Source organism: Kitasatospora sp. NPDC094019 (assembly GCF_044764505.1).
Lineage (GTDB): Bacteria > Actinomycetota > Actinomycetes > Streptomycetales > Streptomycetaceae > Kitasatospora.
In genome coordinates, this window is the sequence record NZ_JBIWIF010000007.1 from 1 (window position 1) to 114,493 (window position 114,493).

The window sequence follows — 114,493 nt, forward strand, 5'->3', positions numbered from 1 at the left end:
CACCGTTCGACTTGCATGTGTTAAGCACGCCGCCAGCGTTCGTCCTGAGCCAGGATCAAACTCTCCGTGAATGTCTGCCCGTAATCGGGCCGCACTCGCGTCGAGCGGCACGGCAACCACCGGAATAGGGCGGCCCCGCGCACTGCGTCCTCGCTAGTGTTTACTTCAAAAGGAATCTCCAACCCCAGGAAACCCTGAGGCCGGGGATGTCAACATATCTGGCGTTGACTTTTGGCACGCTGTTGAGTTCTCAAGGAACGGACGCTTCCTTCAGGCGGCTTTCACACCGGCCCTCCGGGCGCTTCGTTCTTTCGTGTTCCCAGCTTATCAGATGTTTTCCGCTCCGTTTTCCGGAGTTTCATTCAGTCGACTTCGCTTTCCACTTGCCCCCGCTCTCTCGCGGCGACTCCGGAACTCTAGGGGAATCGGTGCGCCACATGCAAATCGTCCCGCCCCGCGGCGGCGGGACGGGACGATCGGCGGTCGGAGCGCAGGTCAGGCGCGACCCATCTCCTCGGCGATGGCCGCCGCGAAGGCGTCGATGTCGGCCTCCGTGGTGTCGAACGAACACATCCAGCGGACCTCGCCGGTGTGCTCGTTCCAGAAGTAGAAGCGGTAGCGCTTCTGCAGCCGCTCGCTCACCTCGCGCGGAAGGATCGCGAACACCGCGTTCGCCTGGACCGGGCGGACGACCGTCACGCCGTCGATCCCGCGGACCGCGGTCTCCAGTCGGCTCGCCATGGCGTTGGCGTGGCCGGCGTTGCGGAGGTAGAGGTCGCCCGAGAGCAGCGCCTCGAACTGGACCGAGACAAAACGCATCTTCGACGCGAGCTGCATCGAGGTCTTGCGCAGGAACTTGATGTTCCGGACCTTCTCGGGGTTGAGCACGACCACGCACTCGCCGAGCAGCAGGCCGTTCTTCGTACCGCCGAAGGACAGTACGTCGACGCCCACGTCCGTGGTGAAGGCGCGCAGCGGGACGCCGAGCGAGGCGGCGGCGTTGGAGAGGCGTGCGCCGTCGACGTGGACCAGCATGCCGAGCTGGTGCGCGTGGTCGACGATCGCCCGGATCTCCTCCACCGTGTAGAGGGTGCCGAGCTCGGTGCTCTGGGTGATCGAGACCGCGAGCGGCTGCGCGCGGTGCTCGTCGCCGAAGCCCCACGCCTGCTGGTCGATGAGCTCGGGGGTGAGCTTGCCGTCCGGGGTGGGGACGGTGAGCAGCTTGATGCCGCCCATCTTCTCCGGCGCGCCGCCCTCGTCCACGTTGATGTGGGCGCTCTCGGCGGCGATCACCGCGCCCCAGCGCGGCAGCAGGGCCTGGAGGGCGACGACGTTGGCGCCGGTCCCGTTGAAGACGGGGTACGCCTCGGCCTGCTCGCCGAAGTGGCGGCGGAAGACGTCCTGGAGGTGGGTGGTGTACTCGTCCTCACCGTAGGAGACCTGGTGGCCGCCGTTGGCGAGGGCGATGGCGGCGAGCACCTCGGGGTGGACGCCGGCGTAGTTGTCGCTGGCGAAGCCGCGGACGGCGGTGTCGTGCCGCCGCTCCGCGTCCGTGCGGCCGGGGTTCTCGGAAAGGTCGGTCATCGGGCTGTCAGCCACAGGTGCTGTCCGTTCAGTTCTTCTGCGGGGCGGTCCCAGAGGCCCGCCAGGTGTTCGGCGAGGTCGGCGGTGTCGGTGAAGCCGGCGAACTTCGCCTCCGGCTTCTCGGCCCGCATCTCGGGACTGACCAGCGCCTTGATCACCAGGATCGCAGCCGCGGCGGTGGGCTTGCCGTCCTCGGCGGTGGTCTCCTTGCGGAAGGAGTCCGCCATGGCGAGCGTCCACGCTTCGGTGGCGGCCTTGGCGGCGGCGTAGGCGGCGCCGCCCGCGGTGGGCTTGTGCGCGGCGGCGGCGGAGATCATCGCGTAGCGGCCGGACTCGCTGCGGACCAGGGCGGGCTGGAACGCCAGCGAGGTGTGCTGGAGGGTGCGCACGACGGTGTCGTGCAGGAAGTCCCAGTCGTCGATCCGGCTGTCGAAGAAGGTCTTGCTGCCGCGCCAGCCGCCCACCAGGTGGAACACGCCGTCGACGTGGCCGTGCTCGGCCTCCAGGTGGTCGGCCCAGTCGTGGACCTCCTGCGGGTCGAGGAGGTCGATGACCTGGCCGCTGACGCGCGCGCCGCGCACGGCGACGCGGACGGAGTCGAGTGCGGACTCCAGGCGCTGGGCGTCGATGTCGGCGCCGATGACGGTGGCGCCGTCGGCGGCGAGGCGGCGCAGCACGGCCTGGCCGGCCGGGCCGCTGGCTCCGGCGACGGCGATGACCTTGCCGGTCAGCGGTCCGTTGGGTGCGGTGGTCACGCGGCGACTCCCTGCAGGCCGGCGCCGGTGATACCGGCGGTCGAGGCGATGACGCCGCCGAGCTTCTTCGAGAGGGCCTCGTAGAACATGCTCAGCGGGAACTCGTCGGGGAGCACAGCGTCGCACAGCGCCTTGTTGAGTGCCTTGCCCTCGGTACTGCCGAACGGCAGCGCCTCGGTGCCCTTGGCCCAGGTCGAGGCCGGGTGCGGGGTGAGGTAGCGGGAGACCAGCTCGTAGGCGGCGATCCAGTGGGCCGGCTTCGGGCGGTCGATGCCGTCGCGGTAGAGGGTCTCGATCTCGGCGCAGAGGTCGTTGGTGACCTTCGGGGCCCGCTCCCAGTCGATGCTGAGGCGGTTGTCGCGCCAGCGCAGCGCGTCGTGCTTGTGCAGGTAGGCGAAGAGCAGCTGGCCGCCCATGCCGTCGTAGTTGCGGACGCGGTCGCCGCTGACCGGGAAGCGGAAGAGGCGGTCGAAGAGGATCGCGTACTGGACGTCGCGGGCGTGCTCGTTGCCCTCGGTCTCCAGCTTCACCGCCTCCTTGAAGGTGGTGAGGTCGCAGCGCAGCTCCTCCAGGCCGTACATCCAGAACGGGCTGCGCTGCTTGATCATGAAGGGATCGAACGGCAGGTCGCCGTGGCTGTGGGTCCGGTCGTGGATGAGGTCCCAGAGCACGAAGGTCTGCTGCGAGCGCTCCTGGTCCTGGAGCAGGCTCTCGGCGTCGGCGGGGATCTCCAGGCCGAGCAGCTCGACGGCGTTGGTGGAGACGACGCGGAAGCGGGCGGCCTCGCGGTCGCAGAAGATGCCGCCCCAGGTGAATCGTTCCGGCGCCTTGCGCACGGCCACGGTCTCGGGGAAGAGGACGGCGGAGTTGGTGTCGTAGCCGGCCGTGAAGTCGGTGAAGGTGATCGGCACGAACATCGGGTTGTCGAAGCGGGTCCGCTCCAGTTCGGCGAGCCACTCGGGCCACACGACGCTCAGCAGGACGGCTTCGAGGTTGCGGTCCGGGTTGCCGTTCTGGGTGTACATCGGGAAGACGACCAGGTGCTGCAGGCCGTCCTCGCGCTGGCCCGCGGGCTGGAAGGCGAGCAGCGAGTCCAGGAAGTCGGGCTCCCGGTAGCCGGTGTCGGCCCACTTCGCCAGGTCCGTGTCGACGGCGGCCAGGTAGACGGCGTCGTGCGGGAAGAGCGGGGCCAGCTCGGCGACGGCGGTGCGCACGGTCGCGACCAGGGGGTCGACGGTGTGGCGCTGCACGGCGGCCAGGTCGATCGAGCCGTCCTTGGACTGCAGGGGGCGCAGGGCCTCGACGGCGTCCTTCAGTCGCAGCCAGGCCGGGTGCGCGGCGAGGCTCTGGGCCGGGGCGTCGGCCGCCACAGCGGCCCTTGGCGAAAGATTCTGCATCGGGGACTCACTTCAACAGGAGGGTTTTCAACGAGACCACCATATGTACGAAAGGTTCTTCTGTTCAAGGGAGGGTTCGGCGACGGATCTTTCGTGACCCGCGGTGGAGCGCGCGTGACAGCCGCGTGAACAGGCGTGGGGATCTTCCGGGCGGTACGGGACGAAGCCTCCCAAGGTGACCATGCCGCGCGTGTCCCGAGGCCGCCACCGGGGGAGGTCACCACCCGACCGGTCCGCCCTCGCGCCCAGGAGCACCGCCATGCCCCTCCCCCGCACGTCCGCCGTCGCCGCTCTGCTCGCCGGTGCCCTGCTGGCCGCGGTCACCGGCTGCGCCGCCCAGGATCCGGCCTCCGGCACCGGCACTTCGGCCTCGGGCGGCGCCGCCGACTGCTCGCCCGGCGGGCTGCCGACCCGGACCGCGGGGACGCTCGCCGTCGGTACCGACAAGCCCGCGTACGAGCCGTGGTTCTCGGAGGACCGGCCGGAGAACGGCAAGGGCTTCGAGTCGGCGGTGGCGTACGCGGTCGCGGCGAAGCTGGGGTACCCGAAGGAGAAGGTGTCCTGGGTGGTCGCACCGTTCGGGCGGGCGACGGCGCCCGGTCCCAAGGACTTCGACTTCGACGTCAACCAGGTGTCGATCAGCGACGAGCGGCGACAGGCGGTGGACTTCTCCTCCGGTTACTACGACGTGCGGCAGGCCGTGATCGCGCTGAAGGACTCGAAGGCCGCCTCGGCCCGGAGTCTGGCCGACCTGAAGGGGGTCAGGCTGGGCGCCCAGGTGGGGACCACCAGCCTGGAGGCGATCACCGGTACCGTGCGACCGTCCGCGCCACCGGCCGTCTTCGACTCCAACGACCTGGCGAAGGCCGCGCTGCGGAACGGTCAGGTCGAGGCGCTGGTGGTGGACCTGCCGACGGCCTTCTACATCACCGGGGCCGAGGTGACCGAGGCCGTGGTGGTCGGTCAGCTCGCGGGCGCCGGCGGCGGGGGCGAGCAGTTCGGGCTGGTGCTGGACAAGGGCTCCCGGCTGACCGGCTGCGTCTCGGCGGCGGTGGACGCGCTGCGGACCGACGGGACGCTCGCGCGGTTGGAGCAGGAGTGGCTGTCCGACGCCGTGTCCGCTCCCGTACTGCGGTGAGCGCGGAGGACATCAGCGCCGGAGGCATGAGCGCGGAGGACCTGAGCGCCGGAGGCACGAGCACCGGAGGCGCGGGCGTGGCACGCACGGGCGCGGACGGCCCGGCCGCCTACCGGCCCTCGGCCCGGCGCCTCGCCCGCGAGGCGTTCCGCCGCCGCCGGGCCCGCCGCTCGGCCCTCGTCGCCGCCGCCTCCACCCTGCTGACGACGGTCGCGCTGATCGCCCTGGTCGTCGGCTCACCGGGCTGGCCGGCGGTGCGGCGCTCGTTCTTCAGCGCCGAGTACGCCCGGCAGGCGCTGCCCGAGGTGCTCAAGGGGCTGCGGATCAATCTGGAGCTGATGGCCGTCTGCGGGGTGCTGATCCTCGTGCTCGGCCTGCTGCTCGCGGTGCTGCGGACGCTGCGCGGGCCGGTCTTCCTGCCGGTGCGGCTGCTGGCCACGGTGTACGTGGACTTCTTCCTCGGCCTGCCGATGATCATCTGCCTGCTGGTGATGATCACCGGCGTCCCTGCGCTGCGGCTGACCGGGGTCACCACCGACCCGCTGTGGCTGGGCGGCGCGGCGCTGGTGCTGACCTACGCGGCGTACGTGTCCGAGGTGTTCCGGGCCGGGATCGAGTCGGTGCACCCGAGCCAGCTGGCCGCCGCACGCTCGCTGGGCCTGTCGCACGCGCAGGCGATGCGGTTCGTGGTGCTGCCCCAGGCGGTGCGCCGGGTGGTGCCGCCGCTGCTGAACAACCTGGTCAGCCTGCAGAAGGACACCGGACTGGTGTCGATCGGCGGGGTGATCGACGCGGTCTACGCGGCGAAGATCATCAACGGCCGGTCGTTCAACTCCACCCCGTACCTGGTGGCGGCACTCGTCTTCGTGGCACTGACCGTCCCGCTGACCCGGTTCACCGGCTGGCTGACCGCCCGGGCCGACCGTCGGCGCTACGAAGGGGGCCTGTCATGACGGAGCGGACGGCCGGCGGCGAACCCGCCGACGGCGGGACGGCGATCGGCGGCGGGACCGCCACCGACGGCGAACCGGTGCTGCGGCTGGAGGCCGTGCGCAAGACCTTCGGTGACGGCCGGGTGGTGCTCGCGGACGTGCACCTGAGCGTGCCCGAGCACTCGGTGACCGCGCTGATCGGCGCGTCCGGCTCCGGCAAGTCGACGCTGCTGCGGTGCGTCAACCTGCTGGAGCGGATCGACGACGGCGCGGTCTTCCTGGACGGCGCCGAGATCACCGACCCGCGCGTGGACGAGGACGCCGTCCGGCGGCGGATCGGCGTGGTGTTCCAGTCCTACAACCTCTTCCCGCACCTGACCGTGCTGGAGAACGTGACCCTCGCCCCGCGCCGGGTGCACGGGGTGCCGCGCGCCGAGGCGGAGGCGCGGGCGATGGAGCTGCTGGAGCGGCTCGGCCTGGCGGACCGGGCCGCCGCGTACCCGGACCGGCTCTCGGGCGGGCAGCAGCAGCGGGTGGCGATCGTCCGGGCCCTGGCCACCGGACCGCGCCTGCTGCTGCTCGACGAGATCACCGCGGCGCTCGACCCGGAGCTGGTCGGCGAGGTGCTGTCGGTGGTGCGGGACCTCAAGGAGCGGGGCATGACGATGCTGCTCGCCACCCACGAGATGGGCTTCGCGCGTGAGGTAGCCGACCGGGTCTGCTTCCTGGACGGCGGGGCGGTGCTCGAACAGGGACCGCCGGAGCGGGTGTTCGGGGCACCGACGGAGGAGCGGACCCGGCGCTTCCTGAGCCGGGTGATCGCCTCGGGCCGACTCGCGGGCTGACCGGGGCGCCGGCACCCGGGCGTCCGGACCGGGCAGCGGGGCACCCGTGCAGCGCCCGACGGCCGGGCGCACCACGGGAAGCACAACCGTGCGCCCCCGCGCGCGCCCTGCTGTGCTCGACGGCGAGCGGTGATCGTGGACGGTACGCCCGTCCGCGCCGCCCGGGAGGCCGCCGTTGCACGGTCCAGACCTGGTCAACTGGCTGCTGGCCGTCCTCACCGCAGCCTCCGGCGGCTACTGCCTCTCCCGGCTGCGCCGCAACCCGTGCACGCCCGTACCGAGCCTGCCGAACCTGCCGGTGCCGGCCGTCCCCGGCACCGCCCCCGCCCTCGGCCTCCGCCTCCGCCTCCGCCTCCGCCTCCGCCTCCGCCCCAGCGTCGCCCCCGGCCGGTTGCACGCCCACGAGGCGGACCTCGCCGAGGGGCTGATGGGCCTCGGCATGGCCGCCATGGCGGTCGTCGGCCCGGCCGTGCCGGGCGAGGTGTGGGCCGGGGTCTACGGCCCGCCCGCCGCGGTCCTGCTGCTCGCGGCCGTCCGCCGGCCGGACCGGCGGGCGCACCGGCTGCACCACGCGGTCGGGGCCCTGGCGATGACCTACATGGCGCTGGCGATGACCGCCGCCCCCGGGCACGCCGGGCACCACCCGGCAACCGGCTCGCCCGCGTTGACCGGCGTCCTGCTCGCCTACTTCGGCGGGTACGCGCTGTGGTCCGGCAGCCGACTGCTGACCGGCTCCGGCGGCCCGGCCGCGCCGGCCGCGGCCGGACTGCCCCGGGCCTGCCGACTCTCCATGGGCATCGGGATGTTCGCCATGCTCCTGATCATGTGACGACCGCCGGACGTTCCCGCGACGGCGGGGGAGGACACCCCGGCGGCGCCGGTGCTCCCCCGGTGACCCCGCACCGTCCGCCGGGTGTCGTGGCGTTGGTCACTGGGCGACCGAAAGCCGTTCCACCCGGCCCCGGCAGCGCATAGGTTGACCGGAAGCGCACTGTCGCGCTCCGTGCGTCCCCGGGGAGCCCATGCCATGACGGCCCTGCTCGGCCTGTTGCTGCTCGGACTGCTGCTCGCCACCCTGGCCCCCCGACTGCTGGTCCGGGCGCGCTGGGTGGAGCGGGAACCGGTCCTGGCGCTGCTGGTCTGGCAGTGCCTGGTGGTGGCCGTGCTGCTGTGCTGCGCGCTGGGTCTGGTGCTCGCCGCGATGGCCGCCCTCCCCGATCTGCGCACGGTGCTCTTCGCCTGCGCGCCGACCGGCGTCGAGGCCGCGTACGGGCTGCACAACGCCGAGGGCTGGGGCCGGCTCTGCGCGGCGGTGCTGGCGGCGGGCGGACTGCAGACGGTGGTCGCGCTGACCCGGGAGATCCGTACCGCGAAGGCGCTGCGGGCCCGTCGTCATGCCCAACTTGCCGAGCTCTCACCGGCGTTGCCGGAGTCGATCGAGCCGGCCTCGGGCGCGGGCGCCCGGCCTCGACGGGAGCGGCTGGTGGTCCTGGAGAACGTCCGCCCGGAGGCGTGGTCGCTGCCCGGGCAGGACTCCCGGCTGGTGGTCACCACCGGGGCCCTCCGACGGCTGACCGCCCGCGAGCTGGCGGCGGTTCTCAGCCACGAGCGCGGACACGTGCGGGCCCGGCACCACTGGCTGGCCCAGGGCGCGCAGGCGCTCGCCTCCGGATTCCCCGGGGTCGGAGTGTTCCGCGCCTTCCGGGACCAGGTGGGCGAGTTGGTGGAGCTGGCGGCGGACGACCGGGCGGCGCGGCACCACGGGCGCCACACCACGGCGCTGGCCCTGGCGGGGATCAATCTGGAGCGCGGGGTGTTCGGCGCCTGCCCGCCCGGGCGGGCGCAGTCCCCGAAGCGGGTGGACCGGCTGCTGGCGGGACGGCCGAGGCTGTCCGTGCCGCACCGGCTGCGACTGACCCTGGCCGCCCTGGCGGTGCCCGCCGCGGTGGTCCTGCTGGCCGTCGCCCCGGGGCTGCTCGCACTGCGCTGACCCGGCCCGGGCTCCGCCGCCAACACCTCGGCGCCGCACGGCGGTCGACGGCACCTCGGGCCGTGGCGGAAGCGCCTACGACTCCTCGGCCAGGGTGAGCGACAGCACCTCGCGATGGAGCTCGCGGGCCTCGGCGTAGCGCAGGCGGCCCTCCTCGGTGAGCGCGACCTGGATGCCGCGCCGGTCGGAGGCGCACATCGCCCGGGTGACCAGCCCGGCCTTCTCCAGTCGGCCGATCAGCCGGGAGAGGGCGCTCTGACTGAGGTGCACGGTGGGGGCGAGCTCCTGCACCCGCAGGCTCCTGTCGCCGCTCTCGCAGCCCTCGACGAGGCGCTCCAGCACCTCGAACTCGCTCATGCCCAGGCCGTGTTTCTCTCCGAGCTCACGGTCGAGCAGACAGGCGGTCCGGGCATGCCGGGCGAGCAGGTCGCGCCACTGGGCGACCAGACCTGCCTCCTCCGGGGAGTCGAGTTCAGCCACCCCGCCACGGTATCACAGCGTCAACAATTTATGCGTTAACATTCTATTCACTTGCATTGAATGCATGTGCATGTAGTGTCTTGCGCCATGACCACAGCGACCGCCACGACCACCGACGATCCGTCATATGCCGGGGCCCACTGGACTCCCCGGCTCTGGGGCACCCTGATCGTGCTCTGCGCCGCGCTCTTCCTGGACGCCCTGGACATCTCGATGGTCGGCATCGCCCTGCCGTCCATCGGCTCCGAACTTCACCTGTCCACCTCCACCCTCCAGTGGGTGGTCTCCGGTTACGTACTCGGCTACGGCGGCCTGCTGCTGCTCGGCGGCCGCACCGCCGACCTGCTCGGCCGCCGCCGGGTCTTCCTCACCGCGCTCGGCGTCTTCGCCGCCGCCTCGCTGCTCGGCGGCCTGGTCGACGACGGCGGCCTGCTGATCGCCGCCCGCTTCCTCAAGGGCGTCGCGGCCGCGTTCACCGCGCCGGCCGGCCTGTCGATCATCACCACGACCTTCCCCGAGGGCCCGGCCCGCAACCGGGCCCTGTCGATCTACACCACCTGCGGCGCCAGCGGCTTCTCGCTCGGCCTGGTGCTCAGCGGCCTGCTGACCGCGGTCGGCTGGCGCTGGACCTTCCTGATGCCCGTGCCGATCGCGCTGATCGCCCTGGTCTTCGCCGTCCGGCTGCTCCCCCGTCCGGTCGAGGAGAAGGCCACCGGCCGCTACGACGTGCTCGGCGCGATCACCGGCACCACCGCCGTGCTGCTGCTGGTGTTCACCGTCACCGAGGCGCAGGGGGCGGGCTGGCTGAGCTTGCGCACCCTGGGCTCGCTGGCCGTCGTGGCACTACTGACGGCAGCGTTCCTGGTGGTCGAGAGCAGGACCGCGCACCCGCTGGTGCGGCTCGGCATCTTCCGCAACGGCTCGGTCGCCCGCGCCAATGTGATCGCCTTCGCGATGACCGGCGCGTACGGCGGCTTCCAGTTCGTGGTCACCCTCTACCTGCAGGACCTGCTCGGCTGGTCGGCCCTGACGATGGCGCTCGCACTGCTCCCGGCCGGCGCGATGATCGCGCTCTCGGCACCGTTCATGGGCCCGGTGGTCGACCGCTTCGGCACCGGCCGACTGCTGCCGATCGGCCTGCTGGCCCTGGTCGGCGCGTTCGCCCTGTTCCTGCGGCTGGACGCACACAGCTCGTACCCGGTGCTGGTACTGCCCTCGATCGTCCTGCTCGGCGTCGGCTTCGCGCTCGCCTTCCCCTCGGTGAACATCGCCGCCACCGACGGGGTGGCCGACGAGGAGCAGGGCCTCGCCTCGGGCCTGGTGAACACCGCGATCCAGGTGGGCACCGCAGTCGTCCTGGCCGGCGCCACCGCGATCATCACCGCCGGCAGCAACGGCGGCACCGGTGCCGAGGCGCAGCTGAACGGCTACCGGCCGGCCCTGCTCTTCGTCACCGGGGTCGCGCTGGTCGGCCTGGTGATCGCCGTGGCGGGCGCCGTGCTCGACCGGCGGAAGACGGCGATTCCGCTGTCGGTGCCGGACTATGATTATCCGTCAGTAGACCGGAAGGACCCGGCCGAGCGGCGTGACGAGATCCTCAGCAAGAGCTGAGCGGCGGCAGAGGTCCCTCATCACCCGGATCCACCCTCCGCCGTCGGGCTGGGCGCCGGCTCTACCAAACCCCCGTGTTGGTAGGGCCGGCGCCTCCGTACGGGCCGAACCGGACCGCCCGGCCGAAAGCCGGTCGCCGGGGTTCGGTCGCCGGCCCGGCCAGTATATTGGCCGCCAGCCAACGAACGTACGGAGCAGACACGATGGCACCTCGCGGGGATTCGGTCAATGAGGAGATGCGGCAGCGCTCCCGGCGCCGCATCATGCGGGCCACCGTCGAGCTGGTCGACCAGCGCGGATACGCCGGCACCACCCTCACGGACATAGCCGAGCGCGCCGGGCTCGCGCGCGGACTGCTGTCCTACTACTTCGACGGCAAACGGCTGCTGATGCAGTCCGCCACCCACCGGATGATGCACCAGGCGCTCTCCCGCGCCCTCGACGAGCTGGAGTCCGGTGCCGGCCCCGAGGACCGGCTGGCCCGGGCCATCGACGCGGTGCTGAGCCTGGCCATGGAGCACCCGCGGGTGATGCGCTCGCACCTCGCGCTGATCCTCGACCCGGACACCGGCGCCTTCGTCCAGGACCCGGAGCAGCAGCGGCTCGGCGCGATCCTCCAGGGCCTGCTGCGCGACTGGGGCGCGCCCGACCCGGTGGCCGAGCACGCGGTGCTGCGCAGCGCGCTGATGGGCGGCTGCATCGGCGTGCTGCTCCCCGGGGCGGAACTCCCGCTGGCCCCGATCCGGGCCGACCTGTTCCGCCGCTACGACCTGCCCTGGCAGCTGGGACGTCCGCCGCAGCCGCTCCCGCCGGAACGGGACCGGCCGCCGGCCCGCGGCTGAACCGCGGCGGCCGGCGGCCGCTGTGTGTGTCCCGGATCCGGGACGGCGCCCCCGGGCCGGGGGCCGTCCGCGGGTCCGCGCCGGGCCGGGCGGGCTGGATGCCCGCCGGGGCTCAGCGCTCCTTCAGGATCGAGGCCAGCAGGTCGATGGTGCGCTCGGGCGTGAGACTGTCCACGCAGAGCCGCTCCATGACCTGGATGTAGGCGTCGACGTCGTCGCGCTTGTCCAGGTACAACGCGCTGGTCAGCTGCTCCAGGTACACCACGTCCGCGAGGTCCTGCTCGGGGAAGCGCAGGATGGTGAACGCACCGGACTCACCGGCGTGCGCACCGAAGCGGAACGGCATGACCTGGATGACCACGTTGGCCTGCTCGGCGGCGTCGATCAGGTACTGGACCTGGCCCCGCATCACCTTGGGGCCGCCGACCGGACGGCGCAGCGCGGCCTCGTCGATGACCGCCCAGAGCCGCGGGCTGCCGCCCTCGGTCAGGAGCTTCTGACGGCGCATGCGCAGACTGACCCGGCGTTCGACCTCCTCCTCGCTGATCACCGGCCGACTCTGGCCGAAAACCGCCCGCGCGTACTCCTCGGACTGCAACAGGCCGGGGACGAACTGGACTTCGTACGTGCGGATCAGGGCGGCGGCCTCCTCCAGGCCGACATACGTCTGGAACCAACCCGGCAGGACGTCGTTGAAGCTGTGCCACCAGCCCGACTTGTTGGCCTCACGGACCAGGCCGAGCAACGCCTCGCGTTCGAGGCCGTCGTCCACGCCGTAGAGGCTGAGCAGGTCGGCGACGTCACGTTCCTTGAAGCTGACCCGGCCGAGTTCCATGCGGCTGATCTTGGACTCGGAAGCCCGGATCGCGTAGCCCGCGTCCTCGCGGGTGATGCCGCGCGTCTCTCGGAGCCGGCGCAGCTGGGAGCCGAGGAGGATCCGGCGGACCATCGAGCCGCCGCCCGGCTGAACTGTGGTCATGCGGTCCTAACCTCCACCTAGGGCAAACAGCGCACAGTCTGCCATCAGTTGAGCGCTCACGGTGCCGATACTGACGGATGTTCCTATCAGTTCTGCACTCCGCACACCAGGATGCACGTGCATCCGGCGCTTGCATATGCCATTTGAACGACTGCACGTGAATCGGCTCTTGCATCTGTAGTGAGCGCAGAGCACGATGGTGCACGTGCACCTGCACATCCCTGGCAATCCCGCGGGCTCCGCGTCGACCCCACGCGCGATTCCGTGCACCGGCCCGGCAGCGCCCCCGCGCCTCCGGGCCCTCGTGCGCGCGCGCCTGGTCGAGAGGCGGCCGCGCGGCCGAGCGAGTCGGAGGTGACCGGCATGACCCCGGCGGGTCCAGCCGTGTCCGCCCCCTTATGGGAGGAGCTCTTCATGAGCACCGGAACGGCTTTGGCAGTCGACCCCCATGTGGTCACGTGTACGCTCGCTCCCCGCTACGAAGCCGTCAGAACCGCGCGCGACTTCGCCAGGAGCGCCCTGCAGCGCTGGGGCCTGGGCGAGCTCTTCGACGACGTCGCGCTGGTGGCCTCGGAGCTGGTGACCAACGCGTTGCGGCACGCGATCGGCGCGTGCCCGACCACGGTGGACGACCACGACTTTCCCATGCAGCCGACGCCCGAGGGCAGGCTGCCGATCCGAATAAGCCTCGTGCACCGCGCGCCCCAGGTGGTCTGCGCGGTGAGCGATCCCAGCAGCCTGGGCCCGGTGGCCCGGGAGGCGGACTTCGTGGCCGAGTCCGGCCGCGGACTGCACCTGGTCGACTCCTTCAGCCGCTCCTGGGGTTGGCACCCGCTGGGCGGCGGCAAGGTCGTCTGGGCGCTGTTCGAGGCGGAGGAGAGCCTGCGACCGGCCCCCGCGGCCGAGTTCGGCGGGCGGCACCGGCGCTCGGCCTGACTCCGCGTCCGCCGACGGCCGCCCGGGAAACACCACGACCGGCGGCCTCCCCTCGGCGACCACCCACCCCGGCAACGGCGACCGGCGACCCTCGGGCAGCGGGTCCGGCAGCCTCCCGGCGGTGGCGTCCCTCCGATCCACGTCCCTCCGATCCGCGTGCGGCGGCTCGGCAGCGCGACGACGGCCGGTCGGGGAGATTCGGGCGACGGGAACCGGTCGGCACGGGTCGGGCGGCGCGAGCGGGCGCGGCGGGAGTCACCGGCGGCGAAGGCCGGACGCCGGGAGCACACAGCGGGAACGGAAGGGCAGAGCGCCGGAGACCGGACGGGCAGAGCGCCACGACGAGGGCGACGACGGGGGCCACGAAGGCCCGGATCCCGGCGGATCCGCGACCCGGCAACTCCGCGGCCCGCGGGCCCGGGGCCGGAAAAGACTAAAGGCCGTCGTGGTGTCAGCACCCACGACGGCCCCCCGATGGTGAAGCCGACGGCCGGTCAGACCGCCAGGTGGTCGAACTCCCCGTCCTTGGCCCCCAGCAGCAGTGCGGCGATCTCGGCCCGGGTGTAGATCAGCGCCGGACCGTCCGGGAAGCGCGAGTTGCGCATCGCCACCTCGCCCCCCGGAAGGGCGGCGAATTCGACGCAGTTCCCCTGAGAGTTGCTGTGCAGGCTCTTCTGCCAGACCACGCCTTCGAGGTCCGCAGCGGCCATCCCGTTGTACGGGTCGTACGTGTCGTGCGAGTCGTGCATAGAAATCTCCCGAAGAGCTCCGGAGTGGGTCGTCCAGCTCAGCGCCCCGGCCCCGGCCGAACGACCGGGCCGGCCCCGTACCAGCCCGGCACAACGCCTCACTTGACGCGATGATAGCTCCAGTGCACGTGCATCAGCACGGGACATTGCAGGTGCACGGCCTTTTCGACACCGAACCGGAACTCTTCACAAAGAGCCCCCCCGGGGGTACGTAAGCGGACATAGCCGACTGAATCGGCAAGTCGCCGCTAACCGCCCGTAGGCGACCCCCCGCTGAATGTTGATCTTCCGACGCCGGGAGTCGCCCTCCAGTGACGCTCCGTCAGGCCGGTCGTATGCTGTGAGACATCTCACGCGCCACCCCTGCAACGAAAGGCCCGTTCCGCCGCATCTACCCGGGTACCGGGGCAACTGCCGCCCGGAGGCCGGTTATGTCCGATTTTCGCAGTGGTGGTCCCGCCCGGAGCGGCAGCCGACTGCGGGACGGGCGGGCCGATGTCCTACGATCTCCGCCATGAGCACCGCAGCCATCCCGGGCGCGCCACTGCCCGTCCGCACTCCAGGCTCCCGTGCGCGGGGGCGCCACCGCCGTCCCGAGCGCCCCGAGATCCCGGCCGGTTCCCCGGCCCTGCTGCTGGCCGTGCCCGCGGCGGCCGGCCCGGAATCCCGGTCCGTGGTCGAGGAACTGCTTTCGATCGTCCGCAGCGAGCAGAACGGTGTGCTGACCGCCGCCGGTTACCTGCCGGCCGGCCGGACCGACGGCGAGCACAGCGGCGGGACCGGGGCCGAGCGCACCGTCACCGAACTCCTGGCCGAGGCGGCCGAGGCCGGCCTGCCGACACCCGTCGTGGTACCGCTGGTGCCCGGCCCGCACGGCTTCCTCCCCGACCTGCACGCCCTCGCCGCCGAGTACGGCGCCCAGGTTACCGACACCCTGGGCCCGCACCCGCTGCTCGCCGAGGCCGTCCACGTCCGCCTCTCCGAGGCCGGTCTGGCCCGCGCCGACCGTGCCCGGCTGTTCGCCATCGCCACCGCCGCCGACGGCGTGGTGCTCACCACCGTCGGCGGGCAGGCCGCCGCCGACGCGGCCGGGATCACCGGCATGCTGCTGGCCGCCCGGCTCGCCGTCCCGGTCGTCGCCGCCGCGCTGGACATCCCCGGCTCGGTGGCCGAGGCCGTCGCCCACCTCAAGGAGATGGGCGCCCAGAACCCGGCCCTGGCCCCGCTGGTGATCGGCCCCGAGGCGGACGCCGAGCTGCTCGCCGCGGCCGCCGAGGAGTCCGGCTGCCCGTCGGCCGCCCCGCTGGGCGCCTACCAGGCGGTGGGTCAGCTGGTCGCCTCCACCTACCTGGCCGCGCTGCCCGCCGTCGCGCCCGAGTTCGGGACCGACGAGGCCGAGGACGCCGACGGGAACGGCCTCCGGGGCGCCGGACGGCACGCCGCCCAGTAGCGGACACCGCGCGAGCGGGCCCGGAACGGCAGCTCCGTTCCGGACCCGTCGCGTTGCCGCCGGCACCGGGCGGCGGCACGGCACCGTCACCGTCCCACCCGGGTGGTGGGCGCGGCCGCGTCCTTCAGCCTGAGCCCCGGCACCTGCACCGGCCGGGACTGGCCGGCCAGCGTGGGCACCGACGCGGCGACCGCGTTCCACTGCGGCTGCGCGGTGCCCTCCTCCCCCGCCCGGCGGACCTGGACCACCTCGGTCGAACCGGCCCGGCGCAGCAGGATGTTCTTGGGCGCCCCGGCCTCCGGGTCGAGCCAGAGCTCGTTGCCGCCGAACTCGCAGTCCAGCACGAGCACGTCGTCCGGTTTGCCGTCGGCCCCGGCCCGGAAGGCGATCCCGGCCCTGCGGTAGCCGGTGAACCGGCTGCGGCTGAAGGTGACCGACTCCCCGGCGAGTTCGTGCCGGGCGGTGGAGACCGCGAAGTCGCTGCGCCCGGCGGCGTCGATCAGCAGCCCGTCGAAGTTGCTGCCCCGGTCCCGGCCGAGCGCGTGCAGCGCCACTCCCCCGCCCGCGTTGCCGTACAGCACGCTCGCGGTGTAGTCGAAGTCGTTGAGGTAGGCGCCGTGCTCGATGCCCCAGCCACCGTTGTGGTAGGCGGCGAACTCGGTGACCACGTGGTGCCGCTGGGCGTTGAGCCAGACGAAGATGCCGTCCTGGAGGTTGTTGTGGGCCAGGCAGCGCTGGAAGTCCCAGACGCCCTCGCTGTTCTCCGGCCACTCGAAGCCGGAGGCGCCGGTGGCACCCTGCACCCCGACGGCGACGCAGTCCAGGGCCTTGCCGCCGGTGCCCGCGCCGAGGTTGAAGCCGGTCAGCCGGTAGGCCCGGGGGTTGGGTTCGAGCAGGGTGCGGGAGGCGACGCAGGACTCGTAGACGATGTCGTCGGAGGGCTGCTGGGGAGTGCGGGTGTCCAGCGGACCGTCCCACCAGTAGGCGTCCTCCCAGGTCTCGTGACTGACGCAGCTGCGGAAGGTGATGCCGTGGCTGGCGTGCGGCACGAACGCGTGGCTGCCCGCGTCGCGGACGACCACGCCCTCGACCACGGTGCCCCGGGAGGCGTCGCCGAGCCGGTGGAAGTGCAGGCCGTACCGGCCGAGCACGGGCGCGGTGACGGGCGCCGTGCCCTCCGGGCCCCGCCAGGTCTCCTTGGTGTCGGCGCGCGGCCCGACCCAGCGCAGCGCGGCGTGCCGGACGTCGGCCCGGCGGGTGCTGGTGAGGTGGACGTGGGCGCGGCCCTTGGCGCTGCCCTCGACCCGGACGCTGCGGGTGAGGTTGAGCAGTTCGGCGCCGACGGTGACGCCCCCTCCGGCCGCGACCCTGGGATGCGGGTACCTGAGCGGGGTCTCCAGGGTGACGGTGGTTCCGCTGACGGACCGCACGGTGACGAGGTCGTAGGCGGCGGCGAAGCCGTCCTGATCGGGCGGGCCGGTCGGGGTGACGGCCAGTTCGTCGCCGGGGAGCCAGCCGGCGGGCGGGGCCGCGAGGTCGACGACGGTGTCGCCGGCCCTGAGCTCGCGCTCGGCGCGGACCCAGGCGGTCTTGGCCGCGCCGTCCAGCCGCAGGTAGCCGGCGCCGGTGACCCAGAGGCCGACGTCGGTGTCGACCACGGTCATGCCGTCACCCCGGAAGCGCTTCTCGTCGACGGCGGGGAAGCGGAGGGTGTGGACCCGGTCGCCGTCGGGGGCGAGGGCGAGGGAACCGCGGATCTCGACGTTGCCGGCGGCGGCGAGGGTGAGGGTGCGGTCGGTGGCGAAGGTGAGGCTGCCGCCCGGCTCGACCAGCAGCGAGCCGACCTCGGCGTCGGTGTCGAGCAGGACCTTGTCGGTGATCCGGACGGCGGCGCGCGGTCCGGGCGGACTGCCGCCCCAGCCGGTCCGGTCGGACCAGCGGCGGCCGCCCTGGTCGACGGTGGGCGCGGGGGCGGGCTGCTCGGGGGGTCCGGTGCCGGAGGCGGCGGAGTCCGGCGGGGCGGCGCCGTGGCCGCCGTCCCGGCCCATCGGGGCGGCCGCCCCGGACGGGGTGGGGCCGACGACGGCGGCCGGGGTGACCAGCCGGGTCTCACCGGTCAGCGAGCGGCGCAGGACCTCCTCCCCGCTGACCGCCGCGAAGGCGGTACCGACGGCCAGCCAGCGCAGTAGTACGCGACGGCTTACGGGAGTTCGGGGTGGTTCGGGCGTGATGTCCGCTCTGCGGTGCTTTGCCCTGCGGTGTGCTCCGCGTGGCCTGACGTCCGGACGGGCGGCGTCCGGCTCCTCGTCGATGCCCATCGGTGCGTAGCCCTCCCCCCGGGCGGCTGCGTCGGCGTCGGTGGGGTGCCGACGCTCTGAAGCATAGGCAGTTGCGTTGGCCATGACGGGCGTTGCCGGAAATCGGTCATTTCTGATCATGAAGGACAGCCGTTCAGCACGTCTTTCGTAAACTGTGACGGTCATCACACATGTTTGCGGTTTGAAGCCGGCTCTGCTTAACGTGCTCCCCGTTCGTGGCCACACGGACCCAGCCCGTCCGCGACGCCGAGTCCTGCCGTCGGGCGTGCTGGCAGTGCAATGCATCACGGCAGGAGCGGGGGAACCACAGGTAGTTCGCCCAGGACCGGTCCTCGGACCGGGCCCGGGCTAGGGGTGAAGCCGCGTCCACAGCGCGGCCGGGCTACTCCGGCCCGAATCCGACAGCTCACCTCGCAGGCGTGGGAGAGGACCCAGTCTTCATGCTGCCCACCAACGGCACCCGTCTGTCCGGCCGTACCCGCCGCGCGATCGCCGCCCTCGGCGTCGCGGGCATCGGCCTCACCGTCCCCTGCCTCACCGCCGGGACCGCCTCGGCCGCCTCCGTCGCCACCTGGGACAAGGTCGCCCAGTGCGAGAGCACCGGCAACTGGAGCATCAACACCGGCAACGGCTTCTACGGCGGACTCCAGTTCACCAACTCCACCTGGGCCGAGTTCGGCGGCACCTCCTTCGCCGCCCGCGCCGACCTCGCCAGCAAGGACCAGCAGATCGCGATCGCCGAGAAGGTGCTCGCCGTCCAGGGCCCCGGCGCCTGGCCGGTCTGCTCGGTCCAGGCCGGTCTGACCAAGGGCGGCGCCGCCCCCGCCGTGGACACCTCGGCCACCGCCGCGCCGACCGCCAAGACCCCCGCCCCGGCCGCCAAGCCGGCCGAGAAGCCCGCCGACCGCCAGCAGGCCGCCAAGCCCGCGAACCCGGCCCCGGCCGCCTCCGACGCCGCCCAGCGGCCCACCGGCGGCCAGGACTGGCAGAAGTGGCACCGCCAGGCGGGCCAGGACGCCTCCGCCGACTACACCGTGGTCGCCGGCGACTGGCTCTCCACCATCGCCGACAAGAACCACGTCCAGGGCGGCTGGGAGCGGCTGTACGAGCTCAACCGCGCCACCCTGGCCGAGGGCCCGCACAGCATCTACCCGGGCCAGCACCTGACCCTCGGCGACCGCGCCGAGGCGAAGGCCCCGGCCGCGGACAAGGCCGGCCAGGGCTTCGACTGGTTCAACCGCGGCAAGGGCCAGCAGAACGGCTCCGGCACCGCCGCCGAGCCCGCCGCCCAGCCCGCGGCGAAGGCCGAGACCCCGGCCCCCGCCCCGGCCGCCACCGGCAGCATGGCCGCCGCCGTCTCCTTCGCCCAGTCGAAGGTCGGTCAGGCGTACGTCTACGGCGGCACCGGCAACGGCGGCTGGGACTGCTCCGGCCTGACCCAGGCCGCGCTGCGCGCCGCGGGCGTCTCCGTCCCGCGCGTCGCCGCCGACCAGGCCGCCGCGTCCACCCACGTGTCGCTGGACTCGCTCAAGGCGGGCGACCTGCTGTTCTGGTCCAACAACGGCCAGGACTCCGGCGTCTACCACGTCGCGCTCTACGTCGGTGACGGCAAGTACGTCGAGGCCGCCAACCCGAGCTCGGGCGTGCGGGTCCAGACCGTCGCCAACTGGGCGCCGGACTTCGCCGGCCGGGTCTGATCCGATCGCACCGAGGCCCCCGGGGAGAGCCGTCGCTCCTCTCCCCGGGGGCCGAGGCATGCCCGCACGGCCGCTCTCCGGAGCCGGCCCACTCACGGGTCCGGACCCGGATCCGGACCGCCATGGTCAGAACGCGCCTCCGGCGGGCATGCTGCTGCCCTGCACCCGAGGAGGAGTCACCATGGCCCAGGTCACCGTCTCGCTCGACGCCAATCTCGCGATCGACGTGATGATGCTGTCCGGCACCAAGAACCCGCAGGACGCCGTCGAACTGATCCTCCGCGACTTCCTGGAGCGGGGCCGACGCACCGGGGCCCGTACCGGTGACGCCGCCGACGGTCACCGGACCGCCCAGGACCGGCCCACCGTCCAGGAAGGCTGAGCGGCAGGCACCGACCCGGCATCCGGGGGCGGGCCAGGACCGGCCCGCCGTCCGGGAGGGCCGGGCGCGAACACCGAGGGGCCCGGGAGCGGATCGTCGCTCCCGGGCCCCTCGTCCTGTCCTCAGCGCGCGCGTGCCCCGGTGGAACCGCGCATCACCAGCTCCGGCTGGAACGTGAACTCCCCGCGCTGGACGGCGTTCCCGCCGACCTCCTCCAGCAGGGCGTCCACGGCCGCGGTGGCCATCGCCTCCACCGGCTGGCGCACGGTGGTCAGCGGCGGCTCGGTGAAAGCTATCAGCGGCGAGTCGTCGAAACCGACCACCGAGACGTCCTGCGGCACCGCCAGGCCCCGCTGACGGACCGCCCGGATCGCGCCGAGCGCCATCATGTCGCTGCCGCAGACGATCGCCGTGCAGCCCTTGTCCAGCAGCGCCCCGGCCGCCGCGTGCCCGCCCTCCACGCTGAACAGCGTGTGCCGGACCGACTCCTCGGCCTCCTCCCGGGTGTACCCGAGCACCTCCCGCAGGGCCGCCGTGAAGCCCTCGATCTTGCGCAGCACCGGCACGTACCGCCGCTGCCCGACCGCCAGGCCGATCCGCTCGTGGCCGAGTTCGGCCAGGTGCTGGACGGCCATCCACATCGCGGCCCGGTCGTCCGGCGAGATGAACGGCGCGTCGATCTTCTCGCTGTAACCGTTGATCAGCACGAACGGCACCCCGCGCCCGGCCAGCCGGGCGTAGCGGTCGTGGTCGGCGGTGCTGTCCGCGTGCAGGCCCGAGACGAAGACGATGCCCGCCACGCCCCGGTCGACCAGCATCTCGACCAGCTCGTCCTCGGTGGAGCCGCCCGGGGTCTGGGTGCAGAGCACCGGCGTGTAGCCGTGCCGGCTGAGCACCTGCTCGATCACCTGGGCCAGCGCCGGGAAGATCGGGTTGCTCAGTTCCGGGGTGATCAGTCCGATCAGCCCGGCACTGCGCTGGCGCAGCCGGGTCGGCCGCTCGTAGCCGAGCACGTCGAGCGCCGCCAGCACGGTCTGCCGGGTGGCGGCCGAGACGTTCGCCTTGCCGTTGAGCACGCGGGAGACGGTGGCCTCGCTGACCCCCGCCTGCGCCGCGATGTCTGAGAGTCGCGCCGTAGTCACGGTCCCAGAGCCTATTGCAACCACGTCAGACCGCCCACCAGTCGGTACTGTCCGCGGCCAGCACCGCCTCGCCGTCGACGACCCGGGGGTCGGCGCCGGCGGAGGTCAGCAGCAGCCGGCCGGGCGCCGGTATCGCGACCGGTGCGCCGGTGGTGTTGACGGTGCAGACGAACGAGCCGCGGCGGAACGCCAGGGTGCCCTCGGGGCCCTCCAGCCACTCGACCTCCCCGCCGGCGCCGAGATCGGCGGTGGCGCGGCGCAGGGCCAATGCGGAGCGGTACAGCTCCAGGGTGGAGGTCGGGTCGCCGGTCTGCGCCTCGACGCTGAGCGCGGCCCACTCGGCGGGCTGCGGCAGCCAGGACGGGCCGCCGGTGGTGGGGCCGAAGCCGTACGGGGCCTCGGTGCCGGACCACGGGATCGGGACCCGGCAACCGTCGCGGTAGCCGTCCTGACCGGCCTGACGGAAGAACGACGGGTCCTGACGGACCTCGTCGGGCAGGTCGGTGACGTCGGGCAGGCCGAGCTCCTCGCCCTGGTAGACGTAGGCGGAGCCGGGCAGGGCGAGCATCAGCAGGGTCGCGGCGCGGGCGCGGCGCAGACCGAGCGCGCGGTCGCCGGGGGTGCGGATCTGGGTGCCGAGGCCGGGCGGGTTGGCGAACCGGGTGGCGTGCCGGGTGACGTCGTGGTTGGAGAGCACCCAGGTGGTGGGGGCGTCGACCGGGCGCATCGAGTCGAGCGAGAGGTCGATCACCGCGCGCAGTTCGGCGGCGTCCCAGGAGGTGCCCAGGTACTGGAAGTTGAACGCCTGGTGCAGCTCGTCGGGGCGGACGTAGTTGGCGGTGCGCTCGACGGTCGGGGTCCACGCCTCGGCGACGCCGATCCGCTGCCCCGGGTACTCGTCGAGGATCTTGCGCCAGCTGCGGTAGATCTCGTGCACGCCGTCCTGGTCGAAGAACGGCATGACGTCGTTGCCGAGCAGCTTGAGCTGGTCGCCGCCGCCGAGGTCGGGCAGGCCGGGGGCCTTGACCAGGCCGTGGGCGACATCGATCCGGAAGCCGTCGACGCCCATGTCCAGCCAGAACCGCAGGATGGAGCGGAACTCGTCGGCGACGGCGGGGCTGTCCCAGTTGAAGTCGGGCTGCTCGGGGGCGAACAGGTGCAGGTACCAGTCGCCGGGGGTGCCGTCCGGGTCCTCGGAGCGGGTCCAGGCCGGGCCGCCGAAGATGGACTCCCAGTCGTTGGGCGGCAGTTCACCGTTCTCGCCCTGGCCGGGGCGGAAGTGGTAGCGCTCGCGCAGCGGGGAGGCGGGACCCTCGCGCAGGGCCCGCTGGAACCACTCGTGCTGGTCGGAGGAGTGGTTGGGGACGAGGTCCACGATGATCCGCAGGCCCAGCGCGTGGGCGTCGCGGATCAGCGCGTCCGCGTCCAGCAGGGTGCCGAACATCGGGTCCACCGCCCGGTAGTCGGCGACGTCGTAGCCGGCGTCGGCCTGCGGGGAGGCGTAGAACGGCGACAGCCAGACGGCGTCCACCCCGAGGTCGCGCAGATAGGGCAGGCGGCCGCGGATGCCGGGCAGGTCGCCCATGCCGTCGCCGTTGGCGTCGGCGAAACTGCGCGGGTACACCTGGTAGATGACCGCGTCCCGCCACCAGCCTCTGTCCGCGCCGGCCCCGGCCTCGTGAGCGGTGGCGTCGGCGGCGGGCCGGGAGGTGTCGGCCAGGTTCTGGGTCATGGACGGTATCCCTTGGGACTAGGAGGCGGAGCGGTCGGTACGTGGGGGCGTCGGCCCGTCAGGACTTCGAGGCCCCGGCGGTCAGCCCGGTCACCAGGTGGCGCTGCACCAGGTAGAAGAGGACCGAGGAGGGAATCGCGATCAGCACCGCGGTAGCGGCCATCAGGTTCCACTGGGCGTCGTGCTCGCTGACGAAGGTCTGCAGGCCGACGGCCAGCGTGTACTTGTCGGAACTGAGCATGAAGGTGGAGGCGAAGGCGACCTCGGCCCAGGCGGTGAGGAAGGAGTAGAAGGCGGCGACCGCCAGGCCCGGGCGGGCGAGCGGCAGCACCAGCCGCCAGAAGGTGCCGAACGGGGAGAGCCCGTCGACCCGGCCGGCCTCGTCGATCTCCACCGGGATGGTGTCGAAGTAGCCCTTCAGCAGCCAGCCGCAGTAGGGCACGGTGGTGGTCGAGTAGACCAGGATCAGGCCGAGGTAGCTGTCCAGCAGGCCCAGCCGGGAGAGGATCGTGTACATCGGCACGATCAGCACCGCGATCGGGAACATCTGGGTGACCAGCAGCGACCACATCAGCGGCCGGTGGCCGGGGAAGCGCATCCGGGAGACGGCGTAGCCGGTGGAGGCGGCGATCATCACGCCGAACACGGTGGTGACGCCGGAGACCAGGAAGGCGTTGCCGAACCAGGTCATGAAGTCGGTGTCGAACAGCACCGTGCGGTAGTTCGAGAAGGTGATCTTGTCGAGGATCGCGCCGGGGTGCAGGTAGTCGGTCTTGTCCGGGCCCAGCGAGACGTAGAGGATCCACGCCACCGGGAACAGGGCGACCAGGCTGGCCAGGATCAGCGCGCCGTGCATCAGGGACTTGGCGAGCGGGCCGCTCTCGCCCCGGCCGCGGACCTTGGCGGGCCGGCCGGCGGGGGCCGCGGTGCGGGCCGCGGCGAGGGGGGTGGGTCGGTCGGTGGTGGTGCTCATCGAGGTGCCTCCTTCGTGGTCGTGCGGTTCGCCGGGTCAGCCGTTCGCGCGCTCGTTGCGGGCGAGCCAGCGACGGTAGAAGCCGGTGAAGACGATCAGGATGGAGAGCAGGATCACGCCGTAGGCGGCGGACTGCGCGTAGTCCCGGGGCTGTTGGCCGAAGCCGAGCCGGTAGGCCCAGGTGACCAGCAGTTGGGCGTCCGGCGCGCCGTTGGCGCCGAACAGCAGGAAGATGACGGCGAACTGGTTGAAGGTCCAGATCACGCCGAGCAGCACCACGGTCGAGGAGACGGTGCGCAGACCGGGCAGGGTGACGTGGCGGAACCGCTGCCAGGCGGAGGCGCCGTCCATCTCGGCGGCCTCGTACAGCTCCGCCGGGATCGACTGGAGGCCGCCGAGCAGCGAGATCATCATGAACGGCACGCCGACCCAGGTGTTGACCAGGACGGCGGCGGCCTTCTGGGCGAGCGGGTCGTCCAGCCAGCCGGGCTCGGGCAGGTGCAGTGCGGAGAGCAGGCCGTTGACGGCGCCGCCGTCGGCGAGCATCAGCCGCCAGGAGAAGACGGTGACGAAGGTCGGCACGGCCCAGGGCAGGATCAGCAGCATCCGGTAGACGGCGCGGCCGCGGAGCTTCTGGTTGAGCAGCAGGGCGAGGCCGAGGCCGATGGTGTAGTGCAGGCCGACGCAGAGCGCGGTCCAGGCGATGGTCCAGACGAAGTGCGACCAGAAGCGGTCGTAGGACCCGGGGCCCCAGAGGATGTCGGCGTAGTTGTCGAGGCCGACGAACCGGTAGCTCGCCGGGATCTCGTTGACGCCGATCTTCCGTGCCGCGTTGAGGCTGTTGGCGTCGGTGAGGGTGAGCCAGAGCCCCTCGACGAGGGGGTACAGCACCAGGACGCCGAGGACGAGCACCACCGGTGCGATCATCGCATAGGCGTACCAGTGCTTGGCGTACGAGCGCTTGAGGCGCTCCATCAGGCCCGGACGCGGATCGCGCTGCCGGCTGCCCTGGCCGGTCGCGCCCTGCACGGCGACTGACATGTTCGACACCTTCTCGGGGAGGTCCGCCGCCTCGCTTCGGCGACTGCTGCTACGGGTCCGGCCGCCCGGCCCGCCGGGGGTCGGCGGGCCGAACGGCCAGGGCTCGCCCGTCGGGACAAGCCTTGAGGGAGGGACTACTTGGCGAAGCCCGGGAGCAGCTTGGCGTAGTCGGTGGCGACGGTGTTCAGACCGTCCTGGGTCGAGGTGCCCTGGACGACCTTGCCGAGGTTGGTGCCCAGCGAGGCGAACAGCGAGCTGTACTCGGGCAGTTCGGGGCGCGGCTTGGCGCTCGACAGCACCGACTGGAAGCCGGCGATACCGGGGTCGGCCTTGACCTCGGGAGTGAAGGCGTCGTCGCGGGTCGGCAGGGTGGAGTTCTTCTGCGCGATGAACGCCTGGCTCTCGGCCGAGGTCATGAAGGCGGCGAACTTCTCGGCGGCGGCCTTGTGGGCCTGGTCGGCACCGGCGTAGACGGAGATGTTGTGGCCGCCGGTCGGCGCGCCGCCCTTGCCGGCGGAGCCGCCGGGGACGGGGGCGATGCCGAGGTTGGCCTTGTCCGCGAAGGCCGTGCCCTTGTAGATGTTGGTGATCTCCCAGGGGCCCTGGACGATCGCCGCGACCTTGCCGCTGTTGAAGGCGTCCATCATGTGCGCGTAGGCGTCGGTGGTGACGTCGGCCTTGGCGGTGCCGGGCGCGGTGAACAGCGACTTGTAGGTCTCGATCGCCTTGACGGCCTCGGGGCCGGCGACGGTGATCTTCTTGCCCTTGGCGTCGACGGTGTCGGTGCCCTCGCCGAACAGGAACGGCATCGCGTAGTAGCCGTCGGCGGCCTTCAGCCAGAAGCCGTCCACGCCGGCCTTGTCCTTGACCGTGGCGGCGACGGTCTTCAGCTCGTCCCAGGTGGTGGGGGCGGCGGTGATGCCGGCCTTGGCGAAGATCTCCTTGTTGTACAGGAGGCCGAGGGTGTCGGTGACCAGCGGGACGCCGTAGAGCTTGCCCTGGTAGCTCGCCTGCTGGATCAGGCTGGGCTGGAACTTGGCGGAGTCGGCGGCGGCCGGGGTGCCGTCCAGCGGCTCCAGGTAGCCGCCCTTGGCGAAGGCGGCGGTCCAGCCGACCTCGGAACGGAACACGTCCGGCGCGCCCTTGGCCCCCATGGCGGTCTGGAGCTTGTTCTGCGCCTGGTCGAACGGCACGTTGACGAAGTCGACCTTGACGTTCGGGTTGGCCGCCTCGAACTTCTTGACGAGCTCCTGGTAGTTCGGCGCCTCGTTGGTGGCGTTCGAGGTGTCCCAGTAGGTGAGGGTGACCGGCCCGTCGGCCTTGCCGTCCGAGCTGGAGCCGCTGCTGCCACAGGCAGCCATCGAGACCGCGAGGGCCACAACGAGGGCAGAGGCCGCGATGCCACGCCGCATGAGAACTCCTTGGAGGGTGGGGGTGCCCGAAATAGTGGGAGACAGGCGCATAATGGCTGCCTTGCCTCGCGCCGACCGCACCGTTGCTGCCGCCGGGCTCGGAAGGAAGTTAACAGCGGGGCAACAGTCGCGGAAACCCCTTGCAGAAAGTTTCTGCAAGAAGCGGCGATCGTTACACCCACGTGTCCTTCACGTTGCCGCACGGTAGTTGACAGGCGGGAAAGTTGTGGCGCTTTGTCCGGTTCGCCCCGGCGACAGCTGCCGCCGGGGCCACCCTCCGTGGTGAAAAGTCCTTGCAGAGCCCCCGTCAGCCGGTGCGGCCGAGCCGGAACACCGTGGTCGAACGGAACTCCTCCCCCGGCCGCAGGACGGTGCTGGGGAAGTCCGGGTGGTGCGGGGAGTCCGGGAAGTGCTGGGTCTCCAGCGCCACCCCGGAGAACGGCCCGTACGGCACCCCGCTCGCACCGCTGACCGCGCCGCGGAAGCCGTTCGCCGTGTAGACCTGGATCCCCGGCTCGGTGGTCAGCACCTCCAGGGTCCGCCCGCTGACCGGGTCCTCCAGCCGCGCGGCCCGGGCCGGGGCGCCGTCCGCCGGGCGGGGGCGCAGCACCCAGTTGTGGTCGTAGCCGCCGGGGCCGGTCAGCTGCGGGTGCTCGTCGTGCACGGACTTGCCGATCGGCCGGGCGGAGGTGAAGTCGAACGGCGTGCCGGCCACCGGCTCGATCCGCCCGTCCGGGATCTGCCGCTCGTCGGTGGGGGTCCAGCTGTCGGCGTCCAGGGTGAGCAGATGGCCGAGGACGTCGCCGGAGCCCTCGCCGGCCAGGTTGAAGTAGGCGTGGTTGGTGAGGTTGACCACGGTCGGCGCGCCAGTGACCGCGCGGTAGTGGATCGCCAGCTCGCCGGAGGCGTCGAGGGTGTAGTCGACGGTGACGTCCAGCGCGCCCGGGAAGCCCTGGTCGCCGTCGGGGCTGTGCAGCCGCAGCCGGACGCCGTCGGGCAGTTCCTCGGCCGCCCACATCCGGTCGGCGAAGCCGTCCGGGCCGCCGTGCAGGGTCACCCCGCCGCCGGTCGGGGCGAGTCGGTGCTCCTCGCCGTCGAGGGTGATCCGGCTGTCCGCGATCCGGTTGGCGTACCGGCCGACCACGGTGCCGTAGTGCCGGGCCGGGCCGAGGACGTCGGCGAGCCGGTCGCTGGAGAGCAGCACCTGGGCCGGGCGGCCGTCCCGGTCGGGGCCGACCAGGGTGTGCAGAGTGGCGCCGAGGGTGAGCACACTCGCCTCGTACGGGCCTGCCCGCAGCGTCCACCGCTCGATCGCGGAGCCCGCGCCCGAGGGGTCCAGGGGCTCGCGCCGCACGCTGGTGGTCCGCGACCCGTTCGCCGGGGGCGTCGCCATGACCTGCTCCTCACCGGCGGGCCGCGGGGTGCGTGCCCGCCCTTGACCGGGGTACCGCCCGGGGCCCGTCCGGGCCCGGGTCGGCGCAAGCCTAGCCAGGTACGGGGACGGCGGGGCGCTCATCGGGTCCGCGCGCGCCGCCCGGGCCGCGCCGGACGCCCCGGAGCCGCCTGATCCGGTCCCCGCCGCGGTCGGGCCCGGGCCCGGACGGCCCCGACCGGCCTCGACCGGGAACCGTCAGAAGCGCTCGGGCCGCTCCGGCAGCTCCGGATGCGCGCGCAGTTCCGGACGCACCGCCGGCTCCGAGCCGTCGCGCTGCTCCGGGGCCCACAACTCGACCGGCCGCTGGTCCGGCGCCAGCCCGAGGGCGGCGGCCAGACCGTCGGGCCCGCTGCCCGCCTTCCGGTAGACCGCCGCCAGCCGCCGGTTCACCAGGCTCAGCGGCAGCGCCAGCCGGTCGGCGATCCGCTGCGGCGGCACGCCCCGGACGGCCAGCTCGGCGACGTCCCACTCGGGCTGGCTGAGCGTCTCCCGCACGTCGCCCAGCCGGTTCGGCCGCAGACCGTAGTTGGCCAGCTCCCGCCGGGCCCGCTCGACCAGCCCGTCCGCGGCGCAGTGCTGGGCCAGCTCGATGCCCTGGTACAGGTACTCCTGGGCGTCCTCCAGCCGGCCGACCCGGCGCAGCGCGGCCCCGAGGTCGACCAGCGCCACGGCGTGCTCGTAGCCGGCCGGCGACTGGCCGAGGTGGGCCACCGCCCGCTCCAGCAGCTCGACCGCCTGCTGGCCGTCCTCGATCTGGGCGTACAGCCGCAGCGCCGTCCCGATCGCCGAGGCGGTGCCGAACCGCTCCGCGTCGGCGACCGAACGGCGGGCGTAGTCGCGGGCGCGCTCCGGCTCGTCCTCGGCGAGCGCGATGGCCAGGTGCGCGGCCCAGGGCGCCCAGACGGTGTTGTGCCAGCCCCGGATGTCCAGCTGCGCGCCCGCCTCGGTGAGCGCGGCGGCCGCGCCGGCGGGACGGCCGACGGCGAGCAGCAGCTTGCCGTACAGCGACGCGGCGTCCGGCAGCACCATCGCGGTGGCGTGGTACGGCGGGTGGAAGCCGAAGTCGAGCGCGAGGTCCCAGGCTTCCGCACTGCGGCCGCGGGCGATCAGGGTGTCGATCAGGACGCCGACCGCGTCCCAGGCCAGCGGCAGCTTGGAGCCGATCCGCTCGGAGAGCCGCAGCGCGCGGCGCAGGAAGTCCTCCGCCTCGGCGAGCAGACCGCGCCGGAACCTCGCCAGGCCCATCAGGAAGTAGGCGAAGCCCCGGTGGGCGCCGGACCAGCCCGCCACCTCGAACTGGACGATCGCGTCCGAGAACAGCCGCTCGGCCTGGGCGATCCGGTCGTTGTAGGTGTAGGAGAGGCCGAGGGTGGCGGGCAGCTCGAAGCCCCAGATGTTGTCGGTCCAGCCGAGGCCCTTGGGCAGCCGCCCGTTGTCCAGCACGTCGTCCGCGTGCCGCAGCACCTCGGCCGAGGGCGCCCCGCGCAGGGTGAGGTCCCACGCCCGCAGCGCCAGCACCGCCCGGTCGGCGGCCTCGCGCCCGGTGAGGCTCTCGCAGAGCGCGCCCAGCCGGGCGGAACGGGCCGGGCCGTCCTCCTCGGACTTGCGGAAGGCGTGCCACATGAACGAGGCCGCCTCCAGCCGGAGCCGGCCCGCCTGGTCCCCGAAGGTGTGCTCGGCCTCCTGCTGGCAGACCAGGGCGGCCTGGCGCAGTTCGCCGCTGTGCGCCAGCACCTCGGAGAGCCGGAAGGTGGCGTCCACCCGCAGCGAGGGGCGCAGCGGTCCCTCCTCCGGGTCGAGCGCGAGCTTCAGTTGGTTGACGGTGGCGACCGGGTCGGTGAGCAGCGCCGAGCAGCCCAGCTCGTAGAGCACCTCGGCGCGGTCCTGGTCGTCCGGCGGTTCGGCGAGCGCGCGGTGCAGACAGCGCTGGGCGGCCTCGGGCGCGCCGATCAGCAGGTGTTCGGAGGCGGCGCGGCGGAGTTTGCGCACGGTTCGGTCGTCGCCCTCGCCCGCGAAGGTCTCCACCAGGTGGCGGGAGGCGGCGAGCAGGCCGAGCCCGGCGTTCTCGATCTCGGCAGCGGCCACGCCGTGCATGCCGGTCCGGGTGGCCTCGGGCATGGTGTTGTAGATCGAGCTGGCGATCAGCGGGTGGACGAATTCGAGGTTGCCGTTCGGCGTGGCGGTCAGGACGCGCTGCTTGCGCAGTTCCTTGACGGACTCGCGGGCGCCCTCGGTGGACTGGGCGGAGATCCGGGTGGCGAGGTCGGGCCGGATGTCGGTGCCGAGCATGGCGGCGGCCCAGGCGAACCGCAGGGTGGCGGCGCCGAGCCGGTCCAGCCAGGACTTGAGGGTCATCCCGGTGGCGTCGACGGCGAGTTCGCGGAGCTGGAGCGAGTTCTCCTCGACCGGGGCCAGCTCCTGGTCGCGGACCTGGTCGAGCAGGGCGACGGCCTCGAACGGGTTGCCGTTGACGACGTTCCAGAACTCGTAGCAGAAGGCGTCCTCGGCGCGGTCGCCCAGCTCGGCGCGGATGATGTCGGTGACGGCGACCAGCGAGAGCCGGCTCAGCGCGTGCCGCCGGGTCGCCAGCGAGGCGACGGCACGGTGGTGGTCCTGGGACTCCTGCTGCCAGTCGGCGGTGTCGTCGCGGTAGGCGAACACCAGCAGTACCGGCAGTTCGCGCGCCCGGACGGCGAACTGCGCCAGCCAGCCGAGGGATTCGAGGTCGGCCCAGTGCAGGTCGTCGACGAGCATCACCAGCGGGGCGCGGCGCGGGGCGAGCTGGGTGAGGACGAAGTCCAGGCCGTCCCGGACGCCCTGCGGGTCGAGGCGGCGGGCGCCCTTCCGGGGCTGCTTGAGGCCCATGGCCGGTCCGACGACCTCCTCCCAGGTGCCCATCACCTGGCGGAACTCGCCGGGGCCGAGGCTGCCGAGCACCGGCTGGAGCAGTTGGCGCAGCACGTGGTACGGCTCGTTGAACTGCCGCTCGCCGCCGCGGGCGAACAGGACGGTGGTGTTGGGGCGCATCTTGGCGATCCGGCGGACCTCGTGCAGCAGGCTGGTCTTGCCGATTCCGGGCCGGCCGGAGAAGGTGAGGAGTTCGCCGATCTCGGTGCCGCCGGCCGCGAAATCACGGCAGAGCTTGTCCACCGCCGCCTCGGCGGAGCGGAGTTCGGCGTCACGGTCGCGCAACCTGACCCGGCCGGGGGCGCCTTCCGCCTCGCGCGCGCCGGTTGTCGCCTCCGCTCGGAATTCGTTCTCCCGCTCGGTCACCGTAGTGCCTCCGCCTCGCCGTTCCCTGCTCGTGGAGCCGAGGGTAGCGCCGCCGGGGGTGCGGTGGAGCGCATTCACGCAGGCGGGGGCCGAGATCGAGGGTTCGGCGGCCTTGCCGAGGGCAATTGCCCTATATCCCTAACGTCGGATCATTGCATCGGATACTCTACGCCCCGCGCGGCGAGGTGATCATGCCGTGCCTCTCTGTCACCGACCGGCCGCGCAGTCCCAACTCCCCCACCTACAGCAGCATTACCTTAAGCGCCCCCACCCTCCGCAGCTCCGGGAGTCCGATGTCTGACGACACCTCACTTCAGATTCCGTTCCCGTACCGTCGCAGTGCCCACGGGCCGTACGCCACCGAACTGCACCGCGCCTGGCTCACCCGCCACCCGCTGCTGGCCGACCCGACCCACCCGTCCTACGCCCACTGGGAGGTCGTCGACCTCGCCGCGCTCGGCTACCCCGACGCCGGGCCGGACGAACTCGCCCTGGCCGCCGACCTGATGGGCTTCTACTTCCTGTTCGACGACCAGTTCGACGGACCGCTCGGCCGCCGCCCCGCCGAGGTCGCCCCCATCTGCGACCGACTGGTGGCCGTCCTGCACGGCGCCCGGCCGGACCGGAACTCCCCGGTGGAGACCGCGTTCGCCGACCTCTGGGAGCGCAGCGTCCAGGGCATGCCGGCCCGCTGGCAGGCGCGCGCCGCGTACAACTGGGAGTACTACCTGGCCAGTCACCCCGCCGAGGCGGCCGGCCGGATAAGCCCACGACCGCCCGACCGGGCCGGCTACCAGGTGCTGCGGCGCGGCACCGCCGCGATGGAGACCATCTTCGACATGGTCGAGCGGCTCGGCCACTTCGAGGTCCCGCCGGCCGTCCTGCACCATCCGGTGCTGCGTCAGATCCGCCAGCTCGCCGCCGACATCCCCTCGCTGACCAACGACGTCCGGTCGTTCCCGCTGGAGGCGCCGCGCGGCGACGTCAACAACCTGGTGATGATCGTCCAGCGGGAGCGGGACTGCTCGGCCGAGTCGGCCTGCGCGGTGGTGATGGCCGAGGCCCAGCTGATGGCCGAGCGCTGCCGGGAGCTGTACGAGCGGCTCCCCGACGTGTACCGGGAGCTGGGGCTGGCGCGGGTCGAGCGGATCGTCGCCCAGCGCTACGCCGACGGCCTGGTCACCTGGCTGGCCGGCTACCTGAGTTGGGAACGCCGCACGGGCCGCTACCAGGAGGCGTGACGGCGACCCGCCCGCTCGCCTCCGGGCCGAGGGGGACGGAGCGGGGTCCGCCCGCCGCCCGCCGCCGGCCGTCGAGGAGCGAGGGCCGGCGGTGGAAGCACGACGGCCGGAATGCGCCACCCTCCGTGGACGGGCGCCGTACGGACCGTAGCCGAACCGGCCGCCCGCCGGTTAGGGTGCTGCTCGGCGGGCGCCCCCGGGAGCGGGGCACGCCCGACCCGCGTGTGTGTCCGTACCCTCCGCCGGGCCGCCCTGCACGGCCCGGCGCACCGCCCGGCCCACGCGCCGGTGCGGCGCCCCGACAGCGCGAGGAGGCACCAGAGCATGCCGGTCTACCAGCCCCCCGGACAACCCGGATCCATCGTCGAGTACCGCCCCCGCTACGAGCACTGGATCGGCGGCCGGTGGACACCGCCGGTCCTCGGCCAGTACTTCGAGAACCCCAGCCCGGTCACCGGCGAGGTCTTCACCGAGGTCGCCCGCGGCACCGCCGAGGACATCGAGGCCGCCCTCGACGCCGCCCACGCCGCCGCCCCGGCCTGGGGCCGCACCCCGCCCGCCGAACGCGCCCAGGTCCTGCTGCGGATCGCCGACCGGATCGAGCGGAACCTCGAACGGCTCGCCGTCGCCGAGAGCTGGGAGAACGGCAAGCCGGTCCGCGAGACCCTGGGCGCCGACCTGCCGCTCGCGGTCGACCACCTGCGCTACTTCGCCGGCGCGCTGCGCGCCCAGGAGGGCGGCCTCTCCCAGCTGGACGAGGACACGGTGGCGTACCACTTCCACGAGCCGCTGGGCGTGGTCGGCCAGATCATCCCCTGGAACTTCCCGATCCTGATGGCGGTCTGGAAGCTCGCCCCGGCCCTCGCGGCGGGCAACGCGGTCGTGCTGAAGCCCGCCGAGCAGACCCCCGCCTCCGTCCTGCTGCTGGTCGAACTCACCGCCGACCTGCTGCCGCCGGGCGTGCTCAACGTGGTCAACGGCTACGGCCTGGAGGCCGGACGGCCGCTGGCCTCCAGCGACCGGATCCGGAAGGTCGCCTTCACCGGCGAGACCACCACCGGCCGGCTGATCGCGCAGTACGCGAGCGGCAACCTGATCCCGGTCTCGCTGGAGCTCGGCGGCAAGAGCCCCAATCTGTTCTTCGCCGACGTCGCCGACGAGCGCGACGACTTCTACGACAAGACGGTCGAGGGCTTCGCGATGTTCGCCCTCAACCAGGGCGAGGTCTGCACCTGCCCGAGCCGGGCGCTGATCGAGTCCTCGATCTACGACCGGCTGCTGGCGGACGGCCTGGAGCGGGTCCGCTCGATGCGGCAGGGCAATCCGCTGGACACCGCGACCCAGGTCGGGGCGCAGGCCAGCGACGAGCAGCTGCGCAAGATCCTCTCCTACATCGAGATCGGCCAGGCCGAGGGCGCCAAGGTGCTGGCCGGCGGCGAGCGGGCCGACCTCGGGGGCGCGCTGGCCGGTGGCTACTACGTGACGCCGACCGTCTTCGAGGGCGTCAACGGGATGCGGATCTTCCAGGAGGAGATCTTCGGCCCCGTCGTCGCGGTCACCCGCTTCGAGGACTTCGACGACGCGATAGCGCTCGCCAACGACACCCTGTACGGCCTCGGTGCCGGCGTCTGGACCCGCAACGGCACCACCGCCTACCGGGCGGGCCGCGCCATCCAGGCGGGTCGGGTCTGGACCAACTGCTTCCACGCCTATCCGGCCCACGCGGCTTTCGGCGGCTACAAGAACTCGGGCATCGGCCGGGAGGGCCACAAGGCCGTCCTGGAGCACTACCAGCAGACCAAGAACCTCCTGGTCAGCTACTCCCCGAAGGCCCTGGGCCTGTTCTGACCGACCGGTCCCCGCGCCGTCGACGGGACCGGAACGCGGAGTGGGAAGCCGGTCCGGCCGACTTCCCACTCCGTACGCCACTCCCCGTGGCCCGGTCTCGGGGACCCCTGAGGGCAAATCACCCGTATCGGGATGTAAGCACATGAATCACCGGAAATGTCCGACGCGCCGTCGACATGCGCGGCGTGTCCCGTCCGACGCCCTAAACAGGAGTCCCCACCGCTTCGACTCCTGGGAGACCGGATGGCCATCGCCCCCGCCAAACTGACCGACCCGACCGTGCGCGCCGCCGTCACCGCGATCAACGCGGGTGACCGGCAGGCGTTCCTCGACCTGCTGGCCCCCGGCGCCACGATGTCCGACGACGGCTCCGACCGTGACCTCCAGGACTGGATCGACCGCGAGATCTTCACCGTGCGCGGCCACATGGAGGTCCGCTCCGAGTCCGACGGCGGCCGGGCGCTGGTCGCCGACTTCCGCAACGAGACCTGGGGCGAGATGCGCACCAGCTGGCGGTTCACCGTCGAGAACGGCCGGATCGACCGCTTCGAGACCGGTCAGGCGTGACACCGGGCCCGGCGTGACATCCGCTCGGGCGTGACACCGGGCCCGGCGGTCAGGACACCCCGAGCGACTCCCGCACCGCCCGGATCAGCGCGCGGGAGCGGACGTCCCCGGTGACGCCGGGCTGCATGCCGTTGGTGACGTAGCCGAAGCCGATCCCGAGCCCGGGGTCGGCGAAACCCAGCGAACCGCCCCGGCCGGGGTGGCCGAAGCTGGCCGGCGAGGCCATCAGCGCGGTCGGACTGTGCCGGAAGAAGCCCAGCCCGAACGTCGAGTTGACGATCAGCACCCGGTCCGGGCCGCTCACCACCGGCCCGACCGCGCGCGCCAGCACCTCCGGGCCGAGCAGCGGCGGCAGCGTCCCGCCGCCGCTGCCGTACCGGTCCGCCTCCCCGATCAGCGCCGCGTAGAACCGCGCCACCGAGCGCGCGGTGCCGATCCCGCCCGCGCCGGGGATCTCGGCGGCCTGCACCGCCGGGTCGTTGAGGTCCACCCCGGGGCGCACCGAGGCGAAGGCCCGCGCGGTCAGCGAGGACGGGTCCTGGTAGGCGTCCCGGACCGACTGCTTGGGCCGCAGCCGCAGGCCGCTCGGCCCGGTCCTGGCCGAGGGCGGCGCGGGCAGGTCGACCAGCCGGCCGACCCGGGGCGCGGCACCGGACGGCAGCCCGATCCACAGGTCCAGGCCCAGCGGCCGGGCGATCTCCTCGGCGAAGTACTGGCCGACGGTCCGGCCGGCGACCCGGCGCACCACCTCGCCGACCAGCCAGCCGAAGGTGTACGGGTGGTAGCCGTGCGCCGTCCCCGGCTCCCAGGCGGGCCGCTGGGCGGCCACCGCGGCCGCCGCCCGCTCCCAGGTGAGCACGTCCTCCAGCCGCAGCGGCACGTCCAGCGCGGGCACGCCCGCCTGGTGCGACAGCAGCCAGCGCACCGGCACCCCGCCCTTGCCGGCCGCCGCGAACTCCGGCCAGTAGGAAGCGACCGGGGCGTCCAGGTCGAGTTGCCCGCGCTCGGCGAGCAGCAGCGCGGTGGTCGCCGTCAGGCCCTTGGTGACCGAGCGCAGCACCTGCGCGGTGTCGGCCGTCCACGGCACCGCCGGCGCGGGCCGGCCGCCGACCTCCGGCCGGGCGTCGCCGCCCCACAGGTCGACCACCTTCCGGCCCCGCACGTACAGCGCGAACGCGGCGCCGAGCTCGCCGTGGTCCCGGAAGTTGCGGGCGAACGCCTCCCGCACCGGCTCGAAGCCCCCGGCCGTCTCGCCCCAGATCTCCACCACCGCGTGCCCCTCCGGTCCCTCGTGCCTCGTTCGTGTGTCCGTGAATCGCCCGGAAACCCTAACCTGTCGGTCATGACCAACCCTGCCGATGAGCTGCTGGACGTCGTCGACGAGCACGACCGGGTGATCGGGACCGCCCCGCGCGGGGAGGTGTACCGGCGGGGGCTGCTGCACCGGTGCGTCTTCGTCCTGGTCCGCGACCCGGCCGGGCGGATCTTCGTGCACCGGCGGACCGACACCAAGCTGTTCGCCCCGGGCGCCCACGACATGTTCGTCGGCGGCGTGGTCGGCGCCGGCGAGACCTACGGGGAGGCGGCCGTCCGGGAGGCCGAGGAGGAGCTGGGCGTGACCGGGATCGTCCCGCGCCCGCTGTTCCGCTTCGTCTTCCGGGGCGACGGCCTCTCCTGGTGGTCCGACGTGCACGAGGCCGAGTGGGACGGCCCGGTGGCCCCGCAGGAGTCGGAGGTGGCCTGGCACACCTGGCTGACCCCGGCCGAACTGGCCGAACGCCTGGACCGGGACGAGTTCGTCCCCGACGGCCGCGAGGCGTACCGCCGCTACCTGGAGCACCACCGCTCCTGACCGGGCCCGACCGGGGCCGATAGGGTGGCGCGCATGGCATCCCGCACTCCGTCGGCCCCCTCCTCCGCGCCCGCGCGCGGCGACCGTCCGGAGCGCACCGGGCGGGCCGCGCGGACCGGGTCGCCGGAACCGGCCGAGGAGGCGGGCAGGGCGGGGGCGGGAGCGGGCGACGGGGCCGGAACCCAGGGTGGGGCGGCAGCGGCGCGAGCCACCGGACGGCCCGCGCCCACCGCGCGGCCGCGTCGACGGCTGAGCGTCGACGAGCGGCGCGAGCAGCTGATCGCCGTCGCACTGGAGCTGTTCAGCCACCGCCCGCCGGAGGAGGTGTCGATCGACGACATCGCCGCGGCCGCGGGCGCCTCGCGGCCGCTGGTCTACCACTACTTCCCGGGCAAGCAGGCGATCTACGAGGAGTCGCTGCGGCGGGCCGGCCAGGAGCTGTCCGCCCGGTTCGAGGAGCCGGCCGACGGCCCCCTCTCCGAGCGGCTGTACCGGGTGATGGGCCGCTACCTGGACTTCGTGCAGAGCCACGGCCCCGGCTTCGCCGCGCTGTTGCGCGGCGGCTCGGTGACCGCCAGCACCAACACCTCGGCGGTGATCGACGAGGTCCGGCGGGCCGCGCACGAGCAGATCATCGGCCATCTGGCGCTCCCCTCGCCCAGCCCGGGACTGCGGCTGACCGTCCGGGCCTGGATCGCCAACGCCGAGATCACCTCGCTGGAGTGGCTGGCCGACCGCTCGGTGCCACTGGAGGAACTGCGACTCCACCTGGTCCAGGAGTTCGTCGCCTCGCTCACCCTGACCGCCGCCCGGGAGCCCGCGCTGGCCGCCGAACTGGCCGGCTTCTTCGCCGGGGAGCGGCCGGACGGCCCGACCGGGAAGCTGGTCCGCGACCTCGCGGGCCTGCTGGCCGTCCCCGGCCTGGCCGACACCCTCGCCGTCCTGGCCGTCCCGCCCGCCCCGGACGAACCGCGGGAACCGCGGGAACCGCAGGACCCGCAGGACCCGCAGGACCCGCCGGAGCGGCTCTGAGCGCGGTCGGCGCCGCGGACGGCCGGTTCTTCCGCGTCGGCGGCCTCTGATAGGAATGTGCACGGATCCGACGGCCCGCCGGGCACCCTCGGACCGGGATCCGGACCAGCGAACGCACAGCGAGCAGAGCGGGGGGCTCAACAGTTGACCCAGGACGGCCAGTTCAGCACGGAGGCCACTCCCTTCGCGGCCGCGGAGCGGGTCTCCGCGACGCTCGGCAGCCTCACCGACGCCCTCTTCGACGCCCGCGCCTCGCGCCACCCCGCGGCCGTGCTGACGGCGCTGCGGTCCACCGCGCACCCGGCCGCCGAAGCCCTGTTCCAGCTGCCGCTGGCGCCGAACGGGCCGGTCCACACCGCCGTCGGCCGGCTCGGCACCGTGGTCACCGCCGGCACCGCCCGCCCCGGCAGCGGCGCCCCGCTCGCCCCGCTGGCGATCGGCGGGCTGCTGGCCCGCTACGGCGCGGCCGGCCCGGTCCGGGGCGCGGCCGGCGGCTCCCCGGAGGCCCTCAGCGCCGGGCAGTTCGACCTCCCGGTGACCGGCGAGCCCGCCGACCCCAAGCTCCGCCCCGCGTTCGCCGCGCCGCTGGCCGCGCTCGCGGCCGGACAGCAGACCCGGCATCCGGTCGAGCTGCCGACCGGCGCGGGCGCCGAGGTCCGGCTGGTCGTCCCGCCCGGGTTCCACGCCCTCACCGCCCCCGGCGGCCCGCCCGGGGTCTCCGCCCGCACGGTGTCCAACGGCCCCGTGGACGGCATCCCGGCCGGCCGCGGGATCGCCCCGGCCACCGGCGCGGCCGCCGCCGAACTGACGCTCCACCTGGCCGAGACCGCCGAGGAGCTGTTCGCCGGCACCGGCCCGGCCGACCGCCGCGAGTTCGCGCTGATCGCCGCCGCCCTGGCCGACGCGATCACCGGATCCGGCGCCGTCTACGCGGGCGTCGCGGCGGTCCAGGTGGACGGCAGGGCGGCCGACGCGACGCTGGTCGTCTCGCTGGCCCGGCATCCGCTGCCGATCACCGGTCTGGCCACCGAGCTCGCCACCGTACGGCGGCACGCCGAGGTGTGGACGGTGCTGCTGCCCGCCGGGCCGGCCGCCGTCCTGGTCGAGGCCCGCAGTGTGCCCGTCCCCGGCCCGCTGGCCGCCGACGGAGTGCGCCGCTGGGCGGTCACCTCGGTGGTCGAGGCGTTCGTCCCGCTGCCGGACGGCGCCTCGGTGCTCTGCGTCCAGCTGACCACCAGCCAGCCGCAGGACTGGGAGCTCTACACGGACGTGTTCGCCGAGCTGCTGAAGTCCGTTCAGTTCGGCTGGGACGGCGTCCCCGCCGCTCCCGCCGCCCCGCTGTCCGCCACCACCGTCCTCCTCGTCCCGGCCACCGAACCGGCGCCCGTCGCGTACCCGGCGCCCCTCCCGGTGTCCGTCACGGCGCCGTCGCCGCCGCCCTCGACCCCGGCCGCGCCCGCCGTCACCGATCCGCCCCGGGCCGCCGACAGCCCCGGGTCCGCCACCGAGGACGAGGCCGCCGAGCTCCCGGTGCACCTGCGCGGCACCCCGGTCCGCGTCCCCCCGGCCGACTTCAACCCGTTCGCCCCGGTCGCCGACCCGACCCCGGCACAGCCGATCCTGATCCCCGAGGACGTGCCCGCCGCGCCGTCCGCGCCCAACGGCACGCCCGTGACGGTGCCGCCGCCGGACTTCGACCCCTTCGGCATCCTCGGCACCCCCGGCACCGGGACGCCCACCGAGGCACCGGAGCCCCTCAAGGGCACACCGGTGACGGTGCCGCCGCCGGACTTCGACCCCTTCGGCATCCTCGGCACCCCCGCCGCCGCACCCGCGGACGACCCGGAGCCCCTCAAGGGCACACCGGTGACGGTGCCGCCGCCGGACTTCGACCCCTTCGGCATCCTCGGCACCCCCGCCGCCGCACCCGCCGTCACCGCGCCGCCCGCCACCGCGCCCCGACCGGACGCCGCCCCCGACCCCTTCGGTACGGTGACCGCCGCCGAGCGGGCCGCCGACCCGTTCGGCACCACCGTCCCCGGCCCGCCGTCCGTCCCGCCGCCGCCGTCCGCCCCGCCGAGCGTCCCCGCGCCGGAGCGCGACCCCTTCGGCTGAGCCGCACCGCACACACACCGCGCCAGCACCCGCGCCCGCACAGCACCGCACCCGCGCGGAAAACACAGCACCCCGCACGCGCCGCACCGCGGCCGTCGTCACCCCGGCCCGACCCGCGGCCCGCCGGCCCGCCCCGCACCGGCGGGCCGGGCCGGCCCCCGCGCCGTCCGTCATGCCCACGACCACCAACTGGTACAGACCTATTGCCAGTTGCCGGCCGGCTCCCTACCCTCGGCAAAGGATCCTCCGCGGCACCCCGACGGCCCGAGGACCGGTTCCGCGCCACCCCCATGGCCCGGACCACGCTGCTCCACGCACCTGACACCTCCCCACGGGTAACGGGGCGTCCGGGCCTGCCCCGGGACCCCAGGACAGGAGCCACATCCATGCGCAGACGTCGGATCAGCCTGCCGCTACTGGCAGCCGGGACCCTGCTCGTCCCGGTCCTCGCCGCCGCCCTCCCCGCCACCATGGCCAGCGCCGCGGCCGAGCGTGCCGCGGCCTCGGCCTCGGCCGCCGAGGCTTCCGCCGGGTCCGTCACCGCGGTGTTCGCCAAGGGCAGCGACTGGAGCACCGGCTACGAGGGCAGTTACACCGTCACCAACGGCTCCACCGCCCCGGTCAACGGCTGGACCCTGGAGTTCGACCTCCCCACCGGCAACACCGTGGCCGGCCTCTGGAACGCGACCTACACCACCTCGGCCTCCCACGTCACGGTGAAGAACCCCGGCTGGGCCGCGACCCTGCCGGCCGGCGGCACTTACAACGTCGGCTTCAACATCGCCTACTCCGGCAGCTACCAGGCGCTGAAGAACTGCAAGATCAACGGCCAGCCCTGCGACGGCAGCGGCGGTGACCAGACCGCGCCGACCGTCCCCGGCAACCTCCGGACCGGGACCGTCACCCAGACCTCGGTGGACCTCGCCTGGACCGCCAGCACCGACAACGTGGCCGTCACCGGCTACGACGTGTTCCAGGGCGGGACCAAGGTGGCCACCGCCGACGGCGCCACCACGGCCGTCACCGTGCAGGGCCTGACCGCCGGCACCGCCTACCAGTTCACCGTCCAGGCGTTCGACGCGGCGGGCAACCGATCCGCGGCGGCCGGCCCGGTGAGCGCCACCACCAGCCCCGCGGTCGACGACCGCGAGGCGCCCAGCACTCCGGGCACGCCCGCCGTGACCGGCTCGGACTCCAACTCCGTCTCGCTGAGCTGGGCCCCGAGCACCGACAACGTGGGCGTCACCGCGTACGACGTGTACAGCGGGACGGCGCTGGCCGCGACCGTGACCACCCCCGCCGCGACCGTCGGCGGACTGGCCCCGGACACCTCCTACACCTTCACCGTCAAGGCCCGCGACGCGGCCGGCAACGTCTCGCCCGCCTCCGGCCCGGTGACCGGCAAGACAAAGCCGGGCGGCAGCAACCCGGCGGCGATGAAGATCGGCTACTTCACCCAGTGGAGCATCTACGCCCGCGGCTACAGCGTGAAGCAGCTCGACACCTCGGGCTCGGCCGGCCGGCTCACCACGCTGAACTACGCCTTCGCCAACATCCACCCGAGCACCAAGCAGTGCTTCATCACCAACAAGGCGGCCGGCCCGGACAACGACCCGAACGCGGGCGACGGCGCCGGTGACGCCTGGGCCGACTTCGGCAAGGGCTGGGACGCGGGCAACTCGGTGGCCGGGACCACCGACACCTGGGACCAGAAGCTGGCCGGCAACTTCAACCAGCTGAAGCAGCTCAAGGCCAAGTACCCCAACCTCAAGATGCAGATCTCGCTCGGTGGTTGGTCCTACAGCAAGTGGTTCTCCGACGCGGCCGCCACCGACGCCTCCCGCAAGGCGCTGGTCAGCTCCTGCATCGACATGTACATCAAGGGCAACCTGCCGACGATCGACGGCCGGGGCGGCGCGGGCAGCGCGGCCGGCATCTTCGACGGCATCGACCTCGACTGGGAGTGGCCGAACTCCGACGGACACACCGGGAACATCTTCCGGCCCGCCGACAAGGCCAACTACACCCTGCTGGCGCAGGAGTTCCGCCGCCAGCTGGACGCCCTCGGCGCCACCACCGGCAAGCACTACACGCTGAGCGCGTTCCTCCCGGCCGACCCGGCGAAGGTCGCCGCCGGCATCGACATCCCCGGTCTGTTCGGTGCCTTCGACTTCGCCACCATCCAGGGCTACGACTACCACGGCGGCTGGGAGATGGTCACCAACCAGCAGTCCGCGATCAAGGTCGCCGCGGGCGACCCGAACCCGCCGGCCCGCCAGTTCAGCTCCGAGATCGCGATCGGCGCGTACGTCACCGGCGGCGCCCCGAAGAGCAAGCTCACGCTGGGCATCCCGTTCTACGGCCGAGGCTGGACGGGTGTCCCCCGCGGCACCACCAACGGTCTCTTCCAGACCGCGACGGGCCCCGGCCCGGGCACCTACGAGGCCGGCTTCGAGGACTACAAGAAGCTCAAGCAGATGGCCACCGGCGGTGGTTACACCATCTACCGGGACCCGGTCGCCGGGTACGCCTACATCTACAACGGCTCGGTGTTCTACTCCTACGACGACCCGACCGAGATCGCCCGCAAGACCGCCTGGATCAAGTCCCAGGGGCTGGCCGGCGCGATGATCTGGGCCTTCGACGGTGACACGCCGAACGGCGAGCTGATGGCCGCGGTGGACAACGGCCTCAAGTAGCCCCGTCCGCCGCACCTTCCGCGACACTCCTGCGTGACACCCTGGCCCGCCCCGCGCTCACCGCGCGCGGCGGGCCAGGTGCACGGCGTCGGGCACGCCCCGGGCGACCTCGATCTCGTGGGTGACCACGTCGGCGAAGCCGGCCGCCCGCAGCTCCTGCTCGAAGGCCGCCGACGGCCGGGCGCTCCAGACCGCCAGCACCCCGCCCGGCTCCAGCCGGTGGCGCAGCACCGCCAGCCCGTCCGCGCCGTACAGTCCGGCGTTGCCGTCGGTGACGGTCCAGTCCGGTCCGTTGTCGATGTCCAGGCACAGCGCGTCGTAGCGGGCCCCGTCGGCCCCGGCCAGGTACTCCAGCAGGTCGGTGTGCAGCACCTCGACCCGCTCGTCCGCCAGCCCCCCGGCCGAGAACGCGGCCAGCGGTCCGCCGCGGTGCCAGTCGATGATCGCGCTCTCGCGCTCGACCACCGCGATCCGGCCCCAGCGCGGCTCGGCCGCCGCGTGCGCCAGCGAGAACCCCGCCCCGAGCCCGCCGATCAGCAACGACGGCCGCGCCACCGACCCGGTCCGGTCCAGCTCCGTCAGCGCCACCTCGATCAGCAGCCGCTCGGAGCGCCCGTCGGCGGTGTCCATCAGGAAGCAGCCGTTGGCGATGATCTCGTAGTCCCGCCCCCGCCGGCGCAGCGCCACTTCCCCGAACGGACCCTCGCGCCGGTCCAGTGTGACGACGGCTGCGGAGCCGTCCCGTTCGGGAAGGGCGCTGTACATACGGCGGGTTCCTCCGCGGAGTCGGGGTCACGGACACGCGGGACGACCGTCGGGGCCGGACCACGCGCCCGACGATAACCCAGTCGGCCCCGGTCGGTGCCCGATTTATGTGGTGATCAGCACTCCGGCGTACGACACCCCGGCCACCACCAGCCAGGACCCGAGCCCGAGCAGGGCGATCCGGCCGCCGGTGCGCACCATGGTCGGCAGGTGGACGGCGCTGCCGAGCCCGAACAGGGCGGCGGCGAGCAGCAGTTCCTGGGTGTCCCCGGCGAGCGCCAGGGCCCGCTCGGGCAGTACCCCGGTGGTGCGCAGCACGATCATGGCGAGGAACCCGGCGACGAACAGCGGCAGCAGCGGCGGTCGCTTGCCGGTGGCCGGCTCGGTCCCGGCCCGCCGGTGCGAGCGCCGGGCGGCCACCGCGACCCCGGCGACCAGCGGTGCCAGTAGGACCACCCGCATCAGTTTGACCAGCACCGCCTCGCGCAGCGCGCCCGCGCCGCCGGTCTGCGCGGTGGCGACCACCTGCCCGACGTCGTGGACGCTGGCGCCGACCCAGCGCCCGAAGCCGCCGGGGTCGAGGCCGAGCGGGTGCTGGAGCAGCGGCAGGACGGCGATGGCCAGCGTTCCGCAGAGGGTGACCAGGGCGACGGAGGCGGCGACGTCCTCCTCCTCGCTGCCGGCGGCCTGGCTGACGGCGCCGATCGCCGAGGCGCCGCAGATCGAGTAGCCGGTGGCGACCAGCAGCGGCTGGTCGCCGGGCAGGCCGAGCCGCCGTCCGAGCCAGAGCGTACCGGCGAAGGTGGCCCCGACCACGGTGAGCACCATGGCGACGGTGGCCCAGCCGAGGCCGAGCACGTCGTCGAGGCTGAGCTTGAGGCCGAGCAGCACGATGCCGATCCGCATCAGCCGCTTGCCGGCCGTGGAGAGGCCGGGCCTGGCGACGCCGCGGACGACGGGTCGCAGGCCGGGCAGGTGGGCGGCGGCGATGCCGAGCGCGACGGCGGCGGTGAGCTTGGGAACGGCGGGGACGGCCTGGTGGACGGCGATCGCGGCGGCCACGCCGAGCACCGCGAGCAGCAGGCCGGGGGCGTCGCCGCCGAGCGGCGGCAGGACGCGGGTGCGGACCGGCCGGACCCGGCGGTCGCGGAGGATCAGGGCCATACGGGGTTCACCGCTGTTCCCCGGCGGGCAGCCGGTAGACGCGCCGGATGCTGGTGCCGAGCTTGGCCACGTCGGCGCCGTACACGTGGACCGAGATGGCGGTGGAGCCGCAGGCGTTGCGGACCAGGTGGATGTCGCCGGGCGGGGCGAACGCGGCGACGGTGCCGGCCGGGCCGACGACGTGCTCGGTCTCCACCAGGTGGGCGGTGCGGCCGTCGGAGACCAGCCGGTAGCGGGTCTCGCTCTCCTGGCCCTGGTGGACACCGGCCACGCACCAGGAGACGTGGTCGTGGATCGGAGTCCGCTGGCCGGGCAGCCAGACCAGCGCGACGACCGAGAAGGCGCCGTCCTCCTCGGCGTGGAGGACGTGCTGGCGGTAGCGGTCCGGGTCGCCCTCGCGCTGTTCGGCGGTGAGCAGCTCGCCGTCGCCGAGGTGCGGGGCGAGGCGTTCGCCGACCAGGTAGGCGGTGAGTTCGGGCGGCAGTCCGCGGTCCACCACGGCACGGATCTCGCCGACGAGGGCGGTCATGCGCTCGGTGAGGCGGCCGCTGCCGACCGTGGCTGACGTTGTCATGACGGTAGCGTCGCCCCGGGCGACCCATCACGTCCAAGGAGGGTTTTTTCGCTCTCCCCCAAACACTGCTTATCGATCGGGCCGGTTCCGGCGTCCGGTCGGCCGGATCAGCACCCGACCCGGGCGGCCGCGGCCTGCCGCAGCTGGTCGAGCACCAGGGCGGTGGCGGGGATCCGCCGGTGCTCGCGGAGCACGTACGCGCTGACCTGGCGCCGCAGGTGCGGCTCCACGGCGCGGCCGGTGACCTTGCGGTGGCACATGAAGGAGAGCACCAGCGCGGGCATCAGGGCGATCCCGACCCCGGCGGCGACCAGGCTCTGCACCGCGAGGTTGTCGTCGGTGGAGAACACGATGTCGGGCGCGAAGCCCTCCTCCGCGCAGACGTGCAGCAGGTTGGCCCGGCAGCGGGGACAGCCGGCGATCCACCGCTCGCCGTCGAGGTCGGCGAGTCGGACGGCGTGGCGGCGGCCGAGCGGGTGGCCGACCGGCAGCAGCACCGTGAGCAGGTCCTCCATCAGCGGGATCTCGTCCAGCTCCGGCGGCACCTCGGCGGGCGCGCCGGGATAGCGGAAGGCCAGCGCGATGTCGCACTCGCCGCGCAGCAGCCGCTGCACGGAGTCGGGCGGCTCGGCCTCCAGCAGCTCGACCCGGACGCCCGGGTGCTCGGCGAGCAGCCGGGCCATGGTCTCGGGTATCAGGGTGGCGTTGGCGCTCGGGAAGGCGCAGACCCGGACGCGTCCGGCGCGCAGCCGGGCCAGTGCGGCGAGCTGCTGCTGGGCGGCGGAGAGGCTGCCGAGGATCTGCTCGGCGTGCCGGGAGAGCGCCTCGCCGGCCTCGGTGAGCCGCAGCCCGCGCCCGGCCCGGGTGAACAGCGGCAGGCCGACGCTGCGTTCCAGGGCCTTCATCTGCTGGGTGATGGCGGGCTGGGTGTAGCCGAGCTCGCGGGCCGCCGCCGAGTAGGAGCCGGCCCGGACGACCTCGTGGAAGGTCCGGATGTGCCGCGAGTCGAATACCGGCTCCACTGTGCCTCCGCCCGGCCGCCTGCCACTGCCGGGCAATCATAAGCAGAGTTTGGAGGTATCGAGTCGACCCTCGTTGGTACCTATGGTTCACCCGGGGAACGGGTGCCCCTGGCGTCCCCGCCGGGCGGGCCGCCGGATCACGGCGGACCGGTCGGCGGCAGCCCCATCGACACCTCGGCACTGGCCACCGGGGCCCCGCCCTTCATGCTCGGCCGGCGCCGGCCGCGCCGCTCGACCCAGTGCGCGAACCAGGAGAGCAGCAGGCACATGCCGATGTAGATCGGCGCGATCACCATCACCACCGGGATGAACGGCAGGTCGTAGTCCAGGTTGGTGGCGATCAGCTTGCCCGCGTGCAGGAACTCCTCGTAGGTGATCAGGAAGCCCAGCGAGGTGTCCTTGAGCGCCACCACCAGCTGGCTGATGATGGCCGGCAGCATCGCCCGGTTCGCCTGCGGCACCAGCACGTACGCCATGACCTGGGTCTTGCGCATGCCGAGCGCGAAGGCCGCCTCCTTCTGTCCCCTGGGCACCGCGAGCACTCCGGCCCGGAACACCTCGGCCAGCACCGAGCCGTTGTAGAGCACCAGGCCCGCCACCAGCGCCCAGAGCGGGGCGACCTTGAGCGCGACGAAGATGAAGAAGATCATCACCAGCAGCGGCATGGCCCGGAAGAACTCCACCACCAGCGTGGACAGCATCCGCACCGGCCGGTGGTCGGACAGCCGGCCGGCGGCGAACAGCGCGCCGAACGGCAGCGCGAACAGCACCGTCCAGCCGAACGCCTTGAGGGTGTTGCCGAGCCCGCGCAGCAGCAGTTCCTGGACGCCCTTGTACTCGAAGGCCATCCACTTGGACTCGGTGAACTGCTGGGTGTGGAAGAGCATGTAGACGATCCAGCCGAGCAGGGCGGCGATCGCCAGCAGCGCGAGTCCGCCGTACAGCCGGTGCCGGGCGAGCGCCTTCGGGCCGGGGATGTCGTAGAGCGCCGAGGATTCCACCGTCATCGCGACACCGCCAGTCGTCGTTCCAGCAGGTTGAACACGGCGCTGACGGCCAGGGTGATGATCAGGTAGCCGACGGCGATCCAGACGAAGGTCCAGACGATGCTGTAGCCCAGCTCGTTGATGGTCCGGTAGGTGCCGAGCAGCTCGGTGACGCTGAACGAGCCCGCGATCGCGGTGTTCTTCGCCAGCGCGATCATCACACTGCCGATCGGGGCCACCACCGACCGGTACGCCTGCGGCAGCACCACCAGCCCCATCGTCTGCCCGAAGGTCATGCCCAGGCTGCGCGCCGCCTCGCCCTGGCCGACCGGCACGGTGTTCACGCCCGCCCGCATCGCCTCGCAGACGAAGGCCGAGGTGTAGCAGCCGAGCGCGAGCACCGCGAAGGTGAAGAACGGCAGGGTGATGTCGAAGCGCGGCAGGCCCAGCACCACGATGAAGAACAGCAGCGTGAGCGGGGTGTTGCGCAGCAGCGTCACCCAGGCGGTGCCGAACACCCGCAGCGGCTTCACCGGCGAGACCCGGAAGCTCGCCATCAGCACCCCGAGCACCAGGGCCAGCACCGCGCTCACCACGAACAGCGAGAGGGTGCCGAGGAAGCCGTCCCAGTAGGTCGACCAGTTGTCGGTCAGTGTTTTCACAGCGCGGCCCTCCCTCAGTACCGGTCGATCGGCGGCGGGGCGGGCGCGGGGATCCCGGACAGGCCGAGGGTCGCGTCGTACGCCTTCTTCCAGTCGCCGTTCTCCTCGTGGCGCGCCAGCGCGTCGTTCAGCGCGCCGCGCAGCACGGTGTCGTTCCTGGGCGTGCCGATCCCGTACGGCTCCTCGGAGAACAGCGGGCCGACCACCTTGAGCTCGTCCGGCACCTTGGCCGCGTAACCCATGAGGATGGTGTTGTCCGTGGTGACGGCGTCCACCTGGGAGGTGATCAGGTTGTCCACGCAGGCCGAGTAGGTGTCGTAGCCGATCAGGTGCGCCTTCGGGTACTGCTTCTGGATCCGCTGGTACGGGGTGGAGCCGGCCGCCGAGCAGACCTTCTTTCCGTCCAGGTCCTGCGGTCCGTTGATGTCCTTGTTGTTCTTGCGGACCAGCAGCGACTGCCCGGCCAGGTAGTACGGCCCGGCGAAGCCGACCAGCTTCTTGCGGTTGTCGTTGATGGTGTAGGTGCCGACGTAGTAGTCGACCTGGCCGTTCTGCAGCGCGGTCTCGCGGTTGGCCGAGGCGATGGTGCGGAAGTCGATCCGGTCCGGGCCGAAGCCCAGGTCGGCGGCGACCATCTTGGCGATCTCGATGTCGAAGCCGGAGTACTCGCCGGTGGCCGGGTTCTTCTGGCCGAGGTAGGGCTGGTCCTCCTTGGCGCCGACCACCAGGTGCCCCCGGGAGCGGGCCGCGTCCAGGGTCGGGGAGCCGGTCACCGGGCTCCCGGTCATCACCTGGTAGCTGGGCAGCGCGCTGGGCTGCGGCCCCTTGGGCGGCGGGGTGCCCGGTTTGCCGCAGCCGGCCAGCAACAGGGCCGCGGCCAGCAGGATGACGGTCTTCTTCACGGCCGGGCCTCAGTGCTTCAGGATCTTGGAGAGGAAGTCCCGGGCCCGCTCGCTCTCCGGGGAGTCGAAGAACTCCTCCGGCGCGCGGTCCTCGACGATCCGGCCGTCCGCCATGAAGACCACCCGGTTCGCGGCGGAGCGGGCGAAGCCCATCTCGTGGGTCACCACGACCATGGTCATGCCCTCGTGCGCGAGCCGGCGCATCACGTCCAGCACCTCGTTGATCATCTCGGGGTCCAGCGCCGAGGTCGGCTCGTCGAAGAGCAGCGCCTTCGGGTCCATCGCCAGCGCCCGGGCGATCGCCACCCGCTGCTGCTGGCCCCCGGACAGCTGGGCGGGGTACTTGTCCGCCTGCTCCGCCAGCCCGACCCGCTCCAGCAGCGCCCGGGACTTGGCGTCCGCCTCGGCCCTGCCCCGCCCGCGCACCTTGATCTGCGCCAGCGAGACGTTCTGCAGCACGGTCCGGTGCGCGAACAGGTTGAAGGACTGGAACACCATCCCGACCTCGGCCCGCAGCCGGGCCAGACCCTTGCCCTCCTCGGGCAGCGGCCGGCCGTCGATCAGGATGGTGCCGGACTCGATCGGCTCCAGCCGGTTGACGGCCCGGCAGAGCGTGGACTTGCCGGAACCGGACGGCCCGATCACCACCACGACCTCGCCGCGGCCGATCGTCAGCTCGATGTCCTGGAGCACGTGCAGCGCCCCGAAGTGCTTGTTGACCCCCCGCAGTTCGATCAGCGGGGTGAAGCCGCCGGGCCCGGGGCCCGGATCCGGTCCGGGCGGCGGCTCGGCGGTGCTCACCGTCCGCGCCGCCCCTTCAGCAGCCAGCCGAGGGCCGCGCCGGCGATCAGGGTGCCCAGCAGGGCGATCCAGAGCGGGGCGCTCACGGTGAACACCCAGAACTGGATCTGCACCTTGTCGAGGTTGGCGAACAGGAACCACACCGCGAGGACGACGATGACGCCGATCCCGATGTACCGGGTGGGGATCCCGCCGATCTCGCTGCGCTTGGTACCGGAGGAGCCGTCCGAAATCTTGGTCACCCGTGCAGTCTGCGGTCGATCGGGAGGGTTTGCCCGGATACGCGCCCGGGAGTAACCCGCACGGGGCAACCCTCCCCGCGCGGGCTCACCCCCCGTCACCCTCCGTCATGCCCGGTCAGCGGCCCGGGGGCTCACCCCTCGTCCCGCCAGGAGCGCCACAGCGCCGCGTACGGACCACCGGCCGCCACCAGCTCCGGGTGGCTGCCGTACTCGCTGATCCGCCCGTCCTCGACCACCGCGATCACGTCCGCGTCGTGCGCGGTGTGCAGCCGGTGCGCGATGGCGATCACCGTACGGCCCTCCAGCACCCGGGAGAGCGAACGCTCCAGGTGCCGGGCGGCCCGCGGGTCCAGCAGCGAGGTCGCCTCGTCCAGCACCAGGGTGTGCGGGTCCGCCAGCACCAGCCGGGCCAGCGCCAGCTGCTGGGCCTGCGGCGGCGTCAGCGCGGCGCCGCCGGAGCCGACCTCGGTGTCCAGACCGGCCGACAGCGCGTCCACCCACTCCCCGGCGTCCACCGCGTCCAGCGCTCCGCGCAGCTCGGCGTCGTCCGCCCCGGGCGCGGCCAGCCGCAGGTTGTCCCGCAGCGTCCCGACGAACACGTGGTGCTCCTGGTTGACCAGCGCCACCTCGGAGCGCACCCGCTCGGCCGGCATCCGGGACAGCGCCGCCCCGCCGAGGGTCACGCTGCCCCGGCCCGGGGCGTAGATCCCGGCCAGCAGCCGGCCCAGGGTGGACTTTCCGGCCCCGGAGGGCCCGACCAGGGCCACCCGGCTGCCCGGGGCGACGTCCAGGCTGATGCCGTGCAGCACGTCGGCGCCCTCGCGGTAGCCGAAGCGCACGTCCCGCGCCTCGACCCGCCGCCCGCTCGGCCGGGCCTCGTCGTCGTTCTCCGCCGCGGGCACCTCGTGCACACCGACCAGCCGGGCCAGCGAAGCCTGTCCGATCTGCAGCTCGTCGTACCACCGCAGGATCAGGTCGACCGGGGCCACCAGCGCCTGCGCGTACAGCACCCCGGTGGTCAACTGGCCCACCGAGATCCAGCCCCGCAGCGCGAACAGCCCGCCGAGCACCAGCGGACCGAGCACGGCCAGGGTGTACACCGCGTCGATGGTCGGGAACCACGCCGAGCGCAACCAGAGGGTGTACCGCTCCCAGGCGATCCACTCCGCCAGCTTGCGGTCGGTCAGCCGGACCCGCTGCTCGCCGAGCCGCAGCGCCTCCACCGTCCGGCCCGCGTCCACCGTCTCGGCCAGTACGGAGTTCACCGCCGCGTACCCGGCGGACTCGTTCCGGTAGGACTGCGGGGCGCGCCGGAAGTACCAGCGGGAGGAGGCCAGCAGCAGCGGCAGCCCGAGCAACGAGGTGAGCGCGAGCAGCGGCGAGGTGACCACCAGGGCGCCGAGGACCAGCAGCAGCGAGACGATCGCCACCGCCAGCTCCGGCACCGCCTCGCGCACCGACTTGTCCAGCCGGTCGATGTCGGTGGTGCCGCGGGAGACCAGGTCGCCCGTCCCGGCCCGCTCCAGCACACCGGTCGGCAGCGCCACCGAGCGGACCAGGAAGTCCTCCCGGAGGTCGGCCAGCACCCGCTCGCCCAGCACGGCGCCGCGCAGCCGCGACCACCAGGTGAACGCGGACTGCACCGCCAGGGCGAGCAGGTACCAGGCCACGGCCACCGTGATGGTGGACCCGGCGGTGCCGGTGGCCAGCGACTCGACCAGGGTGCCGAGCACCCACGGTCCGACCAGCCCGGCCACGGTGGCCACCGTGTGCAGCCCGACCACCGCCGAGAACGGCCCGCGGTGGCGCCGGGCCAGCACCCGGAGGTAGCCGCGCACGGCGGCCGGGGAGCCGACCGGCAGCGTGGTGGCCGGCCCCTGCTCCTGCTGGACGGGGGGCTTCATGTCCCACTCCTCGACTCGGTCCGGATCGGACGGTTGCGCCACCGCGCGGCGACGGCCCCGGCCGCGCCCGGGCCGGACCTACGGAGGCCGGACGGGCACGGGCCGGACGTGCGGGGGCGCCTCATGACCGCTCCCCCACCGACGCCGGCGCGTCCACCGCCGTCGGCCCCTGCGCGGTCGGCCCCTGCGCGGTCGGCCCGAACACCGCCGGCCCGACCGGCGCCGGCGCCTCCTCACGGGTCACCACCGCCCGGTAGGCCGGCTCGCCGCGCATCAGCTCGCGGTGCGAGCCGCTCGCGGCCGCCCGGCCGTCCCGGACCAGCACCACCCGGTCCGCCCGGTCGAGCAGCAACGGGCTGGTCGCGAGGACCACCGTGGTGCGCCCCTCCCGGTTCGCCCGCAGCCCGGCCGCGATCCGGGACTCGGTGTGCGCGTCGACCGCGCTGGTCGGCTCGTCCAGCACCAGGACCGGCGGGTCGGCCAGCAGCGCACGGGCCAGCGCCAGCCGCTGGCGCTGCCCGCCCGACAGCGAGCGCCCCCGCTCGGTGATCTCCGCCCGCATCGCCTCCGCGCGGCCCGCCAGGCCGGGCGAACCGTCCACCAGGGCGTCGAGCACGTCCTCGGCCCGGGCGGCGGCGAGCGCCTCCTCGGGGCCGACCCGGCCGGAGGCGGGGATGTCGAACAGCGCCGCCAGGGTGCCGGAGAGCAGGACCGGCTCCTTGTCGTGCACCAGCACGGCGGCCCGGGCCTCGGCCAGCGGGACGGTGTCCAGTTCGACGCCGCCGAGCCGGACCGAGGGTTCCGGCCGCCCGCCCTCGGCCACCGGGACGTGCCCGCCGAGCCGCTCGGCCAGCGCGCCGGCGAAGTCCGGGTCGCCGCAGACCACCGCGGTCAGCTCGCCGGCCCGGGCGGTCAGCCCGGTGACCGGGTCGTACAGGTCGGAGCGCGCCGGATCGGCGATCCCGCCGGTCCCCTCGTCGTCGGTCCGGGTCAGCGAGAGCACCCGGACGGCCCGACCGGCCGAGACCCTGGCGACACTCCAGGCGTGCGCCGCCTCGCCGAGGATCCGCAGCGGCGCGGCCAGGAACGCCGTCGCGCCGTAGACCGCGACCAGGGTGCCGATCGAGATCCGCCCCTCGGCCGCCTGCCGGGCGCCGTACCAGGTGATCCCGACCACGAACAGCCCGGGCAGCAGCACCTGCTGGGCCTGCATCAGGGACCAGATCCGGGCCGAGCGGACGGCGGCCGCGCGGACCTTCTGGGAGGCTGCCCGGTAGCGGTCGAGGAACAGCTCCTCGCCGCCGATGCCGCGCAGCACCCGGAGCCCGGCCACCGTGTCGGCGGCCAGCTCGGTCGCCTTGCCGCCGAGGGCGCGCTGCTCGGTGTAGCGGCGCTCGAACGGCCCCAGCAGCGGCCAGACCGACGCGGCGAGCACCGGCACGCCGAGCAGCACGGCCAGCCCCAGCACCGGTTCGGTCGCCAGCACCGCCGCGCTCACCCCCAGCCAGACGACGACCGCCCCGCGCAGCCGGGCGACGAGCTCGACGTACCAGCCGATCTTCTCGACGTCCCCGCTGCCGACCGCGACGATCTCGCCGGTGGCGATCCGCCGGGACAGCCCGGAGCCGAGGCGGGACGCCTGGCGGGCCACCAGCTGCCGTACCTGACAGGCGGCGTGGATCCAGTTCCAGACCGCCTGCCGGTGCAGCAGGACGGTGCCGACCGCGGAGACCGCCGCCAGCGCCAGGGCGAGCGCGCCGGCCCGCCACAGGGCGCCGGAGTCCCCGTCCACCACGGCCTGGACGCCGAGGCCGACCGGCAGCGGCAGGGCCGCCTGGCAGCCCATCTCCAGCAGCGACCAGCAGGTGGCGAGCACCTGCCCGCGCCGCTGGCCGCGCTGGAGCCAGCGCAGGAACCCGAGCGGGGAGGAGAGTTCCGGACGGCCGGGATCGGCCAGCGGGAGGGTTTTGAGCAGCATGACGCTCCGTTGGAGGCGGCGCGGGCGGAGGACACGGGGGAGGCCGGTAGGGTCACGGCCGTGAGTCGGTCAGGAGGTCATGGCAGCGAGACTGCCAACCCGGATGTGACCTGCGCAACAGGTTTTCCGCTCACCGGGCCCACCCCGTAGGCTGCTGCAGGCGCCGATAACGCGCGTCGGAAAATTTCTCCCGGACCCGGGAACAAAGCCGGCCGCCCCGCCGGTTCCCCCTGTGGACCGTGGACGACCAGGAGAGGGCACTCCTTCCGTGAGCAACATCCCGAGCATCGAGCTCAACGACGGCAACCTCATCCCCCAGCTCGGCTTCGGGGTCTGGCAGGTGCCGGACGCGGAGGCCACCGACGCCGTGCGCGCCGCGATCGGGGCGGGCTACCGCTCCATCGACACCGCCGCGATCTACGAGAACGAGACCGGCACCGGCAAGGCCGTCGCCGAGGCGCTGGCCGGCGGCATCGCCCGCGAGGACCTCTACATCACCACCAAGCTGTGGAACTCCGGCACCCGCGACTGGTCCGGCCAGCAGGGCCGGGACGCGGTGCTGCGCGAGTTCGACGCCGCCCTGGAGCGGCTCGGCCTGGAGTACCTCGACCTCTACCTGATCCACTGGCCGCGCCCGATGCACGGCACCTACGCCAATGTGTGGAAGGCCCTGGAGCAGCTGCGCGCCGACGGCCGGGTCAGGTCGGTCGGCGTCTCCAACTTCGGCACCGAGCAGCTCACCCGGCTGGCCGAGGAGTCCTCGCTCGTGCCGGCGCTGAACCAGGTCGAGCTGCACCCGTACTTCCCGCAGGAGGAGCTGCGCGCCTTCCACGCCGAGCACGGCATCGCCACCGAGGCGTGGAGCCCGCTCGGCCAGGGCAAGGACCTGCTCGGCGAGCCGGCCCTGGTCCGGATCGCCGAGAAGCACGGCCGCACCGTCGCCCAGGTGGTGCTCCGCTGGCACCTCCAGAGCGGCATCATCGCGATCCCGAAGTCGGTCACCCCCTCGCGGATCAAGGAGAACCTCGACGTCGCCGGCTTCGAGCTGGACGCCGAGGACCTCGCCGCGATCGCCGGTGTCGCCACCGGCACCCGGATCGGCCCGGACCCGCAGGGCTTCGACTGGAACTGACCGGACCGGCGGCACCGCCCGCCCGGCACCGCGTCAACGGCGAAGGCCGCCCTCCCCGATCCGGGAGGGCGGCCTTCGCCGTATTGACCTGCATTGCCCTGCGTCGCCCCGCACCGACTGCTCTGACTGCCTCGACCGCAGTGGCTGCCCCGACCCGCGAACCGTCACCGGTCCGGGGCCGACAGCCCGCGGTCGAGTACGGCCGGCCGCCGGGTGAGCGACGGACGACCGCGGAGCGACCGACTGGCGAATCGTTTTGCCGGACGGCCGAGGCATTCGCCTACAGCCGTGCCGCCTTCGCGATCAGCGCGAGCGCCGCCTCGTGCTCGTGCTCCTCCAGCGGAGCCAGCAGCAACCGCTGGACCTGCGCCACGCCCGCGGACGAGCGGTGCAGCAGATCCTGACCCGCCGGCGAGAGCGACAGCAGGTTGCGCCGCCCGTCCGAGGGGTCGCGGCGACGCTGGACCAGGCCGCGCCGGACCAGCCGGCTGACCATCTCCGCCATCGTGGCCTTGTCCAGCGAGGCGAGCTCGCCCACCGTGCGCTGGTCGGCGCCCGGCTCCAGTTCGAGCGCGTCGAGCACCGCGTACTGCGGCGCCGTCAGCTCCGAACCGACGTGCTCCGACCAGAGCTTGGTGTGCACCTGCTGGCTCACCCGGATCAGGTAGCCGATCGCCCTCTGGGCGTCCAGCATCGGTCGCGCGTCCGTCAGGACGGCGACCTGGGCCGGCTCCAGTCTGGCTATCTTGGCCATCACACGGACGATCTCCAGCTGCTCCTCCGAACTGAGCGGCTCGAAGAGCGTGCGCTGCACGCGGACCACTCCGCCGGTGGCCTCGCGAACAGCCTGGGCGCCGCTCTGCGAGAGAGCGAGCAGCTTGCGCCGGCCGTCGGCCGGGTCTCGGCGCCGCAGCACCAGGCCGCGCCGGACCAGCCGGGCGACCATCTCGGCCATTGTGGCCTTGTCGAGCGAGGCACGCTCGCCTACGGTCCGCTGGTCGGCGCCCGGTTCGAGGGCGAGAACCAACAGGACCGCGAACTGCGGGGCCGTGAGATCGGCCCCGACATGTTCGGACCACAGTCGAGTGTGGACCTGCTGTGCAACGCGGATGAGGTGTCCGGGCGACTGCTGCAGTCGCGCGGACACGCGGGTCGTCGGGATCTCCCCCAGCACCATGTATCCGTCCCGATGTCACACCCGGTGTGTGTGGGACACCCGGGTGGGGCAGTAACGGCGAGTGGGCGTCCCGCTGTGAGGGAGGGCGCTCCAGCCGTGCAGCCGGTGGCTGCTGGCGGACACTATACAAACGGCAGGCCCTCGCTGGCAGGCAGGGGCGGATAGTAGACGCAGGTTCGGCAACATTGGCATATTTACTCGCCGCGCCGACCCGCCGGTAACCCGTTCGCAGGAGAAAGCCGACCGGTCGGTCCTTACCCTCGGTCACCTGCGCCTTCGCCCTGGCCGCCCTCCCTACCCGCCGGTAGGGTATGGCCACCCGGGCGGATCCGCGCTCCGGAACGGCCCGGTGGAACCCGAGAGCCCGCCGTGCGGTTCCTGGGAGTTCCCTGGGTACCGCGTTCCGGAACGGAACCGCGTCCGGCCGGTCACCGGGGTGACCCCCGAGCGACACCCGAGCGACATCCGCGGACCCGCTCCGACGTCCGCGGACCTCCGAGAGAGACGAGACCGAGCATGACCGAGCAGACCACCTCCCCGCGGGTCGCCGTCGTCACCGGCGCCGCCCGCGGCCTGGGCGCCGCCACCGCCGTCCGCCTGGCCGCCGACGGTTACGCCGTCGCCGTGCTCGACCTGGAGGAGTCGGCCGGCCGGGAGACCGTCGAGCGGATCACCGCCGCGGGCGGCCGGGCCCTCGCGGTCGGCGCCGACGTCTCCGACGCCGCCCAGGTGGAGGCCGCCGTGGACCGGATCGTCGCCGAGCTCGGCGCGCCGGTCGTCCTCGTGAACAACGCGGGCGTGCTCCGCGACAACCTGATCTTCAAGATGACCGAAACCGACTGGGACACGGTCATGAACGTGCATCTCCGCGGCGCCTTCCTGATGACCCGGGCGGTCCAGAAGTACATGGTCGACGCCGGTTTCGGACGGATCGTCAACCTCTCCTCCTCCTCCGCCCAGGGCAACCGGGGCCAGGCCAACTACTCGGCCGCCAAGGCCGGCCTGCAGGGCTTCACCAAGACCCTGGCCATCGAGCTCGGCAAGTTCGGCATCACCGCCAACGCGGTCGCCCCCGGCTTCATCGCCACCGACATGACGGCCGCCACCGCGGCCCGGGTGGGCATGGACTTCGAGGACTTCAAGGCCGCCGCCGCGACCCAGATCCCGGTGCGGCGCGTGGGCGAGCCGGAGGACGTGGCGAACACCATCTCCTTCTTCGCCGGCGAGGGCGCGGGCTTCGTCTCCGGTCAGGTGGTCTACGTGGCCGGCGGCCCCCTCGACTGACCCCGCGAACCTACGCAGGGTTACCACGGGGTGGGAACCGGACCCGCCGGTCTCCCACCCCGTATTTTTTTGCCTGAATTTGGCAAAAGGCACACGAACACCATACGGACATTCGATCCGAAAACGTCTTCGGAGCGTCCTGAAACGGCCTCGTCGCGATCAGGTAACACCTTTGCCGGGAATTCCGATTCGGCATCGGAAATACCCCTGGAACACCCGGCCGTCACCCCCGACCGACAGGGCCTAACCCTCCCAGCTACGGACCACCAGCCCGTCGCGCACCGCGAGGTTCAGTCGCCCCTCGCGGTGGTCCATCGTCATCGCCGCCCCCGGCGGCAGCACCCGCACCGAGGCCCATCCGTGCCGACGGGCCAACTCCTCGGCCCGCTCGACCCGCAGCCCCGCGTACCCCTCGGCATCCGTGTCCGTCATCGCCCCTCCCCGGCTCGCCCAACAGACGTACGCTGGAATCGTAGACCGGCCGTGCGGACCGGCCGCGGGCGGCGCACGGCCCGGCGGCGGGCCCGGGCCCGACCGGGACGGGACCGGAGAGGTTCCGGGCCGGACAGGGCCGGACAGGGCTGGAGACCGGGGCGGCAAGGACCGGGAGGTGACAGCCGATGCCCCCGACGACCCCGCGACGGTGGCACAGCGGCACCGAACCCGCCACCGCCCGCAGCGACCTCAAACTGCGCTACCTGCTCTCGCTGACCTTCACCCCGCTGTTCGCGCTGGCCACCGCGGGTTTCGCGGTCTGGGCCGCGCACGCCCCCGAATTCGGCGCGCCGGGCCGGGGCACCCTCACCGGCTTCGCCGTGGCCTGCGGCATCCTCACCCTCTTCGCCGCGGTCGATCTTGTCGTCGTGGTCCGGCGCCGCCGGACCGAACTCTGAGCCGCCGCCTCCCACCGGGCGGAAACCACGGGCGGAAAGCACCGGTGGAAAGCCGCGGGGCGGGAACCGGTGCCCCGGCCCCCACCCCGTCACCCGGACTCAGCGGTTGCCGACCGCCTGCTTCACCAGCGTCCGCCCGAAGTCCCACATCAGGCCGCTCCCCCGGTGCGCGTCCTCCATCACCTCGGTGAACGCCTCGATGAACCGGTCCACGTCCCGCTCGGTGATGATCAGCGGCGGAATCAGCTTGATCACCTCCAGATGGTCACCGGACACCTGGGTGAGGATCCGGTGCCGCTGCAGCAGTGGCACCACCACCATCTGGGCGAACAGCCCCTTCCGGGCCGCCTGCAGGGCCGTCCAGCCGGTCCGCAGCTTCAGCGACCTCGGCCGCCCGAACTCGATCCCGATCATCAGCCCGCGCCCCCGCACCTCGGCGAGCAGCTCGTACCGGTCGACCAGCGCGGTCAGCCGCTCCCGGAAGTGGTCGCCGACCTTGCGGGCGTTCTCCACCACCTGCTCGTCCCGGATCACCTCCAGGGTCGCCAGACCGGCCGCCATCGCCTGCGCGTTGGAGCCGAAGCTGGCCGAGTGCACCAGCACCCGGTCCATCGAGGAGTACACCTTCTCGAAGATCCAGCCCTTGCCGAGGGTCGCCCCCACCGGCACATAGCCGCCCGAGAGCGCCTTGGCCGCGCACACCAGGTCCGGCAGCACCCCGTCCTCGTGCTGGTAGGCGAAGAACTCGCCGGTGCGCCCGATCCCGGTCTGCACCTCGTCGCAGATCAGCAGCGCCTTGTGCTCGTGCAGCAGGTCCTGGGCGGCCCGCAGCCAGCCCGGCGGCGGCGCCTGCACGCCCTTGCCCTGGATCGGCTCGACGATCAGCGCCGCGACGTCGCCGCGCCTCAGCTCCTTGGCCAGCGCCCCGAGGTCGCCGAGCGGGATCGCGGTGTCCGGCAGCAGCGGGTCGAAGCCCTTGCGGAACCCGTTCTCGCCGTTCACCGACAGGGAGCCGGTGGTCAACCCGTGGAAGGCGTGGTCCGCGTACAGGATCCGGCGGCGGCCGGTGGCGTACCGGGCGAACTTCAGCGCCGTCTCGACCGCCTCGGTGCCGCTGTTGCCGAAGAACACCCGGTCCAGCCCAGGCGTGTACGACAACAGCCGCTCGGCGAGCAGGCCCGGCAACGGCGAGCAGTCGAAGCGGACCAGGTCCGGCAGATCGAGGTCCATCACCTGCTGGACGGCCGAGCGGACCACCGGGTGGTGCCGGCCCAGCGCGAAGATGCCGAAGCCGGCCAGCATGTCGAGGTACTCGTTGCCCTCGGCGTCGTAGAAGTACTGGCCCCGGGCCCGCTCGTAGTACTTGTCGAAGCCGATGGTGTGCAGCATCCGGGCCAGCTGCGGATTCAGGTACCGGCTCTGCAGCTCGTACCGCTCCCTGCCCCGCTCGGCGAGCAGGGCGGCCAGGTCGAAGCCCGGTGCGGGGCGGTCGGGGCGGTCGGGGCGGTCGGGGCGCGGTCCGGTGCGGTCGTCGGGGTCAGCCGGCATGGCGCTGGTTCGCTCCTCGGTTCGGAAGGTCCGGGTCCGTCAGCCCTCGGTCCGGCAGTCGCAGGTCCGGGAGCAGGTGCTTGGCGAAGGCGGCGGTCTGGGCGGCGACCCCGGTGCCGGTCAGCCCGGTCTCCTCCAGGATCTCGCCGCGCGCGGCGTGCCCGAGGAATTCCTGCGGCAGGCCCAGCACCCGCACCGGGACGTCCACGTCGGCGTCCCGCAGCGCCTGGGCGACGGCCGAGCCGACACCTCCGGCCCGGCCGTTGTCCTCGACCGTGACCACCATCCGGTGCCGGGCGGCGAGCTCCGGCAGGGCCGGGTCGACCGGCTTGACCCAGCGCGGGTCGACCACGGTCGCGGTGAACCCCTCGGCGAGCAGCAGCCGGGCCGCGTCCAGCCCGGCGGCGGCCGTGGTGCCGACGGTGACCAGCAGGATCTCCGGCAGCTCCCCCGTCCGCAGCAGCACGTCCACGCCGCCGACCCGCTCGATCGCGGGGACGGCCGGGCCGATGGTCGCCTTGGGGAAGCGCACCACGGTCGGGGCGTCGGCGACGTCCACCGCCTCGCGCAGCTGGGCCCGCAGTTCGTCGGCGTCGCGCGGGGCCGCGAGCCGCAGCCCGGGGACGACCTGGAGGATCGACATGTCCCACATGCCGTTGTGCGAGGCGCCGTCCGGGCCGGTCACGCCGGAGCGGTCCAGTACGAAGGTGACGCCGAGCCGGTGCAGGGCGACGTCCATCAGCACCTGGTCGAAGGCCCGGTTGAGGAAGGTCGCGTAGACCGCCACCACCGGGTGCAGCCCACCGGTGGCCAGGCCGGCCGCGCTGGTGACGGCGTGCTGCTCGGCGATTCCGACGTCGAAGGTGCGTTCGGGGTACGCCTTGGCGAACTTGGCCAGGCCCACCGGCTGGAGCATGGCGGCGGTGATCGCCACCACGTCCGGCCGCTCGGCGCCGACGGCCAGCAGCTCGTCACCGAACACCGAGGTCCAGGACACACCGTTGCTGGGCGAGATCGGCAGACAGGTGTAGGGGTCGATCGGGTTGACGGCGTGGAAGCGGTCCGCCTCGTCCTGCTCGGCCGGCCGGTAGCCGCGGCCCTTGACGGTGAGGCAGTGCACGATCACCGGGCCGCCGAAGCCGCGCGCCTTGCCGAGCGCGGACTCCAGCGCGGCGAGGTCGTGGCCGTCGATCGGGCCGAGGTACTTGAGCCCGAGATCCTCGAACATGCCCTGCGGCGCGAAGGCGTCCTTGAAGCCCTTCTTGGCACCGTGCAGCGCCTCGAAGATCGGCTGGCCGACCACCGGGGTGCGCTGCAGGGTGCCCTTGCCCCAGGAGAGGAAGCGCTCGTAGCCCTGGGTGGTGCGCAGGGTGGCGAGATGGTTGGCGAGGCCGCCGATGGTGCGGGCGTAGGAGCGCTCGTTGTCGTTGACGACGATGACCAGGGGCCGGTCCTTGGCGGCCGCGATGTTGTTGAGCGCCTCCCAGGCGAGGCCGCCGGTGAGCGCGCCGTCGCCGATCACCGCGACGGTGTGCCGGTCGTGCTGGCCGAGCAGCTGGGCCGCCTTGGCCAGGCCGTCGGCGTAGGAGAGCGCGGTCGAGGCGTGCGAGTTCTCGACCAGGTCGTGCTCGGACTCGGCACGCGAGGGGTAGCCGGACAGGCCGCCCCTGGTCCGCAGCCCCGAGAAGTCCTGGCGGCCGGTGAGCAGCTTGTGGACGTAGCTCTGGTGGCCGGTGTCCCAGACGATCCGGTCGCGCGGGGAGTCGAACACCCGGTGCAGGGCGATGGTCAGCTCGACCACGCCGAGGTTGGGGCCGAGATGGCCGCCGGTCCGGGTGACGGCGTCGATCAGGAACTCCCGGATCTCGTCGGCGAGCCGGGGCAGCTCGGCGGCCGGGAGGGCTCTCAGGTCCGCCGGGGATGTGACGCTGGAGAGCAGTGACATGGCTTTCACCTCACGACTCGGAGCGGTGCGGTGGTGCCCCCGCGGTCGGGCCGCGGCCTCGCGGGGTGGGGGGTCCGGCCCGGGCGCGGACCCGGGCCGGACGGGGCGGACGGCCGGTGGGCCGTCCGCCGACGGGTGCGGTCAGCGGCCCCGGTTGGAGCCGACGGTCTCGGTGAGCGCCCGCAGGGACTCCTTGAGGGAGCCCATGGTGGCCAGGACGGCGGTCGGCTCGTAGCCGCAGTGCGCCATGCAGTTGGAGCAGCGGGCGTCCTTGCCGCGCCCGTACTTGTCCCAGTCGGTCTTCTCGATCAGCTCGCGGTAGGTCGGCACGTAGCCGTCGGCCATCAGGTAGCAGGGCCGCTGCCAGCCGAAGAGCGAGTAGTTGGGGATGCCCCAGGCGGTGCACTCGAAGTCGACCTTGCCCTCCAGGAAGTCCAGGAAGAGCGGGCTGTGGTTGAGGCGCCAGCGCCGCCGGTTGCCGCCGGCGAAGGTCTTGCGGAACAGCTCGCGGGTCTGCTCGACGCCGAGGAAGTGCTCCTGGTCGGGCGCCTTCTCGTAGGCGAAGGCCGGGGAGATCATCATCTCGTCGACCTGGAGGTCGTCGTTGAGGTAGTCGAGCACGTCGATGATGGTCTGCGGGGTGTCGGTGTTGAAGAAGGTGGAGTTGGTGGTCACCCGGAAGCCGCGCCGCTTGGCCTCCTTGATCGCCTCCACCGCCTCGTCGAAGGTGCCCTCCTTGGCCACCGAGGCGTCGTGCCGCTCGCGCAGCCCGTCGATGTGCACGGTGAAGGTGAAGTACGGCGAGGGCTTGAACTTGTCCAGCTTCTTGCGCATCAGCAGCGCGTTCGTGCAGAGGAACACGTACTTGCGGCGCTCGACCAGCTGCCGGACGATCTCGTCGATCTGCGGGTGCATCAGCGGCTCGCCGCCCGCGATCGACACCATCGGGGCGCCCGACTCCAGGACCGCGCCGACCGCCTGGGCGACCGGCATCCGCTGCTTCAGCACCCCGGCCGGGTGCTGGATCTTGCCGCACCCCTCGCAGGCCAGGTTGCAGGCGAAGAGCGGTTCCAGTTCGACGATCAGCGGGAACTTGTCGCGTCGCTTGAGCTTCTGCTGCATGAGGTAGGTGCCGACCCGCACGGTCTGGCGCAACGGCATGGCCATGGCTAGCTCGCCTCCTGGGGGAGCGTCGAGGATGTGGGGTGCTCGAGATGGGCGGGCGAGGGCCGGTCCCGGCCCGCCCGGTCGTTCCGCAGGTGCCAGTCGACCAGGGCGGGCACCGTGGCGCGCAGCGTCCGCCAGGCGCGGACGCCGGCCGGCAGGGTCCCCGGGCGCAGCAGTTCGCGCTCGGGGGTGTCGACGACGACCCGCAGTACGGCCGCGGGCAGGCCGGGCCGCAGTTCGCTGAGGGCCGCCAGCACGGCGGCGGCCTCCATGTCGACGGCGAGCGCGCCCTGCAGGTGCAGGGCGCGCCGTTCCAGGCCGCGCACCACGTGGTCGGCGGTGTGGTGCACGCCCGTGTGCGCGGTCAGACCGCGCACGGTCAGGGCCCGGGTGAGGTCCGCTCCCGAGCCGACGGTGAAGTGGTTGCCCTCGGCGTCGCGGACGCCGTCCGCGACGATCACGTCGCCGGGGGTGATGCCGGGCGCGACGGAGGCGCCGAATCCGGCCACCACCAGCGCACCGTAGCCACCGGGGGCGCTGGTCAGCAGCCGTCGGACGGTGAGCGAGGCCCGCCGCCGACCGACGCCGGTCCGTACCAGGACGGGCGGGCCGCCGGCCGCGCCGCGCCAGTCCCCGCCGCGCAGGGCCCACAGCTCGGGGCCGAGCGCGCACAGGACCAGCAGGGGGGCGGCGGTCATCGGACCGCCCCCGTCCGGGCCGGGCCGGTGGCCGGGCGGCCGGCCGCGGGGCCACCGTGCAGATAGCGGCCGAGCGCGGTGACCGGGAAGACCAGCCGGTAGAGGTGGTAGTTGATGGAGAAGTCCCACGGGAAGCCGGTGCCGGTGAACTGGGGCTCGTCCCAGGTGCCCTCGGGCAGCTGGGTGCGCACCAGCCAGTCGACGCCGCGCTCGACCGCGGGGTTGGCCCGGCCGTCCGGCCCCTCCCCGGCCGCGAGCAGCGCCATCAGCGCCCAGGCGGTCTGCGAGGCGGTGGAGTCGCCGCGCCCGGCCCAGCGCGCCGGGTCCTCGTAGGAGCGCATGTCCTCGCCCCAGCCGCCGTCGGTGTTCTGGCGGTCCTCCAGCCAGCGGACGGCGCGGCGGATCGCCGGGTGCTCGGCGGGCACGCCGACGGCGACCAGGGCGGGGAGCACCGAACCGGTGCCGTAGATGTAGTTGGTGCCCCAGCGGCCGAACCACGAACCGTCGGCCTCCTGGTTGCGCAGCAGCCACTCGACGCCGCGCCGGGTGCGTGGATCGCGGGCCATGCCGACCTCGGCCAGCATCTCCACGACGTGGGCGGTGACGTCCGCCGACGGCGGGTCGACGACCTCGCCGAAGTCGCAGAACGGCAGCTTGTTCGGCAGGGTGCTGGTGTTGTCGACGTCGAAGGCGCCCCAGGCGCCGTTCTTGGACTGCATGCCGAGGTTCCAGCGCACGGCCCGGTCGACCGAACCGGCCACCTTGGCCGGGTCCGGGTGGGCGACCCGGGCCAGCGCGAGCACCACCTCGGCGGTGTCGTCGATGTCGGGATAGGTGTCGTTCTCGAACTCGAACGCCCAGCCGCCGGGGGCGAGCGAGGGCCGCTGGACGGACCAGTCGCCGCGCTTGGTGATCTCCTCGGCGAGCATCCAGTCGACGGCGGAGACCAGCGCGGGGTGATCGGCCGGGAGTCCGGCGTCGACCAGGGCTACGGTGGCCAGGCAGGTGTCCCAGACCGGTGACTGGCAGGCTTCCAGCCAGCGACGGCCGTCCGGGGTGTGCACGGTGAAGCGGTCGAAGGAGGCGATCCCGGCCCGCATCACCGGGTGGTCGAGTTCGTAGCCCTCCAGGTGCAGGGCGATCAGCGAGTAGACGGCGGGCGGCTGGATGCCGCCCCAGCAGCCGTCGGCCTCCTGGCGCTCGACGATCCAGCGGCACGCCTGGGAGACGGCGAGCCGGCGCAGCGGGCGCAGGGCGCGGTGGTGGTAGGCGTGCAGGGCCTTGTCCAGGCGTTCGAACAGGCCGTCCCAGCTGGTGGCCGGGGCGAGCGGCCGGACCGGGAAGGGGTCGTCCGGGTCGGTGTGCAGCTCGGTGAGCGCGAAGGGGGCGGGGCGTACCGGCCGGTGCGAGGAGACCACGGTCAGCGGAACGATGGTCTGCCGGGCCCAGCAGCCGAAGGCGTAGATGTTGAGGGGGAGCCACCTCGGCAGGAACATGATCTCGGGCGGCATCTCCGGCAGCCGTTCCCAGGGCCACCAGCCGAACAGCGCGAGCCAGATCCGGGTGAAGACCCGGGCGGCGGCGATCCCGCCGGCCGACCGGATCCAGCGCGCGGCGGCCATCATGTGCGGGTCGCCCGGATCGTCGCCGGCGAGTTTGAGGGCGACGTACGCCTCGACGGTGGTGGAGAGCTCGGCCGGCCCGCCGTGGAAGGTGGACCAGGTGCCGTCCTCGCGCTGATGGGAGCGGATCCACTCGGCGGTGGCCTTGGTCTGCTCCTCGGTCCGGATCCCGAGGAACTGCCGGAGCAGTAAGTCCTCGGCGTCCATGGTGACGTTGGTCTCCAGATCGCCCTTCCACCACCCTTCCGAACTCTGCAGGGAGAGCAGGTGGGTGGTGGCACGGGCCAGTGCCTCCTCGGCCGAGGAGGCACCGTCCTGCGGTTGCTCGGTCCGGTCGGCCGACGCGGCGGCGGCCCCCTCGGGCTGCCACTCCCCGGCGCTCAGCAGCGCCGGGGGGAGGCCGCCCACCGCGACCGGCTCGGGATCGTACTCAGGGTCGAGCCGGCCGTCCGCGGTTGCTGTCAACGTAACGTCACCTCTCTCGTACCACCACGAATTCGGCGAGTGCGACGAAGTGCTCGCGCACCACATCGGGCATGGGCACCTCGTCCAGAGCGGCGAGGGCAGTCGTGTGCTGGCGGCGGGCCTCCTCCCGGGTCCAGGCGCGACCGCCGGCCCGCTCGATCAGCAGGGCCCGGGCGGCCAGCTCGGTCTCGCTCTCCTCGCCGCGCCCCTTGGGGTCGGCGAGCTGTTCGGCCAGTTCACGGGAGGCGGCGCCGCCCTCGGCGAGCGCGGCGGCGACCGGCAGGGACTTCTTGCGCTGGCGCAGGTCGCCCCAGTGCGGCTTGCCGGTGACCTCGGTGGCGCCCCAGATGCCGAGCAGGTCGTCGACGGCCTGGAAGGCCAGGCCCAGGTGGTCGCCGAAGCGCTGGAGCGAGTCCGAGACCCGGTCGTCCGCCCCGGCCAGGACGGCGCCGAGCGCGGCTCCGGCGGAGAGCAGGGCGGCGGTCTTGCCGCCCTCCATCTCCAGGCACTCGGCGACGGTGACGGTGTCCCGCTGCTCGAAGGCGACGTCCATCGCCTGCCCGTCGATCAGTCGGCGGCTGGCGGTGTTGAGCAGCCGGACGGCACGCGCGGCGTCGGTGGGGCTCGCGCCGCCCGCGGTCGCGGCGTCGAGGAGCACCTCCGTACCGAGCGTGGCCAGGGCGTCACCGACCAGGATCGCCTGGGCCGGGCCGAAGACCGTCCAGGCGGTGGCCCGGTGGCGCCGGGTCTCGTCACCGTCCATCAGATCATCATGGAGCAGCGAGAAGTTGTGCACCAGTTCAACAGCCACCCCACCGGGCACCCCGGCCTCCGCCGGGGCACCGGCGGCCTGGGCCGAAAGCAGGGCCAGGGTGGGGCGCACGGCCTTTCCGCCGTCCCCCGCGACCGGCGTGCCGTCCCGGTCGATCCAGCCGAAGTGGTAGGCCGCGACGGTGTCCATCGGTGCCGCCAGCCGGGCGACGGCGGCCCTCAGCGGCGGGGTGCAGAGCGCGCGGGTGCGATTGAGCAGGTCCGGCACCGAGACCGGTCCGGCAGGTGCCGTGCCTCCGCCGACGGTGCCGGTGCGTGACTCCACGTACGTTCCCTCTCCCTGGTGGTGCCTGGCCGCGTGGGACGGCCCGAGGCTGGCGGTGATGGTGCGGCCGGGCCCGGCGCGGCCGGTGACGGCGGTGGCGCCCCCGGGGCCGAACGGGTCGACACCCGCTCTGGCGGGTTCGCCGAGGTCCCCGGCGAACGAGGCGCCGGTCACCTCGGCCACCTCCCGTCGCCGCGGTCGGCCGGGCCGGGCCGTCCGTCGGCGGCCGGCGCCGCGTCGGCGGCGGCGTGACCGCTGCGAACGGCCCCCTCCATGGTCGCGGGCCAGCCGGTGGCCGTCCACGCGCCGGCCAGCAGCAGGCCGGGGACGGCCGTGCGAGGGCCGGGGCGCAGCGCGGCGGTGCCCGGGGCCGGGTCGAAGGTGGCGGTGCGCTCGCGGGTGACGAAGAAGTCCAGGACCTCGGCCCCGCCGGCGGCGGGCAGCAGCCGGGCCAGCTCCGGCAGGTAGCGGCGGCGCAGCTCGGCGACCGGCAGGTCGATCTCGTCCTGCACGGCGGACTGCGAGAGCGCCAGGTACTGGGCGCCGGGGTGGGCCGCGCCGAGCGGGGTGCCGGCCAGCCCGGAGTGCGCGGTGCGGTCGAAGACCCACTGCACGGGCGAGCCGAGCGCGGCGAAGAACGGCCGGCGCAGCACCTTGCGGTCGTAGATCACGTGGACGTTGAGGATCGGCGAGGTGCCGAACCGGGCGAGCCGGTCCTGGCGGTCCACCGCGTCCGGCGGCAGCAGTTCCGCCGCGGCGTCCTGGGCGCCGGCCAGGACCACCGTCTCGGCGGTGAGCGGTTCGGCGCCGCCCTCCAGTCGGACGGTGTGCTGCGGGACGGCCGGCTTGAGCTCGGTGACCCGGGTGCGCAGCAGCACCTTGACCCCGGCGCGCTCCAGCTCGGCGAGCGCCCGGTCGTGGTGGATGGTGCCGAGCGGCACGGCGGCCATGCCGATGTCGGAGGCCCCGGGGTCGGAGAGCAGGCCGGTCTTGAACACCATCGCGGCCAGTGCCAGCGACACCTGGTCGGCCCTGGCGTTCAGGGTGGCCACGCCGACGAGGTCCCACAGCGCGGCGACGGTCCGCTCGTTCTGGCCCTGCCGGCGCAGCCAGTCGCCGAAGGAGACGGCGTCCAGGGCCGGGTCGGCGAGGTCGAGGCGGCGCAGCGCGAGCGCGCCGCGGACCACCCGGGCCCGGTCTGCCGGGCCGAGGTGCGGGTAGCGGGCCAGGCTGCCGGCCAGGTGCAGCGGTACCGGCAGCGCGGCGCGGCCGAGCCGGCCCAGGGTGCGGACCGGCGCGTCGGCGGGCCCGGAGACGCCCAGGACGGGCACGTCCAGCCGTTCCTGGAGGTGGACCAGCCGGTTGGCCCCGAGACGCTCCAGCAGGCCCCGGTAGGCGGTGCAGCAGCGCAGGTAGACGTGCTGGCCGTTGTCGACGGTCAGCTCCCCGCGCCGGAAGGAGAAGGCCAGGCCGCCGAGGCGGGGCCGGCTCTCGGCGAGGGTGACCCGGTGGCCCGCCTCCGCCAGCCGCAGCGCGGCGGTGATGCCCGCCAGACCGCCGCCGACCACGACCGCGGCCGGGCGCGCGGCGTCGGCTCGCCCGGTCATCGGACCTCCCCCTCGCGTCCGGCGCCCGGTCCGGTCGTGACCGGGGCGCCCGTGATCAGTGCCGTCGGGTCCGCGGTCGGTGCGGCCGGGCCCGACCCGACGGTCAACAGGGCTCTACCCATAAGTGATTCCCCGCTGACACAGCGTGACAGAACTGTGGCAAGAATCAAGAACGCCCCCCGGCGAGCCCGGAAAGCGCGACGTACGCCTTCTCCCAGCCCGGCAGCGACACCCGGCCGCGCAGCACCGACTCCGGGTCGGCGGCGATCCGGCCGAGCAGCCGGTGGTAGATGCCCGCCATGGCGGCGGTGCAGGCCCGGCTGCGGCGGTCGAGCATCGGCAGCAGCCGCAGGCCCTCCTCGAACGCCGCCTGGGCGCGGGCCGCCTCGAAGGAGACCAGCCCGACGAAGTCGGCCCCGACCGGGGGCCTGGGCCGGGCGAAGCCCTCCTGGCAGCCGAACCGGACGAGGTCCTCCATCGGCAGGTAGGTGCGGCCGTTGAGGGCGTCCTCGCGCAGGTCGCGCAGGATGTTGGTGAGCTGGAGCGCCAGGCCGAGGGTGTCGGCGTAGCGGGCTCCGCGCTCGGGGTCCTCGCAGCCGTAGACGCCGAGCGACAGCCGGCCGATGGCCCCCGCGACGCACCGGCAGTAGACCTTGAGTTCCTCGTAGGTCTGGTACTCGGCGCCCTTGAGGTCCATCTCGACGCCGTCGATCAGCTCGTCGAAGCCGCCGAGGTCGATCGGGAAGCGCCGGGCGGTGTCCGCGAGCGCGACCTTGATCGGGTCGGTGTCGTCCTCCGCGACGGAGCCGGCCCGGATCTCGTCGAGTATTTCGCGGGTGCGCAGCAGCGCCTCCGCCTTGCGGTCGGCCGGGAGCTCGCCGTCGCCGATGTCGTCCACCCGGCGCGCCAGCGCGTACAGGGCCGACATGGCCAGCCGCTTCGGCTCGGGCAGCAGCCTGATGCCGTAGCTGAAGTTGCGGGCCTGCAGTCCGGTCACTGCCTCGCAGTACCGGTAGGCCGCCATGACCGGAGCCGACGCCAGTGGTGATGCCGCCACGCGGGCGTTCACCTTCCCTTCGCGAAGATGGCCGCCGCCTTCGCTGCGAGGCGGCGCTTGTCCGGCTTCGCCTGCTGGGCGAGCACGTCGTACCCGGCGCCCTCGACGGCCGCCAGGGCCGCGTACCCGCCCGCGGTGAATCCCGCGAGGAGCAGTCGAAGCCTCCCCCGAACCGTACCTACCAACGGCGCACCTCGGTCGAGCAGGGTGCGGGCACGGTCCGCCTCGAACCGGATCAGCTCGCGGACGGGGGCCCCGGCGCTCGGCGCGGCGAGGTCGGCCTCGGTGACGCCGAAGCGTTCGAGGTCCTCGGCGGGCAGGTAGATCCGGCCCCGGGCGAGGTCCTCGGCCACGTCCTGGAGGTGCTCGACGATCTGCAGGGCCCGGCAGATGTCGTCGGACATCGCGATCCGCTCGGGGGTGGAGACGCCGGCGAGGGCCAGGACCAGGCGGCCGACCGGGTCGGCGGAGAGCGTGCAGTAGGCGATCAGCTCGTCGTAGTCCCGGTAGCGGGTGGTGGTCTGGTCGACCCGGTTGGCCTCGATCAGGCGGCGGAACGGCTCCGGGGTGAGTCCGTGCCGGTCGACCAGCGGGACCAGCGGGCGCATCAGCGGGTGCCGGGGGGCGTCACCGCGGGCGGGGTCGAGGGCGGTCTCGAAGACCCGGTCGAGGTCCCGTTCCAGGCCGTCCAGCAGGGCGAGGCGGAACGCGGTGTCGGCCGCGGAGGGCAGGTCCGGGGCGGGTGGGCCGGACTGGGCCGAAGGGGTGAGTCCGGGGTCCGCGGACGGGCTCCCGGACGAGGTTCCGGTCGAGGTTCGGGTCGGGGTCCCGGTCGGTCCCGCGGACGGCTCCGGCGGCGCGGGCACGCCGAGCAGCTCGGCGGTGCCGGCCGGGTCGGGGAGGTCGCCGTCGCCCGCGTCGTCCACCAGCCGGGCGAAGCCGTAGACCGTCATGAGGTCGTCGCGCCACGCGGCGGGCAGGAAGAACGGGGCGACCGGGAAGTTCTCCGCGCTCGCCTTCGCCAGGGTCGCCGCGCCCGCGGCGCCGGTTTCCGGGCGTCCGCCTCCGGGCGGGGACTCACTACTGGGCTGGGCCGAAGCCGACACTGCTGTCACTCCCCCGTTCTACACCGCTCAAGTGATCGGCCCGAGTCGGACACGCGTCCGATCACGGGAGTCCCGTCCGGCACACCACCCCCGCGCCCACAGCCTGACACCGACGCCCGCGCCGGAGAAGAGCGCCTCACCCGGCGCACGGGGCGCTCACCCGGGCGGCGGCGGGCCACCCGGGGCACGACGGGGCCGGGACGGGGGCGCGCGAACGACGGGGCCGGTCCCGGGTCTCGCCCCGGGACCGGCCCCGTCGTCCGGACCGGTGCCGTACTACGGACGCTCGCCGCGCTCGTAGGCGAGCACGACCTCCTCGGTCGGACCGTCCATGATCAGCTCGCCGGCCTCGATCCAGATCGTCCGCTCGCAGGTCTCGCGGATCGACGCGTTGTCGTGGCTGACCAGGAAGACCGTACCGGCCTCCGCCCGCAGCTCCTCGATCCGCTTCTTGCTGCGGGCCTGGAACGCCTGGTCGCCGGTGGCCAGCGCCTCGTCGATGAGCAGCACGTCGTGGGTCTTGGCGGCCGCGATCGCGAAGCGCAGCCGGGCACCCATGCCGGAGGAGTAGGTGCGCATCGGCAACGAGATGAAGTCGCCCTTCTCGTTGATGCCCGAGAACTCGACGATGTCCTGATAGCGGGCGCGCACGTCGGCCGGGGACATGCCCATGGCGAGGCAGCCGAGGACGACGTTGCGCTCACCGGTCAGCTCGTTCATCAGCGCGGCGTTGACGCCGAGCAGCGAGGGCTGGCCGTTGGTGTAGATGCCGCCCTTCTCGGTCGGCAGCAGACCGGCGATGGCCGCCAGCATGGTGGACTTGCCGGAACCGTTGGAGCCGATCAGGCCGATCGCCTCGCCCTTGTACGCGGTGAAGCTGACGCCCTTCACCGCGTGCACCTCGCGGACGCCGGACGACCGCTTGCGGCTGATGATCCGGCTCAGCGCGGAGGTGGCGCTGCCCTTGCCGGAGCCCGCCCCGTGCACCCGGTAGACGATGTGCACGTCGTCGACCACCACGGTGGGGTCGCGAGCCACGTCGGCGTCGAACACCTTGCGGCGGGGGACTGCGTCGTCCAGGTCCTTGCGCAGGTGGGCCCCTCGAACATCGGTGTCAGCCACGGCCGTACTCCTCCTCAGCCTTCCAGAAGAAGACGTATCCGACGACCAGCATGCCCACGCCCCAGGCGATGGCGTACTTCCACTGGTGCGGCGGGAACTCCAGGAACACCTTCTCGTGCTTGTTGTAGATGATCGGCGCCAACGCGTGCCGTACCAGGTCGATGTAGACCGAGGCCGGGTTGAGCTCCATCACCTTCTGCCAGAACGGCGGCCAGTCCTTGATCTTGTCCGAGATGCTGTACATGACGCCGGAGAGGAACAGCCAGGCGCGCATCGCGAACGGGATCAGCTGGGAGATGTCGCTGGTCTTGGCACCGATCCGGGAGAAGATCAGGGCGACACCGGTGTTGAACATCGACTGCAGCAGCAGCGCGGGGATCACCAGGATCCAGGTCCGGCCCGGTTCGATGCCGTTCAGGAGGACGACGGCGAACAGCACGACCATCGAGATCAGCAGCTGCTGGAGCTGGATCACGGTGAACGCGATCGGCAGCGAGGCACGCGGGAAGTGCAGCGCCCGGATCAGCCCGAGGTTGTCCGAGATCGCCCGGGTGCCGGACTGCACCGCGTTCTGGGTGAACTGGAAGATGAAGACGCCGATGCAGAGCCAGGCGACGTAGTACGGGTTGTCGTCCTTGTTCTTCAGGATCTCGCCGAAGACCAGGTAGAACACCGCGCAGTTCAGCAGCGGCGTCACGACCTGCCAGACCTGCCCGAGCTTGGCGTCGGTGTACTGGGCCACCAGGCGCGCGGTGGCGAAGGCCCAGATGAAGTGGCGCCGGGCCCAGAGCTGCTTCGAGTAGGCGAACAGGCCGGGCCTTCTGCCGCTCACCGACAGGCCGTACTTTTCCGCGAGCTGCTTGGGGGTCAGGCCCGCGTCCGCCCCCCTCGGGGCTGAGAGGCTGACGGGTTCACTCACTGTCGACACATTCGTCCTTCGCGCGGGATCGTCGGGGCGGGCCGGTCGACGGGGGTCCGCCGGCCTTGCGCCGATGGGGATCCACTCGGATCTCGGGGGGTGCGGCCGGTGTGTGGTCACCGGCCCGGCGACCGGCCTACCGTCCGGTCACCAGAGGTCACCGGGGGGTGACCGGACAGATCAGATGACCGGCGGTCGGCCCAGCCTGGTCAGTCGCCAAACGGTACGCCATCGCATGGGCCGTCGCGTACCGCAGGGTTCGCGCCAGCCCGCCCGGAACCCGCCCAGCCAGGCCCTGAACGCCTCCGGGGAGGGTCGGCGGGCCAGCGTCAGCAGGAACCAGGTTCCCAGGTACAGAGGCACCAACGGGGCCGGAAGGTTCCGTCTCGCGAGCCAAACCCTGTTCCGGGCCACGTTGTGGAAGTACGAGGCGTGCCGGGCGGGCGAGGTGGTGGGGTGGTGCAGCACCACGTCGGCCCGGTAGTCGATGGCCCAGCCCGCGTCCAGCGCGCGCCAGGCGAGGTCGGTCTCCTCGTGGGCGTAGAAGAACTCCGCGGGCAGCTGACCGGCGTTCTCGAACACCGCGCAGCGCACCGCGCTCGCCCCGCCGAGGAAGGTGGTGACCCGGGAGGAGCGGAGCGGGTCGCTCGCGCGCAGCCGGGGCACGTGCCGGCGCTGGGTGACGCCGGTCTCCGGGTCGGCGATCCGGAAGCTCACGATGCCGAGCTCCGGGTCGGCCGTGAACGCCTCGCGCAGCAGCCGGGCCGCGTCGGTGCCGGGCAGCCGGCCGTCGTCGTCCAGGAACAGCACCGCGTCGACGTCCCGGCCGTCGCGGCCGAACAGCTCGATGCCGACGTTGCGGCCGCCCGGGATGCCGAGGTTCTCCGGCAGCTCGACCGCGCGCACGCCGGACGGGAGCGGCGGCAGCGGGGCGCCGTTGGCGACCACGGCCAGCTCGACGGCCGGGCCCCGCTGGACGCGGACCGACTCGATCAGCGCGGTCAGCTCGTCCGGGCGGTTGCCCATGGTGATGATCACCGCGCCGAGCCGGAAGGTGTCGGCGGCGGTGCTGTCGGCCGCGTCCGCGGTCCGGTGCGCCGCTGTCACGTCGCTCACCGGAGCCTGCTCGACAGGACGATGCTCAGCAGGTGCAGCACGGTCTGCAGCATCGCGATGGCGGCCAGCACGACCACAGCGATCCGGGTGAAGAAAAGACCGCCGTGCACCAGGTCGGCGACGCCGGCCGCGAGCACGAACAACGACGCCTCGACCGCGCCGACCAGCCGGTGGAACTTGAGCAGCGAGGCCGCCCGGCGGGCCCTGGCGACACCGGCCGAGCGCGGCACCGAGGCGCTGTCCTCGACCGCGGTCAGGCCGCTGCGGGCACGGGCCACGTCGACCAGGTCGGTCTCCGACTTGATCAGGATCGCGCCGAGCGCGGCGAGGGTACCGAGGAAGGCCCACTCCCACTGCGCGGCGCTGCCCTCGCGGTGCAGCAGGTCGGTGGCGCGCAGGCCGAGGCCGGTCAGCAGCGCCGCCTCGGACATGTAGTGGCCGACCCGGTCCAGGTAGACACCGGTGAGCGAGGTCTGCCGGCGCCAGCGGGCCACCTCGCCGTCCACGCAGTCCAGCAGCAGGTAGAGCTGGATCAGCAGGGCCGCCAGCACCGCGCCGGCGATCCCGGGGACGATCAGCGCGGCACCGGCCAGGATGCCCGTGAGCATCATCAGGTAGGTCAGACCGTTGGGCGTGATCGCGGTGACCGTGGAGAGCACGCGGGTGATCCGCAGCGAGATCCGCCGCATGTAGAGCCGGCCGGCCCAGTGCTCCGCACTGCGGCGCTGGAGCATGCCCTCCGGATGGATGACCGCGCGCAGTTCCTCGATCGAGGGGCGGCGGGTCAGGTCGACCGGCGGCGTGGACCCGGCGGCGGAACGGTCAGCTGTTGACGGCTTGGACATAGTCGGCGTACGCGTCCCTGATTGCGGAAGGGGAGAGGTCGAGGTGTTCGAGGATGGTGAAACGGCCCGGCCGGGTATTCGGAGCGTAGTGCACCGCCTCGGTGAACTCCGCCTCGGTGAAGCCGATCTGAGCCGCGGTCACCGGCAGCCCGTGGTGCGCCAGGCGCTCCACGATCAGACCGGTCAGCTCGCGCTCGCCCCGCAGGAAGCTGGCGAAGGCGGCGCCGAGGCCGACCTGCTCGCCGTGCTGGGCGGACCGCTTGGGATACAGCACGTCCAGGGCATGCGAGATCTCGTGGCAGGCGCCCGACGAGGGCCGGGTGCTGCCAGCGATGTTCATCGCGATGCCGGACAGTACCAGTGCCTCGGCGAGGGCGGTGAGGAAGCCCTGATCCTGAAGGTTTCCTGGATGCCGGAGCAGGTTCTCGCCCGCCGAGCGGGCCATCGCGACGGCCAGTCCGTCCACCGGTTCGCCGGTCTCGGCGTGCGACAACTCCCAGTCGGCGCAGGCCGAGATGTTGGAGACGATGTCGCCGATGCCGGCCGCGACGAAGCGTGACGGGGCGCCCTGGATCACGTCCAGGTCGATCACGATGCCGATCGGGCTCGGCACCCCGTAGGAGCCGCGCCCGGCGTCGTTGTCGAGGGTGGAGACCGGCGAGCAGATGCCGTCGTGGGCCAGGTTGGTCGGGACCGAGACCAGCGGCAGGCCGAGCCGCGCGGCCGCGTACTTGGCCACGTCGATGATCTTGCCGCCGCCCAGGGCCACGATGGTGTCGTAGTGGCCGCCGCGCACGCCGCCGCGGATCCCGTCGGCCAGCCGCACCGCGCTGTCGAGGCTGCCGTCCGCCACGCTGTACCAGTCGGCGCCGGGCAGGGCCGGCTCCAACCGGGCCCGCAGCACCGAACCCGAGCCGTTGCTGATCGCCACCGCGATCCGGCCCGAGGCGGACAGCCGCTGGTCGGCGAGGATGCCGCCGAGCGCGTCCAGCGCCCCCGGGCGGATCTCCACGAAGAGCGGCGACGGCACCAGTCGGGTCAGTACTGGCACGCGATCTCCCGCGCCTTCGCCAGGTCGTCGTGGTTGTCGACCTCCACCCAGGAGACCTCGCCGATCGGCTGGACGTCGATCCGCAGGCCGCGGTCCACCATCTCCTGGTAGCCGTCCTCGTAGTACAGCTGCGGGTCGCGCTCGTAGGTGGCGCGCAGCGCGTCGGTGAGGTCGGCGGCGGCGGCCGGGTTGATCACGGTGAGACCGATGTACTCGCCGGTGGCATCCGCCGGGTCCATCAGCTTGGTGATGCGGCGCATCCCGGCGGCCGGGTCGACGATCACCTTCATCTCCTCGTCGGCGAGCTTCTTCACCGTGTCGAGGGCGAGCAGGATGCCGGGCGCGCGGCCCTCGGCGGTCAGCCGGGCGTTGCCCTCCAGCATGGTGCGCTGGACCGACGCGGGGTGGACGGTGTCGCCGTTGGCGAGCAGCAGGCCCTCGGTGAAGAGCTCGCGGGCGCACCAGAGCGAGTAGGCGTTGTTCCACTCCTCGGCCTTGTCGTTCTCGACCAGGGTGAGCCTGACACCGTACTTCCGCTCCAGCGCCTCCTTGCGCTCCTCGACGGCCTCCTTGCGGTAGCCGACGACGATCGCCGCCTCGCGCAGGCCGACCTCGGCGAAGTTGCCGAGGGTGAGGTCCAGGACGGTCCGCTCCCCGTCGACCGGCACCAGCGCCTTGGGCAGGGTGTCGGTGTACGGGCGCAGCCGGCGGCCGGCGCCGGCTGCCAGAACGAGGCCGATCATGCGGGTCTCCTGATCCTTCGTGCTGGGCGCGGCGGCGCCCGGCTCCGGGGGGTCTTCGGGTCACCGGCGCGGGCGCGCCGGGGCCGCCGAGATGCGGCCGCGGTGTCCTATGTGATGGTAGGCGACCACGACTACCTGCCAGAACGCGGCCGGGCACTCGAACACACATCGAACACATTCCGAACGGTTCTGCTAATCCGACACCCGTCCCGAGCCCCCGGGCGCCCCCTTCCCGCCGGGTTGTGCGTCGGGCCCCTCCCCCGTGCCACCCGTACGGCAGACTGGGGCGCGACGCCACCGGTGCGTGCCGTGGTTGCCCCCCGTGCTCCCGAAGCTGCCGAAAGAGGCCACATGCCCCAGAGCCTGCCGACCGATCCGACCGCCCCCGCCGGGCTGGACACCGGCCTCGACACCGGCCTGGACACCGGCCTCGACGTCGAGACGGACGTCGCCCCCACCGGGGCCGCCGGCACTCCGGAGGAGATCCTGCTGGAGCTGGTCGACGACGAGGGCGTGACCATCGGCACCGGGGAGAAGCACTGGGCGCACCAGCAGCCCGGACGGCTGCACCGGGCGTTCTCGGTCTTCCTCTTCGACCGGCAGGGCCGGATGCTGCTCCAGCGCCGGGCCCTCGGCAAGTACCACTCCCCCGGGGTCTGGTCGAACACCTGCTGCGGCCACCCGTACCCCGACGAGCCGCCCTTCGTGGCCGCCGCCCGGCGCACCGCGGAGGAGCTGGGCGTCGCCCCGGCACTGCTCTGCGAGGCGGGCACGGTCCGCTACGACCTGCCGGACGAGGCCACGGGTCTGATCGAGCGGGAGTGGAACCACCTGTTCGTGGGTCTGGTCACCGCGCCGGTGCGGCCCAACCCGGACGAGGTGGACGACTACGCCTTCGTGACCGCCGAGGAACTGCGCGAGCTGGAGGCCGAGCGGCCGTTCTCGGTCTGGTTCCGGACCGTCCTCGAAGCCGCCCTGCCGGGGATCCGCGAGATCGCCGGGAAGGACTGGTAGCCGGAGGGCTCCGGCCGACCGCCCCGGGCGGGGCCGCCCCGCGGCGGCCCCGGCCCCCGGCAAGGGCCCAGGCCCTAGCCCGGCCGCCGGCCGGGCTCCTCGCGCGGGAGGGGCAGCGAGGCCCAGATGACCTTGCCGCCCTGCCCCGCCTGTTCCACGTCGCACACACCGCCGGCCTGCAGCGTGACGCTCTTGACCAGCAGCAGCCCGCGGCCGCCGGTACGCCCGGTGTCGGCCGCCAGGGCCTTCGGCCGGTACGGGTCGCCGTCCTCGACCGAGACCCGCACCCAGCCGCCCCGCACCGCCAGCTCGGTGGTCACCTCCGGCGACAGCTCCGCGGCGTGGGTGACCGCGTTGCCGACCAGCTCCGAGACGATCAGCAGCAGGTCGTCCACCAGCTCCTGGTAGCGGATCTCCGCCATGCCCTGGGCCAGCAGCCGGTCCCGCACGGCGTGCCGGGTCCGTGGGACCGAAGCCTGCTCCGCGGGCACGGTGAAGCGCCACACCCCCTCGACCGGACCGCCGCGCGCCACCTCCGACGCGGCGGTCACCCGTTTCTCCGGCGCCGTCGGCGCCGTCTCTTCCTCGCTGATCCGCTCCACGTCCAGCCGCCCTTCGTCCGCGACCCCGGGAATCAGGCGTTCCGCTCATGGCGCCCTCGGTGCACAGAGGCTAGGAGAGCCACCCCCGGGGCCGTGGCACCGTCGACAACTTGCCCGTGTCGGATCAGAGCTGAGCGATACCGATCGTTCATCGAGCACAAGTCGACCGTTAACCGTCCTTGAACCACCGGTTCGCGCACAGCAGCGATCCGTACCGCCGCCCCCCACCATCCCGACCGGGGAAACGCAGGTGAGAAGCACTCCGAAACCCTGGTAATGTTCTCTCTGTCGCCGAGGGGGCGAGCAGAAAGCCCCCGAAGCACACACCCCGTCCGGGTGGCGGAATGGCAGACGCGCTAGCTTGAGGTGCTAGTGCCCTTTATCGGGCGTGGGGGTTCAAGTCCCCCCTCGGACACCATGGATTCCCCGTGGGAACTCGCAAGAGTTTCCCACGGGGAATTTCTTTTTTCCCGGAGCCCTTCGAGGGCGCCTCCCTCGCACGCCCCGCACACTCCCGCCGGTCGTCCCCGCGCGCCCCCGCCGAAGGTCAGAGGTTCGGACACGAGATGGCAACGATCGGGTGTTTTGCGGCGAATCTGAGGTCCCGCTGAGGTTTCGCCCGATTTCGCCGCTTAGGCTCTTCCCGTTTGTCCGGAAAGCCAAGTGACACGATGAGACAGAGGACCGATACGGTGAGTGAACCCGAGTCGACAACGGCATCCCACCAGCACTACCGCCGCTCGCTCGGCACCATCAGCCTCACCGCGGTCGGACTCGGATCGATCATCGGCTCCGGCTGGCTCTTCGGGGCCGAGCGGGCCGCCCGGCTGGCCGGACCGGCCTCGATCGTCGCCTGGGTGATCGGCGCGGCCGTCGCCCTGACCATCGCCCTCACCTACAGCGAACTCGGCTCGATGTTCCCCAAGGCCGGCGGCATGGTCCGGTACGGCCAGTACTCGCACGGCTCGCTGGCCGGGTACCTGGCCGCCTGGGCCAACTGGATCGCGATCGTCTCGGTCATCCCCGGCGAGGCCACCGCCTCGGTGCAGTACATGAGCTCCTGGGACTTCGGCTGGGCCAAGGGCCTCTTCGACGGGCAGGAGCTGTCCGTCAGCGGCGTGGCCGTGGCCAGTGTGCTGCTGCTCGTCTACTTCGGGCTGAACTGGTTCGCGATCACGCTGTTCGCCAAGACCAACACGGCGATCACGGTGTTCAAGGTCGTCGTCCCCACCCTCACCGCGGGCGCCCTGCTGCTGGCGCACTTCGACACCGATCACTTCACCGACCACGGCGGCTTCGCGCCGAACGGCTGGAGCGCGGTGTTCACGGCGGTGGCCGTCTCCGGCATCGTCTGGGCCTTCAACGGCTTCCAGTCGCCGCTGAACCTGGCCGGTGAGGCCCGTGACCCCGGCAAGTCGCTGCCCAAGGCCGTGATCGGCTCGATCCTGATCGCCCTGGTGATCTACGTCGCGCTGCAGATCGCCTTCCTCGGCGCCGTCCCGACCGCCGACCTGGCCAACGGCTGGGGCGGCCTCGGCTACACCTCGCCGCTGGCGGACCTCGCCATCGCCTGGGGCCTGAACTGGCTCGCGCTGCTGCTGTACGCGGACGCCTTCGTCTCCCCCAGCGGCACCGGCATGATCTACGCCGCCACCACCTCCCGGATGATCCACGGCGTCCAGGAGAACGGCCACCTGCCGAAGCTCTTCGGCCGGGTCGACCCGAAGACCGGCATCCCGCGCCCGGCGCTGGTGCTCAACCTGGTCGTCGCCTTCTGCTTCCTCGCGGTCTTCCGCGGCTGGGGCTCGCTCGCCGAGATCGTCTCGGTGGCCACCGTGATCTCCTACGTCACCGGACCGGTCGCCGTGATGGCGCTGCGCCGCCTGGCGCCCGAGCTCCCCCGGCCGGTCCGGCTGCGCGCGATGCCGGTGATCGCCCCGGTCGCCATGATCTTCGGCTCGCTCGTCCTCTACTGGGCCCGCTGGCCGCTCACCGGAAAGGTCATCCTGCTGATGGCCGCCGGCCTGCCGATCTGGGCCTGGTACGAGCTGCGCAAGCCGTTCGCCGAGCTGAAGCCGCACCTCAGGGCCGGCGCCTGGATGGTCGCCTACCTGTTCGTGATGGCCGGGGTCTCCTGGGCCGGCTCCACCGACTTCGGCGGCCGGGGCTACCTCCCCGAAGGCTGGGACCTGCTGGTCGTCGCGCTGATCGCGCTCGCCTTCTACGCCTGGGGCGTCCGCAGCGCCTGGGAGAACCCCAGTCTCGCCGCCGTCAGGCTGGAACTCGCCGGGACCGCCGCGGCGGAGGGCGCCGAGGACGGGGCCGCCGTGACCGCCGCGCAGGAGCCGGCCGGGGCCCCGCGCGGCTGAGGCCGCGACCGCCCGCCGTCCGCCGTCCGTCAGGAGGGGCGCCCCCGGTGAGTCCCGGGCGGCGCCCCTCCGTCGCTGTCGGCGGGGCGCGGAATACTGGGTCCCATGCCGCCCACCGCCTCCTCCCCCTCCGTCGCGGCCCGCATGAGCCGCCAGGCGTCCCGCGACACCGCGCAGGAGCTGGCCGTCCGGCGGCTGCTGTTCCGCTGGGGCCTGCGCTACCGGGTGAACGCCAAGGTCCCGGGGCTGCCCCGACGGACCGTGGACATCCTGTTCCCCGGGCCGAAGGTCGCGGTCTTCCTCGACGGCTGCTTCTGGCACGGCTGTCCCGACCACGCGACCAGCCCGAAGTCCAACGCCGAGTGGTGGCGCGCCAAGCTGGACCGCAACGTCAGCCGCGACCGGGACACCACGCGCCACCTCACCGAGGACGGCTGGACGGTCCTGCGGTTCTGGGAGCACGAACCTCCGGCCACCGTCGCCGGACGCGTCTGGACCCGACTCCGCCCGGACGGACCCGCACCGGAGGCGGCGACACCCGGCGACGCTCCCTGAGCCGCTCCCCGAGCCCTTTCCCGCGGCCCCCGCGGGTCAGCCGCGGCGGGCGCGGCGGATGGCGGAGGTGACGACCGGGGGGAGGAGGTCGCCGACGGCGCGCTTGGCGACGTTGGCGGGGCGGCGGCGTTCGGCGGCGCGGGCGCGACGGTCGGCGAGGTCGCGGTCGGCGTCCTCGCGGTCGCGCTCGGCGGTGCGGAACGCCTCCTCGGCGTCCCGGTGCTCGGCCTCGGCGGCCAGCCTGGCGTGGTGGCGGGACACCCGGAACGGTTCGGCGCCCGCGTCGCTGCCGCTGATCCGGACCAGCCGGTGGCTGTCGAGCGCCTCGCTGACGATGTCGCAGTGCGGCAGCGTGCCCCGGCGGGCCAGCAGGTCGAGCTGGGCCGGATCCGGGTCGCCCCAGGTGCCGTAGAACTTGCTGTCGGTCACCACGATCGGCCGCAGTCCGTGGTTGAACACCGCTTCCCAGGTGGCGGCGGCGACACCCGGGGTGTGGGCGGAGCGGTAGTCGTCCAGGACCACGACGCCTTCGGGGGCGAGCGCCGTGCGGGCCACCTGGATGTCCTCGGCGACGTGCTCGTAGAGGTGCGAGGCGTCGATGTGGATGAAGCGGAAGGCGCCGGGCGCGACCCGGCCGCCGCCCAGGGTCGAGGTCGGGGCCTGGACGATCTCCGGCAGCCGCTCGTTGAAGGCGAGGTAGTTGATCTCGAAGGCGGTGCGGGTCAGCGTCCTGCGGTAGGACATGTCCATCTCGGCCGCGTTCTCGTCGTCCGGGGCGTCGGAGTCGAACAGGTCGCAGACCGTGAAGGACTCCCCCGGCTGGAGGTGCGAGCCGATGACGATCGCGCTGCGACCCAGGTAGGCGCCCATCTCCATGAGGTCACCGGAGCGGCCGGCCTTCTCCTGCCGGCCGAGGAACCAGTCGAAGAGGTGACGGTCCTGGTCCCAGAACCACCCGGGGACGTCGTCGAGCACCGCCGGTTCGGCAGGTCGCTGCTGGTCTGCACTGAGTGCGGCGTCTGTCACGAGGCGGCTCCTAACACGGTACGAACGACCAGTGGGCACGATCTCCGGCCCGGGGCCCGCCTCCGCGGTCCTGCGACGATCCGGGCGGTCCGCGTCCGGGGCCGGAACGCGGTCCGGGCGGACGGGGGCGGCCCGGCCTGGCTCCAACCGTAGTCCGGGGCTCCCGAGTGCGCTGCAATCTACTCGCCGCGGAGCGGAGTTGCGCGGACTCGGAGCAAAGAATTTCGGCCCCGGCCGTTTGTGCGCGGACTTGACCGAGGCCCGTGCGCGCCGTGGGAGCGGGTTCGTCCATAGTGCAGTCCGGCCATCCGATTGTCATCAGCACGGCGCCCGGCGGGGCGGGGCCGCCGCCCCGCCGGGTGGGTGCCGCGGATCAGGCCAGGTCGACGCCCGGGTAGAGCGGGAAGCCGGAGAGCAGGTCGGCGGCGCGCTTCGCGACACCCTCGGCGACCGCCGGGTCCAGCGCGTACTGGGCCCGGGACGGCGCACCGGCGGCGGTGGTGGCCGGGGCGGCGGCGCGCAGCACGGTGTCGATCAGGGCGGCGATCCCGTCCATCTCGGCGGTACCGAGGCCCCGGGTGGTGAGCGCGGGGGTGCCGATCCGCACGCCCGAGGTGTACCAGGCGCCGTTCGGGTCGTTGGGCACGGAGTTGCGGTTGGTGACGATGCCGGAGTCCAGCAGCGCGGCCTCGGCCTGGCGGCCGGTCAGGCCGTGGCCGGAGACGTCGACGAGCACGAGGTGGTTGTCGGTGCCGCCGGTGACCAGGGTGCCGCCGCGGCGCAGCAGCCCCTCGGCGAGCGCCCGCGCGTTGTCGACGACCCGCTGGGCGTAGTCCCGGAACTCGGGGCGCCGGGCCTCGGCGAGGGCGACCGCCTTGGCGGCCATGACGTGCGGGAGCGGGCCGCCGAGCACCAGCGGGCAGCCCCGGTCGACGTGCTCGGCGAGTTCCTCGGCGCAGAGCACCATGCCGCCGCGCGGGCCGCGCAGCGACTTGTGGGTGGTGGTGGTGACGATGTGGGCGTGGGCCACCGGGTCCTCGTCGCCGGTGAACACCTTGCCCGCGACCAGGCCCGCGAAGTGGGCCATGTCGACCATCAGGGTGGCGCCGACCTCGTCGGCGATCTCGCGCATCCGGCGGAAGTCGACCCGGCGCGGGTAGGCGGAGTAGCCGGCCACCAGGATCAGCGGGCGGAACTCCCGGGCGGTGGCGCGCAGCGCGTCGTAGTCGATGAGGCCGGTGGCCGGGTCGGTGCCGTAGCTGCGCTGCTCGAACATCTTGCCGGAGATGTTGGGGCGGAAGCCGTGGGTCAGGTGGCCGCCGGTGTCCAGGGACATGCCGAGCATCCGCTGGTTGCCGAGTTCCCGGCGCAGCTCGGCCCAGTCCGCCTCGGTGAGGTCGTTGACGTTGCGGACCTTGGCGCGCTCCAGGGCGGGGCTCTCGACCCGCTGGGAGAGGACGGCCCAGAAGGCGGTCAGGTTGGCGTCGATGCCGGAGTGCGGCTGGACGTAGGCGTGGTCGGCGCCGAAGAGGGCGCGGGCGTGCTCGGCGGCGACGGTCTCGACGGTGTCGACGTTGCGGCAGCCGGCGTAGAAGCGGCGGCCCGCGGTGCCCTCGGCGTACTTGTCGCTGAGCCAGTTGCCCATGGTGAGCAGGACGGCCGGGGAGGCGTAGTTCTCGCTGGCGATGAGCTTGAGCGAGGCGCGCTGGTCGGCGATCTCCTGGCCGATGGCGGCGGCGATCCGCGGTTCGACCTCGCGGACCACGTCCAGGGCGGAGCGGAAGGCGGTGTTGGCGGCGGGGGTGGCGGCCGTGTGCGGCTGCTGGGCCATGGCGGTCTCCTGGAGGGGAGGTCGGGGGGCCCAGGCGCTCGGCAACTGCGTCGTGATTCGGCACGGGGCCGCTTCCCGATGGTCGATTCCATCCGTGCGCGCCAGTCGCGGCCCGCCGGAATCGTACCAACGCCGGGCGGCCTGTGGCGGAGATCTCAGAATGCGGGACAGCGGCGGACATGACATCCCTTTTGTCCGCTTGAGCCCGTTCTTGTGCTACGGCTGTATTGCGGCGGAATGAAGCCGTCACCATTCCCGAAACAAAGCCCGGAAACACTTCTCCGAAGCCTCCGGAATGATTTGCGGAAAGTCCTCGGTGTCCGATCTGATGGCGCTCGGCGGCGCCCCCGGGAAACCCCCGGGAGGCCGCCCGGAAATGTACGTCGGTGCACCCGTACCCATGGGGCGGCACGGAATTCGGGGAGTACTCCTGTCATGGCAGTGGTCGAACACGTCGCCGCATCGGACGCGCCGCCCCTGCGGCCCGCCCCGCCGGGGCTGCTGCGCCGGATCTGCCGGGACCGCACCGGGGCCGTCGCGCTCGGCGTGGTGGCGCTCTTCCTGCTGCTCGCCCTGGCCGCCCCGCTGATCGCCGCCCTGTACGGGAAGAACCCGGCCGAGCACTACGGCCAGAACACTCCCGGCCTGCTCAGCGACGGCGGCCTGCCGATCGCGCCGAACGGCGGTGTCTCCGCGGAGTTCTGGTTCGGTCTGGAGCCCGGCCTGGGCCGCGACGTGTTCACCCAGCTGCTCTACGGCATCCGCACCTCGCTGCTGATCGCCTTCGCCTCCGCCGCCGTCACCACGGCCCTCGGGGTGCTGGCCGGGGTCGCGGTGGGCTACCTCGGCGGTGTCACCGACCGGGTCTTCGGCTTCTTCTCCAATGTCCTGCTGGCGTTCCCGACCCTGCTCCTGCTGCTCGCGCTCAGCCCGGTGATCCAGTCCCGGCTGGTGGACCCGGGCACCGCGGAACCGGAGTGGATGCAGTTCCTGGTCCTGGTGCTGGTGTTCTCCGCGTTCGGCTGGATTCCGCTCGCGCTTTCCCTGCGCGCCACCGTCCGCTCACTCCGGGAAAGGGATTTCGTGCAGTCCGCCCGGGCGATGGGCGCGGGCGGGTTCCACATCGTGGTCCGGGAACTCCTGCCGAATGTCCGGGCGCAGCTGCTGGTGCACGCCACCATGGCGGTGCCGGCCTTCGTCGCCTCGGAAGCGGTGCTGTCCTTCCTCGGGGTGGGCATCAACGAGCCGGTCCCGGACTGGGGCCGGATGATCTCCCGCGGCTCCGAGGTGTTCCGGGCCGACCCGACGTACATGTTCTTCCCCGGCGTCGCGCTGCTGCTCTTCGTGCTCGCCTTCAACCTGCTCGGCGACGCCGTCCGGGACGCCCTGGACCCGCGGGCCGCCCGCTGAGGCCGTCCCCGGCCCTCCCCTCCCGCGACCCCGGCCCTCCCCGGCCCGGCCGCGCGGTCCGACCGACCGCCCTTCCTTCCGCTGTCCACCCGACAGTTCACCCGACCGCCCCGGAGATCCCGGGGCAAGGAGAGATTCGCCATGCGCTGGATCAGACCGTCCCTCGCCGTCCTCGCGACCGCCCTGCTGGCGACCTCCTGCTCGGCCGGCGCGGGTTCCACCTCCCCGGCCGGCGGCACCGCGGCAGGGGACGCCCCGCCGCTGACCGCCGCGCTCGGCACCGAGCAGGAGAGCGCCGGCCCGGCCCCCGCCGTCCCCGGCGCCCGCCCCGGCGGCACGGTGAACGTCTACAACGCCACCGATTTCCGGCACCTCGACCCGCAGAAGGTGTACGCGGGCGCCGCCTACAACACCTCGCTGCTCTGGGGCCGCCAGCTGACCCAGTACCAGGTGGTCGACGGCAAGGCCAAGCTGGTCGGTGACCTCGCCACCGACACCGGCACCGCCAGCGACGACGGCCGCACCTGGACGTACCGGCTGAAGGAGGGCGTGACCTGGGAGGACGGTCAGCCGATCACCTCCCAGCAGGTCAAGTACGGCATCGAGCGCTCCTTCGGCAAGGGCTACGAGGTCGGCCCGCCGTACTGGCCGCAGTGGCTGACCGGCGAGAGCAGCTACGACGAGGCGCGCAAGAAGTACGCCGGCCCGCAGGACGGCGACCTGGCCGCGATCGGGACCCCGGACGACCGCACCCTGGTGTTCCACTTCCCGCAGCCGCAGGCCGACGTGCCGTACATGGCCGCGCAGTCCTCCTCCTCGCCGGTGCGCAAGGACAAGGACACCGGCACCGACTACGACCGGCAGCCCTTCGCCACCGGGCCGTACCGGATCGTCGAGCACGTCCAGAACACCCGGCTGGTACTGGAGCGCAACCCGCACTGGAAGGCGGAGACCGACCCGGTCCGCAGCCAGTACCCGGAGAAGTTCGTCTTCACCTTCGGGAAGGAGGCGCTCAACATCAACCAGGAGATCCTCTCCGGGCGCGACGGCGGCGCGGACGCCACCACGGTCGCCACCCAGCTCTCCCCCGAGCTCTACCAGACCGTGGACACCGACCCGAAGGCCAAGGACCTGGTCGTCTCCGGCCGGCAGGGCGCCTTCGTCACCTACCTCATGGTGAACAACGAGCGGGTGACCGACCCCGAGGTCCGCAGGGCCCTCAACCTCGCCTACCCGCGCCAGCAGGCCCGGCAGGTCCTCGGTGGCAGCCGGGCGGGCGAGCTCGCCAGCACCCTCAGCTCGCCCGCCCTGGTCGGCTGGGAGAAGTACGACCTGAACCCGGCGCGGCCGGAGGGCGACCCGGACGCCGCGAAGGCCGTGCTCGCCAAGGCCGCGCAGCCGCCCGCCGCGCTGACCTACGCGTACGCCAACACCCCGAACGGCCAGCGGGTCGCGCAGGTGCTCGTCGACGGCTTCGCCAAGGCGGGCATCACCGTCGTGCCCAAGCCGATCGACCCGAAGGCCCTGCTGGACGAGGCGCACCGCGCCGACTCCCCCTACGACCTGTGGGAGGAGACCAGCTCGGTCGACTGGCCGACGCCCTCCACCCTGATCCCGTTCTCCTTCGACGGGCGCGCCAACAGCGACCTCAACTCCGCCCGCTACCGCAACGGCGAGGTGGACAGGGAGATCGACCGGATCAACGGGATCGGCGAGCCGAGGGCCAAGGCCAAGGAGCTGTACGCGCTGGAGCGGACGGTGATGAAGGACCTGCCGGTGCTGCCGTTCGCCTACCCGACCGTCAACCAGCTGCGCGGGGCCAACGTCGGCGGCGCGTTCATCCACCCGATCTACGGGTCCGTCGGCCTCACCTGGCTCTACCTGAAGTCCTGACACCCACACACCCCCGGTGGTCCCGCCGCCCGCCCCGCGCGGCGGGCGGCGGGACCACCGACACCCCCATCGACCGCGACGCCCACCGACCCCGGACCGGCCACCATGCTCTCCTTCGCCCTGCGGCGGATCCTCCAGGCGCTCGCCGTCCTGGCCGCCGTCTCCGCCGCCGCCTTCGCCCTCTTCTACGCCGCCCCCGCCGACCCGGCCCGCGCCGCCTGCGGCCCGCGCTGCGACACCGGTCAGGTCGCGGCGGTCCGCGCGAGCATGGGCCTGGACCAGCCGCTGCTCACCCAGTACACCGACTATCTGACCGGGATCGTGGTCGGCCGCGACGTCCAGGACGTCGACGGCTCCACCCTGCACTGCGACGCGCCGTGCCTCGGCTACTCCTACCGACTGCACCAGCCGGTCACCGAGGCCCTGGTCGACCACCTGCCGGTGACCGTCTCGCTGGCGGCGGGCGCGCTCGCCGTCCTGGTGGTGTTCGGGCTCGGCACCGGCTTCGTCGCCGCGCTGCGGCACGGCACCCGGACCGACCGGCTGCTCTCCGGCTTCACCCTGGTCGGCGCCAGCGTGCAGATCTACTTCCTCGGCTACGTCGCCCAGTGGGGCCTGGTCTACACCACCGGGCTGCTGCCGCTGCCCTCCTACACCCCGCCGGCCACCGACCTCGCGGCCTGGGCGGGCGGCATGCTGCTCCCCTGGATCGTGCTCGGCTTCGTCAACTCGGCCGTTTTCGCCCGGCTCTCGCGCTCCCAGCTGCTGGAGACGATGAACGAGGAGTACGTCCGCACCGCGCGCGGCAAGGGCCTCGGCCGGCTCCGGGCGCACCTCAAGTACACCGCGCGCGGCGCCGCCGGACCGCTGGTGCAGCTGCTCGGCCTGGAGGCGGGGGCGCTGCTCGGCGGCGCGGTGATCACCGAGACGGTGTTCGGGCTGAACGGCGTGGGCCGGTTCGCCACCGAGGCCGTCGAGGGGCAGGACCTGCCGGCCGTGGTCGGGGCCGTGCTGCTCGCCGCCTGCTTCGTCGTGCTGTTCGTCGCGCTGGCCGATCTGGTGATCGCCTGGCTCGATCCGCGCATCCGCCTCGGCTGAACCGCCCGCCGGACCACCGTCCGGACCACCGACCGGCAGAGCCACCGCCCCTCCCCGCCTGGAGCCCTCCCCATGACCACCTCGCCAGCGCCCTCGCCCTCGCCAGCGCCCTCGCCCACGCCCGTGCCCTCGCCCACCGAGCCACCGGTGCTCAGCGTCCGCGACCTCTCCGTCAGCTTCGCCGACCCGCGCGGCGGCGCACCCGTCCACGCCGTGCGGGGCCTGTCCTTCGACCTCGCCCGGGGCGAGGTCCTCGGCCTGGTCGGCGAGTCCGGCTCCGGCAAGTCCGCCACCGGGCTCGCCGTGCTCGGCCTGCACGACCCGCGCACCACCACGGTCACCGGTTCGGTCCGGCTGGACGGGCAGGAGCTGGTCGGGGCCGGGGAGCGGGTGCTGCGACGGGTGCGCGGCGGCCGGGTGGCCCTGGTCTTCCAGGACGCGCTGACCTCGCTCAGCCCCTTCCACAGCGTCGGCGCGCAGCTCGCCGAGATGTACCGGCTGCACCACCCCGGCGCGGGCCGGGCCGAGGCCCGCCGCGGGGCCGCCGAGATGCTCGACCGGGTGGGCATCCCGGCCGCCCGGACCCGGGACCACCCGCACCGGTTCTCCGGCGGCATGCGGCAGCGGGTGATGATCGCGATGGCGCTGCTGAACGACCCCGAGGTGCTGATCGCCGACGAGCCCACCACCGCGCTCGACGCCCGGGTGCAGACCCAGGTGCTCGACCTGCTGGACGAGTTGCGGCGCGAGCACGGCACGGCCGTGCTGCTGGTCAGCCACGACCTCGGGGTGGTCGCGGGCAGCACCGACCGCACCCTCGTCCTGCGTGGCGGCCGGGAGGTGGAGACCGCGCCCACCCCGGCCCTGCTGGCCGCGCCCAGGGAGCCCTACACCAGAGCGCTGGTGGGCGCCGCGCTCACCCTGGACTCGGTACCGGGCACCCCGCTGCCGACGGTCGACGACCCCTCGCCCGCGCCCCGGCCGGCCGCGCGGCCCGGTCCAGCGGTGACGCCCCGCACCGAGCGGGCGGCCGCCGGCTCCACGTCCGCGCCGGCCGCCGGGCGGTGGCTGGTCGAGGTCGAGGATCTCTCCGTGCGCTTCCCCGGCCGGCGCCGCTTCCCCTGGACGCGGTCCGAGCCGGTGCGGGCCGTCGAGGGACTCGGCCTGCGCATCGCCCCCGGCGAGACCCTCGGCCTGGTCGGCGAGTCCGGCTCCGGCAAGTCCACCACCTCGCGGGTGCTGGCCGGCCTCCAGCCCGCCACCGGCGGCACCGTCCGGTACGACGGCCTGGACGCCACCCGGCCCGACCGGGAGCTGCGGCGGCGGCTGGGCAAGGAGGTCCAGCTGGTGTTCCAGGACCCTTACGCCTCGCTGAACCCGCGCCGCACCGTCGCGCAGACCCTGGAGACCCCGCTGCGGCTGCACACCGCGCTCGGCGCGGGCGAGCGGCGGCGGCGGTCCGCCGAACTGCTGGAGCAGGTCGGCCTGCCGGCCGACCGGCTGGACCGTTATCCGCACGAGTTCTCCGGCGGCCAGCGCCAGCGGATCGGGATCGCCCGCGCGCTCGCCGCCGAGCCCCGGCTGATCATCGCCGACGAGCCGGTGTCGGCCCTGGACGTGTCGGTCCAGGCACAGGTCCTCAATCTGCTGATGGAGCTGCGCGAACGGCTCGGCGTCGCCTTCCTGTTCGTCTCGCACGACCTCGCCGTGGTCCGCCACTTCTGCGACCGGGTGGCCGTCATGCACGGCGGCCGGCTGGTCGAATCCACCGACCGGGAACGGCTGTTCGCCGCCCCGCACACCGAGTACACCCGGGAGCTGCTCGCCGCCGCGCGCTGAGCCCGGGACCGTCCCGGGGCCGCCCTCGACGGGGTCGCGCGCGGCCCGACGACAGTTCGAGTCTTCTCCTGCGCGGCCGGTACCCGGCGGGTTAGCGTGCAGCGAATGACCGTTGTGACGGGATATCTGCTCGATCCGGGAGAAACGTGTCCGAGGAAAAGCTGCTCGCGAGGATCAACCACGGCTTCGACCACCTCGACGCCGACGGGGACGGCCGGCTGACCGAGCACGACCATGTGCTGATGGGCCGGGCGGTCGCCCGTTCGCTGGGGCACGCGGAGGGCTCCGGCACCGAGGAGCGCATCGTCGACGCCTACCTCGCCATCTGGCGCGACCTGCACGTCTCCCACCTGCCGGTCGGCACCACCTCGATCGGCCGCGCCCAGTTCGTCGCCTCGACCCGCTCGCTCGCCGACGACCCGGTGGCCGCGCGGACCGTGTTCGGCGCGCTGGCCGAGGCGTTCCTCGCGATCGCCGACGTCGACGGCAGCGGCACGGTGGACGCGGGCGAGTTCTTCGTCTTCCAGCGCGGCCACTTCTCCGCCCTCTCCCGCGACGACGCCGACGAGGCGTTCCGCCGGCTGGACGTGGACGGTGACGGCCTGCTCTCGGTCGAGGAGTTCGTCGGCGGCATCATCGAGTTCTGGACCAGCCGCGAGGCCGACGCCCCCGGCCACTGGTGGGCCGGGCGTCCTCCGTACGCGCTCTGACGCGGCCCGGTCCGGCCCGGCCGGAAGGGCGCCGCCGACGCGCCCGGAAGGACTCCGCCGACGCGCGTGACCGAACCATCCCCGCAGGTGACCGGCGGTGTCCCGGGCGGCGGCCGGGGCCGGGGGCGGGGACGGCGGCGTCCCCGCCCGGCGGGTAGCGTGGCGGTGCCGGCGCCCGGACGGGTCGGACGCTGTCACGACGGGTCGGTGCGTCCCGGCCGACCCCAGGCCGGCCGGACGCCGCGCCGTCGGGCAGGCCACGACCGCCCGGACCGGCCGTCGCGTCCGGCCGGACGCGGCGCGCGCAGCCGCAAGGAACCATCCGCATGCCCAGCACGACCCCCACCCCCGCTGTTCCCACCCCCTCCCCCACCTCCGCCCCCGCCTTCGTCGCCCGCCCGGCCCTGGCCCTCGGTCCCCACACCGTGACGGCCGAGCGGATCCGGGAGGACATCCTCGACCGCAACCCCGACTACCCGGCCCGCCAGGCCCAGACCGTCCGGGTGGCCCTCGGCAACCTGCCCGGCACCCGCCGCTACTTCCGGCCGTACGAGCTGGTCTCCTCCCCCGGGCGCACCGCCGCCGAACGCAAGACCACCACCTTCGGCGACCTGCTGGCCGCCGCCGAACGCGCCGCCACCGAGGCGATGCTGACGGCGGGCGTCCGGCCCGAGCAGGTGGACTGCGTGATCGTGTCCAGCGCGACCGGCGACGCCGTACCCGGGCTGGACGTGCACCTCCAGCAGAATCTGGGCCTGCGCCCCGACATCAGCCGGCTGCCGATGAGTCAGCTGGCCTGCGCGGGCGGCGCCCATGTGCTGCTCACGGCCCGCCGGTTCCTGGCCTGGAACCCGTCCGCCGTGGTGCTGGTGGTCGCCGCCGAGTCGCTCTCCTCGCTCTACCAGAACACCCGCACCTCGGTGGAGGACCAGATCTACAAGGGCCTCTGGGGCGACGCGGCGGCGGCCGCCGTGGTCACGGCCGAGCAGCGCACACCCGGGCTGCGGCTGGAGCACTGCTTCGAGTACACCATCCCGCACACCACCGACCGCTACCGCAAGCTGACGGACCACCGGGGCGACCACTTCGCGTCCACCCGGGCCTCGCTCCGCTCGGTCACCGACCTGGGCCCGGCGCTGCTCGACTGGCTGGACCGGCACGGCGGTCGGGAGCTGGACTTCGGTGTGCTGCACCCTGGCGGCCCGGCCATCCTGGACCGGCTCGGGACCCTGCTCGACGTGGACGCCGTGTTCCTGCGGCACTCGCGGGACGTCCTGGCCGAGGAGGGCAACCTGGGCGGGGCCACCGTGTTCTCCGTCCTCGCCCGCACCCACCGCACGCCCCCGCCGGCCGGTGCCCGCGGCCTGCTGCTGGGGCTCGGCCCGGGCGTGACCCTGAGCTCGCTGCTCGGCAGCTGGGCCGGGTGAGGCGGGGCCGGGGCCGCTCCCGGGCCGGTCCGGGCCCGCGGGCTCGCTCCTGGACCCGGACCGGCCCACGGGTTCACTGCCGGGCGGACCGCCGGGCCGACGCCCGACCGGGCCCGCGGCCGGCGCTCACCACCAGGCACACGCCGGCGACCACGACGGCCCCGCCCAGCAGGGTGGGGCCGGTCAGCGGTTCGGCCAGCACCAACCGGCCGAGCAGCACGGCCACCACGGGGTTCACGTAGGCGTAGGTGCCGACCAGCGTCAGCGGGGCGGAGCGCAGCAGCCAGGCGTACGCGGTGAAGGCGACCAGCGAACCGAACACCACCAGATAGGCCAGCGCCAGCCAGGACCGGGTGGATATGTCCCCGGGGCGCAGCCCGTGCTCCTCCCCCCGGGCCAGTCCGATCAGCAGATTGCCGAGCCCCCCGGCCAGCATCTGGTAGGCGCTGGACGCGAAGACGTTGCCGGGCATCCGGATCCGCTTGCCGGCGAAGGACCCGAAGGCCCAGGTGAGGGTGGCACAGATGATCGCGACCACCCCGGCGGGGGCGACGGAGCCCCTGATCGCGGGCGCGGAGAGCACCGCCAGGCCCACCAGTCCGAGCAGCACACCGGCCAGTTCGGTGCCCTTCGGCCGCTCGCCCCCGGCCGCCGTCAGCAGCACCATCCAGAGCGGCACGGCGGCGACCAGCAGCGCGGCCAGGCCGGAGGGGACGGAGGTCTCGCCGAGCACCACGAGTCCGTTGCCACCGGTCAGCAGCAGCAGGCCGACCAGGGCGGCGGAGCCCAGCTGCCGCAGGTCCACCCGGAGTCCGGCCCGACCGTGGCGGACGGCGACGAAGCCGACGAGCAGCAGACCGGCGGTCAGGAAGCGGGCGGCGGCGGAGAGGAACGACGGCATGGTCTCCACCGCGATCCGGATCGCCAGATAGGTCGAGCCCCACACCACGTAGACCACCGCCAGCGCCGTCCACCCCCCGGCTCCGAGCCGGCCGGCGACGGCCCCGCCGACGTCTCCGGGGCCCTGGCCCGGGCTCTCGCCAGGGCTCGCGGCGGTGCTCGCGGCGGGGGCGGGGCGGGCGGTCCCGGACACGGTCGCGGGCCCGGCCGGCCGGCGTTCGGCGGGAGCTGTCATGGGTGTCCCCCTGGGACGGTGCTGGCAGAAGTATCCGACATGACACCGCATCGGCCACCCCGCGCGCCAGTGGGTATCACCAGGCGGTCAGCATCGAACACCTGCCCGTTCCCGGGCACGCCCCGATCCGGTCCCGACCCGGCCCTGCCCCCGGCCCCGACCGGGCTCCGTCCCGCCCCCGTCCCGTGCCCGGCCCCGACCCCGAGGAGTCCCCGTGCCGCCCGCTCTCCCCTTCTTCGTCTACGGCACCCTGCTCACCGGGGAACGCAACCACGCGGTGTTCCTGGCCGGCCGCTGCGCCTCGGTCCGGCCGGCGGTCCTGGACGGCGCCGCGCTGCACGCGGGCCCCGGATTCCCCTACGCCGTGCGGGACACCGCCCCGGGCCGGTCGATCGTCGGCGAGCTGGTGACGATCCGCCCGGCCGCCTACCCGGAGGCGCTCGCGGCGCTGGACCGGCTGGAGGACTGCCGGCCGGACGGCTGCGGCGAGTACGTCCGCGAACGGCTGACCGTCCGCACCGGGGACGGCGAAGCCGCCCCGGCCTGGGTGTACCTCGCCGGACCGGCCGTCGGCGCCCGGCTGCGCGCGCACCCGGCGCCGATCGCCTCCGGCGACTGGCGACGGCGCGACTGAGTGACCGAGCGCCTGAGCGCCGACGGCCGGGGACGGCACCGGCCCGCGCCGTCAGTCCCCGGCGAGCCCCCGGGCGACCCGGTCGCCGAGCGCCCGGTCGACGTTGCGCCAGTACTCCAGCGCCCGCCGGAGCACCGGGTCGCTCACCCCGGCCCCGAGGTGCCCGACGATGTTGGCGACCAGCCGGTCCCGCTGCCCGTCGTCCAGCACCTGCCGCACCAGGGTGCCCGCCTGGCCCCAGTCGTCGTCCTCGGCGTGCGGTGAGTACGCCTCGCGGACCATCGCGCCGGAGCTCTGCCAGCCCGCCGCCGGGTCGTCGTAGGCCCTCGGGTCCGCCGCCGGCCCGCCGTAGGAGTTGGGCGCGTAGGGCGCCGCCGCCCGCGACGGGTCGAAGCGCATCGGCCCGTCCTTGGCGTAGGAGTGGACCGGGACGTGCGGCCGGTTCGGCGGCAGCTGGGCGTAGTTGGGCCCGATCCGGTACCGGTGGGTGTCGGGGTAGGAGAAGATCCGGCCGAGCAGCATCTTGTCCGGCGACACGCTGATGCCCGGCACCAGGTTGGAGGGCTCGAAGGCGGCCTGCTCGATGTGGACGAAGTAGTCCTCGGGATTGCGGTCCAGCGTCAGCTTCCCGACCGGGAGCAGCGGGAAGTCTCCGTGCGGCCAGACCTTGGTCAGGTCGAAGGGGTTGAACCGGTAGCCCGGCGCCTCGTCGAAGGGCATGACCTGCACGTACAGCGTCCAGGACGGCGGGGTGCCGCCGTCGACCGCCTGCCAGAGGTCCTGGCGGTGCAGGTCCGGATCGCTGCCGGCCAGCCGGTCGGCCTCGTCCTGGGTGAGGAAGTCGACGCCCTGGTCCGTCCGGAAGTGGTACTTCACCCAGAACCGCTCACCGTCCGCGTTGATCCACAGGTAGGTGTGCGAGCCGTAGCCGTTCATGTGCCGGTAGGACTTCGGGATGCCCCGGTCCCCCATCAGCCAGGTCACCATGTGGGCGGACTCCGGCGACAGCGTCCAGAAGTCCCACTGCATGTCGTGGTCGCGCAGCCCGTTGTCGGGGCGGCGCTTCTGCGAGCGGATGAAGTCCTGGAACTTGATCGTGTCCCGGACGAAGAAGACCGGCGTGTTGTTGCCGACCAGGTCGTAGTTGCCGTCCTCGGTGTAGAACTTCAGCGCGAACCCGCGCGGGTCGCGCCAGGTGTCCGGACTGCCCTGCTCGCCCGCGACCGTCGAGAACCGCGCCAGCACCTCGGTCCGCTTCCCCGGCTGGAACAGCAGCGCCTTGGTCCAGCGGCTCACGTCCTCCGTCGTCTCGAAGGAGCCGTAGGCCCCGGCCCCCTTCGCGTGCACCACCCGCTCCGGCACCCGCTCCCGGTTGAACTGCGCCATCTTCTCGATCAGGTAGTGGTCGTGGAGCAGGATCGGGCCGTCCCGGCCCACGGTGAGCGAGTGCTCGTCGCTCGGGACCGGGATCCCCGTGTTGGAGGTCGTGTGCGGGACCGCTGCGTCGGACATGGTGTCCTCCTTTGCGTACTGGAGCCCCGTGTACTGAATGCCTGTGCACCGGAGCTGCCTGCTGGAGTGCTCCCGGCGTACTCGACTGCCCCCGGGCGGGCGGCGCATGCCCCGGCCCCCGGACGACGCTATGCCCGGGCGTCCGGGGCCGCACCCTGACCGCCCCCGGGGCGAATACCGCCAGGTAGGCTGCCCCCACCCGTCCCCAGCACGCGTCCGAGGAGCCCCCCGGTGTCCCAGCAGCCACCCCCGATCACCGTCGTCGGGATCGGGGCCGACGGTTGGCCGGGACTCGCCGCCACCGCGCGCGCCGCCCTGCGGGCCGCCGGGGCCGTGATCGGCGGCCCCCGGCAACTGGACCTGCTGCCCGCCGGGGAGGTAGGGGCCGAACGGGTGCCCTGGCCGTCCCCGCTGCGCCCGGCCGTCCCCGACCTGCTCGCCCGGTACGCGGACCGCCGGCCGGTCGTGCTGGCCAGCGGCGACCCGATGTTCTTCGGCATCGGCCGCACCCTCGCCGAGACCGTCGGCCCCGAACGGCTGCGGATCCTGCCGCACCCCTCCTCGGTCGCGTACGCGTGCGCCCGGCTCGGCTGGCCGCTGGAGGCCACCGAGGTGGTCAGCCTGGTCGGCCGGCCGCTGGACACCCTGCGCCCGGCCCTCAATCCCGGCCGTCGGCTGCTGGTGCTCAGCGCCGGCGCCGCCACCCCGGCCGCCGTCGCCGAGCTGCTCACCGCGCAGGGGTACGGCTCCGCCCGGCTGCGGGTGCTCGAACAGCTCGGCGGACCCGGCGAACGGCAGCTGGACGGCCCCGCCGACGGCTGGCCGCACCCGCCCGGCGACCCGCTCAACCTGATCGCCGTCGAACTCGGCGCCGACGGCCCCCGCACCCCGGTCGTCCCCGGCCTGCCCGACGACGCCTACGAGAGCGACGGCCAGCTGACCAAGCGGCACGTGCGCGCCGCCACCCTCGCCACCCTGGCCCCCGTCCCCGGCGAACTGCTCTGGGACATCGGCGGCGGCTCCGGGTCGATCGCGATCGAGTGGCTGCGCGCCCACCGCGACAACCGGGCCGTCACGGTCGAACGCGACCCGGTCCGGGCCGGACGGATCGCCCGCAACGCCGCCGCCCTCGGGGTGCCCCGGCTGCACGTGGTCACCGGACCCGCCCCGGCCGCGCTCGCCGGACTGCCCGTCCCGGACGCGGTGTTCGTCGGCGGCGGCCTCACCGCGCCCGGCCTGCTCGACACCTGCTGGGACGCCCTGCCGGCCGGCGGCCGACTGGTCGCCAACACGGTGACCCTGGAGTCCGAGGCCCTGCTCACCACCTGGTACCGGCGGCACGGCGGTGAACTGCTGCGACTCGCGGTGGCGCACGCCGTCCCGGTCGGCGGCTTCACCGGCTGGCGCCAGGCGATGCCGGTCACCCAGTGGTCCGCCGTCAAACCCGCCGCCGAGCCCCTCACCCCCCGGGAGAACGCCTCGTGACCGTCCACTTCGTCGGGGCCGGCCCCGGTGCCGCCGACCTGATCACCCTGCGCGGCCAGCGGATCCTGGCCCGCGCCGAGGTCTGCCTCTACGCCGGCAGCCTGGTGCCGCGCGAGCTGCTCGCCGAGTGCCCGCCCGGCGCCCGGCTGGTCGACACCGCCAACCTCACCCTGGACGTGATCGTCGAGGAGATGGTCCGCGCGCACGCAGCCGGGCAGGACGTCGCCCGGCTGCACTCCGGCGACCCATCGGTGTTCAGCGCCGTCGCCGAGCAGATGCGCCGCCTCGACGCCGCCGGGGTGCCCTACGAGGTGGTGCCGGGCGTGCCGGCCTTCGCCGCCGCCGCGGCCGCCCTCAAGCGCGAGCTGACCGTGCCGACCGTCGGCCAGACCGTGATCCTCACCCGGATCGCCAAGCGCGCCACCCCGATGCCGCCCGGCGAGGACCTCGCCACCCTCGGCCGCAGCGGCGCCCTGCTGGTCCTGCACCTGGCCGCCGGGTACGTGGACGACGTGGTCGAGCAGCTGCTCCCGCACTACGGGGCGGACTGCCCGGCCGCCGTGGTCGCGATGGCCAGCCGGCCGGACGAGCTGGTGCTGCGCGGCACCGTCGGGGACATCGCCGGGCAGCTGAAGGCCGCCGGGGTGGTCCGCACCGCCGTGATCATCGTCGGCCGCACCCTGGCCGCCGAGCAGTTCCGCGACAGCCACCTCTACTCCGCGGACCGGGAGCGGCCGCACGAGTCCTGCGGTACCTGATGACGCCCCCCGACCGCCGCCACCTGCTGATCCTCGGCGGCACCACCGAGGCGCGCGCCCTCGCCGCGGCGCTCGCCGCCACCCCTGGGGCCGCCCGCGGCGCCACGCCCGACCTTCCGCTCGACGGCCGGGCCGGACTCCGGGTCACCAGCTCGCTCGCCGGGCGGGTGGCCCGGCCCCGGCTGCCCGCCGGCGAGGTGCGGATCGGCGGCTTCGGCGGCGCCGACGGCCTCGCCGACTGGCTGCGCGCCGAGCGGGTGGACGCGGTGGTGGACGCCACCCACCCGTTCGCCGCCGTCATGTCCGGCAACGCCGCCGCGGCCGCCGCCGCGACCGGCGTCCCGCTGCTGGCGCTGCGCCGCCCCGGCTGGTCGGCGGGGCCCGGCGACGACTGGCACCGCGTCCCGTCCCTGGACGCCGCCGCCGCACTGCTGCCCGCCCTCGGCCGACGGGTGCTGCTCACCAGCGGCCGGCAGGGCATCGCCGCCTTCGCCCACCTCGACGGCCTGCACTTCGTGGCCCGCTCGGTCGATCCGCCCGAGCCGCCGCTGCCCGCCGCGCTCGACGTCCTGCTCGACCGCGGCCCCTTCACCCTGGACGGCGAGCGGGCGGTGCTGCGCGAGCACCGGATCGACGTCGTCGTCACCAAGGACAGCGGCGGCGCCGCGACCGCGCCCAAGCTCACCGCGGCCCGCGAACTCGGCCTGCCCGTGGTGGTGGTGGACCGCCCGCCGCCACCGGCCGGGGTCCCCGTCGCGGCGGACGTCCCGGAGGTACTGGCATGGCTGGCCGGACAGGGCCCGACCGGCCGGTAAATCCCGCGCGAGCCCGGCCCGCCGCTGCCAGGATGGCCGGATGACCGACGCCTACGAACTCGCCGACGCCGCCCGCACCGAGCCGCCCCTCGCCGCCGGCGAACTCGCCACCCTGACCGGTTTCCTGGACTACCAGCGCGCCACCTTCGCCTGGAAGTGCGCCGGGCTGACCACCGAACAGCTCCGCGCCCGTCCGCTGCTCCCCTCCCCGCTCTCCCTGCTCGGGCTGACCCGCCACCTGGCCGAGGTGGAGCGCGGCTGGTTCCGCAACGTCCTCAACAGCGAGGGCCACCCCGGCTTCTGGGGCGGCCGGACCGCCGAGTTCGAGGCCGACGGGGCCGACCCGGACGAAGCCTTCGCCCGCTGGCGCGCCGAGTGCGACCACGCCCGCGAACTCGTCGCCGCCGCCTCTTCCCTGGACGTGCTCGGCCACTACCGCGCGCCCGACGGCGAGGAGACCGCGTACTCCCTGCGCTGGATCCTCACCCACATGATCGAGGAGTACGCCCGCCACAACGGCCACGCCGACCTCGTCCGCGAACACCTCGACGGCCGCACCGGCGAGTAGCCCGGGTCCGGGAACGCCGCTGCCCGGCTCCGGAGCTGCCGGGGCCGGGCGGCGCGACGAGGGCGCGGATCGGGTGTCACCGATCGGATGTCACGGATCAGATGTCGCGGATCAGATGTCGCGGAAGGTCTCGATCTGGGCGCCGATGGAGTTCAGGCGCTCGGCGAGGTCCTCGTAACCGCGGTTGATGACGTAGACGTTGCGCAGCACCGAGGTGCCCTTCGCCGCCAGCATCGCCAGCAGGATGACCACGGCGGGGCGCAGCGCGGGCGGGCAGACCATCTCGGCGGCGCGCCAGCGGGTCGGGCCCTGGACCAGCACCCGGTGCGGGTCGAGGAGCTTGATGTCCGCGCCGAGGCGGGTGAGTTCGGTGAGGTAGATGGCGCGGTTGTCGTACACCCAGTCGTGGATCATCGTGGTGCCGTGGGCGGCCGCGGCGATGGCGGCGAAGAACGGCACGTTGTCGATGTTGATGCCGGGGAAGGGCATCGGGTGGATGGTGTCGATCGGCGCGGTGAGCTTGGAGGGGCGCACGGTGAGGTCGACCAGCCGGGTGCGGCCGTTGTGGGCGGGGTACTCCGGGGTGCGGTCGTAGTCGAGGCCCATGCCCTCCAGCACGGCGAGCTCGATCTCCAGGAACTCGATCGGCACCCGGCGGACGGTCAGCTCGGAGGAGGTGACCACGGCGGCGGCGAGCAGGCTCATCGCCTCCACCGGGTCCTCGGCCGGGGTGTAGTCGACGTCGCAGGTGATCTCGGGCACGCCGTGCACGGTGAGGGTGGTGGTGCCGACGCCGTCGATCCGAACGCCCAGCTTCTCCAGGAAGAAGCAGAGGTCCTGGACCATGTAGTTGGGCGAGGCGTTGCGGATGACGCTGACGCCGTCGTGGCGGGCGGCGGCGAGCAGGGCGTTCTCGGTGACGGTGTCCCCGCGCTCGGTCAGCACGATCGGCCGGTCCATCGGCGTGCCGGGCTGGACCGAGGCGTGGTAGGCGCCGCCGGTGGTGGCGACCTCCAGGCCGAACCGGCGCAGCGCGGTCAGGTGCGGCTGGACGGTACGGGTGCCCAGGTCGCAGCCGCCGGCGTAGGGGATGGCGAAGTTGTCGGCGCGGTGCATCAGCGGGCCGAGGAACATCAGCACGCTGCGGGTGCGGCGGGCGGCCTCGACGTCCATGCCGGCCAGGTCGAGCTCGGCGGGCGGGGTGAGTTCGAGGTCGCGGCCGTCGTTGGTCCAGCGGCTCCTGACGCCGATGCTGGTGAGCACTTCGAGGATGCGGTAGACCTCCTCGATCCGGGCGACGCTGCGCAGGGTGGTGCGGCCGGTGGTCAGCAGCGAGGCGCAGAGGATGGCGACGCAGGCGTTCTTGCTGCTGCGGACGTCGATCGCGCCGGAGAGGGTGGTGCCGCCGGCGACCCGCAGGTGCATCGGGCCGGAGTAGCCGAGGGAGACGATCTCGCTGTCGAGTGCTTCGCCGATGCGGGCGATCATCTCAAGGCTGACGTTCTGCTTGCCCTGCTCGATGCGGTTGACCGCGCTCTGGCTGGTGCCGAGGGCCTCGCCGAGCTGGGCCTGGGACCAGCCGCGGTGCTGACGCGCGGTGCGGATGAGGGTACCGATACGGGTGAGGTAGTCGCCTGTCACTCGCCAGACGATATCTCATGGCTGAGATAGCAATAGAGTCAGTCCCCGATATGACGCGACATTTGTCCGTTTCTCACCCTGTATGAACGTCAGATCTTCACATCATGGCGAAGATTCCGGGACACGGCCGGGACGGAACTCTCCCGCAGAGGACGGCTCTCACGGCCCCAGCGGTTCCGCGCGGCCGACGATCGCCACCGCCCGGTCGACGGAGATGGCGTCCAGCCGTGCCGCAACCCACTGCTCCGCGGCTGCCCGACCCGCCCGCCGACCTCGCCCAGGTCCCGCAGCGCCTCCCTGCCGCTCTTCCGTCGATCGGGACATCATGCTCCACCGCCCACACACCGGCCCCTCGGCGGGCGCCTTGTGTACACATGGGACACTCCGTACACTCGGAGTATGAGCGAGCAGCCTGTGCAGACCGTTTCGATTCGCGAGGCCCGCGAGCGCCTCGCCGACGTCGTCGACCGCGCGGAACGGGACGAGCCGACCGTCATCACCCGGCGGGGACGGGAGGTCGCCGCCGTCGTCCCGATAGAGCTGTTGCGCGAGTACCGACAGTGGGAGGAGCGCGAACTGATGCGCCTCATCGAGGAACGCCGCGACGAGCCCACCTACTCGCTGGACGAGGTCATGGCCGAGACCCTGGCCAGGCCGGAGTGAGGTACAGCACGCGCTTCACCGAGTCGGCCCGCGGCGAGCTGCGCAAGCTGCCCCGGGCGACGGCGATCCTGGTCCTGCGCAAGCTCGCCGAGCTCGAACAGGACCCCTACGGCTTCCACACCACCGCACTGGTGGGATCGCCCGAGCACCGCCGTCTGCGGGTGGGCGATCACCGGGTGGTCTGCACCGTCGACGGCGGGCTGCTGGTCGTCCTGGTGGTCCGGGTCGGCCATCGTTCCGAGGTCCACCGCGGCTGACGCACGCACCGACGGCCGGGACTTCCCCTCCGGCGGGCGCCCGGGCGGCCCGGGCCGCCCCGGGCCCGTCGGCGGTCCGGGGCGGCGGGACGGCGCTCAGACCTCCGGGTAGCGGCGGGGGGTCCAGGTGACGTCCGGGTGCGGGGCGCGGGGGAGGTGCCGGGTCTGGGAGGAGCCGATCAGCAGGATGGTCCGCATGTCGACCTCGGCCGGGTCGAGCTCGCCGAGGGGGACGGTGCGGACCCGCTCGGTGGGACCGCCGACGTCGCGGGCCATGACCACCGGGGTCTCCGGGGCGCGGTACTCCAGCAGCAGGTCCCTGGCCCGGCCGACCTGGGTGGTGCGGGACTGCGAGCCGGGGTTGTAGAGGGCGAGCACGAGGTCCGCGGCGGCGGCGGCGCGCAGCCTGGCGGCGACCACGTCCCACGGCTTGAGGCGGTCGGAGAGCGACACCACCGCGTAGTCGTGGCCGAGCGGGGCACCGGCCCGGGAGGCGGCCGCGTGGGCGGCGGTCATCCCGGGGACGATCCGCACCGGCACCTCGCGGTAGGTCTCCTCGCAGGCGACCTCCAGCACGGCGGTGGCCATCGCGAAGACGCCCGGATCGCCGGAGGAGACGACCACCACCCGGTGGCCCCGGCGGGCCAGGTCGAGGGCGAACTCGGCGCGCTCGGACTCCACCTTGTTGTCGGATCCGTGCCGGGTCTGGCCGGGCCGCTCCGGCACCCGGTCGAGGTAGGTGGTGTAGCCGACCAGGTCGGTCGCGGCGGCGAGGGCGCCGCGGGCCTCGGGGGTCAGCCAGAGCGGGCCGGCCGGGCCGGTGCCGACGACGGTGACGCTGCCCGGGCCGCTCAGGTCGGGGGCCGGGGCCTCCAGCGGGGCGACCTTGCTGGGCAGGACGGCCACCGAGAAGTAGGGGACGGTGTCCGGGTCGACGGAGGCCAGCGGGGCCGTCCGCTCGCCGTCCATGAACGCCCGCTCGACGTACTGGGCGTCGGCCAGCCGGCCGGCCCGCTCCAGGGCGCGGCGCACGGTCGGGAAGGTGCGGCCGAGCTTCATCACCACGGCGGAGTCGGCGGCGGCCAGGCGCGCGGTCAGCTCCTCCTCCGGCAGCGTGCCGGGGATGATCGTGAGCGTCTCCTCGGCCTCGGTGAGCGGCTGGCCCAGCCGGGCCGCGGCGGCGCTGACCGAGGTCACACCGGGCACCACCTCGGTCGGGTAGCGGTGCGCCAGGCGCTTGTGCATGTGCTGGTAGGAGCCGTAGAAGAACGGGTCCCCCTCGGCGAGCACCACCACGTCGCGGCCGGCGTCCAGGTGGGCGGCCAGCCGCTCGGCGGCCTCCTGGTAGAAGTCGTCCAGCGCGCCCCGGTAGCCGCCGGGGTGGTCGGTGGTCTCGACCGTGACCGGATAGACCAGCTTCTCCTCGATCTGACCATCCGTCAGGTAACGCTCGGCGATGGAGCGGGCGATCGATCGGCCGTGCCGCGCGCTGTGGTAGGCCACCACGTCGGCCTTGCCGATGAGTTCGGCGGCGCGGACGGTGATCAGCGACGGGTCGCCGGGGCCGAGGCCCACCCCGTACAGTCGGCCGGTCATCTGATGGTCACTCACTCTTCTTCGCTCGCAATCGCGTTGATCGCCGCCGCGGCCATGGCGCTGCCGCCGCGCCGTCCGCGCACCACCAGGTGCTCCAGGCCGGCCGGGTGCGCCGCCAGGGCCTCCTTGGACTCGGCCGCGCCGATGAAGCCGACCGGTACGCCGATCACGGCGGCCGGGCGCGGGGCGCCGGCCTCGATCAGCTCCAGCAGGCGGAACAGCGAGGTCGGCGCGTTGCCGACGGCGACCACCGCGCCCTCCAGCCGGGGCAGCCACAGCTCCATCGCGGCGGCACTGCGGGTGTTGCCCATCGCCCGGGCCAGCTCGGGCACGGACGGGTCGGTGAGGGTGCAGATCACCTCGTTGCCGGCGGGCAGCCGCTTGCGCGTGACTCCGCTGGCGACCATGTTGACGTCGCACAGGATCGGCGCCCCGGCCCGCAGGGCGGCGCGCGCGGAGGCGACCGCGCCGGGCGAGTACACCAGGTCCTCGACCAGGTCGACCATGCCGCAGGCGTGGATCATCCGCACCGCGACCTGGGCGACGTCCGCGGGCAGCCCGGCCAGGTCGGCCTCGGCCCGGATGGTGGCAAAGGACTGGCGGTAGATGGACGCGCCGTCCTTCTCGTACTCGATCACGTGGTCCTCCGGGCCGCGGCGACCGCCGCGGCCATCTGTTCGTTCGTCACTTCCACTGCGGTGTCCCGCCCCTGGACGGTGTCCCGCTCCTGCGGTCCGCCGATCACCGCCACCCGGTACCCCGACCCGGTCGCCAGCACGTCCACCCGGCGTCCGGCGGGGTGGCCGCAACGGCGTTCGCAGCCCGACCAGTGCACCGGCAGCGGGCCGGCGCCGAGGGACGGGCCCGGCGGCGGCGCCCCGTCCGGCACTCCGTCGAGCACTCCGTCCAGCAGTCCGTCCAGTGCCCGGGCCGCGTCGGCCCGGACGTCGGACCGCGACTTCGCGCAGCCCGGCAGCCCGGTGCAGGCGCTCGCGCCGTCCCAGGCCGTCCCGGCCGCCGTCCGGAACCCGGCCGCCGCGAGCGCGGGGAGCCGGTCGGCGGGCGCGCCGGGCAGCACCGCGCCGCGCCACGGGGTCAGCCGCAGCTCCCCCTCGGCGGCGTCGACCAGCGCCCGCCACTGTCCGGCCGTGGCCACGCCGAAGCGCGGGGCCACGTGCAGGCCAAGGTGCGGGCCCACGTGCGGACCATGGTGCGCCCCGCCCCCCGGCAGGGCGCCGAGCGGCGGGCGGGGCCCGGCCGACAGCGGCGACGGCGGCAGCGGCACCGGGCCGGGCGGCAGCAGATCGGGCAGTTCGCGCAGGTGCCAGGCCCGCAGTCCGGCGGCGCGCTGCGCGTCCAGGAACTCGCGGGCCGCGTCCAGCGCCGCCGCGACCGCCCGCCCGGCCGGCACCGGCCGCGCGGTGGCGGCCCGGCCGAGGCGCAGCAGCGCGGTGCCGTCCGGACCTGCGATCAATGTCACATCGGCGTCCAGCGCGGCGACGTCCCCGCGCCCGTCGTCCAGGACGAACAGGAACTTGCCGGACAGGCCGGTCGCCCACGGGCTCGCGCACAGGGCCGCGTCGAGGGCGCGCGCCCAGGCCCGGACGTCGGCCGCGCCGTCGGCGGGCCCGGGACCGGGACCGGGCGAGGCGACGATGTTGCGGACCCGTTCATGGGTGTCGGAGGGCAGCAGACCGGCGGCCCGCAGCCGCCCGGCGAGTTCGCCGCCGCAGTCCGAAGCCAGGCCGCGCAGTTGGACGTTGCCGCGCGAGGTGATCTCCGCCCGGCCGTCGCCGAGCGCCTCCGCCGCGTCGGCCAGCGCGAGCGCCTGACGCTCCGTCAGCATTCCGCCGGGCAGCCGGACCCGGGCCAGGGCGCCGTCGTCGGCGGTATGCAGACGAAGGGCCCCTGGGCAGGCGTCCGAACGCGCCCGGTCGGGCACGGCGGCGCCCGGCGCGGTGGCGTCGGGTACGGGAGGCATGGCGGCGAGCATACCGAGGATCCGACGGGTTGCCGCCGTACCGTCGATCACACCTCCGACCCCGTCCGCGGCGGCCGGAACCTGCACTCCCCCAGGTCAGCCTCACCCCGTACGATGCTCGCGGACGGTCCCCGCGGACCGTCCGCACGCCAGCGACGGCGCAGGGGAGGAAACCGGTGCGAACCCGGTGCGGTCCCGCCACTGTGACCGCGGTTCACCGGACCTCCGGGGAAGCGCGGGAGCCAGGAACTCCTGCCGTCCTCCACCGGCCCGGGGCGCGGACCCCGAGGAAGGCTTGAAGCCATGCGCCGCCGCATGCCCGCGCCCTCGTGGTGCACCGTGCCGTCGTCCGTGCCGTTGTCCTTGCCCGCCGTCGAGGCCGGGAGGGCCTTCGCATGATTCTGCTGCTGTCGACGTCAGACACCGACCTGCTCAGTGCCCGCGCGTCCGAGGGACCGGTCCGCTACCGGCTCGGCAACCCGGCCCGGCTCACCGCCGAGGAGCTGCCCGCCCTGCTGGAGGACACCGAGCTGGTCGTGGTCCGCCTGCTCGGCGGCCGCCGCGCCTGGCAGGAGGGCCTGGACGCGCTGCTGGCCGGCCCCCGCCCGGTGATCGTGCTGACCGGCGAACAGGCCCCCGACGCCCAGCTGATGGAGCTGTCCACCGTCCCGGCCGGAATCGCCGCCGAGGCGCACGCCTACCTGGCCCACGGTGGCGCGGCCAACCTGGCCGAGCTCGGCGCCTTCCTCTCCGACACCGTGCTGCTCACCGGCCACGGCTTCGCCCCGCCCGCCTCCGCCCCGGCCTGGGGCCCGCTGGAGCGCACCGCCCGCACCACCGAGGGCCCGACCGTCGCGGTGCTCTACTACCGCGCCCACCACATGAGCGGCAACACCGCCTTCGTGGAGACCCTCTGCCGGGCGGTCGAGGACCAGGGCGCCCAGGCCCGCGCCTACTACTGCGCCTCGCTGCGCGGCGCCGAGCCGGAGCTGCTGGCCGCCCTCGGCGAGGCGGACGCCATCGTCACCACCGTGCTCGCCGCCGGCGGCACCCGCCCGGCCGACGCGCAGGCCGGCGGCGACGAGGAGGCGTGGGACGCGGGCGCGCTCGCCGCCCTGGACCGGCCGATCCTCCAGGCGCTCTGCCTGACCTGGTCGCGCGCCCGCTGGGAGGAGAGCGACGACGGCCTGTCACCGCTGGACACGGCCACCCAGATCGCCGTGCCGGAGTTCGACGGCAGGCTGATCACCGTCCCGTTCTCGTTCAAGGAGCTGGACGAGGACGGCCTCACCGTCTACGCCGCCGACGAGGAGCGCTCGGCCCGGGTCGCCGGCATCGCCGTCGCCCACGCCCGGCTGCGGCACCTCCCGGCCTCCGAGCGCCGGCTCGCGCTGGTGCTGTCCGCCTACCCGACCAAGCACGCCCGGGTCGGCAACGCCGTCGGCCTGGACACCCCGGCCAGCGCGATGCGCCTGCTGGAGCGACTGCGCGCGGAGGGCATGGACATCGGCACCGACGTGCCCGGTCTGGACACCGACACCGAGGACGGCCAGCACGAGGGCGACGCCCTCATCCACGCGCTGATCGCGGCGGGCGGCTACGACCAGGACTGGCTCACCGAGGACCAGCTCGCCCGCAACCCGGTGCGCATCCCGGCCGCCGACTACCGCCGCTGGTACGCGACCCTGCCCGAGGGCCTGCGCACCCGGGTCGAGGAACACTGGGGCCCGGCCCCCGGCGAGCTGTACGTCGACCGCTCGCAGAACCCGGACGGCGACATCGTGCTCGCCGGGATCCGCTCCGGGAACCTGCTGGTGCTCATCCAGCCGCCGCGCGGCTTCGGCGAGAACCCGGTCGCGATCTACCACGACCCGGACCTCCCGCCGTCCCACCACTACCTGGCCGCCTACCGCTGGATCGCCGCCGCACAGTCCGACGGCGGCTTCGGCGCCCACGCCGTCGTCCACCTCGGCAAGCACGGCAACCTGGAGTGGCTGCCCGGCAAGACCGCCGCGCTGTCCTCCGAGTGCGGCCCGGACGCCGTCCTCGGCGACCTGCCGCTGGTCTACCCCTTCCTGGTCAACGACCCGGGCGAGGGCACCCAGGCCAAGCGCCGCGCCCACGCCACCCTGGTCGACCACCTCGTCCCGCCGATGGCCCGCGCCGACTCCTACGGCGACATCGCCCGGCTGGAGCAGCTGCTCGACGAGCACTCCAACATCGCCGCGATGGACCCGGCCAAGCTGCCCGCGATCCGCGCCCAGATCTGGACCCTGATCCAGGCCGCCAGGCTCGACCACGACCTCGGCCTGGAGGAGCGCCCCGAGGACGACGGCTTCGACGACTTCCTGCTGCACGTCGACGGCTGGCTGTGCGAGATCAAGGACGCGCAGATCCGCGACGGCCTGCACGTGCTCGGCCAGGCGCCGGCCGGCACCGACCGGGTCAACATCGTGCTCGCCATCCTGCGCGCCCGGCAGATCTGGGGCGGCGTCAGCGCCCTGCCCGGTCTGCGCGAGGCGCTCGGCCTGGACGAGGCCGCGCTCACCCTCGGCGCCACCGACGCGGCCGAGGCGCAGGCCCGCGCCCTGGTCGAGGCCATGGAGGCGGCCGACTGGGCGCCCGAGGCGGTGGAGAAGGTCGCCGCCGGGCTGCCGGAGGCCGTGCACGAGGTGCTGGCCTTCGCCGCCGCCCAGGTGGTGCCGCGGCTCGCCGCGACCACCGACGAGCTGGACGCCGTGCTGCACGCGCTCCAGGGCGGCTTCGTCCCGGCCGGCCCGTCCGGCTCGCCGCTGCGCGGGCTGGTCAACGTGCTGCCGACCGGCCGCAACTTCTACTCCGTCGACCCCAAGGCCGTCCCCAGCAAGCTCGCCTGGGAGACCGGCCAGGCGCTCGCCGCCTCGCTGATCGAGCGCTACCGGGCCGACAACGACGGCACCCACCCGTCCTCGGTGGGCCTGTCGCTGTGGGGCACCAGCGCGATGCGCACCGCCGGCGACGACATCGCCGAGGCCCTCGCGCTGCTCGGCGTCCGCCCGGTCTGGGACGACGCCTCGCGCCGGGTCACCGGCCTGGAGCCGATCACCCTCGCGGAGCTGGGCCGTCCGCGGATCGACGTCACGCTGCGCATCTCCGGCTTCTTCCGGGACGCCTTCCCGCACGTGGTCGCGCTGCTGGACGACGCCGTCCGGCTGGCCGCCGCCCAGGAGGAGCCGGACGCGGACAACTTCGTCCGCGCCCACGTCCAGGCGGACCTGGCCGTGCACGGCGACGAGCGCAAGGCCACCACCCGGGTGTTCGGCTCCCGCCCCGGCACCTACGGCGCCGGGCTGCTCCAGCTGATCGACAGCCGGGACTGGCGCACCGACGCCGACCTCGCCGAGGTGTACACGGTCTGGGGCGGCTACGCGTACGGGCGCGGGCTGGACGGGCGTCCGGCGCGCGAGGAGATGGAGACCGCGTACAAGCGGATCACCGTCGCGGCGAAGAACACCGACACCCGCGAGCACGACATCGCCGACTCGGACGACTACTTCCAGTACCACGGCGGCATGGTGGCCACGGTGCGCGCGCTCACCGGCAAGGCGCCGACCGCGTACATCGGCGACTCGACCCGCCCGGAGACGGTCCGCACCCGCACCCTGACCGAGGAGGCGGCCCGGGTCTTCCGCGCCCGGGTGGTGAACCCGCGCTGGATCGAGGCGATGCGGCGGCACGGCTACAAGGGCGCCTTCGAGATGGCCGCGACCGTCGACTACCTCTTCGGCTACGACGCCACCACCGGCGTGGTCGCGGACTGGATGTACGAGAAGCTCACCCAGGAGTACGTGCTGGACCCGGTCAACCGGGAGTTCCTGGCCGGCGCCAACCCGTGGGCGCTGCACGGGATCAGCGAGCGGCTGCTGGAGGCGGCGAGCCGCGGGCTGTGGGAGCAGCCGGACCCGGAGCTGATCGAGCAGTTGCGGACCGCGTTCCTGGAGACCGAGGGCGACCTGGAGGGCGAGGACGGCTGACCCGCCCGCTCCGGGCGGGCCGGTCGGCCCGCCCGGAAACCGGCCCGGCTCCGACCGTTACGCCGTTCGAGTGATCACGGGGCTGGTGACGGGGCCGCGCCAAGCGGACAATACGGGGCATGCCGCGCCCTCCCCTGCTCACCGGCCCCGCCGGTCCCCCCGGCCCCGCCGCCCCGGCGGCCGCCGTCGCCCGCCCCGGCCGGGCGTTCGCCCGGTACCGGCCCCGGCTGGCGGCGCTGGCCGCCGGGGCACTGCCCGTGCTCGCCTTCCCGGCCCCCGGGGTGGCGGCGCTGGCCTGGGTCGCGCTCGTCCCCGGCCTGCTGCTGATGCGGGCGGCCCCCGGGGCCCGCGAGGCGGCGGTGCGCGGCTGGTGGTTCGGCGCCGGGTTCATCCTGACCGGGATGTCCTGGCTGACCCGCTCCATCGGCCCCGGACTGCCGCTGCTCGCGGTGGTGTTCGGGGCGCTCCAGGCCGGGGTGGGCGTCGCGGTGTGGCGGCTGCTGCGGCCACCGGTGACCGTCCGGCGGGCGCTGCTCGCGCCGGTGGTGGTCGCGGCGGTCTGGCTGACCACCGAGTACGCGCGCTCCTGGCACGCCCTGGGCGGTCCTTGGGCGCTGCTCGGCGCCACCCAGTGGCAGCACCCCGCCGTCCTGGCGCTGGCCTCGGCCGGCGGGATCTGGCTGGTCAGCGCCGCGGTGGTGGCGGTCAACACCGCCGTCGCGGTGGCGCTCACCGTCGTCGAGCCGCGCCCGCGGGCGGTGGCGGCGCTGTTCGCGGCGGCGGTCCTGGCCGCCGGCCCACTGCTGTTCGCGCTCCGCCCGGCGCCGCCGGCCGCTTCCGCGGCGGGCGGGACCGGACCGGCCGAGGTGCGGATCGCCCTGGTCCAGCCGGGGATCGTGGACGAGCCGAACGCCCGCTTCGACGCGAGCGCCCGGGCCACCACCGCGCTGGCCGGGCGGCCCCCGGTGGACCTGGTGGTCTGGGGCGAGTCCAGCACCACCGCCGACCTCGACCGCGATCCGGCGACGCTCGGCCGGCTGCGCGCCCTGGCGGCCGCCACCGGCGCCGAGCTGCTGGCCGGGGAGGACGCGCGGAAGGCGGACGGCCGGATCTCCAAGGACGCCGTCCTGGTGTCCCCGGACGGCGTGGTCGACCGGTACCGCAAGATCCGGCTGGTGCCGTTCGGCGAGTACATCCCGCTGCGGCCGCTGCTCGGCTGGGTGGCCGGGGTCAGCCGGGCGGCGGGCGAGAACCGGGCGCCCGGCGCCGACCAGCACCTGCTGCCGGCCGTGGACCGGTCCGGCCGGCCGCTGCCGATCGGCACCCTGATCTGCTTCGAGTCGGCGTTCCCCGACATGGCGCGGACGGCCGCCCGGGCGGGGGCCCGGGTGCTCGTCTACCAGTCGTCGACCTCGACCTTCCAGCGGAGCTGGGCGCCGGAGCAGCACGTCTCGCTGGCCGCGATCCGGGCCGCCGAGACCGGCCGGCCGGTCGTCCAGGCCGCGCTCACCGGGGTGTCGGCCGCCTTCGACGCGCAGGGCCGCGAGCTGGCGCGGCTGGGCACCGACGGCACGGGCGCACTGGTGGTGCGGCTGCCGCTGACGGCTCCGGACGCGGCCACCTGGTACGACCGGGTGGGGGACGTCGTCCCGCTGACGGCCGTGCTGGTCACGGCGGTCGCGGCGGCGGTCGCGGGGGCCGGGTGGCGGCGGTCACGGCGCGGGAGCGGTCCGGCCGGGGAGTGACCACCGGCGGGACCCCCGCCGCCCGGCCCCGTGTCAGCCCACTTCGAGGACGATCTTGCCGCGCGCGTGCCCCGACTCGACCAGGGCCAGCGCCTCGGCGGCGTGGGCCAGCGGGTAGCGGGCGGAGATGTTCGGGTCCAGTTCCCCCGCGGCCACCAGCCCGGCCAGGGCGGCGAGGGTGTCCGGGGTGGTGGAACGGGTGATGTAGCGGCCGCCGAGCTCGTCGGCGGTGGCCGGGTCGGTGGTGGAGACCAGCCGGGACCGGTCGGCCAGCGTCACCGCGGCGGCCCGGACGTCCTCGCCGCCGACCAGGTCGAGGATGCCGTCGACGCCGTCCGGCGCGACCGCCCGGATCCGGTCCGCGACCCCCTCGCCGTACCGGACCTGGACCGCGCCCAGCGACTCGACGTAGGCGCGGTTGGAGTCGCCGGCCGTGCCCACGACGCGGATCCCCCGGCTGCGGGCGATCTGCGCGGCCGCGCTGCCGACGCCGCCGGAGACCCCGAGGATCAGCAGGGTCTGTCCGGAGCCGACACCGATGTCGCGGACGGCGTCGTCGGCGGTCGCGGCCGCGACCGGCAGGGTGGCGGCCTGGTCGAAGCCGATCCTCGCGGGCTTCAGCGCGCTCGATCCGGCCAGCAGCAGGGTCTGTTCGGCGTACGCGCCCGCCGCCACCAGGCCGAACACCTCGTCGCCGGGCGTGAACCCGGTGACACCGGGGCCGACCCGTTCGACCACACCGGACGCCTCCGAGCCCATGACGAAGGGCAGTCGGCGCTCCCGGCCGAGCAGACCGCGGCGGACCTTCCAGTCCACCGGGTTCACCCCGGCCGCCCGAACGGCGATCGCGAGCTGCCCCGGGCCGGGCTCCAGGGCGGGCCGGTCCAGGAACTCCTGGTTCTCCGGGCCGCCGTAGTCGACGAATCCGAACGCCTTGGCCATGCCGGCTCCACTCTCCCGCTCGACGACCCCCGCCCCAGCATGCGGGCGGGGGTGGCGGGCGGGCCGGTCCTGGTGGGCCGAACGGGCGGGCGGGCCCGGCCCGCCGTCCCGGCCTCCGTGAGCCCGGTCAGCCGGCCGCCGCGAGCCCGGTCAGTCGGCCGCCCGCGCCACCGGGATCCAGAGCTCGGCCTCCGTCTCCGCCACCTCCGCGAGGACGCCGACCCGCAGGATCTCCGGCCCCGGCCGGAACTCGTACGGATTGGACGGGAACCACTGCGTGAAGACGTCCCGCCACAGCTCCTGCAGCGCGCGCGGGAACGGCCCGGTGACGCGGAACACCCCCCAGGTCCCGGCCGGGACCTCCCGCACGTCCAGATCCTCCGGCACCTCGGCCCCGGTCCCGGTCGCCACCGCGTGGTAGTAGTCGAGCGGCACGCCCTCCGCCCGGCTGTCCGAGAAGAACTCGGTGACCGAGAGGATCCCGCGCGGCTCCTGCTCCGACAACGCGGCGATCCGCTCCGCGCCCTCCTGCCCGATCCCCTTCACGAACTCCGCGATGGCCGGGTTGACCCCCTCGTGCACCAACGGGACCCTGGCCCTGCGCCCGACGATCCTGAACGCCGGCTTCTCGACGATCCGGTACTCCATGCTGCTGCTCCCTTCGACGACGAGCCGGAAGGACATCCGGGGCTGGGAGACGAGCACCGCGCCGTGCCGCCGGGCCTCGCCCGGTCCGACGCCGTGCATCGCCCGGAACGCCCGGGCGAACGCCTCCCCCGAGCCGTAGCCGTGGCGGACCGCGACGTCCAGCAGCGTCCGCTCACCGGCCAGCACCTCGGCCCCCGCGAGGGTCAGCCGCCGGCGCCGGAGGTAGTCCGACAGCGGCATGCCGGCCAGCGCCGAGAACAGCCGCCGGAAGTGGTACTCCGAGGTGGTCGCGATCCGCGCGAGCTCGGCCGCGTCGACCGTCCCGTCGAGGTGCTCCTCGATGTACTCCATGGCCTGGTTCAGCCGTTCCAGCATCGGTGCCCGTCCCGTCCTTCCGTTCCTGTGCTCCTCACCGTAGGAGGCGGCCACCCGGCCGGACCCGACATCCCGTGCCCGCTCCGGTCGGGTGGCCGGGGCCGCCCGGGACGGGTGGGTCAGACCAGGCCCTGCGCCAGCATCGCGTCCGCCACCGGCTCGAAGCCGGCGATGTTGGCGCCCAGGACGTAGTCCCCGGGGCGGCCGTACTTCTCCGCCGTGGCGTAGCAGGAGGCGTGGATGTCGCGCATGATCGCGGCCAGCCGCTCCTCGGTCCGCTCGAAGGACCAGGCGTCGCGGGCGGCGTTCTGCTGCATCTCCAGCGCGCTGGTCGCGACCCCCCCGGCGTTGGCGGCCTTGCCCGGGCCGAAGGCCACCCCGGCCTCCTGGAACACCCGCACGGCCTCGGGCGTGGCCGGCATGTTGGCGCCCTCGGCGACGGCCCGCACCCCGCCCCGGACCAGGGCCAGCGCGTCCGGCCCGGTCAGCTCGTTCTGGGTCGCGCAGGGCAGCGCCACGTCCACCGGCACCCCCCAGACCCCGGTGCCCTCCTGGTACTTGACGTGGCTGCCGCGCCGCTCGGCGTACTCGGTGAGCCGGCCGCGCCGGACCTCCTTGACCTCCTTCAGCAGGTCGAGGTCGATGCCCTTCTCGTCCACCACGAAGCCGGCCGAGTCGGAGGCGGTGACCACGGTCGCCCCGAGCTGCTGGGCCTTCTCGATCGCGTACAGCGCGACGTTCCCGGAGCCGGAGACGGCGACCCGCAGGCCGTCCAGCTCCTCGCCGCGGGCGCGCAGCATCTCGGCGGTGAACAGCACGCAGCCGTAGCCGGTGGCCTCGGTCCTGACCAGGGAACCGCCCCAGCCGATGCCCTTGCCGGTCAGCACTCCCGCCTCGTAGCGGTTGGTGATCCGCTTGTACTGGCCGAACAGGTAGCCGATCTCCCGGCCGCCGACGCCGATGTCCCCGGCCGGGACGTCGGTGTGCTCGCCGAGGTGGCGGTACAGCTCGGTCATGAAGGACTGGCAGAAGCGCATGATCTCGGCGTCCGAGCGGCCCTTGGGGTCGAAGTCCGAGCCGCCCTTGCCGCCGCCGATACCGAGGCCGGTCAGCGCGTTCTTGAAGATCTGCTCGAAGCCGAGGAACTTCACGATCCCGAGGTTCACCGAGGGGTGGAACCGCAGCCCGCCCTTGTAGGGACCGAGCGCGCTGCTGAACTCGACCCGGAAGCCCCGGTTGACGTGCACCCGGCCCCGGTCGTCGGTCCACGGGACCCGGAACATCAGCTGCCGCTCGGGCTCCGCGATCCGCTCGACGATCCGCGCCTCGACCAGTTCCGGCCGTGCCGCCAGCACCGGTCCGAGCGTCTCCACCACCTCCCGCACGGCCTGGTGGAACTCGGGCTCGCCGGGGTTGCGGCGCAGCACGTCCGCGAGCAGCGACTCGATGGCGGGGTTCTCGGCGTCGTGGGACCCGACGGGCACAGGGGTGGCCGGCATCTTGTGAGCACCTTCCATGGGGGTGGTCGAAAGACAGGCGCTCCCCACCGGGGGAGACGCCGGCGGTCCCCTCGCCATTGAGGGCGTCGCGGCGCGCCGTCGAACCGGCGCGGCGACCCAGGACCGCTCGCACGCGTCAGTGTCGCACCGCTCGCCCGCGTTTGTCCGCCCCTCTCGCATGGTGGCCGACCTCGGCTTTCGGTTCGTGAGCACCGCCAACCCTCCGTACACCCCCGGCGGACTGTTGTTCAAATTGGAACTACCTAGTACCGTCGGGAGCCGAGTCCCAGGAGAACCGTCCGTCACGGAGGTCCAGCCCATGCCGCAGGTGCAGCTGCCCGAGCAGCAGAACCATTCCCCGCAGGCCGCGCGGGCCGCCGACGGCGCCCGGGTGCGCTCGCGGGTGCGGATT

95 protein-coding genes, 1 tRNA gene, 1 rRNA gene and 3 riboswitches (1 of these 100 cut by a window edge) are annotated in these 114,493 nt (G+C 73.5%); of the genes, 41 read left to right on the forward strand and 56 right to left on the reverse strand.

Features of this window, described 5'->3' with window-relative positions:
- From ACIQ9P_RS17225 to ACIQ9P_RS17240, 4 genes are all read right to left on the reverse strand, one after another.
- Positions 1-71 (reverse strand): 16S ribosomal RNA (locus tag ACIQ9P_RS17225); the annotation flags it as partial.
- Between the two features lie 424 nt (positions 72-495).
- On the reverse strand, positions 496-1,584 hold the full coding sequence (locus tag ACIQ9P_RS17230; protein WP_402355883.1) for a threonine aldolase family protein: 1,089 nt from the start codon (positions 1,582-1,584) through the stop codon (positions 496-498).
- Complete coding sequence (locus ACIQ9P_RS17235; RefSeq protein WP_402355886.1) at positions 1,581-2,339, reverse strand: SDR family oxidoreductase; 759 nt, start codon at positions 2,337-2,339, stop codon at positions 1,581-1,583. The genes ACIQ9P_RS17230 and ACIQ9P_RS17235 overlap by 4 nt, the downstream gene beginning before the upstream one ends.
- Entirely contained in the window at positions 2,336-3,736 is a 1,401-nt protein-coding gene (locus ACIQ9P_RS17240) for a DUF6421 family protein (protein WP_402355889.1), read from the reverse strand. Before ACIQ9P_RS17240 ends, ACIQ9P_RS17235 begins: the two co-directional genes overlap by 4 nt.
- A 259-nt stretch (positions 3,737-3,995) precedes the next feature.
- Here ACIQ9P_RS17240 and ACIQ9P_RS17245 point away from each other — a divergent pair, with 259 nt between their 5' ends.
- From ACIQ9P_RS17245 to ACIQ9P_RS17265, 5 genes are all read left to right on the forward strand, one after another.
- On the forward strand, positions 3,996-4,874 hold the full coding sequence (locus tag ACIQ9P_RS17245; protein WP_402355892.1) for a transporter substrate-binding domain-containing protein: 879 nt from the start codon (positions 3,996-3,998) through the stop codon (positions 4,872-4,874).
- Between the two features lie 26 nt (positions 4,875-4,900).
- On the forward strand, positions 4,901-5,827 hold the full coding sequence (locus tag ACIQ9P_RS17250; RefSeq protein ID WP_402356983.1) for an amino acid ABC transporter permease: 927 nt from the start codon (positions 4,901-4,903) through the stop codon (positions 5,825-5,827).
- A complete protein-coding gene (locus ACIQ9P_RS17255) occupies positions 5,824-6,651 on the forward strand; it encodes an amino acid ABC transporter ATP-binding protein (protein WP_402355895.1) in 828 nt (275 codons plus the stop codon). Before ACIQ9P_RS17250 ends, ACIQ9P_RS17255 begins: the two co-directional genes overlap by 4 nt.
- 175 nt (positions 6,652-6,826) lie before the next feature.
- Positions 6,827-7,480, forward strand: coding sequence for a DUF5134 domain-containing protein (locus tag ACIQ9P_RS17260; protein WP_402355897.1), 654 nt, complete (start codon positions 6,827-6,829; stop codon positions 7,478-7,480).
- Between the two features lie 198 nt (positions 7,481-7,678).
- Positions 7,679-8,641 carry a M56 family metallopeptidase gene (locus tag ACIQ9P_RS17265; protein ID WP_402355900.1) on the forward strand — a complete coding sequence of 321 codons (963 nt, stop codon included), beginning with the start codon at positions 7,679-7,681 and terminating at the stop codon, positions 8,639-8,641.
- 75 nt (positions 8,642-8,716) lie between these two features.
- Here ACIQ9P_RS17265 and ACIQ9P_RS17270 read toward each other — a convergent pair whose 3' ends face one another.
- On the reverse strand, positions 8,717-9,121 hold the full coding sequence (locus ACIQ9P_RS17270) for a MarR family winged helix-turn-helix transcriptional regulator (protein ID WP_402355902.1): 405 nt from the start codon (positions 9,119-9,121) through the stop codon (positions 8,717-8,719).
- 87 nt (positions 9,122-9,208) lie between these two features.
- Between ACIQ9P_RS17270 and ACIQ9P_RS17275 the strand changes: the two genes are divergently transcribed.
- Together ACIQ9P_RS17275 and ACIQ9P_RS17280 are read left to right on the forward strand one after the other, a co-directional pair.
- Positions 9,209-10,732, forward strand: coding sequence for an MFS transporter (locus ACIQ9P_RS17275; protein ID WP_402355905.1), 1,524 nt, complete (start codon positions 9,209-9,211; stop codon positions 10,730-10,732).
- Positions 10,733-10,968: 236 nt separating this feature from the next.
- Positions 10,969-11,574, forward strand: a complete 606-nt coding sequence (locus ACIQ9P_RS17280) for a TetR/AcrR family transcriptional regulator (protein ID WP_402355908.1) — start codon at positions 10,969-10,971, stop codon at positions 11,572-11,574.
- 112 nt (positions 11,575-11,686) lie between these two features.
- Here ACIQ9P_RS17280 and ACIQ9P_RS17285 read toward each other — a convergent pair whose 3' ends face one another.
- On the reverse strand, positions 11,687-12,553 hold the full coding sequence (locus ACIQ9P_RS17285) for a helix-turn-helix transcriptional regulator (RefSeq protein ID WP_030392216.1): 867 nt from the start codon (positions 12,551-12,553) through the stop codon (positions 11,687-11,689).
- A 414-nt stretch (positions 12,554-12,967) separates the two neighbouring features.
- On the opposite strand from ACIQ9P_RS17285, the gene ACIQ9P_RS17290 reads away from it, so the two are divergent.
- A complete protein-coding gene (locus ACIQ9P_RS17290; RefSeq protein ID WP_402355911.1) occupies positions 12,968-13,489 on the forward strand; it encodes an ATP-binding protein in 522 nt (173 codons plus the stop codon).
- Positions 13,490-13,983: 494 nt separating this feature from the next.
- Here ACIQ9P_RS17290 and ACIQ9P_RS17295 read toward each other — a convergent pair whose 3' ends face one another.
- The gene (locus tag ACIQ9P_RS17295) at positions 13,984-14,238 is read right to left on the reverse strand and encodes a DUF397 domain-containing protein (protein ID WP_402355914.1); all 255 of its coding nucleotides are present in this window, start codon (positions 14,236-14,238) and stop codon (positions 13,984-13,986) included.
- 514 nt (positions 14,239-14,752) lie between these two features.
- Between ACIQ9P_RS17295 and ACIQ9P_RS17300 the strand changes: the two genes are divergently transcribed.
- Positions 14,753-15,688, forward strand: coding sequence for a hypothetical protein (locus tag ACIQ9P_RS17300; RefSeq protein WP_402355917.1), 936 nt, complete (start codon positions 14,753-14,755; stop codon positions 15,686-15,688).
- 86 nt (positions 15,689-15,774) lie between these two features.
- On the opposite strand, the gene ACIQ9P_RS17305 is transcribed toward ACIQ9P_RS17300, so the two are convergent.
- On the reverse strand, positions 15,775-18,006 hold the full coding sequence (locus tag ACIQ9P_RS17305) for a hypothetical protein (RefSeq protein ID WP_402355920.1): 2,232 nt from the start codon (positions 18,004-18,006) through the stop codon (positions 15,775-15,777).
- Between the two features lie 267 nt (positions 18,007-18,273).
- Positions 18,274-18,439, forward strand: a riboswitch (cyclic di-AMP (ydaO/yuaA leader).
- Between ACIQ9P_RS17305 and ACIQ9P_RS17310 the strand changes: the two genes are divergently transcribed.
- Together ACIQ9P_RS17310 and ACIQ9P_RS17315 are read left to right on the forward strand one after the other, a co-directional pair.
- Positions 18,426-19,703, forward strand: a complete 1,278-nt coding sequence (locus ACIQ9P_RS17310; protein ID WP_402355922.1) for a transglycosylase family protein — start codon at positions 18,426-18,428, stop codon at positions 19,701-19,703. It overlaps the preceding riboswitch by 14 nt.
- Positions 19,704-19,884: 181 nt before the next feature.
- Entirely contained in the window at positions 19,885-20,085 is a 201-nt protein-coding gene (locus ACIQ9P_RS17315; RefSeq protein WP_402355925.1) for a hypothetical protein, read from the forward strand.
- A gap of 122 nt (positions 20,086-20,207) precedes the next feature.
- On the opposite strand, the gene ACIQ9P_RS17320 is transcribed toward ACIQ9P_RS17315, so the two are convergent.
- The 7 genes from ACIQ9P_RS17320 to ACIQ9P_RS17350 all read right to left on the reverse strand — a co-directional run bounded on the left by ACIQ9P_RS17320 (position 20,208) and on the right by ACIQ9P_RS17350 (position 31,093).
- Positions 20,208-21,227 carry a LacI family DNA-binding transcriptional regulator gene (locus ACIQ9P_RS17320; RefSeq protein ID WP_402355928.1) on the reverse strand — a complete coding sequence of 340 codons (1,020 nt, stop codon included), beginning with the start codon at positions 21,225-21,227 and terminating at the stop codon, positions 20,208-20,210.
- 25 nt (positions 21,228-21,252) lie between these two features.
- Positions 21,253-22,959: an alpha-amylase family glycosyl hydrolase gene (locus ACIQ9P_RS17325; protein ID WP_402355931.1), complete on the reverse strand. Its 1,707-nt coding sequence runs from the start codon at positions 22,957-22,959 to the stop codon at positions 21,253-21,255.
- Between the two features lie 58 nt (positions 22,960-23,017).
- Complete coding sequence (locus ACIQ9P_RS17330) at positions 23,018-23,932, reverse strand: sugar ABC transporter permease (protein ID WP_402355934.1); 915 nt, start codon at positions 23,930-23,932, stop codon at positions 23,018-23,020.
- Positions 23,933-23,968: 36 nt separating this feature from the next.
- Complete coding sequence (locus tag ACIQ9P_RS17335) at positions 23,969-24,973, reverse strand: carbohydrate ABC transporter permease (RefSeq protein WP_402355937.1); 1,005 nt, start codon at positions 24,971-24,973, stop codon at positions 23,969-23,971.
- Positions 24,974-25,107: 134 nt separating this feature from the next.
- The gene (locus tag ACIQ9P_RS17340; RefSeq protein WP_402355940.1) at positions 25,108-26,385 is read right to left on the reverse strand and encodes an extracellular solute-binding protein; all 1,278 of its coding nucleotides are present in this window, start codon (positions 26,383-26,385) and stop codon (positions 25,108-25,110) included.
- A gap of 307 nt (positions 26,386-26,692) precedes the next feature.
- On the reverse strand, positions 26,693-27,778 hold the full coding sequence (locus tag ACIQ9P_RS17345) for an aldose epimerase family protein (protein ID WP_402355943.1): 1,086 nt from the start codon (positions 27,776-27,778) through the stop codon (positions 26,693-26,695).
- Positions 27,779-28,015: 237 nt separating this feature from the next.
- A complete protein-coding gene (locus ACIQ9P_RS17350) occupies positions 28,016-31,093 on the reverse strand; it encodes an ATP-binding protein (protein ID WP_402355946.1) in 3,078 nt (1,025 codons plus the stop codon).
- A gap of 293 nt (positions 31,094-31,386) precedes the next feature.
- Here ACIQ9P_RS17350 and ACIQ9P_RS17355 point away from each other — a divergent pair, with 293 nt between their 5' ends.
- The 3 genes from ACIQ9P_RS17355 (at position 31,387) to ACIQ9P_RS17365 (ending at position 34,749) form a co-directional block, all read left to right on the forward strand.
- Entirely contained in the window at positions 31,387-32,334 is a 948-nt protein-coding gene (locus ACIQ9P_RS17355) for a hypothetical protein (protein WP_052709474.1), read from the forward strand.
- 324 nt (positions 32,335-32,658) lie between these two features.
- A complete protein-coding gene (locus ACIQ9P_RS17360) occupies positions 32,659-34,182 on the forward strand; it encodes an aldehyde dehydrogenase family protein (protein ID WP_402355949.1) in 1,524 nt (507 codons plus the stop codon).
- A gap of 243 nt (positions 34,183-34,425) precedes the next feature.
- On the forward strand, positions 34,426-34,749 hold the full coding sequence (locus tag ACIQ9P_RS17365) for a nuclear transport factor 2 family protein (protein ID WP_402355952.1): 324 nt from the start codon (positions 34,426-34,428) through the stop codon (positions 34,747-34,749).
- 49 nt (positions 34,750-34,798) lie between these two features.
- On the opposite strand, the gene ACIQ9P_RS17370 is transcribed toward ACIQ9P_RS17365, so the two are convergent.
- Complete coding sequence (locus tag ACIQ9P_RS17370; RefSeq protein WP_402355955.1) at positions 34,799-36,019, reverse strand: serine hydrolase domain-containing protein; 1,221 nt, start codon at positions 36,017-36,019, stop codon at positions 34,799-34,801.
- A gap of 72 nt (positions 36,020-36,091) precedes the next feature.
- On the opposite strand from ACIQ9P_RS17370, the gene ACIQ9P_RS17375 reads away from it, so the two are divergent.
- The 4 genes from ACIQ9P_RS17375 (at position 36,092) to ACIQ9P_RS17390 (ending at position 42,447) form a co-directional block, all read left to right on the forward strand.
- Entirely contained in the window at positions 36,092-36,601 is a 510-nt protein-coding gene (locus ACIQ9P_RS17375; protein ID WP_402355958.1) for an NUDIX hydrolase, read from the forward strand.
- Between the two features lie 249 nt (positions 36,602-36,850).
- Positions 36,851-37,633 carry a TetR/AcrR family transcriptional regulator gene (locus tag ACIQ9P_RS17380; RefSeq protein WP_402356985.1) on the forward strand — a complete coding sequence of 261 codons (783 nt, stop codon included), beginning with the start codon at positions 36,851-36,853 and terminating at the stop codon, positions 37,631-37,633.
- Between the two features lie 144 nt (positions 37,634-37,777).
- Entirely contained in the window at positions 37,778-39,748 is a 1,971-nt protein-coding gene (locus ACIQ9P_RS17385) for a hypothetical protein (protein ID WP_402355961.1), read from the forward strand.
- 386 nt (positions 39,749-40,134) lie between these two features.
- Complete coding sequence (locus tag ACIQ9P_RS17390; RefSeq protein ID WP_402355964.1) at positions 40,135-42,447, forward strand: glycosyl hydrolase family 18 protein; 2,313 nt, start codon at positions 40,135-40,137, stop codon at positions 42,445-42,447.
- 57 nt (positions 42,448-42,504) lie between these two features.
- Here ACIQ9P_RS17390 and ACIQ9P_RS17395 read toward each other — a convergent pair whose 3' ends face one another.
- From ACIQ9P_RS17395 to ACIQ9P_RS17445, 11 genes are all read right to left on the reverse strand, one after another.
- Complete coding sequence (locus tag ACIQ9P_RS17395; RefSeq protein WP_402355967.1) at positions 42,505-43,212, reverse strand: spermidine synthase; 708 nt, start codon at positions 43,210-43,212, stop codon at positions 42,505-42,507.
- 105 nt (positions 43,213-43,317) lie between these two features.
- On the reverse strand, positions 43,318-44,376 hold the full coding sequence (locus tag ACIQ9P_RS17400; RefSeq protein ID WP_402355970.1) for a YeiH family protein: 1,059 nt from the start codon (positions 44,374-44,376) through the stop codon (positions 43,318-43,320).
- A 7-nt stretch (positions 44,377-44,383) separates the two neighbouring features.
- Positions 44,384-44,950, reverse strand: coding sequence for a cysteine dioxygenase (locus ACIQ9P_RS17405; protein ID WP_402355973.1), 567 nt, complete (start codon positions 44,948-44,950; stop codon positions 44,384-44,386).
- A gap of 107 nt (positions 44,951-45,057) precedes the next feature.
- Positions 45,058-45,972: a LysR family transcriptional regulator gene (locus ACIQ9P_RS17410; protein ID WP_045943776.1), complete on the reverse strand. Its 915-nt coding sequence runs from the start codon at positions 45,970-45,972 to the stop codon at positions 45,058-45,060.
- Positions 45,973-46,109: 137 nt separating this feature from the next.
- A complete protein-coding gene (locus ACIQ9P_RS17415) occupies positions 46,110-46,979 on the reverse strand; it encodes an amino acid ABC transporter permease (RefSeq protein ID WP_402355976.1) in 870 nt (289 codons plus the stop codon).
- Positions 46,976-47,620, reverse strand: coding sequence for an amino acid ABC transporter permease (locus ACIQ9P_RS17420; protein ID WP_402355979.1), 645 nt, complete (start codon positions 47,618-47,620; stop codon positions 46,976-46,978). Before ACIQ9P_RS17420 ends, ACIQ9P_RS17415 begins: the two co-directional genes overlap by 4 nt.
- A 14-nt stretch (positions 47,621-47,634) precedes the next feature.
- A complete protein-coding gene (locus ACIQ9P_RS17425) occupies positions 47,635-48,522 on the reverse strand; it encodes a glutamate ABC transporter substrate-binding protein (RefSeq protein ID WP_402355982.1) in 888 nt (295 codons plus the stop codon).
- A gap of 9 nt (positions 48,523-48,531) precedes the next feature.
- A complete protein-coding gene (locus ACIQ9P_RS17430; protein ID WP_402356988.1) occupies positions 48,532-49,260 on the reverse strand; it encodes an amino acid ABC transporter ATP-binding protein in 729 nt (242 codons plus the stop codon).
- A 59-nt stretch (positions 49,261-49,319) separates the two neighbouring features.
- Positions 49,320-49,565 carry a lipopolysaccharide assembly protein LapA domain-containing protein gene (locus tag ACIQ9P_RS17435; protein WP_402355985.1) on the reverse strand — a complete coding sequence of 82 codons (246 nt, stop codon included), beginning with the start codon at positions 49,563-49,565 and terminating at the stop codon, positions 49,320-49,322.
- A 131-nt stretch (positions 49,566-49,696) separates the two neighbouring features.
- Positions 49,697-51,469: an ABC transporter ATP-binding protein gene (locus tag ACIQ9P_RS17440; RefSeq protein WP_402355988.1), complete on the reverse strand. Its 1,773-nt coding sequence runs from the start codon at positions 51,467-51,469 to the stop codon at positions 49,697-49,699.
- Positions 51,470-51,590: 121 nt separating this feature from the next.
- On the reverse strand, positions 51,591-53,447 hold the full coding sequence (locus ACIQ9P_RS17445; protein WP_402355991.1) for an ABC transporter transmembrane domain-containing protein: 1,857 nt from the start codon (positions 53,445-53,447) through the stop codon (positions 51,591-51,593).
- Positions 53,448-53,715: 268 nt separating this feature from the next.
- Between ACIQ9P_RS17445 and ACIQ9P_RS17450 the strand changes: the two genes are divergently transcribed.
- Positions 53,716-54,579 (forward strand): aldo/keto reductase, encoded by an 864-nt coding sequence (locus tag ACIQ9P_RS17450; protein WP_402355993.1) that lies wholly within the window; start codon positions 53,716-53,718, stop codon positions 54,577-54,579.
- 280 nt (positions 54,580-54,859) lie between these two features.
- On the opposite strand, the gene ACIQ9P_RS17455 is transcribed toward ACIQ9P_RS17450, so the two are convergent.
- Entirely contained in the window at positions 54,860-55,756 is an 897-nt protein-coding gene (locus tag ACIQ9P_RS17455; RefSeq protein ID WP_360017768.1) for a MarR family winged helix-turn-helix transcriptional regulator, read from the reverse strand.
- A 516-nt stretch (positions 55,757-56,272) separates the two neighbouring features.
- On the opposite strand from ACIQ9P_RS17455, the gene fabG reads away from it, so the two are divergent.
- Entirely contained in the window at positions 56,273-57,040 is a 768-nt protein-coding gene (gene fabG / locus ACIQ9P_RS17460) for a 3-oxoacyl-ACP reductase FabG (protein ID WP_402355996.1), read from the forward strand.
- 243 nt (positions 57,041-57,283) lie between these two features.
- Here the strand turns inward: fabG and ACIQ9P_RS17465 are convergent, their stop codons facing one another.
- Positions 57,284-57,472, reverse strand: a complete 189-nt coding sequence (locus ACIQ9P_RS17465) for an I78 family peptidase inhibitor (protein ID WP_266314179.1) — start codon at positions 57,470-57,472, stop codon at positions 57,284-57,286.
- A 188-nt stretch (positions 57,473-57,660) separates the two neighbouring features.
- On the opposite strand from ACIQ9P_RS17465, the gene ACIQ9P_RS17470 reads away from it, so the two are divergent.
- A complete protein-coding gene (locus ACIQ9P_RS17470; protein WP_402356000.1) occupies positions 57,661-57,933 on the forward strand; it encodes a DUF6343 family protein in 273 nt (90 codons plus the stop codon).
- Between the two features lie 99 nt (positions 57,934-58,032).
- Here ACIQ9P_RS17470 and ACIQ9P_RS17475 read toward each other — a convergent pair whose 3' ends face one another.
- The 15 genes from ACIQ9P_RS17475 to ACIQ9P_RS17545 all read right to left on the reverse strand — a co-directional run bounded on the left by ACIQ9P_RS17475 (position 58,033) and on the right by ACIQ9P_RS17545 (position 76,040).
- On the reverse strand, positions 58,033-59,481 hold the full coding sequence (locus tag ACIQ9P_RS17475) for an aspartate aminotransferase family protein (RefSeq protein ID WP_402356003.1): 1,449 nt from the start codon (positions 59,479-59,481) through the stop codon (positions 58,033-58,035).
- On the reverse strand, positions 59,471-61,426 hold the full coding sequence (gene dxs, locus ACIQ9P_RS17480; RefSeq protein WP_402356006.1) for a 1-deoxy-D-xylulose-5-phosphate synthase: 1,956 nt from the start codon (positions 61,424-61,426) through the stop codon (positions 59,471-59,473). Before dxs ends, ACIQ9P_RS17475 begins: the two co-directional genes overlap by 11 nt.
- Before the next feature lie 141 nt (positions 61,427-61,567).
- Positions 61,568-62,593: an adenosyl-hopene transferase HpnH gene (hpnH, locus tag ACIQ9P_RS17485; RefSeq protein ID WP_045939934.1), complete on the reverse strand. Its 1,026-nt coding sequence runs from the start codon at positions 62,591-62,593 to the stop codon at positions 61,568-61,570.
- Between the two features lie 2 nt (positions 62,594-62,595).
- Positions 62,596-63,291 (reverse strand): 1-hydroxy-2-methyl-2-butenyl 4-diphosphate reductase, encoded by a 696-nt coding sequence (locus tag ACIQ9P_RS17490; RefSeq protein WP_402356010.1) that lies wholly within the window; start codon positions 63,289-63,291, stop codon positions 62,596-62,598.
- Positions 63,288-65,378, reverse strand: a complete 2,091-nt coding sequence (shc, locus tag ACIQ9P_RS17495) for a squalene--hopene cyclase (RefSeq protein ID WP_402356013.1) — start codon at positions 65,376-65,378, stop codon at positions 63,288-63,290. The genes ACIQ9P_RS17490 and shc overlap by 4 nt, the downstream gene beginning before the upstream one ends.
- Positions 65,379-65,385: 7 nt before the next feature.
- A complete protein-coding gene (locus tag ACIQ9P_RS17500) occupies positions 65,386-66,474 on the reverse strand; it encodes a polyprenyl synthetase family protein (RefSeq protein ID WP_402356991.1) in 1,089 nt (362 codons plus the stop codon).
- A 170-nt stretch (positions 66,475-66,644) separates the two neighbouring features.
- Positions 66,645-68,081 (reverse strand): hydroxysqualene dehydroxylase HpnE, encoded by a 1,437-nt coding sequence (gene hpnE, locus ACIQ9P_RS17505; protein ID WP_402356016.1) that lies wholly within the window; start codon positions 68,079-68,081, stop codon positions 66,645-66,647.
- A gap of 166 nt (positions 68,082-68,247) precedes the next feature.
- On the reverse strand, positions 68,248-69,105 hold the full coding sequence (hpnD, locus tag ACIQ9P_RS17510) for a presqualene diphosphate synthase HpnD (protein ID WP_402356019.1): 858 nt from the start codon (positions 69,103-69,105) through the stop codon (positions 68,248-68,250).
- 41 nt (positions 69,106-69,146) lie between these two features.
- Positions 69,147-70,163 carry a squalene synthase HpnC gene (gene hpnC, locus ACIQ9P_RS17515; protein WP_402356994.1) on the reverse strand — a complete coding sequence of 339 codons (1,017 nt, stop codon included), beginning with the start codon at positions 70,161-70,163 and terminating at the stop codon, positions 69,147-69,149.
- Positions 70,164-70,520: 357 nt separating this feature from the next.
- Positions 70,521-71,297 (reverse strand): ABC transporter ATP-binding protein, encoded by a 777-nt coding sequence (locus ACIQ9P_RS17520; RefSeq protein ID WP_402356997.1) that lies wholly within the window; start codon positions 71,295-71,297, stop codon positions 70,521-70,523.
- 61 nt (positions 71,298-71,358) lie between these two features.
- The gene (locus ACIQ9P_RS17525; protein WP_402356022.1) at positions 71,359-72,294 is read right to left on the reverse strand and encodes an ABC transporter permease; all 936 of its coding nucleotides are present in this window, start codon (positions 72,292-72,294) and stop codon (positions 71,359-71,361) included.
- Positions 72,295-72,465: 171 nt separating this feature from the next.
- Entirely contained in the window at positions 72,466-73,311 is an 846-nt protein-coding gene (locus tag ACIQ9P_RS17530; protein WP_402357000.1) for a glycosyltransferase family 2 protein, read from the reverse strand.
- Between the two features lie 86 nt (positions 73,312-73,397).
- The gene (locus ACIQ9P_RS17535) at positions 73,398-74,135 is read right to left on the reverse strand and encodes a CDP-alcohol phosphatidyltransferase family protein (RefSeq protein WP_402357003.1); all 738 of its coding nucleotides are present in this window, start codon (positions 74,133-74,135) and stop codon (positions 73,398-73,400) included.
- A gap of 88 nt (positions 74,136-74,223) precedes the next feature.
- A complete protein-coding gene (locus ACIQ9P_RS17540; RefSeq protein ID WP_402356025.1) occupies positions 74,224-75,297 on the reverse strand; it encodes an iron-containing alcohol dehydrogenase family protein in 1,074 nt (357 codons plus the stop codon).
- Positions 75,285-76,040, reverse strand: a complete 756-nt coding sequence (locus tag ACIQ9P_RS17545) for a sugar phosphate nucleotidyltransferase (RefSeq protein WP_402356028.1) — start codon at positions 76,038-76,040, stop codon at positions 75,285-75,287. The genes ACIQ9P_RS17540 and ACIQ9P_RS17545 overlap by 13 nt, the downstream gene beginning before the upstream one ends.
- A gap of 351 nt (positions 76,041-76,391) precedes the next feature.
- Between ACIQ9P_RS17545 and idi the strand changes: the two genes are divergently transcribed.
- The gene (gene idi, locus ACIQ9P_RS17550) at positions 76,392-77,054 is read left to right on the forward strand and encodes an isopentenyl-diphosphate Delta-isomerase (RefSeq protein WP_402356031.1); all 663 of its coding nucleotides are present in this window, start codon (positions 76,392-76,394) and stop codon (positions 77,052-77,054) included.
- A 74-nt stretch (positions 77,055-77,128) separates the two neighbouring features.
- On the opposite strand, the gene ACIQ9P_RS17555 is transcribed toward idi, so the two are convergent.
- The gene (locus ACIQ9P_RS17555; RefSeq protein ID WP_402356034.1) at positions 77,129-77,605 is read right to left on the reverse strand and encodes an ATP-binding protein; all 477 of its coding nucleotides are present in this window, start codon (positions 77,603-77,605) and stop codon (positions 77,129-77,131) included.
- A gap of 381 nt (positions 77,606-77,986) precedes the next feature.
- On the opposite strand from ACIQ9P_RS17555, the gene ACIQ9P_RS17560 reads away from it, so the two are divergent.
- The 3 genes from ACIQ9P_RS17560 (at position 77,987) to ACIQ9P_RS17570 (ending at position 80,580) form a co-directional block, all read left to right on the forward strand.
- Positions 77,987-78,074 (forward strand) — tRNA-Leu (locus ACIQ9P_RS17560).
- Between the two features lie 274 nt (positions 78,075-78,348).
- Positions 78,349-80,025: an APC family permease gene (locus tag ACIQ9P_RS17565; RefSeq protein ID WP_402356037.1), complete on the forward strand. Its 1,677-nt coding sequence runs from the start codon at positions 78,349-78,351 to the stop codon at positions 80,023-80,025.
- Positions 80,026-80,130: 105 nt separating this feature from the next.
- The gene (locus ACIQ9P_RS17570) at positions 80,131-80,580 is read left to right on the forward strand and encodes a very short patch repair endonuclease (RefSeq protein ID WP_402356040.1); all 450 of its coding nucleotides are present in this window, start codon (positions 80,131-80,133) and stop codon (positions 80,578-80,580) included.
- A gap of 36 nt (positions 80,581-80,616) precedes the next feature.
- Here the strand turns inward: ACIQ9P_RS17570 and ACIQ9P_RS17575 are convergent, their stop codons facing one another.
- On the reverse strand, positions 80,617-81,606 hold the full coding sequence (locus ACIQ9P_RS17575; RefSeq protein WP_402356043.1) for a class I SAM-dependent methyltransferase: 990 nt from the start codon (positions 81,604-81,606) through the stop codon (positions 80,617-80,619).
- A gap of 373 nt (positions 81,607-81,979) precedes the next feature.
- Entirely contained in the window at positions 81,980-83,437 is a 1,458-nt protein-coding gene (locus ACIQ9P_RS17580; protein WP_402356046.1) for a glycine hydroxymethyltransferase, read from the reverse strand.
- A 21-nt stretch (positions 83,438-83,458) separates the two neighbouring features.
- Positions 83,459-83,556: riboswitch (ZMP/ZTP riboswitch) on the reverse strand.
- 316 nt (positions 83,557-83,872) lie between these two features.
- Between ACIQ9P_RS17580 and ACIQ9P_RS17585 the strand changes: the two genes are divergently transcribed.
- The 6 genes from ACIQ9P_RS17585 (at position 83,873) to ACIQ9P_RS17610 (ending at position 91,814) form a co-directional block, all read left to right on the forward strand.
- Positions 83,873-84,847: an ABC transporter permease gene (locus ACIQ9P_RS17585; protein ID WP_402356049.1), complete on the forward strand. Its 975-nt coding sequence runs from the start codon at positions 83,873-83,875 to the stop codon at positions 84,845-84,847.
- A gap of 141 nt (positions 84,848-84,988) precedes the next feature.
- Complete coding sequence (locus tag ACIQ9P_RS17590) at positions 84,989-86,740, forward strand: ABC transporter substrate-binding protein (RefSeq protein WP_402356052.1); 1,752 nt, start codon at positions 84,989-84,991, stop codon at positions 86,738-86,740.
- 105 nt (positions 86,741-86,845) lie between these two features.
- Positions 86,846-87,838, forward strand: coding sequence for an ABC transporter permease (locus ACIQ9P_RS17595; RefSeq protein WP_402356055.1), 993 nt, complete (start codon positions 86,846-86,848; stop codon positions 87,836-87,838).
- Between the two features lie 72 nt (positions 87,839-87,910).
- Complete coding sequence (locus ACIQ9P_RS17600) at positions 87,911-89,677, forward strand: dipeptide ABC transporter ATP-binding protein (RefSeq protein ID WP_402356057.1); 1,767 nt, start codon at positions 87,911-87,913, stop codon at positions 89,675-89,677.
- A 146-nt stretch (positions 89,678-89,823) separates the two neighbouring features.
- Entirely contained in the window at positions 89,824-90,387 is a 564-nt protein-coding gene (locus ACIQ9P_RS17605; protein ID WP_402356059.1) for an EF-hand domain-containing protein, read from the forward strand.
- Positions 90,388-90,713: 326 nt separating this feature from the next.
- Positions 90,714-91,814, forward strand: coding sequence for a PhlD (locus tag ACIQ9P_RS17610; protein ID WP_402356061.1), 1,101 nt, complete (start codon positions 90,714-90,716; stop codon positions 91,812-91,814).
- A 73-nt stretch (positions 91,815-91,887) separates the two neighbouring features.
- Here the strand turns inward: ACIQ9P_RS17610 and ACIQ9P_RS17615 are convergent, their stop codons facing one another.
- Positions 91,888-92,949 (reverse strand): EamA family transporter, encoded by a 1,062-nt coding sequence (locus ACIQ9P_RS17615; RefSeq protein WP_402356064.1) that lies wholly within the window; start codon positions 92,947-92,949, stop codon positions 91,888-91,890.
- Positions 92,950-93,163: 214 nt separating this feature from the next.
- On the opposite strand from ACIQ9P_RS17615, the gene ACIQ9P_RS17620 reads away from it, so the two are divergent.
- On the forward strand, positions 93,164-93,583 hold the full coding sequence (locus ACIQ9P_RS17620; RefSeq protein WP_402356067.1) for a gamma-glutamylcyclotransferase family protein: 420 nt from the start codon (positions 93,164-93,166) through the stop codon (positions 93,581-93,583).
- A 51-nt stretch (positions 93,584-93,634) separates the two neighbouring features.
- On the opposite strand, the gene ACIQ9P_RS17625 is transcribed toward ACIQ9P_RS17620, so the two are convergent.
- On the reverse strand, positions 93,635-95,095 hold the full coding sequence (locus ACIQ9P_RS17625) for a catalase (protein WP_402356070.1): 1,461 nt from the start codon (positions 95,093-95,095) through the stop codon (positions 93,635-93,637).
- Between the two features lie 231 nt (positions 95,096-95,326).
- On the opposite strand from ACIQ9P_RS17625, the gene cbiE reads away from it, so the two are divergent.
- Genes cbiE through ACIQ9P_RS17645 form a run of 4 tightly spaced genes read left to right on the forward strand, consistent with a single transcriptional unit; the run spans position 95,327 to position 98,721 of the window.
- The gene (gene cbiE / locus ACIQ9P_RS17630; protein ID WP_402356073.1) at positions 95,327-96,580 is read left to right on the forward strand and encodes a precorrin-6y C5,15-methyltransferase (decarboxylating) subunit CbiE; all 1,254 of its coding nucleotides are present in this window, start codon (positions 95,327-95,329) and stop codon (positions 96,578-96,580) included.
- A complete protein-coding gene (gene cobM / locus ACIQ9P_RS17635) occupies positions 96,577-97,338 on the forward strand; it encodes a precorrin-4 C(11)-methyltransferase (protein ID WP_402356076.1) in 762 nt (253 codons plus the stop codon). Before cbiE ends, cobM begins: the two co-directional genes overlap by 4 nt.
- Positions 97,338-98,153 (forward strand): cobalt-precorrin-6A reductase, encoded by an 816-nt coding sequence (locus ACIQ9P_RS17640; RefSeq protein WP_402356079.1) that lies wholly within the window; start codon positions 97,338-97,340, stop codon positions 98,151-98,153. Before cobM ends, ACIQ9P_RS17640 begins: the two co-directional genes overlap by 1 nt.
- Positions 98,154-98,193: 40 nt before the next feature.
- Positions 98,194-98,721, forward strand: coding sequence for a DinB family protein (locus ACIQ9P_RS17645; protein WP_402356082.1), 528 nt, complete (start codon positions 98,194-98,196; stop codon positions 98,719-98,721).
- Between the two features lie 111 nt (positions 98,722-98,832).
- Here ACIQ9P_RS17645 and ACIQ9P_RS17650 read toward each other — a convergent pair whose 3' ends face one another.
- Positions 98,833-100,362, reverse strand: coding sequence for a UDP-N-acetylglucosamine 1-carboxyvinyltransferase (locus ACIQ9P_RS17650; protein WP_266314152.1), 1,530 nt, complete (start codon positions 100,360-100,362; stop codon positions 98,833-98,835).
- A 399-nt stretch (positions 100,363-100,761) separates the two neighbouring features.
- Here ACIQ9P_RS17650 and ACIQ9P_RS17655 point away from each other — a divergent pair, with 399 nt between their 5' ends.
- Together ACIQ9P_RS17655 and ACIQ9P_RS17660 are read left to right on the forward strand one after the other, a co-directional pair.
- Positions 100,762-101,025 carry a type II toxin-antitoxin system Phd/YefM family antitoxin gene (locus ACIQ9P_RS17655; protein WP_402356085.1) on the forward strand — a complete coding sequence of 88 codons (264 nt, stop codon included), beginning with the start codon at positions 100,762-100,764 and terminating at the stop codon, positions 101,023-101,025.
- Positions 101,022-101,282 carry a type II toxin-antitoxin system RelE/ParE family toxin gene (locus ACIQ9P_RS17660; protein ID WP_402356088.1) on the forward strand — a complete coding sequence of 87 codons (261 nt, stop codon included), beginning with the start codon at positions 101,022-101,024 and terminating at the stop codon, positions 101,280-101,282. The genes ACIQ9P_RS17655 and ACIQ9P_RS17660 overlap by 4 nt, the downstream gene beginning before the upstream one ends.
- A gap of 96 nt (positions 101,283-101,378) precedes the next feature.
- Here the strand turns inward: ACIQ9P_RS17660 and ACIQ9P_RS17665 are convergent, their stop codons facing one another.
- The 3 genes from ACIQ9P_RS17665 to ACIQ9P_RS17675 are packed head-to-tail and all read right to left on the reverse strand — an operon-like array spanning position 101,379 to position 104,859.
- A complete protein-coding gene (locus tag ACIQ9P_RS17665; RefSeq protein ID WP_402356091.1) occupies positions 101,379-102,878 on the reverse strand; it encodes a precorrin-2 C(20)-methyltransferase in 1,500 nt (499 codons plus the stop codon).
- 11 nt (positions 102,879-102,889) lie between these two features.
- The gene (locus ACIQ9P_RS17670) at positions 102,890-103,516 is read right to left on the reverse strand and encodes a precorrin-8X methylmutase (RefSeq protein WP_402356094.1); all 627 of its coding nucleotides are present in this window, start codon (positions 103,514-103,516) and stop codon (positions 102,890-102,892) included.
- Positions 103,513-104,859: a hypothetical protein gene (locus ACIQ9P_RS17675; protein WP_402356097.1), complete on the reverse strand. Its 1,347-nt coding sequence runs from the start codon at positions 104,857-104,859 to the stop codon at positions 103,513-103,515. Before ACIQ9P_RS17675 ends, ACIQ9P_RS17670 begins: the two co-directional genes overlap by 4 nt.
- A 166-nt stretch (positions 104,860-105,025) precedes the next feature.
- Positions 105,026-105,111: riboswitch (cobalamin riboswitch) on the forward strand.
- Between the two features lie 143 nt (positions 105,112-105,254).
- Between ACIQ9P_RS17675 and cobN the strand changes: the two genes are divergently transcribed.
- Both cobN and lnt read left to right on the forward strand, forming a co-directional pair.
- Positions 105,255-108,872, forward strand: coding sequence for a cobaltochelatase subunit CobN (cobN, locus tag ACIQ9P_RS17680; protein WP_402356100.1), 3,618 nt, complete (start codon positions 105,255-105,257; stop codon positions 108,870-108,872).
- A gap of 119 nt (positions 108,873-108,991) precedes the next feature.
- Positions 108,992-110,617: an apolipoprotein N-acyltransferase gene (gene lnt, locus ACIQ9P_RS17685; protein ID WP_402356103.1), complete on the forward strand. Its 1,626-nt coding sequence runs from the start codon at positions 108,992-108,994 to the stop codon at positions 110,615-110,617.
- Positions 110,618-110,650: 33 nt separating this feature from the next.
- Here the strand turns inward: lnt and ACIQ9P_RS17690 are convergent, their stop codons facing one another.
- The 3 genes from ACIQ9P_RS17690 to gdhA form a co-directional block, all read right to left on the reverse strand.
- On the reverse strand, positions 110,651-111,559 hold the full coding sequence (locus ACIQ9P_RS17690; protein WP_402356106.1) for an NADP-dependent oxidoreductase: 909 nt from the start codon (positions 111,557-111,559) through the stop codon (positions 110,651-110,653).
- 150 nt (positions 111,560-111,709) lie between these two features.
- A complete protein-coding gene (locus tag ACIQ9P_RS17695; RefSeq protein WP_402356109.1) occupies positions 111,710-112,582 on the reverse strand; it encodes a GyrI-like domain-containing protein in 873 nt (290 codons plus the stop codon).
- Positions 112,583-112,701: 119 nt separating this feature from the next.
- The gene (gdhA, locus tag ACIQ9P_RS17700) at positions 112,702-114,081 is read right to left on the reverse strand and encodes an NADP-specific glutamate dehydrogenase (RefSeq protein ID WP_402356112.1); all 1,380 of its coding nucleotides are present in this window, start codon (positions 114,079-114,081) and stop codon (positions 112,702-112,704) included.
- A gap of 319 nt (positions 114,082-114,400) precedes the next feature.
- On the opposite strand from gdhA, the gene ribA reads away from it, so the two are divergent.
- A protein-coding gene (gene ribA, locus ACIQ9P_RS17705) for a GTP cyclohydrolase II (RefSeq protein WP_402356115.1) crosses the window boundary here: on the forward strand, positions 114,401-114,493 show its start. 585 nt of this gene lie beyond the right edge of the window; 93 of the gene's 678 nt are visible here — the first part of the coding sequence; its start codon is at positions 114,401-114,403; its stop codon lies off the right edge, out of view.

Bases quoted from the DNA above. Each gene is read 5' to 3' on its own strand.
- ACIQ9P_RS17230 (WP_402355883.1), bottom strand. From the start codon at position 1,584: ATGACCGACCTTTCCGAGAACCCCGGCCGCACGGACGCGGAGCGGCGG.
- ACIQ9P_RS17240 (WP_402355889.1), bottom strand. From the start codon at position 3,736: ATGCAGAATCTTTCGCCAAGGGCCGCTGTGGCGGCCGACGCCCCGGCC.
- ACIQ9P_RS17245 (WP_402355892.1), top strand. From the start codon at position 3,996: ATGCCCCTCCCCCGCACGTCCGCCGTCGCCGCTCTGCTCGCCGGTGCC.
- ACIQ9P_RS17250 (WP_402356983.1), top strand. From the start codon at position 4,901: ATGAGCGCGGAGGACCTGAGCGCCGGAGGCACGAGCACCGGAGGCGCG.
- ACIQ9P_RS17255 (WP_402355895.1), top strand. From the start codon at position 5,824: ATGACGGAGCGGACGGCCGGCGGCGAACCCGCCGACGGCGGGACGGCG.
- ACIQ9P_RS17265 (WP_402355900.1), top strand. From the start codon at position 7,679: ATGACGGCCCTGCTCGGCCTGTTGCTGCTCGGACTGCTGCTCGCCACC.
- ACIQ9P_RS17275 (WP_402355905.1), top strand. From the start codon at position 9,209: ATGACCACAGCGACCGCCACGACCACCGACGATCCGTCATATGCCGGG.
- ACIQ9P_RS17280 (WP_402355908.1), top strand. From the start codon at position 10,969: ATGCGGCAGCGCTCCCGGCGCCGCATCATGCGGGCCACCGTCGAGCTG.
- ACIQ9P_RS17285 (WP_030392216.1), bottom strand. From the start codon at position 12,553: ATGACCACAGTTCAGCCGGGCGGCGGCTCGATGGTCCGCCGGATCCTC.
- ACIQ9P_RS17290 (WP_402355911.1), top strand. From the start codon at position 12,968: ATGAGCACCGGAACGGCTTTGGCAGTCGACCCCCATGTGGTCACGTGT.
- ACIQ9P_RS17295 (WP_402355914.1), bottom strand. From the start codon at position 14,238: ATGCACGACTCGCACGACACGTACGACCCGTACAACGGGATGGCCGCT.
- ACIQ9P_RS17300 (WP_402355917.1), top strand. From the start codon at position 14,753: ATGAGCACCGCAGCCATCCCGGGCGCGCCACTGCCCGTCCGCACTCCA.
- ACIQ9P_RS17305 (WP_402355920.1), bottom strand. From the start codon at position 18,006: ATGGGCATCGACGAGGAGCCGGACGCCGCCCGTCCGGACGTCAGGCCA.
- ACIQ9P_RS17315 (WP_402355925.1), top strand. From the start codon at position 19,885: ATGGCCCAGGTCACCGTCTCGCTCGACGCCAATCTCGCGATCGACGTG.
- ACIQ9P_RS17325 (WP_402355931.1), bottom strand. From the start codon at position 22,959: ATGACCCAGAACCTGGCCGACACCTCCCGGCCCGCCGCCGACGCCACC.
- ACIQ9P_RS17330 (WP_402355934.1), bottom strand. From the start codon at position 23,932: ATGAGCACCACCACCGACCGACCCACCCCCCTCGCCGCGGCCCGCACC.
- ACIQ9P_RS17335 (WP_402355937.1), bottom strand. From the start codon at position 24,973: ATGTCAGTCGCCGTGCAGGGCGCGACCGGCCAGGGCAGCCGGCAGCGC.
- ACIQ9P_RS17340 (WP_402355940.1), bottom strand. From the start codon at position 26,385: ATGCGGCGTGGCATCGCGGCCTCTGCCCTCGTTGTGGCCCTCGCGGTC.
- ACIQ9P_RS17345 (WP_402355943.1), bottom strand. From the start codon at position 27,778: ATGGCGACGCCCCCGGCGAACGGGTCGCGGACCACCAGCGTGCGGCGC.
- ACIQ9P_RS17355 (WP_052709474.1), top strand. From the start codon at position 31,387: ATGTCTGACGACACCTCACTTCAGATTCCGTTCCCGTACCGTCGCAGT.
- ACIQ9P_RS17360 (WP_402355949.1), top strand. From the start codon at position 32,659: ATGCCGGTCTACCAGCCCCCCGGACAACCCGGATCCATCGTCGAGTAC.
- ACIQ9P_RS17365 (WP_402355952.1), top strand. From the start codon at position 34,426: ATGGCCATCGCCCCCGCCAAACTGACCGACCCGACCGTGCGCGCCGCC.
- ACIQ9P_RS17375 (WP_402355958.1), top strand. From the start codon at position 36,092: ATGACCAACCCTGCCGATGAGCTGCTGGACGTCGTCGACGAGCACGAC.
- ACIQ9P_RS17390 (WP_402355964.1), top strand. From the start codon at position 40,135: ATGCGCAGACGTCGGATCAGCCTGCCGCTACTGGCAGCCGGGACCCTG.
- ACIQ9P_RS17395 (WP_402355967.1), bottom strand. From the start codon at position 43,212: ATGTACAGCGCCCTTCCCGAACGGGACGGCTCCGCAGCCGTCGTCACA.
- ACIQ9P_RS17400 (WP_402355970.1), bottom strand. From the start codon at position 44,376: ATGGCCCTGATCCTCCGCGACCGCCGGGTCCGGCCGGTCCGCACCCGC.
- ACIQ9P_RS17405 (WP_402355973.1), bottom strand. From the start codon at position 44,950: ATGACAACGTCAGCCACGGTCGGCAGCGGCCGCCTCACCGAGCGCATG.
- ACIQ9P_RS17415 (WP_402355976.1), bottom strand. From the start codon at position 46,979: ATGACGGTGGAATCCTCGGCGCTCTACGACATCCCCGGCCCGAAGGCG.
- ACIQ9P_RS17440 (WP_402355988.1), bottom strand. From the start codon at position 51,469: ATGAAGCCCCCCGTCCAGCAGGAGCAGGGGCCGGCCACCACGCTGCCG.
- ACIQ9P_RS17445 (WP_402355991.1), bottom strand. From the start codon at position 53,447: ATGCTGCTCAAAACCCTCCCGCTGGCCGATCCCGGCCGTCCGGAACTC.
- ACIQ9P_RS17455 (WP_360017768.1), bottom strand. From the start codon at position 55,756: ATGGTGCTGGGGGAGATCCCGACGACCCGCGTGTCCGCGCGACTGCAG.
- fabG (WP_402355996.1), top strand. From the start codon at position 56,273: ATGACCGAGCAGACCACCTCCCCGCGGGTCGCCGTCGTCACCGGCGCC.
- ACIQ9P_RS17465 (WP_266314179.1), bottom strand. From the start codon at position 57,472: ATGACGGACACGGATGCCGAGGGGTACGCGGGGCTGCGGGTCGAGCGG.
- ACIQ9P_RS17470 (WP_402356000.1), top strand. From the start codon at position 57,661: ATGCCCCCGACGACCCCGCGACGGTGGCACAGCGGCACCGAACCCGCC.
- ACIQ9P_RS17475 (WP_402356003.1), bottom strand. From the start codon at position 59,481: ATGCCGGCTGACCCCGACGACCGCACCGGACCGCGCCCCGACCGCCCC.
- dxs (WP_402356006.1), bottom strand. From the start codon at position 61,426: ATGTCACTGCTCTCCAGCGTCACATCCCCGGCGGACCTGAGAGCCCTC.
- hpnH (WP_045939934.1), bottom strand. From the start codon at position 62,593: ATGGCCATGCCGTTGCGCCAGACCGTGCGGGTCGGCACCTACCTCATG.
- ACIQ9P_RS17490 (WP_402356010.1), bottom strand. From the start codon at position 63,291: ATGACCGCCGCCCCCCTGCTGGTCCTGTGCGCGCTCGGCCCCGAGCTG.
- hpnE (WP_402356016.1), bottom strand. From the start codon at position 68,081: ATGACCGGGCGAGCCGACGCCGCGCGCCCGGCCGCGGTCGTGGTCGGC.
- hpnD (WP_402356019.1), bottom strand. From the start codon at position 69,105: ATGGCGGCCTACCGGTACTGCGAGGCAGTGACCGGACTGCAGGCCCGC.
- ACIQ9P_RS17530 (WP_402357000.1), bottom strand. From the start codon at position 73,311: ATGGGCAACCGCCCGGACGAGCTGACCGCGCTGATCGAGTCGGTCCGC.
- ACIQ9P_RS17535 (WP_402357003.1), bottom strand. From the start codon at position 74,135: ATGCTCCAGCGCCGCAGTGCGGAGCACTGGGCCGGCCGGCTCTACATG.
- ACIQ9P_RS17545 (WP_402356028.1), bottom strand. From the start codon at position 76,040: ATGATCGGCCTCGTTCTGGCAGCCGGCGCCGGCCGCCGGCTGCGCCCG.
- idi (WP_402356031.1), top strand. From the start codon at position 76,392: ATGCCCCAGAGCCTGCCGACCGATCCGACCGCCCCCGCCGGGCTGGAC.
- ACIQ9P_RS17570 (WP_402356040.1), top strand. From the start codon at position 80,131: ATGCCGCCCACCGCCTCCTCCCCCTCCGTCGCGGCCCGCATGAGCCGC.
- ACIQ9P_RS17580 (WP_402356046.1), bottom strand. From the start codon at position 83,437: ATGGCCCAGCAGCCGCACACGGCCGCCACCCCCGCCGCCAACACCGCC.
- ACIQ9P_RS17585 (WP_402356049.1), top strand. From the start codon at position 83,873: ATGGCAGTGGTCGAACACGTCGCCGCATCGGACGCGCCGCCCCTGCGG.
- ACIQ9P_RS17590 (WP_402356052.1), top strand. From the start codon at position 84,989: ATGCGCTGGATCAGACCGTCCCTCGCCGTCCTCGCGACCGCCCTGCTG.
- ACIQ9P_RS17595 (WP_402356055.1), top strand. From the start codon at position 86,846: ATGCTCTCCTTCGCCCTGCGGCGGATCCTCCAGGCGCTCGCCGTCCTG.
- ACIQ9P_RS17600 (WP_402356057.1), top strand. From the start codon at position 87,911: ATGACCACCTCGCCAGCGCCCTCGCCCTCGCCAGCGCCCTCGCCCACG.
- ACIQ9P_RS17610 (WP_402356061.1), top strand. From the start codon at position 90,714: ATGCCCAGCACGACCCCCACCCCCGCTGTTCCCACCCCCTCCCCCACC.
- ACIQ9P_RS17615 (WP_402356064.1), bottom strand. From the start codon at position 92,949: ATGACAGCTCCCGCCGAACGCCGGCCGGCCGGGCCCGCGACCGTGTCC.
- ACIQ9P_RS17625 (WP_402356070.1), bottom strand. From the start codon at position 95,095: ATGTCCGACGCAGCGGTCCCGCACACGACCTCCAACACGGGGATCCCG.
- ACIQ9P_RS17640 (WP_402356079.1), top strand. From the start codon at position 97,338: ATGACGCCCCCCGACCGCCGCCACCTGCTGATCCTCGGCGGCACCACC.
- ACIQ9P_RS17645 (WP_402356082.1), top strand. From the start codon at position 98,194: ATGACCGACGCCTACGAACTCGCCGACGCCGCCCGCACCGAGCCGCCC.
- ACIQ9P_RS17655 (WP_402356085.1), top strand. From the start codon at position 100,762: ATGAGCGAGCAGCCTGTGCAGACCGTTTCGATTCGCGAGGCCCGCGAG.
- ACIQ9P_RS17665 (WP_402356091.1), bottom strand. From the start codon at position 102,878: ATGACCGGCCGACTGTACGGGGTGGGCCTCGGCCCCGGCGACCCGTCG.
- ACIQ9P_RS17675 (WP_402356097.1), bottom strand. From the start codon at position 104,859: ATGCCTCCCGTACCCGACGCCACCGCGCCGGGCGCCGCCGTGCCCGAC.
- cobN (WP_402356100.1), top strand. From the start codon at position 105,255: ATGATTCTGCTGCTGTCGACGTCAGACACCGACCTGCTCAGTGCCCGC.
- lnt (WP_402356103.1), top strand. From the start codon at position 108,992: ATGCCGCGCCCTCCCCTGCTCACCGGCCCCGCCGGTCCCCCCGGCCCC.
- ACIQ9P_RS17690 (WP_402356106.1), bottom strand. From the start codon at position 111,559: ATGGCCAAGGCGTTCGGATTCGTCGACTACGGCGGCCCGGAGAACCAG.
- ACIQ9P_RS17695 (WP_402356109.1), bottom strand. From the start codon at position 112,582: ATGCTGGAACGGCTGAACCAGGCCATGGAGTACATCGAGGAGCACCTC.
- gdhA (WP_402356112.1), bottom strand. From the start codon at position 114,081: ATGCCGGCCACCCCTGTGCCCGTCGGGTCCCACGACGCCGAGAACCCC.